Annotated in this window: 90 protein-coding genes, 3 tRNA genes and 3 pseudogenes (1 of these 96 running past the window's edge); 51 read left to right on the top strand and 45 right to left on the bottom strand. The window is 66.4% G+C overall.

The features are described from left to right. The 8 genes from AB6724_RS10625 to AB6724_RS10660 form a co-directional block, all read right to left on the bottom strand. The coding region (locus AB6724_RS10625; RefSeq protein ID WP_369338496.1) for a hypothetical protein at positions 1-386 on the bottom strand (386 nt) is incomplete at its 3' end. A 178-nt stretch (positions 387-564) separates the two neighbouring features. Then, positions 565-1,656, bottom strand: a complete 1,092-nt coding sequence (locus AB6724_RS10630; protein ID WP_369338497.1) for a ribonucleotide-diphosphate reductase subunit beta — start codon at positions 1,654-1,656, stop codon at positions 565-567. Positions 1,657-1,856: 200 nt separating this feature from the next. Then, positions 1,857-4,763, bottom strand: a complete 2,907-nt coding sequence (locus AB6724_RS10635) for a ribonucleoside-diphosphate reductase subunit alpha (protein WP_369338498.1) — start codon at positions 4,761-4,763, stop codon at positions 1,857-1,859. Positions 4,764-5,282: 519 nt separating this feature from the next. Continuing rightward, the gene (gene ampD, locus AB6724_RS10640) at positions 5,283-5,891 is read right to left on the bottom strand and encodes a 1,6-anhydro-N-acetylmuramyl-L-alanine amidase AmpD (RefSeq protein ID WP_369338499.1); all 609 of its coding nucleotides are present in this window, start codon (positions 5,889-5,891) and stop codon (positions 5,283-5,285) included. Continuing rightward, on the bottom strand, positions 5,884-7,335 hold the full coding sequence (locus tag AB6724_RS10645) for a sigma-54-dependent transcriptional regulator (protein ID WP_439329858.1): 1,452 nt from the start codon (positions 7,333-7,335) through the stop codon (positions 5,884-5,886). Before AB6724_RS10645 ends, ampD begins: the two co-directional genes overlap by 8 nt. A 47-nt stretch (positions 7,336-7,382) precedes the next feature. Beyond that, the gene (locus AB6724_RS10650) at positions 7,383-9,173 is read right to left on the bottom strand and encodes a sensor histidine kinase (protein WP_369338501.1); all 1,791 of its coding nucleotides are present in this window, start codon (positions 9,171-9,173) and stop codon (positions 7,383-7,385) included. Between the two features lie 5 nt (positions 9,174-9,178). Continuing rightward, a complete protein-coding gene (locus tag AB6724_RS10655) occupies positions 9,179-9,424 on the bottom strand; it encodes a PP0621 family protein (RefSeq protein ID WP_369338502.1) in 246 nt (81 codons plus the stop codon). Next, a complete protein-coding gene (locus tag AB6724_RS10660) occupies positions 9,421-10,224 on the bottom strand; it encodes a cytochrome C assembly family protein (protein ID WP_369338503.1) in 804 nt (267 codons plus the stop codon). Before AB6724_RS10660 ends, AB6724_RS10655 begins: the two co-directional genes overlap by 4 nt. 277 nt (positions 10,225-10,501) lie before the next feature. Here AB6724_RS10660 and ffh point away from each other — a divergent pair, with 277 nt between their 5' ends. Both ffh and AB6724_RS10670 read left to right on the top strand, forming a co-directional pair. Next, complete coding sequence (gene ffh / locus AB6724_RS10665; RefSeq protein ID WP_369338504.1) at positions 10,502-11,890, top strand: signal recognition particle protein; 1,389 nt, start codon at positions 10,502-10,504, stop codon at positions 11,888-11,890. A gap of 292 nt (positions 11,891-12,182) precedes the next feature. Then, a complete protein-coding gene (locus tag AB6724_RS10670) occupies positions 12,183-12,749 on the top strand; it encodes a C40 family peptidase (protein WP_369338505.1) in 567 nt (188 codons plus the stop codon). Positions 12,750-12,763: 14 nt separating this feature from the next. On the opposite strand, the gene AB6724_RS10675 is transcribed toward AB6724_RS10670, so the two are convergent. From AB6724_RS10675 to modA, 11 genes are all read right to left on the bottom strand, one after another. Next, entirely contained in the window at positions 12,764-14,554 is a 1,791-nt protein-coding gene (locus tag AB6724_RS10675) for a putative bifunctional diguanylate cyclase/phosphodiesterase (RefSeq protein WP_369338506.1), read from the bottom strand. A gap of 182 nt (positions 14,555-14,736) precedes the next feature. Then, on the bottom strand, positions 14,737-15,489 hold the full coding sequence (locus AB6724_RS10680) for a DUF1266 domain-containing protein (protein ID WP_369338507.1): 753 nt from the start codon (positions 15,487-15,489) through the stop codon (positions 14,737-14,739). Further along, positions 15,486-16,682: a hypothetical protein gene (locus AB6724_RS10685; protein ID WP_369338613.1), complete on the bottom strand. Its 1,197-nt coding sequence runs from the start codon at positions 16,680-16,682 to the stop codon at positions 15,486-15,488. Before AB6724_RS10685 ends, AB6724_RS10680 begins: the two co-directional genes overlap by 4 nt. Further along, positions 16,664-18,967 carry a hypothetical protein gene (locus tag AB6724_RS10690; protein WP_369338508.1) on the bottom strand — a complete coding sequence of 768 codons (2,304 nt, stop codon included), beginning with the start codon at positions 18,965-18,967 and terminating at the stop codon, positions 16,664-16,666. The genes AB6724_RS10685 and AB6724_RS10690 overlap by 19 nt, the downstream gene beginning before the upstream one ends. Before the next feature lie 196 nt (positions 18,968-19,163). Continuing rightward, positions 19,164-20,492, bottom strand: coding sequence for a tRNA (N6-isopentenyl adenosine(37)-C2)-methylthiotransferase MiaB (gene miaB, locus AB6724_RS10695; RefSeq protein WP_369338509.1), 1,329 nt, complete (start codon positions 20,490-20,492; stop codon positions 19,164-19,166). Positions 20,493-20,652: 160 nt separating this feature from the next. Further along, on the bottom strand, positions 20,653-21,057 hold the full coding sequence (locus AB6724_RS10700; RefSeq protein WP_369338510.1) for a hypothetical protein: 405 nt from the start codon (positions 21,055-21,057) through the stop codon (positions 20,653-20,655). Positions 21,058-21,169: 112 nt separating this feature from the next. Next, complete coding sequence (locus AB6724_RS10705) at positions 21,170-22,165, bottom strand: ion transporter (RefSeq protein WP_369338511.1); 996 nt, start codon at positions 22,163-22,165, stop codon at positions 21,170-21,172. 200 nt (positions 22,166-22,365) lie between these two features. Continuing rightward, positions 22,366-23,229, bottom strand: coding sequence for a formate dehydrogenase accessory sulfurtransferase FdhD (fdhD, locus tag AB6724_RS10710; RefSeq protein ID WP_369338512.1), 864 nt, complete (start codon positions 23,227-23,229; stop codon positions 22,366-22,368). 172 nt (positions 23,230-23,401) lie between these two features. Beyond that, entirely contained in the window at positions 23,402-24,493 is a 1,092-nt protein-coding gene (modC, locus tag AB6724_RS10715; protein WP_369338513.1) for a molybdenum ABC transporter ATP-binding protein, read from the bottom strand. After that, positions 24,490-25,170, bottom strand: a complete 681-nt coding sequence (gene modB / locus AB6724_RS10720) for a molybdate ABC transporter permease subunit (protein WP_369338514.1) — start codon at positions 25,168-25,170, stop codon at positions 24,490-24,492. The genes modC and modB overlap by 4 nt, the downstream gene beginning before the upstream one ends. Before the next feature lie 116 nt (positions 25,171-25,286). Then, complete coding sequence (gene modA, locus AB6724_RS10725; protein WP_369338515.1) at positions 25,287-26,081, bottom strand: molybdate ABC transporter substrate-binding protein; 795 nt, start codon at positions 26,079-26,081, stop codon at positions 25,287-25,289. 96 nt (positions 26,082-26,177) lie between these two features. Between modA and AB6724_RS10730 the strand changes: the two genes are divergently transcribed. Next, positions 26,178-27,056 carry a TOBE domain-containing protein gene (locus AB6724_RS10730; protein WP_439329855.1) on the top strand — a complete coding sequence of 293 codons (879 nt, stop codon included), beginning with the start codon at positions 26,178-26,180 and terminating at the stop codon, positions 27,054-27,056. Positions 27,057-27,143: 87 nt separating this feature from the next. On the opposite strand, the gene AB6724_RS10735 is transcribed toward AB6724_RS10730, so the two are convergent. Continuing rightward, a complete protein-coding gene (locus AB6724_RS10735; protein WP_369338517.1) occupies positions 27,144-28,136 on the bottom strand; it encodes a Bug family tripartite tricarboxylate transporter substrate binding protein in 993 nt (330 codons plus the stop codon). Between the two features lie 129 nt (positions 28,137-28,265). After that, entirely contained in the window at positions 28,266-29,813 is a 1,548-nt protein-coding gene (gene mdlC, locus AB6724_RS10740; RefSeq protein ID WP_439329859.1) for a benzoylformate decarboxylase, read from the bottom strand. Positions 29,814-29,992: 179 nt separating this feature from the next. Between mdlC and AB6724_RS10745 the strand changes: the two genes are divergently transcribed. Beyond that, positions 29,993-30,895 (top strand): LysR family transcriptional regulator, encoded by a 903-nt coding sequence (locus AB6724_RS10745; protein WP_369338519.1) that lies wholly within the window; start codon positions 29,993-29,995, stop codon positions 30,893-30,895. 123 nt (positions 30,896-31,018) lie between these two features. Here the strand turns inward: AB6724_RS10745 and AB6724_RS10750 are convergent, their stop codons facing one another. After that, positions 31,019-32,143: an FAD binding domain-containing protein gene (locus tag AB6724_RS10750; RefSeq protein WP_369338520.1), complete on the bottom strand. Its 1,125-nt coding sequence runs from the start codon at positions 32,141-32,143 to the stop codon at positions 31,019-31,021. A gap of 41 nt (positions 32,144-32,184) precedes the next feature. Then, the gene (locus AB6724_RS10755; RefSeq protein ID WP_369338521.1) at positions 32,185-33,381 is read right to left on the bottom strand and encodes an MFS transporter; all 1,197 of its coding nucleotides are present in this window, start codon (positions 33,379-33,381) and stop codon (positions 32,185-32,187) included. 127 nt (positions 33,382-33,508) lie between these two features. Between AB6724_RS10755 and AB6724_RS10760 the strand changes: the two genes are divergently transcribed. Beyond that, positions 33,509-34,405, top strand: a complete 897-nt coding sequence (locus AB6724_RS10760; RefSeq protein ID WP_369338522.1) for a LysR family transcriptional regulator — start codon at positions 33,509-33,511, stop codon at positions 34,403-34,405. Positions 34,406-34,569: 164 nt separating this feature from the next. On the opposite strand, the gene AB6724_RS10765 is transcribed toward AB6724_RS10760, so the two are convergent. From AB6724_RS10765 to AB6724_RS10780, 4 genes are all read right to left on the bottom strand, one after another. Further along, positions 34,570-34,992 carry a VOC family protein gene (locus tag AB6724_RS10765; protein WP_369338523.1) on the bottom strand — a complete coding sequence of 141 codons (423 nt, stop codon included), beginning with the start codon at positions 34,990-34,992 and terminating at the stop codon, positions 34,570-34,572. Between the two features lie 302 nt (positions 34,993-35,294). Continuing rightward, positions 35,295-36,464 carry an MFS transporter gene (locus AB6724_RS10770; protein ID WP_369338614.1) on the bottom strand — a complete coding sequence of 390 codons (1,170 nt, stop codon included), beginning with the start codon at positions 36,462-36,464 and terminating at the stop codon, positions 35,295-35,297. Between the two features lie 388 nt (positions 36,465-36,852). Beyond that, a tRNA-Met gene (locus AB6724_RS10775) sits at positions 36,853-36,929 on the bottom strand. Positions 36,930-37,052: 123 nt separating this feature from the next. Continuing rightward, a tRNA-Met gene (locus AB6724_RS10780) sits at positions 37,053-37,129 on the bottom strand. 218 nt (positions 37,130-37,347) lie between these two features. On the opposite strand from AB6724_RS10780, the gene AB6724_RS10785 reads away from it, so the two are divergent. Continuing rightward, complete coding sequence (locus tag AB6724_RS10785) at positions 37,348-38,499, top strand: ABC transporter substrate-binding protein (protein WP_369338524.1); 1,152 nt, start codon at positions 37,348-37,350, stop codon at positions 38,497-38,499. 64 nt (positions 38,500-38,563) lie between these two features. Here AB6724_RS10785 and AB6724_RS10790 read toward each other — a convergent pair whose 3' ends face one another. From AB6724_RS10790 to AB6724_RS10805, 4 genes are all read right to left on the bottom strand, one after another. Beyond that, complete coding sequence (locus tag AB6724_RS10790; protein ID WP_369338525.1) at positions 38,564-39,343, bottom strand: enoyl-CoA hydratase; 780 nt, start codon at positions 39,341-39,343, stop codon at positions 38,564-38,566. A gap of 102 nt (positions 39,344-39,445) precedes the next feature. After that, positions 39,446-41,251 carry a M61 family metallopeptidase gene (locus AB6724_RS10795; RefSeq protein WP_369338526.1) on the bottom strand — a complete coding sequence of 602 codons (1,806 nt, stop codon included), beginning with the start codon at positions 41,249-41,251 and terminating at the stop codon, positions 39,446-39,448. Between the two features lie 97 nt (positions 41,252-41,348). Beyond that, positions 41,349-42,056 (bottom strand): DsbC family protein, encoded by a 708-nt coding sequence (locus tag AB6724_RS10800; protein ID WP_369338527.1) that lies wholly within the window; start codon positions 42,054-42,056, stop codon positions 41,349-41,351. A 134-nt stretch (positions 42,057-42,190) separates the two neighbouring features. Continuing rightward, positions 42,191-43,327 carry an FAD-dependent monooxygenase gene (locus AB6724_RS10805; RefSeq protein ID WP_369338528.1) on the bottom strand — a complete coding sequence of 379 codons (1,137 nt, stop codon included), beginning with the start codon at positions 43,325-43,327 and terminating at the stop codon, positions 42,191-42,193. Positions 43,328-43,489: 162 nt separating this feature from the next. Between AB6724_RS10805 and AB6724_RS10810 the strand changes: the two genes are divergently transcribed. Together AB6724_RS10810 and ychF are read left to right on the top strand one after the other, a co-directional pair. Next, positions 43,490-44,377 (top strand): MOSC domain-containing protein, encoded by an 888-nt coding sequence (locus tag AB6724_RS10810; protein ID WP_369338529.1) that lies wholly within the window; start codon positions 43,490-43,492, stop codon positions 44,375-44,377. A 203-nt stretch (positions 44,378-44,580) separates the two neighbouring features. Then, complete coding sequence (gene ychF, locus AB6724_RS10815; protein WP_369338530.1) at positions 44,581-45,675, top strand: redox-regulated ATPase YchF; 1,095 nt, start codon at positions 44,581-44,583, stop codon at positions 45,673-45,675. A gap of 74 nt (positions 45,676-45,749) precedes the next feature. On the opposite strand, the gene AB6724_RS10820 is transcribed toward ychF, so the two are convergent. Then, positions 45,750-47,627 (bottom strand): FAD-binding monooxygenase, encoded by a 1,878-nt coding sequence (locus AB6724_RS10820; protein ID WP_369338531.1) that lies wholly within the window; start codon positions 47,625-47,627, stop codon positions 45,750-45,752. Between the two features lie 88 nt (positions 47,628-47,715). Here AB6724_RS10820 and AB6724_RS10825 point away from each other — a divergent pair, with 88 nt between their 5' ends. From AB6724_RS10825 to AB6724_RS10865, 9 genes are all read left to right on the top strand, one after another. After that, positions 47,716-48,171 (top strand): MarR family winged helix-turn-helix transcriptional regulator, encoded by a 456-nt coding sequence (locus AB6724_RS10825; protein ID WP_369338532.1) that lies wholly within the window; start codon positions 47,716-47,718, stop codon positions 48,169-48,171. Between the two features lie 125 nt (positions 48,172-48,296). Next, positions 48,297-49,226: an NUDIX hydrolase gene (locus AB6724_RS10830; protein ID WP_369338533.1), complete on the top strand. Its 930-nt coding sequence runs from the start codon at positions 48,297-48,299 to the stop codon at positions 49,224-49,226. Positions 49,227-49,341: 115 nt separating this feature from the next. Further along, positions 49,342-50,211, top strand: coding sequence for a carboxylating nicotinate-nucleotide diphosphorylase (gene nadC / locus AB6724_RS10835; RefSeq protein WP_369338534.1), 870 nt, complete (start codon positions 49,342-49,344; stop codon positions 50,209-50,211). 159 nt (positions 50,212-50,370) lie between these two features. Continuing rightward, positions 50,371-51,369, top strand: a complete 999-nt coding sequence (locus tag AB6724_RS10840) for a tripartite tricarboxylate transporter substrate binding protein (RefSeq protein ID WP_439329856.1) — start codon at positions 50,371-50,373, stop codon at positions 51,367-51,369. Between the two features lie 411 nt (positions 51,370-51,780). Beyond that, the gene (locus AB6724_RS10845; RefSeq protein ID WP_369338535.1) at positions 51,781-52,926 is read left to right on the top strand and encodes an efflux RND transporter periplasmic adaptor subunit; all 1,146 of its coding nucleotides are present in this window, start codon (positions 51,781-51,783) and stop codon (positions 52,924-52,926) included. Further along, the gene (locus AB6724_RS10850) at positions 52,923-56,093 is read left to right on the top strand and encodes an efflux RND transporter permease subunit (protein WP_369338536.1); all 3,171 of its coding nucleotides are present in this window, start codon (positions 52,923-52,925) and stop codon (positions 56,091-56,093) included. The genes AB6724_RS10845 and AB6724_RS10850 overlap by 4 nt, the downstream gene beginning before the upstream one ends. Before the next feature lie 37 nt (positions 56,094-56,130). Further along, positions 56,131-57,456 carry a TolC family protein gene (locus tag AB6724_RS10855; RefSeq protein WP_369338537.1) on the top strand — a complete coding sequence of 442 codons (1,326 nt, stop codon included), beginning with the start codon at positions 56,131-56,133 and terminating at the stop codon, positions 57,454-57,456. Positions 57,457-57,545: 89 nt separating this feature from the next. Next, on the top strand, positions 57,546-58,646 hold the full coding sequence (locus AB6724_RS10860; RefSeq protein ID WP_369338538.1) for a sensor histidine kinase: 1,101 nt from the start codon (positions 57,546-57,548) through the stop codon (positions 58,644-58,646). Then, positions 58,639-59,259 carry a response regulator transcription factor gene (locus AB6724_RS10865; protein WP_369338539.1) on the top strand — a complete coding sequence of 207 codons (621 nt, stop codon included), beginning with the start codon at positions 58,639-58,641 and terminating at the stop codon, positions 59,257-59,259. Before AB6724_RS10860 ends, AB6724_RS10865 begins: the two co-directional genes overlap by 8 nt. 373 nt (positions 59,260-59,632) lie before the next feature. Here the strand turns inward: AB6724_RS10865 and AB6724_RS10870 are convergent, their stop codons facing one another. Further along, on the bottom strand, positions 59,633-59,950 hold the full coding sequence (locus AB6724_RS10870) for a hypothetical protein (RefSeq protein WP_369338540.1): 318 nt from the start codon (positions 59,948-59,950) through the stop codon (positions 59,633-59,635). A gap of 349 nt (positions 59,951-60,299) precedes the next feature. After that, on the bottom strand, positions 60,300-60,806 hold the full coding sequence (locus AB6724_RS10875; protein ID WP_369338541.1) for a YqaA family protein: 507 nt from the start codon (positions 60,804-60,806) through the stop codon (positions 60,300-60,302). Between the two features lie 173 nt (positions 60,807-60,979). Here AB6724_RS10875 and AB6724_RS10880 point away from each other — a divergent pair, with 173 nt between their 5' ends. The 8 genes from AB6724_RS10880 to AB6724_RS10915 all read left to right on the top strand — a co-directional run bounded on the left by AB6724_RS10880 (position 60,980) and on the right by AB6724_RS10915 (position 68,734). Beyond that, positions 60,980-61,681, top strand: a complete 702-nt coding sequence (locus tag AB6724_RS10880; protein WP_369338542.1) for a M15 family metallopeptidase — start codon at positions 60,980-60,982, stop codon at positions 61,679-61,681. A gap of 157 nt (positions 61,682-61,838) precedes the next feature. After that, positions 61,839-62,900: a tRNA dihydrouridine synthase DusB gene (gene dusB / locus AB6724_RS10885; protein ID WP_369338543.1), complete on the top strand. Its 1,062-nt coding sequence runs from the start codon at positions 61,839-61,841 to the stop codon at positions 62,898-62,900. After that, the gene (locus AB6724_RS10890) at positions 62,897-63,130 is read left to right on the top strand and encodes a Fis family transcriptional regulator (protein WP_283485845.1); all 234 of its coding nucleotides are present in this window, start codon (positions 62,897-62,899) and stop codon (positions 63,128-63,130) included. Before dusB ends, AB6724_RS10890 begins: the two co-directional genes overlap by 4 nt. A gap of 86 nt (positions 63,131-63,216) precedes the next feature. Then, positions 63,217-64,803, top strand: a complete 1,587-nt coding sequence (gene purH / locus AB6724_RS10895; protein WP_369338544.1) for a bifunctional phosphoribosylaminoimidazolecarboxamide formyltransferase/IMP cyclohydrolase — start codon at positions 63,217-63,219, stop codon at positions 64,801-64,803. Between the two features lie 194 nt (positions 64,804-64,997). After that, positions 64,998-65,441, top strand: coding sequence for a c-type cytochrome (locus tag AB6724_RS10900; protein WP_369338545.1), 444 nt, complete (start codon positions 64,998-65,000; stop codon positions 65,439-65,441). A 101-nt stretch (positions 65,442-65,542) separates the two neighbouring features. Beyond that, positions 65,543-66,220 (top strand): phosphatase PAP2 family protein, encoded by a 678-nt coding sequence (locus AB6724_RS10905; RefSeq protein ID WP_369338546.1) that lies wholly within the window; start codon positions 65,543-65,545, stop codon positions 66,218-66,220. A 246-nt stretch (positions 66,221-66,466) separates the two neighbouring features. Next, positions 66,467-67,945 carry an amino acid permease gene (locus AB6724_RS10910; protein ID WP_369338547.1) on the top strand — a complete coding sequence of 493 codons (1,479 nt, stop codon included), beginning with the start codon at positions 66,467-66,469 and terminating at the stop codon, positions 67,943-67,945. A 180-nt stretch (positions 67,946-68,125) separates the two neighbouring features. After that, positions 68,126-68,734, top strand: a complete 609-nt coding sequence (locus AB6724_RS10915) for a DNA-3-methyladenine glycosylase I (RefSeq protein WP_369338548.1) — start codon at positions 68,126-68,128, stop codon at positions 68,732-68,734. Here AB6724_RS10915 and AB6724_RS10920 read toward each other — a convergent pair. The 3 genes from AB6724_RS10920 to thiD all read right to left on the bottom strand — a co-directional run bounded on the left by AB6724_RS10920 (position 68,731) and on the right by thiD (position 72,896). Further along, the gene (locus AB6724_RS10920; RefSeq protein ID WP_369338549.1) at positions 68,731-70,470 is read right to left on the bottom strand and encodes an alkaline phosphatase D family protein; all 1,740 of its coding nucleotides are present in this window, start codon (positions 70,468-70,470) and stop codon (positions 68,731-68,733) included. The genes AB6724_RS10915 and AB6724_RS10920 overlap by 4 nt on opposite strands. Before the next feature lie 172 nt (positions 70,471-70,642). Next, positions 70,643-71,947, bottom strand: a complete 1,305-nt coding sequence (hemL, locus tag AB6724_RS10925; protein WP_369338550.1) for a glutamate-1-semialdehyde 2,1-aminomutase — start codon at positions 71,945-71,947, stop codon at positions 70,643-70,645. After that, the gene (gene thiD, locus AB6724_RS10930; RefSeq protein ID WP_369338551.1) at positions 71,931-72,896 is read right to left on the bottom strand and encodes a bifunctional hydroxymethylpyrimidine kinase/phosphomethylpyrimidine kinase; all 966 of its coding nucleotides are present in this window, start codon (positions 72,894-72,896) and stop codon (positions 71,931-71,933) included. The genes hemL and thiD overlap by 17 nt, the downstream gene beginning before the upstream one ends. Positions 72,897-73,011: 115 nt before the next feature. Between thiD and AB6724_RS10935 the strand changes: the two genes are divergently transcribed. From AB6724_RS10935 to AB6724_RS10960, 6 genes are all read left to right on the top strand, one after another. Further along, positions 73,012-73,164, top strand: coding sequence for a rubredoxin (locus AB6724_RS10935; RefSeq protein ID WP_369338616.1), 153 nt, complete (start codon positions 73,012-73,014; stop codon positions 73,162-73,164). Positions 73,165-73,214: 50 nt separating this feature from the next. Continuing rightward, on the top strand, positions 73,215-73,619 hold the full coding sequence (locus AB6724_RS10940) for a response regulator (RefSeq protein ID WP_369338552.1): 405 nt from the start codon (positions 73,215-73,217) through the stop codon (positions 73,617-73,619). Further along, complete coding sequence (locus AB6724_RS10945) at positions 73,619-73,981, top strand: response regulator (RefSeq protein WP_369338553.1); 363 nt, start codon at positions 73,619-73,621, stop codon at positions 73,979-73,981. Before AB6724_RS10940 ends, AB6724_RS10945 begins: the two co-directional genes overlap by 1 nt. A gap of 14 nt (positions 73,982-73,995) precedes the next feature. Continuing rightward, entirely contained in the window at positions 73,996-74,523 is a 528-nt protein-coding gene (locus AB6724_RS10950; protein ID WP_369338554.1) for a chemotaxis protein CheW, read from the top strand. Positions 74,524-74,542: 19 nt separating this feature from the next. Further along, positions 74,543-76,783: a methyl-accepting chemotaxis protein gene (locus AB6724_RS10955; protein WP_369338555.1), complete on the top strand. Its 2,241-nt coding sequence runs from the start codon at positions 74,543-74,545 to the stop codon at positions 76,781-76,783. 186 nt (positions 76,784-76,969) lie between these two features. Beyond that, on the top strand, positions 76,970-83,374 hold the full coding sequence (locus AB6724_RS10960) for a hybrid sensor histidine kinase/response regulator (RefSeq protein WP_369338556.1): 6,405 nt from the start codon (positions 76,970-76,972) through the stop codon (positions 83,372-83,374). Between the two features lie 101 nt (positions 83,375-83,475). Here the strand turns inward: AB6724_RS10960 and AB6724_RS10965 are convergent, their stop codons facing one another. Beyond that, positions 83,476-84,966, bottom strand: a complete 1,491-nt coding sequence (locus AB6724_RS10965; protein ID WP_369338557.1) for a cryptochrome/photolyase family protein — start codon at positions 84,964-84,966, stop codon at positions 83,476-83,478. Between the two features lie 22 nt (positions 84,967-84,988). Between AB6724_RS10965 and AB6724_RS10970 the strand changes: the two genes are divergently transcribed. The 16 genes and pseudogenes from AB6724_RS10970 to AB6724_RS11045 all read left to right on the top strand — a co-directional run bounded on the left by AB6724_RS10970 (position 84,989) and on the right by AB6724_RS11045 (position 100,921). After that, positions 84,989-85,588, top strand: coding sequence for a YqgE/AlgH family protein (locus tag AB6724_RS10970; RefSeq protein WP_369338558.1), 600 nt, complete (start codon positions 84,989-84,991; stop codon positions 85,586-85,588). After that, complete coding sequence (gene ruvX / locus AB6724_RS10975; protein WP_369338559.1) at positions 85,585-86,097, top strand: Holliday junction resolvase RuvX; 513 nt, start codon at positions 85,585-85,587, stop codon at positions 86,095-86,097. The genes AB6724_RS10970 and ruvX overlap by 4 nt, the downstream gene beginning before the upstream one ends. Next, positions 86,094-86,612 carry a bifunctional pyr operon transcriptional regulator/uracil phosphoribosyltransferase PyrR gene (gene pyrR / locus AB6724_RS10980; RefSeq protein WP_369338560.1) on the top strand — a complete coding sequence of 173 codons (519 nt, stop codon included), beginning with the start codon at positions 86,094-86,096 and terminating at the stop codon, positions 86,610-86,612. The genes ruvX and pyrR overlap by 4 nt, the downstream gene beginning before the upstream one ends. A gap of 2 nt (positions 86,613-86,614) precedes the next feature. Next, a complete protein-coding gene (locus tag AB6724_RS10985; RefSeq protein WP_309279188.1) occupies positions 86,615-87,577 on the top strand; it encodes an aspartate carbamoyltransferase catalytic subunit in 963 nt (320 codons plus the stop codon). Positions 87,578-87,799: 222 nt separating this feature from the next. Then, positions 87,800-89,098: a dihydroorotase gene (locus AB6724_RS10990; protein ID WP_369338561.1), complete on the top strand. Its 1,299-nt coding sequence runs from the start codon at positions 87,800-87,802 to the stop codon at positions 89,096-89,098. 146 nt (positions 89,099-89,244) lie between these two features. Beyond that, positions 89,245-90,006 (top strand): lysophospholipid acyltransferase family protein, encoded by a 762-nt coding sequence (locus AB6724_RS10995; RefSeq protein WP_369338617.1) that lies wholly within the window; start codon positions 89,245-89,247, stop codon positions 90,004-90,006. A 50-nt stretch (positions 90,007-90,056) separates the two neighbouring features. Continuing rightward, positions 90,057-90,529, top strand: a pseudogene (locus AB6724_RS11000) (LysR family transcriptional regulator). Between the two features lie 106 nt (positions 90,530-90,635). After that, positions 90,636-91,937, top strand: a pseudogene (locus tag AB6724_RS11005) (8-oxoguanine deaminase); the annotation flags it as partial. Continuing rightward, the gene (locus tag AB6724_RS11010; RefSeq protein ID WP_369338618.1) at positions 91,874-93,256 is read left to right on the top strand and encodes a nucleobase:cation symporter-2 family protein; all 1,383 of its coding nucleotides are present in this window, start codon (positions 91,874-91,876) and stop codon (positions 93,254-93,256) included. The pseudogene AB6724_RS11005 and the gene AB6724_RS11010, both read left to right, overlap by 64 nt. Before the next feature lie 48 nt (positions 93,257-93,304). Then, a complete protein-coding gene (gene arsC / locus AB6724_RS11015) occupies positions 93,305-93,676 on the top strand; it encodes an arsenate reductase (glutaredoxin) (protein ID WP_369338562.1) in 372 nt (123 codons plus the stop codon). A gap of 169 nt (positions 93,677-93,845) precedes the next feature. Beyond that, positions 93,846-95,378, top strand: coding sequence for a Do family serine endopeptidase (locus AB6724_RS11020; RefSeq protein ID WP_369338563.1), 1,533 nt, complete (start codon positions 93,846-93,848; stop codon positions 95,376-95,378). Positions 95,379-95,676: 298 nt separating this feature from the next. Next, entirely contained in the window at positions 95,677-97,176 is a 1,500-nt protein-coding gene (locus AB6724_RS11025) for a phosphatase domain-containing putative toxin (RefSeq protein ID WP_369338564.1), read from the top strand. Positions 97,177-97,205: 29 nt separating this feature from the next. Further along, positions 97,206-97,610, top strand: coding sequence for a roadblock/LC7 domain-containing protein (locus AB6724_RS11030; protein ID WP_369338565.1), 405 nt, complete (start codon positions 97,206-97,208; stop codon positions 97,608-97,610). 79 nt (positions 97,611-97,689) lie between these two features. After that, entirely contained in the window at positions 97,690-98,349 is a 660-nt protein-coding gene (locus AB6724_RS11035) for a response regulator (RefSeq protein WP_369338566.1), read from the top strand. After that, positions 98,346-99,722 (top strand): ATP-binding protein, encoded by a 1,377-nt coding sequence (locus AB6724_RS11040; RefSeq protein WP_369338567.1) that lies wholly within the window; start codon positions 98,346-98,348, stop codon positions 99,720-99,722. The genes AB6724_RS11035 and AB6724_RS11040 overlap by 4 nt, the downstream gene beginning before the upstream one ends. Positions 99,723-99,892: 170 nt before the next feature. Further along, positions 99,893-100,921 (top strand): sensor domain-containing diguanylate cyclase, encoded by a 1,029-nt coding sequence (locus tag AB6724_RS11045; protein ID WP_369338568.1) that lies wholly within the window; start codon positions 99,893-99,895, stop codon positions 100,919-100,921. A 22-nt stretch (positions 100,922-100,943) separates the two neighbouring features. Here the strand turns inward: AB6724_RS11045 and AB6724_RS11050 are convergent, their stop codons facing one another. Both AB6724_RS11050 and AB6724_RS11055 read right to left on the bottom strand, forming a co-directional pair. Continuing rightward, positions 100,944-101,711, bottom strand: a complete 768-nt coding sequence (locus AB6724_RS11050; protein WP_369338569.1) for a hypothetical protein — start codon at positions 101,709-101,711, stop codon at positions 100,944-100,946. A 10-nt stretch (positions 101,712-101,721) separates the two neighbouring features. Continuing rightward, positions 101,722-103,197: a metal-dependent hydrolase family protein gene (locus tag AB6724_RS11055; protein WP_369338570.1), complete on the bottom strand. Its 1,476-nt coding sequence runs from the start codon at positions 103,195-103,197 to the stop codon at positions 101,722-101,724. Between the two features lie 188 nt (positions 103,198-103,385). Between AB6724_RS11055 and AB6724_RS11060 the strand changes: the two genes are divergently transcribed. Beyond that, positions 103,386-104,441 carry a DMT family transporter gene (locus AB6724_RS11060; protein ID WP_369338571.1) on the top strand — a complete coding sequence of 352 codons (1,056 nt, stop codon included), beginning with the start codon at positions 103,386-103,388 and terminating at the stop codon, positions 104,439-104,441. A gap of 110 nt (positions 104,442-104,551) precedes the next feature. Here AB6724_RS11060 and AB6724_RS11065 read toward each other — a convergent pair whose 3' ends face one another. Beyond that, positions 104,552-105,439 carry a LysR substrate-binding domain-containing protein gene (locus AB6724_RS11065; protein WP_369338572.1) on the bottom strand — a complete coding sequence of 296 codons (888 nt, stop codon included), beginning with the start codon at positions 105,437-105,439 and terminating at the stop codon, positions 104,552-104,554. A 70-nt stretch (positions 105,440-105,509) separates the two neighbouring features. On the opposite strand from AB6724_RS11065, the gene AB6724_RS11070 reads away from it, so the two are divergent. Together AB6724_RS11070 and AB6724_RS11075 are read left to right on the top strand one after the other, a co-directional pair. Then, a complete protein-coding gene (locus AB6724_RS11070) occupies positions 105,510-106,073 on the top strand; it encodes a GNAT family N-acetyltransferase (protein WP_369338573.1) in 564 nt (187 codons plus the stop codon). Beyond that, a complete protein-coding gene (locus AB6724_RS11075) occupies positions 106,070-107,335 on the top strand; it encodes an MFS transporter (RefSeq protein ID WP_369338574.1) in 1,266 nt (421 codons plus the stop codon). The genes AB6724_RS11070 and AB6724_RS11075 overlap by 4 nt, the downstream gene beginning before the upstream one ends. A gap of 37 nt (positions 107,336-107,372) precedes the next feature. On the opposite strand, the gene AB6724_RS11080 is transcribed toward AB6724_RS11075, so the two are convergent. Continuing rightward, positions 107,373-108,119 (bottom strand): SDR family NAD(P)-dependent oxidoreductase, encoded by a 747-nt coding sequence (locus AB6724_RS11080; RefSeq protein ID WP_369338575.1) that lies wholly within the window; start codon positions 108,117-108,119, stop codon positions 107,373-107,375. A 129-nt stretch (positions 108,120-108,248) separates the two neighbouring features. On the opposite strand from AB6724_RS11080, the pseudogene AB6724_RS11085 reads away from it, so the two are divergent. Then, positions 108,249-109,162 (top strand): annotated as a pseudogene (locus AB6724_RS11085) (LysR family transcriptional regulator). 112 nt (positions 109,163-109,274) lie between these two features. On the opposite strand, the gene AB6724_RS11090 reads toward AB6724_RS11085, so the two are convergent. From AB6724_RS11090 to AB6724_RS11100, 3 genes are all read right to left on the bottom strand, one after another. Further along, positions 109,275-109,349, bottom strand: a tRNA-Arg gene (locus AB6724_RS11090). 58 nt (positions 109,350-109,407) lie between these two features. After that, positions 109,408-113,676 (bottom strand): translocation/assembly module TamB domain-containing protein, encoded by a 4,269-nt coding sequence (locus AB6724_RS11095; protein WP_369338576.1) that lies wholly within the window; start codon positions 113,674-113,676, stop codon positions 109,408-109,410. A 2-nt stretch (positions 113,677-113,678) separates the two neighbouring features. Then, positions 113,679-115,343: the 3' portion of an autotransporter assembly complex protein TamA gene (locus tag AB6724_RS11100; protein ID WP_439329857.1), read on the bottom strand. 249 nt of this gene lie beyond the right edge of the window; the window shows 1,665 of its 1,914 coding nt (coding positions 250-1,914); the start codon falls outside the window, past its right edge; its stop codon occupies positions 113,679-113,681.

Here is a 115,343-nt window from a genome sequence, read left to right on the forward strand (position 1 = left end):
GGCTTGGCGGCAGCCTTTGCAGCGGGCTTGGCAGCAGCCTTTGCAGCGGGCTTGGCAGCAGCCTTTGCAGCGGGCTTAGCAGCAGCCTTTGCAGCGGGCTTGGCAGCAGCCTTTGCAGCGGGCTTGGCAGCAGCCTTTGCAGCGGGCTTAGCAGCAGCCTTTGCAGCGGGCTTGGCAGCAGCCTTTGCAGCGGGCTTGGCGGCAGCCTTTGCAGCGGGCTTGGCGGCAGCCTTTGCAGCGGGCTTAGCGGCCGCCTTCTTGGGGGCTGCAGCAGCCTTGGCCGTTGCTGTCTTCTTCACAGCTTCAGCCTTGGGCGCGGCCGCCTTTTTTTCAGTTGTTTTTTTCTCGGTAGTGGCCTTGGCGGCCGTCTTCTTCGCAGTTGCCATCATTTTCTCCTTCGTTGATTTGCATAAGACGCCCGGCTTTTTTTATCACCGGACGATTCAAAGCGATGTGGAGTTACGCATCGCTAGGAACACAAATTTGCTTCACGCCAAAAAAACCGTTTTTTGTAGCAATGAAGTGAAGCAAGTCATGACTCGCATTGTGCCTGCTTGGAAGCAATTAATCCCAAGAAAGTGCGCCTCCGGTCTGATACTCGATCACGCGTGTCTCAAAGAAGTTACGTTCTTTCTTCAAATCGATCATTTCGCTCATCCAGGGGAAGGGATTTTCTTCACCGGGGAAAAGCTCTTCAAGGCCGATCTGCGTGGCGCGGCGGTTGGCGATGTAGCGCAGATAGCCCTTGAACATCGATGCGTTCATGCCGAGCACGCCGCGCGGCATGGTGTCTTCGGCGTAGCGGTATTCGAGCTCCACGGCCTTCTGGAACAGGGCCGTGATTTCCTGCTTGAACTCGGCGGTCCACAGGTGCGGATTCTCGAGCTTGAGCTGGTTGATCAGGTCGATGCCGAAGTTGCAGTGCATAGACTCGTCGCGCAGGATGTACTGATACTGCTCGGCAGCGCCCGTCATCTTGTTCTGGCGGCCCAGCGCCAGGATCTGCGTGAAGCCCACGTAGAAGAACAGGCCTTCCATCAGGCAGGCAAAAACGATCAGCGACTTCAGCAGAGTCTGGTCGGTTTCGGGCGTGCCGGTCTTGAACTCGGGGTCCATGATCGCCTCGATGAAAGGGATCAGGAACTCGTCCTTGTCGCGGATGGACTGGACCTCGTTGTAGGCGTTGAAGATTTCCGATTCATCCAGGCCCAGCGATTCCACAATGTACTGGTAGGCATGGGTGTGGATGGCTTCCTCGAAAGCCTGGCGCAGCAGGAACTGGCGGCACTCGGGCGCCGTGATGTGGCGGTAGGTGCCGAGCACGATGTTGTTGGCGGCCAGCGAGTCGGCGGTCACGAAGAAGCCCAGATTGCGCTTGACGATGCGGCGCTCGTCCTCGGTCAGGCCGTTGGGATCCTTCCACAGCGCGATGTCGCGCGTCATGTTCACTTCCTGCGGCATCCAGTGGTTGGCGCAGGTCGCCAGGTACTTTTCCCAGGCCCACTTGTACTTGAACGGAACCAGCTGGTTCACGTCGGTCTTGGCGTTGATGATGCGCTTGTCGGCAGCATTCACGCGCTTGTGCGTGCTGGTGGACGCGCCGGCTTCGCTGCTGGGGGCGGAAGGCGCAAAAGTGTCGTCGTCAAAGCTCAGCATGAGTTATTCCTTTAAGGGAAAAGCTGGGTGCATTGAAATCAACATCCAGCCTTCTGATTTATCTATTTAGTCAATGCCAGTGAAAACTGGCGTGGCCCACGCGAGAGACATCGAGCAAGGGCCGCCCCGCAGCGAGGATGTCGTCCCCCTCCCGTAGAGAGAGGGGGAAGGTGCAAAGCGCCTCAGGGGGTGTTTGCCAATTATTGGCAAGCCTCGCAGCCCGGATCGTCGATCGCGCAGAACTTGATGTCGGTGGCCGGAGCCTGGGCACGCGCGGCGGCGGCAGCGGCTTCCAGCGCGCTCATGGCGGGCTTGGCGGCAGGGGCGGCGGGAGCTCCCGAGGACACGGCGTTCAGCACACGGCTTTGCACGGTGGACTTCTCGATGTTGGTGGCGCTGGTGGTGCGCAGGTAGTACGTGGTCTTGAGACCGCGTACCCAGGCCAGCATATAGGTGTCGTGCAACTTCTTGCCCGAGGCGCCGGCCATGTAGATGTTCAGGCTCTGGGCCTGGTCGATCCACTTCTGGCGGCGCGAGGCAGCTTCCACCAGCCATTCGGGCGAGACTTCGAACGCCGTGGCGTAGAGGCTCTTGACCTCCTGCGGCACGCGGTCGATGGCGCGCAGCGAGCCGTCGAAGTGCTTGAGGTCCATGACCATCACATCGTCCCACAGGCCCAGGCGCTTGAGGTCGCGCACCAGGTACTGGTTGATGACGGTGAATTCGCCCGACAGATTGGACTTGACCGACAGATTGCCGAACGAAGGCTCGATCGAGGCGTCCACGCCCACGATGTTGGAGATGGTGGCGGTGGGGGCGATGGCCACGCAGTTGCTGTTGCGCATGCCGTCCTTGGCGATCTTGGCGCGCAGCGCGTCCCAGTCCAGCTTGGCGGAGCGGTCCACTTCCACATAGCCGCCGCGGGCCTTTTCCAGCAGCTTCAGGGTGTCGGGCGGCAGAATGCCCTGGTCCCACAGCGAGCCCTTGAAGCTGGAATAGGTGCCGCGCTCCTTGGCCAGCTCGGTCGAGGCCCAGTAGGCGTAGTAGCAGATGGCTTCCATGGATTCGTCGGCGAATTCCACGGCGCCCTGGCTGGCGTAGGCGGTGCGCATTTCATACAGCGCGTCCTGGAAGCCCATCAAGCCCATGCCCACGGGGCGGTGGCGCAGATTGGAGTCCTTGGCCTTTTGCACCGCGTAGTAGTTGATGTCGATCACGTTGTCCAGCATGCGCATGGCCGTGGTCACGGTCTTGCGCAGCTTGTCGTGGTCGATCTGGCCGTCCTTGATGTGCTTGACCAGGTTCACCGAACCCAGGTTGCAGACCGCGGTTTCCGTGTCGCTGGTGTTGAGCGTGATCTCGGTGCACAGATTGGAGGAGTGCACCACGCCCACGTGCTGCTGGGGCGAGCGGATGTTGCAGGGGTCCTTGAAGGTGATCCAGGGGTGGCCGGTCTCGAACAGCATCGAGAGCATCTTGCGCCACAGGTCCACGGCGGGCACGCGCTTGAACAGCTTGAGCTCACCCTTGTCGGCCTTGGCTTCGTAGCCGGTATAGGCCTTCTCGAAGGCTTCGCCGAACAGATCGTGCAGGTCGGGGCAGTCCGCGGGCGAGAACAGGGTCCACTGGCCTTTTTCCATGACCCGCTTCATGAACAGGTCGGGAATCCAGTTGGCCGTGTTCATGTCGTGGGTGCGGCGGCGATCATCGCCGGTGTTCTTGCGCAGCTCGAGGAATTCCTCGATGTCCAGGTGCCAGGATTCCAGGTAGGTGCAGACCGCGCCCTTGCGCTTGCCGCCCTGGTTCACGGCCACGGCCGTGTCGTTGACCACCTTGAGGAAGGGCACCACGCCCTGCGATTCGCCGTTCGTGCCCTTGATGCGCGAGCCCAGGGCGCGCACACGGGTCCAGTCATTGCCCAGGCCGCCCGCAAACTTGGACAGCAAAGCGTTTTCCTTGATCGACTCGTAGATACCGTCCAGATCGTCGGGCACCGTGGTCAGGTAGCAGGAGGACAGCTGCGAGCGCAGCGTGCCGCTGTTGAACAGCGTGGGGGTGGACGACATGAAGTCGAACGAGGACAGCAGCTCGTAGAACTCGATGGCGCGCGCATTGCGGTCCTGCTCGTTCAGCGCCAGGCCCATGGCCACGCGCATGAAGAAGGACTGGGGCAGCTCGATGCGCGTCTTGCGCACATGCAGGAAGTAGCGGTCGTACAGGGTCTGCAGACCCAGGTAGTCGAACTGCTGGTCGCGCTCGGCCTTCAGGGCCTTGGCCAGACGGGGCAGGTCGTAGTTCAGCAACTCGGGGTTGAGCAGCTCGTTGTCCACGCCTTTTTGTACAAAGCCGGGGAAGTAGTCGGCATAGGCGGCCTGCATTTCCGCGGGCTGCACGTCATGGCCCATGACCTCGCGCACGATGGTGTGCAGCAGCAGGCGTGCCGTGACATAGGTGTAGTCGGGGTCCTTCTCGATCAGCGTACGCGCGGCCAGGATGGAGGCCTTGTAGACCTCGGCCAGGGGCACGCCGTCGTACAGATTGCGCAGCGTCTCGGCGACGATGGGCGCAGCCTGGATGTCGGCATTCAGATTGCGGCAGGACGACTCGATCAGCGATTCCAGGCGCTCCTGGTCCAGCGGCACGCGCTGGCCGTTGTCGCTCACATGCAGCACGGGCTTGGCGGCGGAGGCCGCGGCGGCAGCGGCTTCGGCGGCCTTCTTCTGTTCGGCGCGCTCTTGGTTGCGGCGCTCGCGGTACAGCACATAGGCGCGGGCCACGTCCTGGTGGCCGCCGCGCATCAGACCCAGCTCGACCTGGTCCTGGATGTCCTCGATGTGGAAGGTGCCGCCTTCGGGGCGGGAGCGGCGCAGGGCGCGCACCACGCCTTCGGTCAGCTCATTGACGGTATCGCGCACGCCGGCCGAGGCAGCTCCCTGGGCGCCGCGCACGGCCAGAAAAGCCTTGGTCAGAGCCACGGCGATCTTCTGGGGGGCGAAGGAAACCACATCACCGCTGCGGCGAATGACCTGGTAGTTATCGGTCTGGGAGGAAGAATCGGCAGCGCCGGTAGACGCGGCAGAAGACAGTGGGCTCAACGCTTCTTGCATAAGTTTCCTCTGGTTCAACTTGTGGATAGGCAGACAAAGGCCTGCACTCTGGGCAGGCACTCAAAAACACGATTCGGCGCTTGGGTCTACACACGGTTTGCACAGGGTGTGCACAACTTGTAAACACTAGATATGGGGTCTGGAGCGCTCTGAAACACTACCGGTAGTGTATCGCTCTTCAATCCGGCTGACCTGCTGTAACTACTGAAGCGGACATTTCAACAGCTGCTTGACAGATGGAAAACGCGCTGCAAACCCCCGCCAAACAAGGCGTTTGCGGCCGTCGCCGGGGTTGGGCGGGAGGGATGGAATATTTGTAAAAAAACTGCGTGTTTGATGCAGGCGACATTTGTGGCCCGAACGCTATTGACAGCGATTTACCATGCCTGCAACCGGCCGGACCGGTTGGGGGCGGCCATGAAAAAGTGAGCATGCGTCGCTTGTCGGATCTCGTTTTTGATGCACTGCATCATGAGACGCACCGATGGCAAGCGTATGACGCTCTTGATTTGGGAGCGCTCAGGCCTTGGCGGGTGGAAACTCCCAGGCCTCGGTGCCGGGCTGTGCGCCCAGCTGCTGCCTGAGTCTGGGCCAGTCAAAGCCCGACCCCGGGTCCTGCTTGCGCCCCGGTGCAATATGTTCGTGGCCGGCGATATAGCGGATGGCATACCGGGCGGCGATGGCCGCGCACAGCCGCTGCAGCGCCTGGTATTGCGTGCTTTCGAAGCTCAGGCCCTCCAGGCCTTCGAGCTCTACGCCTATGGAGTCGTCGTTGCAGCGCTCGCGTCCGCGCCACTGGCTGACGCCCGCATGCCAGGCCCGGTCGTCGCAGCTGACGAACTGCCAGATCTCGCCCTGGCGGGTGATGAAGAAGTGGGCCGAAACCTCCAGCCCGCGGATGCCTTGATAGTAGGGATGGGCGTCCCAGTCCAGCTGATTGGTGAACAGCTGCTGCACCGCACCCGTGCCGTATTGACCCGGCGGCAGGCTGATGGAGTGGACCACCAGCAGATCGATCTGCGCGCCTCCGGGGCGCGGACCGAAGTTGGGCGAAGGCAGCCGGTGCGTGTGCCGCAGCCAGCCGGACTCCCAGAGGCCGGCTGCGGTGTCGGGGGAATGCTCAGGCATTGTCGCCATGGTGTTTGTGGCCTTCTGCGGGCAGGTCTATGCCCAGCCGCTCTATGCGATAGCGGATCTGGCGCAGGCTGATGCCCAGCCGCGCCGCCGTGGCCGTGCGGTTGAAACCGTTGTCCTGCAGGGCGCGGATCAGAATCTCGCGCTCCTGCTCATCCAGCCAGCTCTGCAGGTCTTCGGGCAGGGTGGCCGGACCGGCTGCCGGCAGGGGCGGCGGCGGGGCCGGCGTCAGCGAGGCCGATACCGGCAGCTCGCCGCTCGGCAAAGAATCCGGCGGAATGCGCAGCGGTCCCTCGTCACCCAGGGCAATCGCGCGGTGCAGCACGTTCTCGAGCTCGCGCACATTGCCGGGCAGGGACAGCTGCGCGATCTGGCCCAGGCTGACGGCATCCAGCTCGGGGCTGGGCAGGCCGGACTCATGGGCCAGCTTGCGCAGCAGGGCCTGGCACAGGGCGGGCAGGTCTTCACGGCGCTCGCGCAGCGACGGCAGCGTGATCTCGATCACGTTGAGGCGGTAATACAGATCCTGGCGAAAGCTGCCGCCCTGCACCTCGGCCGCGAGATCGCGATGGGTGGCGCTGACGACGCGCACATCGACGGCCTCTTCCTGGGTGCTGCCCAGGGGGCGGATCTTGCGCTCCTGAATGGCGCGCAGCAGCTTGGCCTGCATGGCCAGCGGCAGATCGCCGATCTCGTCGAGAAACAGCGTGCCGCCCTGGGCGGCCTGGAAGTAGCCGGGCCGGTCCTGGGTGGCGCCGGTGTACGACCCCTTGCGCGCGCCGAAGAACTCGGCCTCCAGCAGATTCTCGGGAATCGCGCCGCAGTTGACGGCGACCAGCGGGCCCTGGGCGCGCTGACTGCAGGCATGCAGGGCGCGGGCCACCAGCTCCTTGCCCGTACCCGACTCCCCGTGCACCAGCACCGGGGCCATGCCCTTGGCGACCTTGGCGATGCGCTGCTTGACGGCCAGCATGGAGGGCGAGTTGCCGACCAGGGCCTGCAGAGCCGTCTCGTCCTGCGGCAGGCTGGCGGCCGAGCCCAGCGCACTGGCCGCAAAAGACGCGGGCGCGCAGCCCGGTGCGGGCACGGCGCCTATGCCCTGGATGGCCGAGGCCACGACCTGGCGGAACTGCTTCAGATCCACGGGCTTGGTCAGATAGTCGAAAGCTCCCGTGCGCAGGGCCTCGACCGCATTCTCGGCCGAGCCGTAGGCGGTCATGACTATGCAGCGCTCGGGCCGGGACTGGTCGCGCAGCCGCAGCAGCAGCTCCATGCCCATGCCGTCGGGCAGGCGCATATCGGTGATCACCACATCAAAGCGCTGGCCTTGCAACTGCTCCCGGGCCTCCTGGATCGAGCCCGCGGTTTCCACGCGATAGCCCTCGCGCAGCAGGGTCAGCTCGTAGAGCGTGCGCAGATCGGGCTCGTCGTCGACCACCAGGATGGTGGCCGCGGTGGATGTTGTGGGCAGGGAGTTCACGAGGCTTACACCATGATCGAATCAAACAAAGAGCGGTCCATGGGCGTGGACGGGGCGTTGCGCAGGCTCACGATGAAGGCATTGCCGTCAACGCCATGGCGGGCCAGGCGCCGGTAGCTGATGGTGGCCTCATAGCGCTGGCACAGCTCCCTGCAGATATACAGGCCCAGGCCGCTGGAGCGGCTTTGCGAGGAGAAGAAGGGCTCGAACAGATGGCGCTGCACGCTGGACTCCAGCGGCGCGCCGTCGCTCCAGACCATGAACCAGCTCATATCGCGCCGTGCGAGCTCGGGCGCCAGCGCCGCGTCGGGCCCGTGGCCGCTGATCAGCTGCAGGCTGGACGCCTTGCCGGCATGGCTGCGATGGCGCTGGGCATTGTCCAGCAGATTGATCAGCACCCGGCGCAGATGCTCCTCGTCGAACAGTATGTGGCGCGCCGGCGCATCGAGCTGCAGCAAAAGGCGGCGTGGTGGCGTGGCTTGGTTCTGCCATTCCTGGCCGATCAGCGCCAGCAGGGCGTCGAGGGCCAGGGCCTGGCCCGGGTGTGCATCGTGGCCCTGCTGCACGCGCGCGATATTGAGGATTTCCTCGGCGATGCGGGCCAGCCGGTCCGCGTTCTGGCCCACGATGCGGCACAGCTGCTGCTGGGTGGGCTGGCTGCCCAGGTCTTCGGCCAGCAGCGCATTGGCCTGGGTGATGGCGGCCAGGGGATTGCGGATCTCATGGGCCACGGCGGCCGACATGCGGCCCATGGAGGCCAGCTTTTCCGTGCGCAGCTGGGCTTCCATTTCCCGCAGATCATGCAGAAACATCACGCAAAGGCAGTGGCGGGCTTCGGCGCCGGGCTCCACATCCAGATAGGGGGCCGCGACCTCGGTGATCCGCGTGCGCACATGCAGGCCGGTGCGCCCGCTTTGGGGCGTGGCCTGCAGATGCAGCGTGACCGACAGCGGCCGCGCATGGGCAAAGCTGGCGTGGGCGGCTTCGGCCAGGGGCTCCCAGCGGGAATAGGTTTGCAGCGAGAAAGACTGGCTGTGGCTGGACGGCAGGCCCAGCAGCTGCAGGGCCGCAGGGTTGGCCTGCTGCACCTGCAGGCTGGAATCGACCACCAGCACGCCGTCCGACAGATGGTTGATGACCAGGGTGTTGACCTGCTCCTGGGTCTGGGTGCGCAGGCGGTTGAAGAGGGCCGTGGCGCGCTCGCGCCGCACGCGCTTGGCCAGCTCGTGGGTCAGATAGGCTACGCAGAAATAGCCGGCGCAGGCAAAAGCCGTCTGATAGTAGGCCTGGGTGGCATCGCCCTGGCCATGGGCCTGCTGCCAGGAGACCACGGCCAGCATCAGCAAGGTGATGCTGGCCGTGGTGCCGAATGCCAGCAGCAGGCTGCCCAGAGCCGAGGAAATCAGGATCGGAATCGCCAACAGCGCCGTATAGTTCAGGGCGCCGGTCTGCAGAATCTGCAGCAGGAAGATGGCGGCGATATCCACGCCGATCACGGGCAGCCACTGCATGCCGGCCTGGGGGGCGGGCAGGTGACGACCCGCGGTCAGCCTGAGCAGCACCGTCAGCACCAGATAGCCGAGGCAGACCAGCCAGACCAAGGACGAGCCCATGTTCTGCAGCTGCTGGCTCAGCGTCTGCAGCAGCACCAGGGCCAGTGCCAGCAGAATGCGGCCGCTCAGGAACGCCTGCCACAGGCGGATGAAAGGGGCGTTGAGGCTGGCATCGGCCTGGCGGCTGATGGCCGCCTCCAGCGGAATCGCCGTGTGCTGCCAGAGGGGCGCGGGCTCTGCCATGGCGCTCAGTGTGCCGAGTCCGCGCGGGCTGCGGCCTGACGGTGCTCGAGGCTGCAAAAGAACCGGCCGGCGCCGTCGCTCACTGCCTCGGCCTGGGGCAGGTGCAGGCCGCAGTGCGCGCAGGCGACCATGGTCTGGGGCTTGTTCGGGGGCGCAGTGGCCGGGCTGCGGGCCTCGGCTTCGGCACGGCGCTTGCCGCGCCAGATGCCGACGGCGACCACCAGTACCAGCAAAACCAGCAGGTATTTCATGCGGCACGTCCCAGCAGTACTTCCACCACGAAGCGCGAGCCCACATAGGCCAGCAGCAGCAGGATGGCGCCGATATAAAGCACGCGCACGGCGCTGTGGCCGCGCCAGCCAAAGCGCTTGCGGCCGAACAGCAGGATGGCAAAAGCGATCCAGGACAGCAGCGAGAACACGGACTTGTGATTCCAGACCCAGGCCTTGCCATAAAGCTGTTCGCCGAACAGCCAGCCCGCGGCCAGCGTGGCGGTGAGCAGCAGAAAGCCCGCACCCACAAAGCGGAAGGTCAGGCGTTCCAGCGTCAGCAGCGGCAGGCCGCCGTCATCGGTGCCCAGGCGCATCTGGCGCTCGGCATGGCCCATCAGCGCCGCATGCACCACGGCGGCGGCAAACAGGCCATAGGAGGCAATGCCCAGGGCCAGATGCAGCGGCAGCCAGGGCGAGGCATCCACATGCAGCGGCGTGCCCGGAAAGACCACGGGCAGCAGCACGGCCAGGCTGCCCATGATGGACAGCGGCCAGCGCGAGCGCAGCTGAGGATAGAGCTGCTGCTCCACCACATACACCGTCAGCACCAGCCAGGCCGTGATGGACAGGGCCGGCGCGAAGCCAAAGCGCGGCAATTCTCCGAGCAAGCCCCAGGCCAGAGTGAGCGCATGCAAGGCCCAGGCCAGGCGCAGGCAGCGGCGGGCGCCGGTTTCCTGCAGGCGCTGGGCGGCAAGAGCGGGTATCGCATAGGCAATGGCTGCCGCAATAGCCAGAGTCCAGCTGATGCTGCTGGCAGCGGTAAGCGGTTGGGAGAGCATGCTTTCTATGATAGTGCGGCCGGCCGCCACTCGCCTTTTTGTTGGCGCCAATCTTGCGGTCCGGGGCCGCCGCGGGTCATCCGGACCGGCTCGCGCCGGGCCGTCATCGCCGGGCAAGGCAGCCGCAGGGGGCTGCGGGTAAAATGGCGGCTTCGCGCGACCGCGCCTGCCCCGGTAATGGACTGCCCGGGCGATTCCATGCCGGTTGCGCGGCCGCCGGAGCATGCCGGCGGTGTCCTGCCCCTGTCTGTCCACAACTCTCGAATGCTTTTTGCCTATGGCCTCCGCACTCACCGATAAACTCTCGCGCCTTGTCAAGGAGATGCGCGGCCAGGCCCGCATCACCGAATCCAACGTCCAGGACATGCTGCGCGAGGTGCGCATGGCGCTGCTCGAGGCCGACGTGGCCCTGCCCGTGGTGCGCGACTTCATTGCGCGCGTCAAGGAAAAGGCGCTGGGCCAGGAGGTCATCAGCTCGCTGCAGCCCGGCCAGGTGCTGGTGTCCATCGTCAACAAGGAGTTGGCGGCGACCATGGGCGAGGGCGTGGCCGACATCAACCTCAACGCCCAGCCGCCCGCCGTGATCCTGATGGCCGGCCTGCAGGGTGCAGGCAAGACCACGACCACGGCCAAGCTGGCCAAGCATCTGATCGAGAAGCGCAAGAAAAAGGTGCTCACGGTCTCGGGCGACGTGTATCGCCCCGCGGCCATCGAGCAGCTCAAGACCGTCACGGCCCAGGCCGGCGCCGAGTGGTTTCCTTCCACGCCCGACCAGAAGCCCCACGATATCGCCGTGGCAGCGATCGACTATGCGAAGAAGCATTTCTTCGACGTGCTGCTGGTGGATACGGCCGGCCGTCTGGCCATCGACGAGCTGCTGATGGCCGAAATCAAGGATTTGCACGCCACGCTCAAACCCGTCGAAACCCTGTTCGTGGTCGATGCCATGCAGGGTCAGGATGCGGTCAATACGGCCAAGGCCTTCAAGGAAGCGCTGCCGCTGACCGGTATCGTGCTGACCAAGCTCGACGGCGATTCGCGCGGCGGTGCGGCGCTGTCGGTGCGCCAGATCACGGGCGCGCCCATCAAGTTCGCCGGTGTCTCGGAAAAGATCGACGGCCTCGAAGTCTTTGACGCCGACCGCCACGCCCAGCGCGTGCTGGGCATGGGCGACATCGTGGCCCTGGTCGAGCAGGTCACCAAGGGCGTGGACATGGAAGCCGCGCAGAAGATGGCCGAGAAGCTCAAGAGCGGCGACGGCTTCGACCTCAACGACTTCCTGGCCCAGCTGCAGCAGATGAAGCAGATGGGTGGCCTGTCCACCCTGATGGACAAGCTGCCCGCCGAACTCGCGGGCAAGGCCGGCCAGGTGGACATGGACAAGGCCGAGCGCGAGATCAAGCGCAAGGAAGGCATCATCTGCTCCATGACGTTCAAGGAGCGCAAGAACCCCGCTCTGATCAAGGCCACGCGCAAAAAGCGCATTGCCGACGGCGCCGGCGTGCAGGTGCAGGAAGTCAACCGCCTGCTCAAGGAGTTCGAGCAGATGCAGACCATGATGAAGAAGTTAAAGGGCGGCGGCCTGATGAAGATGATGAAGAAGATGGGCGGCATGAAGGGGATGAAGGGCATGATGGGCGGCGGCATGCCCAAGCTGCCGTTCTGATCATGATCACCCCCTGAGCCGCTGCGCGGCTTCCCCCTCTCTCGCTGCGCGGGAGGGGGACGGCGCCCTTGCTGCGGGGCGGCCCTTGCTCGGCGCCTCTGACCCGCAGCGCACCAGTTTTGCAGACTCTGCACCCAACAAAAAAGTGAGCTGCTGGCGCTGGATGACCCTTGGTATTGGAGGATTTAAACCCCTGAATCATTGGTCGGCAGGCGTCAGCAGCTCACTTTTTTTGTAAAGACCGGCCGCAGATGCTGGAGCCGGCCGCTGCTTTCTGAGAACATGCAGCACCATGAAGGTACAAGCTTGGACTTCCATGGATGCGGCCCAGCCCGCCGATACCGGCCGCCGCGGCTGTGCGCTGATGCTGGCCGGCTCTCTGATGGCGGTGCTGGCCGGCTGCTCCACCGCCCCGGGCAGGCCCAGGCCTGCGGCGCAGGGCGGCGGTGCCAGGGCCGTGAACCCGCTGAATCTGCCCGACGATCTGCGCGAAGGCATGCTGGCGCGCACCATGCTGGTGGTCAACACGCCCTATACCTATGGCGGCAATACGCCCGAGGGCGGCTTTGACTGCAGCGGACTGATCCAGTGGGCCGTGGGCGGTGTCACGCAGGCGCGCCTGCCGCGCACCACGGCGCAGTGGGCCCAGGCCAGCAATCCGGTGGGCGGACGCGAGCCGATGCGCGGCGACTTCGTGTTCTTCAACACCCTGGGCGCAAGCTATTCGCACATGGGGATTTTTGTGGGCAACGGCCAGTTCGTGCACGCGCCATCCAGCGGCGGCACGGTGCAGCGCGTGCGCATGGACAACGTCTATTTCGCCAAACGCTTTACCGAAGCACGCAGCATTTTTGCCTAGCGGACCTGCCGCTGCTATTCGCTGCCGGCTATTGCCTGCCGGGCCGGAGGAAAGTGGCTCGCGGCATCCTGGGCCGACATGGGCTTGCCGAACAGATAGCCCTGGAAGGCGCTGCAGCCATGCTGCAGCAGAAAGTCGAACTGGGCCTTGTTCTCCACGCCCTCGGCCACGACCTGCAGGCCCAGGGTGCGCGCCAGCGTCAGTATGGTGGTGGTGATGGCAGCATCCTCCCGGCTGCCCGGCAGGCCCTGGACGAAGGAGCGGTCCACCTTGAGCTGATCCAGGGGCAGGCGCTTGAGATAGGACAGCGAGGAGTAGCCGGTGCCGAAGTCGTCCAGCGCGAACTGCACGCCCAGGGCCCGCAGCGACTGCATCTTGAGAATGCTTTTCTCGATATCCGTGAGAAACATGCTCTCCGTCAGCTCCAGGCGCAGCAGGCTGGGGTTGATCCCGCTGCCTTCGATGACGCTTTGCACGCGGGCCGCAAAAGCCGGGTCCAGAAACTGCCGCGCGCTGACATTGACCGCCACCGACCAGTGGGCCGTGGCGGGGACGCGACCCCAGTGCGTCAGCTGTTCGCATGCGGCACGCAGCACCCATTGGCCCAGGGACAGAATCAGTCCGCTTTCTTCGGCTAGCTTGATGAAGGCCGCCGGCGCCAGCAGGCCGCGCGTGGGATGCTGCCAGCGGATCAGGGCTTCCCAGTCCTGGGGCTGCTGCAGAGGGCTGACCACGGGCTGGTAGAGCAGGTGGAACTCGTCGCGCTGGATGGCCTGGCGCAGGTCGTCGATCAGCCCGGTCTGGCTCAGTATCGAGGCCTGCAGCGTGGGGTCGAAGACGCAGACATTGTTGCGCCCCCTTTCCTTGGCCTGATACAAGGCCATATCGGCCCGCTTCATGAGTTCTTCGGTGCCGTCGCTGCTGCCGTCGAACAGCAGCAGGCCTATGCTGAGCGTGGACGGCACGAGCAGGCCGCCGAGATCGAAGGTTGAACCCAGAGACTCGCGCAGTCTCTCGGCCATGGCGTAGGCATGGACCGAGGCCTGGGCCGGGTCGGTATCGAGCTCGTTGAGCAAGATCACGAACTCATCGCCGCCCACGCGCGCCACGGTGTCGGTCTCGCGCACGCAGGCCAGCAGCCGCAGCGCGATCTGGCACAGCAGGGCATCGCCCTGGCTGTGGCCGAATCTGTCGTTCACGTCCTTGAAGTTGTCCAGATCCAGCAGCATGAGCGCACCGTGGCGCCGGCTGCGCCGGGAACTGGCCAGGGTGCGCTGCAGATGCTCGGCAAGCAAGACCCGGTTGGCCAGGCCCGTGAGGGCATCGTGCAGGGCCAGGTGCAGGGCCTGCTCCTCGGCCCGCTTGCGCTGGGTGATGTCGGCGCGGATGGAGATGTACTGCTCGGGCCGTCCGTCCGGGCCCAGCTGCGGAACAATCGTGGTCTGCACCCAGTACAGCGCGCCGTCCTTGGCGCGGTTGCAGATTTCGCCGTTCCAGATCTGGCCCGAGGAGATGGTCTTCCACAGCTGCAGGAAAAAGCTCCTGGGGTGGGTGCCGGAGTTGACGATGCGGTGCGTGCTGCCGATCAGCTCGTCGCGCGAGTAGCGGGAAACCTCGCAGAATTTTTCATTGGCCTGGGTGATGACGCCGCGCGCATCGGTCACGGCCACGATGGCGTGCGCATTCAAGGCGGCCTTGAGGTCCTTGAGCTCCTTGAGGGCCAGGGCCAGCCGCTGATCGGCCGATGCAGGCTCGGCTTCCTGCGAGCTGTTGCAGTGATCGGTAACCGCTTGTGAGCTTTGCATCACGCGCACCTCCAGCTTTTCTCGCTACGCTGTTTCTGATCCTGGCTCTGCCGTCGCTTCTCCGCTATCGCTATTGATCACAATTCTTACGTTTGTCATTCAACCCTTTTTTCAACACTGCTATTGAAACGGGCGGAAGCAAAAAAGCCGGCCACAGCCTCGTAGCGCGGCGGCCGGCGTCCTCAGCGCGCTGCGTCCGGCGCGGGCAGCAGCGGCTGCTCCCAGGCCAGCGCCTGCCAGGGGTGCTCCGGCTGGCTTACCCACTGCGCGACCTCCTCGGCGCTGACGGCCTTGCCCAGCATATCGGCGCGGCCCTGGGCCAGCCACTGCAGGCGGCCCTGGGCATAGGCCGTACCGAACTCCAGCCAGCTGCCAAAGCATTGCTGGGCGCGGCTGGCGTTGAGCAGCAGCACCTGCTGCTGCAGCTCCTCCTGCAGCCAGCCCAGCATGAACGCGCAGCGCACATAGAAGGCCGTGCGCGCGCAGGCAAAAGCCATGGCCGCGCGCGGCTCGTCGCCGGGCTGGGGCTTTTGCAGGTCCTGCATGAACCAGCGCTGGCGCAGCAGATCGGGCAGCTGCCTGGCGATGCTGGCATCGTCCAGGTCGGTGCGCATGCCCAGATGGTGCAGCACCATGGGCCGCAGCTGGGCCGTCAGCGCCTCGTCGGCGCCCGAGAGCTGGCTGTCGGCAAAGCCGCCCTGGATGCTGTGGAAGGCCATGGGGTGGGCCAGGGCCAGGGCCCAGTTCAGGGCCTCGCTGCCCGTGCTGTAGCTGGAGACATCGCCGCGGCGCCGGGCTTCCTTGACCTCGCGCCAGTTCTTGCGGATCACCCAGAACATGCCCAGCAGGGCCAGGCTGCCCAGCAGCCAGTGGATGCGCATCAGCCCGTAGATCAGCCCGAAGGGCAGCAGCACGATGATGATGGACTTGATCATGCGGCAGCCTTTCCGCGCTTTCTGGCCAGCTCCAGGGTCTGCTGCAGCGCGGCCGTCTTGGGCATGCGCTCCAGCACCTCGGGGTCCAGCGAGTCCTTGCGCGCGACCACCATCCACTGCATCAGCGCGGACTGCAGATCGAGCTGCGGCAGCAGGCGCGGGTGCTGCTGCATCAGCCACAGCTGCTCGGCATCGGTCCGCATCTCCTGCACCGCGCACCAGGGCGCAAGCTCCGGATTGGCTTGCAGCATGGCGGCCGGTCGGCGCACAATGCCCATGGCCAGCGCATCCTCGGGCACTGCGCCGTTGAGGGGCAGGTGGTTGAGCAGGGCCACGACATCGGGCACATAGCGCGCGATCGGCGGGCGGTTCTGCTTGCCCTTGATTTGCTCGACCTGCAGCGAGCCGTCCTGCTGCACCAGGGCATTGACGGTGATGCGCGGCTGGGCCGTGCCCGTGCGGTAGCTGAACAGCCGCATCCTGCCGCTTTCCAGGCCCTCGGCGTAATGCTCGCCATAGCCGCCGGCAAGGCTTTTGCGGTCCGCGAACTGGCCCACGCAGTGGCCCATCATCTGGCTCTCGTAGGCCATTTCCTGGCGTAGCTCGGGGCTCTTGCCATCGAACTCGACAAAAGTGCCGAGCTGGCCGCGCAGCATGCCGTGCACCGCATTTTTGCAGTGCTCCACCCAGCCGCTGCTCTGCTTTTTCTCGAAAGCCAGATGCTCCAGCGTCCAGCGCGCCAGCGCCTGCGGGCAGTTCACGCGCTGGAGCTTGCCTTCCAGCGAGGTGCCCTTGCGCGTGGACAGAAACTCCACCAGCCGGGCCTCCAGCGCCAGCACGGCCGCCGACTCGGGCTGCACCCACCACAGGTCGGGCAGGTTCAAGCCCGCTTTCCGGCGCGCCAGCCGCTCCAGCGCCCAGGCCGGAGGCTCGGCGCGGCCCAGCAGCTGCCGCAGCTGGGCTTCGTCGGCGATGCGCTGCACCTGGGGCGCTTCGGCCTGCAGATTGCCCACCACATGGCGGTAGAAGTGATTGCCCAGCCAGGCGGCCACATCGGCCGCATCGCCGCGCTCCGCGCTGCGGGCCAGGATGCTGGCCTTGACGGCAGGGGCGTTGACGACATCGCGGGCCTTGTAGGCGCTGGCCGCGGCCGGGTGTTGGACTGCGGCCTGGCTCACCAGAATTTCCACCAGGGCTTGCGGCCCGGAGTTGCCGCGCCAGCATCGCGTTCGGCCAGCTTGCTCTGGGCACGGTCCAGGCCCTCGCGCGACATGCGGCGCTCGTCCTCGTTGTCGTGCTTGCACAGGTGGCTCGCGGCCTCCTTGTGCATGGCGACCGATTCCTCGAGCAGCTCGGGATAGGCTTCCAGCGCGCAGCCCAGGCGGCGCAGCGCATAGCATTCCTTGAGCTCGCGCACCTCCTGCTGGTGGGCGCGCAGGCGCGGCAGCACCAGCTCGGGCTGGGTGGCCGAGAAAAAGTCCAGCATGGACATCAGGGCCGCGAGATAGTCGCGGCGGTTGTCGCGCTGCTCGTCTTTGTTGAGCTCGCCAAACCACTGGTCCAGGCGCTCCAGCCAGATGCTGATCTCGGTGTCGCGATTGAGCTTGTACAGCGACATGGCGACGGTGGAGAAATAGCTCGTCGGGTCATGGCGGCCGTAGCCGTGGTTCAGCGCGAAATGCCACAGGCGCTCGGCCTCGGCCACGATCTGGGTGTCGTCGTCCTTGCCTATGGCGCACCACAGCAGGCCGTCCTGGTGCTCGGCGAACGGGCTGCTGGCCAGGCCCTTGTGGTGCAGTTTCGCGGCCTCGTCGTAACGCTCCATGAACCGGTACTTGATGGCTAGGTTGTTGCAGAGCATGGAGTACACATGCAGGTCGGCATCCTTGAAAGTACCCTGGCCCGTGGCCCAGAAATGCTCGAAGCGGCGCAGGCCTTCCTCGTAGTAGCGCAGCACCAGCGGCTCGCGCGCTGCGTCGGCAGGCACTTTCTTCTTGTTGCCCATGAGTATCGCCAGATCGTCGGCGTCGTCCAGCACCACGCCGGCTCCATAGCACCAGTGGCCGCCGTGGGCGCCGGGGATGGGGCGGGCCAGCGCTTCCTCCAGCGGCAGGGCCGCAAAGCGTGCGGCCCAGAGTGCGGGCAGCTTGGCGCTGTCGGCGAACTCGGGGTGCCGGCCCACGGACTGCTCCAGCAGCGGCAAGGCCTTGTCCATCTGGTGCCTGTGCGCCAGACGCATGCCCTCGAGCAGCGCCAGCACCGGATGATCGGGGCGCACCGCGCGGACCAGGTCCAGATAGTGGTCGGCAGGCTGCGGCGGCATTTCCTCTTCGGTCAGCAGATAGCGCATGTCCTCATCCAGATGCGCGCAGGCCAGGACCAGCGCCCAGGTCACAGCGCGCTCGGGGTCGCTCTCAAAACGTTGCCGGGCCAGCTTGCAGGCGCAGGCGCTGGACACGGGGCGGGCATGCAGTACGCTTTCCAGCGCCAGCGCGGCGGCCTCATCGAAACGGCCGGCCTGAACCAGCCAGTCCAGCTGAACCGCGCTGAAGGGGTCGCCTTGGTCATGCGTCAGGCCGAAGCGCCCCTGGTTGCCGAGCTGCAGCGCGGCCTCCAGCTGGCCGGCCTGCGCACAGGCCTGGGCCTGCAGGCGCGCTATCCTGACCTTGCGGTGCATCTTCACGGCCTGGGATGGCGCCGGGACTTCGGTGCGCGTCAGCCGCTGTTCGCAGGCCATGAGCAGCGACGGCAGACTTTGCGGTGCCAGGGGCAGGGCGCGCGCGGCCAGGGCCATCCAGCGCTCAAAGTCCACGTCCTGGTCGGGCGCGGCATCGCGCAAGGTGTTGACGGCCGCCTGCACCATGGCCGAGACATGGGCCGTGTCGTCGCCGTTCTGCGCGAGCTCGGCCTTTTTCAGGCAGACCATGGCATCCAGATAGGCGTCGTCCTCGGCCAGATCGGGGTTGCTGCGCTGCTGCGCGCGGTGCATGTCCAGGCCTCTGGCGGCCAGGTCCCAGGCCTGCAGCTCGCGGGCCATCCATTGCCAGCTATTCCAGTAGCCGTCGGGATCTATGTCCTGGGGCAGGCGGGAGATGGCTTGCGCGGCCGGCAGCAGCAGCTCGGTCGCCGCCGCGCGGTCGAGGCCGGTGCGGCTCTGGATGTCGCTGAGCGCCAGGCGCAGCGCCGCATCCGCGGGCGGATTGGCCTCGGGCCGCAGCACGCGGGCGCGATGCTGCTGCAGCAGCGCATTGGCCGTGCCGGGGTTTTCCAGCAGCAGCCAGAAGTCGTGCAGGCGCTCGAGCTCATAGGCGGTGGCGGGGGCAAAGCTCTGCTGCTCCATCAGCTCCACGGCCGCGGCGACCCGGTCTTCGCGGCTGATGGCGCTGGGCTGCTCATCGTCGTCGTCGTGCAGCAGCTCATGGGTCTGGTCGAGAAAAGCGTACAGGGCATCGCCCTGCAGTGCAGCGGTTTGGTTCATGGTGTCCAGATATCCATCCGAGGCCGCTTGGCCCCAACAGCTCGCCATCCTAGCCGCTGGGTTGATGTCGATATCAATCTGTCGATGCTTTCACATACTGTTACCTTGAAGTGATCGCCAACCTCTAGTAATAGAAAAAAGCCCGCCGGAATCTGCATTCCGGCGGGCTTGCACAGCGGTGCTCGGCAGAGCGGGTTCAGTCCTTGAGCAGCACTTCGCCGCGCAGCGTATAGGCCTTGGCCTCGGTGATCTTCACGTCCACCATCTGGCCGATCAGGCGCTCGTTGCCCGGGAAGTTGACCACGCGGTTGCACTCGGTGCGGCCCATGAGTTCGCTGCCGTCGCGCTTGGAGACGCCTTCGACCAGCAGGCGCTGCACCGTGCCCATGCGCTCCTCGCTGATTTCCTTGATGTTGTGGTTGATCACGGCCTGCAGCTCCTGCAGGCGGCGCAGCTTGACCTCGTGCGGCGTGTCGTCGGGCAGATTGGCGGCTGGCGTGCCGGGACGGGGGCTGAAGATGAAGCTGAAGCTGTTGTCGAAGCGCACGTCGTGGATGAGCTTCATCATCTTCTGGAAGTCTTCCTCGGTCTCGCCGGGGAAGCCCACGATGAAGTCGCTGCTCATGGCCAGATCGGGGCGGATGGCGCGCAGCTTGCGGATGGTGCTCTTGTATTCCATGGCCGTGTAGCCGCGCTTCATGGCCATGAGGATCTTGTCGCTGCCGTGCTGCACGGGCAGGTGCAGGTGGCTGACCAGCTTGGGGATCTTGGCGTAGGCCTCGATCAGGCGCGGCGTGAACTCGTTGGGGTGGCTGGTGGTGTAGCGTATGCGCTCTATGCCGGGAATCTCGGCTACATATTCGAGCAGCAGCGCAAAGTCGGCGATCTCGGCCGTGTCGCCCATCTTGCCCAGATAGGCATTCACGTTCTGGCCCAGCAGTGTGATTTCCTTCACGCCCTGTTCGGCCAGGCCCGCGACTTCCACCAGCACGTCCTCGAACGGGCGGCTGATTTCCTCGCCGCGCGTATAGGGCACGACGCAGTAGCTGCAGTACTTGGAGCAGCCTTCCATGATGGAGACAAAGGCCGAGGCACCCTCGACGCGCGCCGGCGGCAGGTGGTCGAATTTCTCGATCTCGGGAAACGAGATGTCCACCTGGGGCTTGGCCTTGGCCGCGCGCTGGTTCAGCAGCTCGGGCAGGCGGTGCAGGGTCTGGGGGCCGAACACCACGTCCACAAACGGCGCGCGCTTGATGATCTCGGCGCCTTCCTGGCTGGCCACGCAGCCGCCCACGCCGATGAGCACGCCCTTGTCCTTGAGGTGCTTGATGCGGCCCAGGTCGCTGAACACCTTCTCCTGCGCCTTCTCGCGCACCGAGCAGGTGTTGAACAGGATCAGGTCGGCTTCTTCCACGTCCTGCGTGGGCTCGTAACCTTGGGCCGCGCCCAGCACGTCGGCCATCTTGTCCGAGTCGTACTCGTTCATCTGGCAGCCAAAGGTTTTGATAAAGACTTTCTTGCTCATGGGGCGCTCTTGTAAGTTGTGGGGCTTGCAGCGGCTGCAAGCGCAAAGTCATAGCCGCTGGCGCTGGTCAGACTTTGGTTTGAATAGGAAAAAGCATTGAAGTGCTTGCACATCAAGCGCAAGCAGCTTGGAAATCGATAGCGGCCGGTGCTGGCCGAACTCAGCTGCCCAAGACGCGCTGCAGCAAGGTGCGCGGCTGGATGGGCTTGTACTTCTCGATCTCGGCGGGGGTCAGAATCCAGGCCGTGTGCAGGCCCTGGGTCTGCGGCTCGATCACATAGCCGACCAGCAGCTTCTGGCCCGCGTAATTGCTGGCGAAGACCAGGCTGCGCTCCTGGCTGAACAAACGAAAGCCCGGCGTGGTGCGCACGGGGCTGCCGTTGATGGCAACCTCGGGGAAGTTGGTGACGGTCAGCTCGCCGAACTGGGCCGTTGGCGGAAAATTGCGCGGCTCGTCCGAGGGCAGACCCTGGGACGAGGCCGGCAAGCTGGCGCCGGCGGCCGCGACCAGCAGGGTCGTGGCGAACAGGCGGCGGCTGAGGGGGGAGGTGGTGCAGCGGTTCATGGTGTATATCCAGGGGCTGGACCCGGATTCTACGAACTTCCACCAGGGCGACCAAGGCGCCGGGGCATTGCGTCTCAAGGCCCGGGCCCGGGCCCGGGCGGGCCGGCGGCTTTCAATGCCCCGGATCTTCGGGCAGGCGATTGCCGCAATGCGGGCAATAGCAGAACCGCTGGCGTTTCTCCGCCAAGGCTTTTTCCTGCTGCTCGCGGAGGAGCTTGAGCACGATGTCCTGGGTCTGCTCCGAGGTCAGGCCCACCTGCAGGCGAATCTCCTCGATCTGCGCGCGGTCGCTGAGAAGATCGATCTCATGGCTGTGCAAAAGCTCCTGGAACTTGAGCTCGATTTCCTGCTTTCGCACCGCGAGCTCATTGGCAATACCCGTGGCCAAAATACCTGCGGGCAGGGCCGCCAGGCCCAGGCCGAGTATGGTGATGATGGCTCCCAGCGCGCGCCCCAAGGGCGTGATCGGCGTCACATCGCCATAGCCTACGGTGGTCAGCGTCACCACGGCCCACCACATCGATGCGGGAATCGAGCTATAGACTTCGGGCTGGGCCTGGTTCTCGACGATATACACCCCGGCCGCGGCCATCACGATCAGGATGCTCAGAATGAACAGAACGGCCTGGAAAGAGCCTTTTTCCCGCTCTATCACGCGCAGCAGCATCTGCAGCGAGGTGAAATAACGGGTCAGCTTGAGCAGCCGCAGCAGGCGCAGGATTCTCAGGAAGCGGAGATCGATATGCACCCAGAAATTGAGATAGGCGGGCAGTATCGCCAATAAATCGATGATGGCGCCGCCGCTGGTAATCCATTGCCAGCGCGTCTTCCACACGTTCTGCCCGGGACTGGCCTCGGCCACGCACCACAGGCGCAGCACATACTCGGCCGTGAAAATCACGATGGAGATGTTTTCGAAAATATCGAAAAGCAATTGCTGCGATTTATAGATCTCGTTGACCGACTCCAGTAGCACCGCCAGCACATTGCCGATGATCAAGGCGATCAACAGATAGTTGATGAACTTGCTCAGCCGCGTTTCGTTCTTCTCGTCATGCAGATAATCGTAGAGAAATTTTCTTGCCGAAAACCATGTCTTCATCAGCATAGTTGGATTATCTAAAGATTGATGAAAATCAAGCGCAGCGATTCCGGCTGGCCTGGGTTGTGGGCGCCATGGCGTGAATAACGGATGCTGCGGATATGTCCCATGACCGGCCTTGGCCGGAATGGCCGTATTTTCAGGCCATCAATGGCTTGCGCCGCGGCAAGCCATGGCCGCGATTTTTCCGGGCCGCCCGAAGTCCATCACATGCGCCCGGGCGCATACAGCACCGCCCTGGGTGGGCGGCACAGGCCCCAGAAGCGCAGACCCGTGAGTTCGGCCATGCGCACGCCCATGGAGGTGGGGGCCGAGATGGTGGCCAGCGCCGCAATGCCGACCTTGGCGCATTTGCGCACCAGCTCGTGGCTGCCGCGGCTGGACAGCAGCACAAAGCCCGGTTCGGCCAGGCGCCCGGTGCGTGCCAGGCGTCCGACCAGCTTGTCCAGAGCATTGTGGCGGCCCACGTCTTCGAGCACCTCGGTGATCTCGCCCTGCAGATTGGCCCAGGCCGCGGCATGGATCGCGCCCGCCTCGGCGTTCAGAACCTGGTGCTGCGGCAGCGCGCCTATGGCCTTGAGCACGGTGGCCGCATCGATGCGCTCCAGCCAGTCGTGCGCGGGCAGGGCCTCGAACGACAGATCGAGAGCCGCAAAGCTTTCCACGCCGCAGACCCCGCAGCCCGTGCGCCCCGTCATGCTGCGGCGCCGGTCCTTGAGCCGCGCAAAGCAGCGCGAGGCGATCTCCAGCTGCACCTCCAGGCCGTCCATGCCCTCGGGCAGGCCCGCAGCCGCAGCGGCCACGGGGCGGACTTCGATGCCGTAGCAGTCGGCGGCGCTGTCGATGATGCCCTCGGTCAGCGCAAAGCCCAGGGCAAAGTCCTGCGCATCGCCGGGCGAGCCCATCATCACCGCATGCGAGATGCCGTTGAAGACCAGTGCGATCGGCACTTCGGCCGCCAGCACGCGCTGCTGCGCTTGAACCGGCCCGGCGTTGTGGAATTCCACGGCATGGCTTTGCAGGGCTGCCAGGGGTACGGGTGTGGGCAGGGAACAGGCGGATTCGGTCATGGGCTGATGATAGTGATCTGGTGGTTCCAAAGATCAAGCCCGGTCAAAACTGGCGCGCGCCAAGCGAGGGGCAGCGAGCAAGGGCCTATGCCGGCCGCGCCGCCCCGCAGCGAGGCCGTCGTCCCGTTGCACGTCGCCCCTCCAGGGGGAAGCGGCGCAGCCGCTCAGGGGGTCAATCCAGCAGCGCCATGCCCTTGATCTGCGCAAACACCTGCATGCCGGGACGCAGCTGCAGGACCCGCGCCGAATGCTGTGTGATGCGCGCCAGCAGCCGGGTGCTGCCGGTCTGCAGCGAGACCATGGCCTGGCCCGGTCCGTCCTCGCGCAGGTCCAGCACCTGCACGGGCAGTATGTTGAGAATGCTGCTGCCTTCGGGCCTGGTCAGGCTCAGGCTGACGTCGCGCGCCTGCACGCGCAGCTGCACCGGGCTGCCCGCAGCGCGCGCATGGGCCATGACCAGCTGCAGCCGGCCGCCGTCGAAGACCAGGGTGCTCAAATGGTCGGCCGCATCGTGGGACTGCACACTCGCCTGGACCATGCTGGAGGCCAGATCGCCCTGGGCCAGTGGCAGATCGAGGCTGGACAGCAGCTCGGTCACCGGTCCCTGGGCCACGACCTGGCCCGCGCGCAGCAGCACCATGTGCTGTGCCAGGCGCGCCACCTCGTCCATGGAGTGGCTGACGTAGATGACCGGAATCTGCAGCTGGCGCTGCAGCTGCTCGAGATAGGGCAGGACCTCGGCCTTGCGCTGGGCATCGAGCGCGGCCAGGGGCTCGTCCATCAGCAGCACCTCGGGGCTGGTGGCCAGTGCGCGCGCCATGGCCACGCGCTGGCGCTCGCCGCCCGAGAGCGTGGCCGGCATGCGGTCCAGCAGATGGCCTATGCCCAGCAGATCCACGGCGCGCTGCTGCGAGACCTTGCGGCGCTCCACGGGCGTGCGCCTGAGGCCGTAATCGATATTGCGCTGCACCGACAGATGGGGGAACAGGCTGGCTTCCTGAAACACATAGCCGAGTGCGCGCCGATGCGTGGGCAGCCATTGTTTGCGGGCGTCATCCTGCCATACCGTCTGGTTGACCGTGACGCGGCCCTGGGCGCGCTCCAGGCCCGCCAGGCTGCGCAGACAGCTGGTCTTGCCGCAGCCCGAGGGGCCGAACAGCGCGGTGACGCCCTGGCCCGGCAGTTGCAGGTCCACGTCCAGCGCAAAGTCGGCGCGGACCAGCTTGAGGCGGGCCTCGATAAAGGAAGGGATGCCGGTGTTCATGGGCGGCGATCTCCCTTGGGTTGCAGCCAGTTGAGCGTCAGCAGCACGAGGAAGGAAAACGCCACCATGCCCGCGGCCAGCAGATGGGCGTGGCCGTATTCCATGGCTTCCACATGGTCGTAGATCTGCACCGAGACCACGCGGGTGACGCCGGGAATGTTGCCGCCCAGCATCAGCACCACGCCGAACTCGCCCACGGTGTGCGCGAAGGTCAGCACGGCGGCGGTGATGAAGCCGGGCCGGGCCAGGGGCACGGCCACGGTCAGAAAGCGGTCCAGCGGCCTCGCGCCCAGGCTGGCCGCGACCTCCATGGGGCGCGGGCCCAGAGCCTCGAAGGCGCGCTGCAGCGGCTGCACGGTAAATGGCGTGGAGTAGATCAGCGAGCCTATGACCAGGCCCGCAAAGGTGAAAGGCAGATTGCCCAGGCCCAGCGACTGGGTCAGCTGGCCTATGGGGCCGTTGGGGCCCATGGTGACCAGCAGATAGAAGCCGATCACCGTGGGCGGCAGCACCAGCGGCAGCGCGACCACGGCGCCTATCGGCACGGCCCAGCGCGAGCGCGTGTGGGCCAGCCACCAGGCCAGCGGCGTACACAGCAGCATGAGCAGCACGGTCGTCACGCTCGCGAGCTTGAGCGTGAGCCAGATGGCGGCGTAGTCTTCGGCGGTCAGAGGCATGGAGTCAAAAAAAGCCCTTGGAGGCCTCAGCTTAGCCGAGAGGCACCAAGGGCAGAGCGGATTGGTGATCTGCTGGGTTTAGAGCCGGAGTGGCTCAAACCCAGAGCGTGCAAGCGTCAGAAGCTATAGCCGTAGGAGCGGATGATCTCGTGGGCCTTGGCGCCGCGCAGGTATTTCATGAGGGCGATGGCGGCCTCATTGTCCTTGGCGCTGTTGAGCACGATGGCATCCTGGCGGATGGGCTCGTGCATATTGCCGGGCACCTGCCAGGCCGAGCCCTCGCGGATCTTGCCGTTCTCCATCACCTGGGACAGTGCCACAAAGCCCAGCTGGGCATTGCCCGTGGCCGCAAACTGATAGGTTTGGGCAATGTTCTCGCCCCACACGGCCTTGGGCTGGACCTGGGCCGTCAGCCCCAGCTTGCCCAGCACTTCCATGGCCGCCGTGCCATAGGGGGCGAGCTTGGGGTTGGCGATGGCGATGTGCTTGTAGTCGCCGCTCTTGAGCACCTCGCCCTTGTCGTCCACATAGCCGGGCTTGGGGCTCCACAGCACCAGCGTGCCTATCGCATAGGTGAAGCGCGAATCGGCGACTCCCTTGCCCTCCTTGGCGATCTTCTCGGGCGTGGTGTCGTCGGCGGCCAGCAGAATGCCGAACGGCGCGCCGTTGGCGATCTGGGCGTAGAACTTGCCCGTGGCGCCGAAGGACAGCTCGGCCTTGTGGCCCGTGTCCTTTTCGAACTCGGCGGCGATCTTCTTCATCGGGGCCGTGAAATTGGCGGCCACGGCGACCGAGACCTCGGCAGCCTGCGCCTGGGCAGACCACAGGCCCAGCACGGCCGTGCCGATCACGGCTGCGGAGCGCGCCAGCTGAAAGGAAAAACGCGGGGAACGGGCTGCCATCTGATTCATTGCGGTTTCGCTATTCATATGTGGAATAACGAGTGTAACTGGTTTGAAAGAACCGGGGGAGCCAGGAAAATCCAAGGCAGGGCATGATGGCGGCCTATGCCAGACACAGATAATTTCGAACAAGAACAATTTGAGATGCCCGCGCCGGAGGCCGCGGCGGGCACGGCTCTTTCGTCCGACTCCATGTCCCAGGCTCTGGGCTATGACATGGCCGACCGCCGCATCGCCATTCTGCGCGGCATCGCCCAAAGCGGCTCCATTTCCCAGGCCGCACGCGATGTGGGCGTGAGCTACAAGGCGGCCTGGCAGGCCGTCGATACCCTGACCAATCTGGCCGGCCAGCCGCTGGTCGAACGCAGCGTGGGCGGCGCCGGCGGCGGCGGCGCCCAGATCACTGCGGCCGGTCGGGAGCTGCTGCTGGCGGCCGAGGCCATGGCGCGCCTGCGCTCCGAGCTGCTGGAGCGCCTGCAGTCCGGCGCGGCCCGGCCCAATCTGGGCCTGCTGACCAGCATGCGCAACCAGTGGCCCTGCACGGTGCTCAAGGTCGAATCCATGGGCGCGCAAATTCGCGTCTGGCTGCGCGCCGCCGCAGAGGCCGGGGCCGACTGGACGATTGCTGCGCGCATCACGCCCGAGAGCTACGAGCTGCTGGGCCTGGCCCCGGGGGCGCAGGTGCTGGCGCTGTGCAAGGCCACGGCCGTCAAGGTCTGGCTGGGGCAGGAGCGGCCCGGCCAGGAGAGGCCCGAGGGCGGCGCCCAAGCCATCAATCTCTGGCCTGCCGCGGTGCAGCGCGCCACCTATGGGGCAGCCACGGTCTCCGAGGACAGCACGGCCTCCGATGAGGTCGTCTGCCGCCTGAACTGGGGAGCGCAGATGGTGGGCTTTGCGCCGGCTATGAGCGGCCTGGCGGCCGAGGATCGGGTCTGGCTGGAAGTGGCCGAGTCCGCCGTGGTGGTGGCCGTCGCCTCGCATTAAAAAAAGACCGCCGGTCTTTGCAGACTTGGCGGTCCAAAGGGAGTTGTCGGTATACCGGGCTCCCAAGTTGAATCGAATCCGGCGGTCTCAGTCGACCTTGAGGCCTATCTCCTTGATCAGCGGCGCAAAGCGCGAGCGCTCCTTGGCGTGGTGCTCCACGAACTCCTGGCGGCTCATGCGCGGCTCGGGCGTGGCGCCCAGGCCCTGTATCACCTCGACCACGTTTTTCTGCTCCAGCGCCTTGAGCACGCTGGCGCGCACGGCTTCCACCACGGGGGCCGGCGTGCCCGCCGGGGCGTAGACGCCGAACAGCGTGTCGGCATCGAAGCCGGGCAGGCCGCTTTCGGCCAGCGTCGGCACCTTGGGGTAGAGCGGCGAGCGCTGCGGGCTGCCGATGGCCAGCAGCTTGAGCTTGCCGGCTTCGACCTGCTTGAGGCCCGGACCCGGATCGAACCAGTACTGCAGCTGGCCGCTGAGCACATCGGTCAGCGCCGGGCCGGCTCCCTTGTAGGGCACGTGAATCGCATCGACCTTGGCCGCGCGCTTGAACATCTCGCCGGCCAGATGGGGTGAGCTGCCGGGGCCGGGCGAGCCATAGGACAGCTTGCCCGGGTTGGCCTGCAGATACTTCACGAAGTCCTGCACATTGGCGACGGGCAGGCCGGGCGAGGTTTCCAGGAACACATGCACGCGCGCCACGGCGGCCACGGGGATCAAGTCCTTTTCGGGGTTGAACGGCAGCTTGCTGTAGATCAGCGGATTGATGCTGATGCCGCCGCCCGAGCTCAGCAGCAGCGTATAGCCGTCCTTGGGCGCACGCACGGTTTCACCGATGCCGATATTGCCGTTGGCGCCGGGCTTGTTGTCCACCACCACGGACTGGCCCAGGGCCTGGCTCATGGCGGGCGAAATCGCCCGGCCCATGACGTCGGCCGCGCCGCCTGGCGCGAAGTTGACGATCAGGCGGATGGGGCGGTCCGGCCATTTGTCGCTGGCCAAGGCCGGCGCGGCCAGCGTGCTGCCCAGCAGCGCCACCAGGCCCAGGCGGTGCCAGCGGTTGACGGCATTGATGGTTGCCATGAATTTGTCTCCTTGTTTGGTAATGAGTTTTGAGAATGGCATGTCCCGTCAGCGGGACATCGAGCAAGGGCCGCCCCGCAGCGATGATGTCGTGCCCCTCCGGGGGAAGGCGCGCAGCGCCTCAGGGGGTTACTCCACCTCCACTTCCACCACGATGGGGCGGGGGTGGGCTATGGCGTCCCTGAGCACCTGCTCCAGCTGCGCCGCGTCTGCCACATGTCGGCCGTCGCAGCCATGGCCCTTGGCCAGCGCCACAAAGTCGATATCGGGCAGCTCCGTGCCTTCCACCTTCTCACCCTCGCGGTAGCCGAAGACCTTGGAGAAATCCTGCAAGGCTGCATAGCGGCGGTTCTTGAGAATCACGAAGGTGATGGGCAGGCGCAGATTGGCGGCACTCCACAGCGCCTGGATCGCATACATAGCCGAACCGTCGCCGATCACGGCGATCACTTTCTTCTCGGGCTTGGCCAGGGCCACGCCCACGGCGGCCGGCATGCTGTGGCCCAGGCCGCCGCTGCACATGGTGAAGAAGGTCTCGCTGTGCAGGATGGGCAGATAGGTCTGGATCGTGGGGCGCGAGCTTGGCGCTTCCTCCACGATGATGCTGTGCGGGTCGCGCAGGCCGGCCAGCGTATGCATGGCAAACGCCACCGACATGCGCTCGCCGGCCGCGGGGCCGGCGGGAACCGGTGGCGCGGGCTTGCGTGCCGGGGCCGCGCGCTGCGCGAGCTGCGGTCGGGCCAGCAGCTCCTCCAGGCCCAGGCGGATATTGCCCACGGCCGCCGTGCCCACGGGGGCCCAGGCCGCGATTGCCGGGTCCTCGATCAGCTGGAACAGCTCGGAGCCCGCGGGAATGAATGGCCCCGCACCTTCCACGTGGTAGGTGAAGGCCGCGGCGCCCAGCGCAAAGATCTTGTCGTGGCCGCCCAGCAGCTCCACGATGCGCTCGCGCATGGCGGGCAGGAAGCCGGCGAACAGCGGGTGGTCCTCGGGGAAGCTGCAGCGTCCGCTCATGGGGGCGACATAGACACGGGCCTGGTGGCGCTCGGCCAGGGCCACGACGGCATCCCAGGCCTGGCCTCGGTCCACGGCAGCGCCCACGACAAAGGCCGGGGACTTGGCCGCATCCAGTGCATCGCCCAGGGTGGCCAGTATCTGCGGGTTGGCGCGGGTTTCAAAGCCGATGTGGCGCAGCGTGAGGGGCTCGCAGGGCTGGTCCCAGTCGTCGGCGGGCACGGAGACAAACACCGGGCCGCGCGGCTCCTGCATGGCGATGTAGTAGGCGCGGGCCAGGGCCTGGGGCACGTCCTCGGCGCGCGCGGGCTCGCAGCTCCACTTCACATAGGGCTTGGGCAGCTCGGCGGCCTGGTTGGAGTGCAGGAACGGGTCGAACTGCAGCAGCGAGCGCGCCTGCTGGCCCGCCGTGATGACCATGGGCGTGCGGTTCTTGAAGGCCGTGAAGATATTGGCCATGGCATGGCCGACGCCGGCCGCCGAGTGCAGGTTCACAAAGCTCGCATTGCGCGTGGCCTGGGCATAACCGTCGGCCATGCCCACGACCACGGCTTCCTGCAGGCCCAGCTCGTACGAGAAGTCTTCGGGGTAGTCGCGAAACAGCGGCAGCTCGGTCGAGCCGGGGTTGCCGAAGATGCGGGTCATGCCCAGTGCGCGCAGCATGTCGATCACGGCATGGCGCACGGTATAGATGTGTTGGGGGGTGGCGGTTTGGGGTGTGACTGGCACGGCGATATTCCTTGGAGATGCGGCTCGTCACAGGTCCGAGCGATTCGAGGGCTATCTTGCATGGCCGCATAATTTCCAGCAATTGAATAAATCATCTAAGAGATATTCGTTTTATGGATATATCTGGCCTGGATCTCAATCTTTTGCGCGTCTTCGACGCCGTGTTCCGCCACGGCAGCGTCAGCCGCGCGGCGCAGGAGCTGAGCCTGTCCCAGCCCGCGGCCAGCCAGGCGCTGACGCGGCTGCGCCAGCTGTTGGGCGATCCGCTGTTCGAGCGCATGCATGGCGGTGTGCGACCCACGCCGCGCGCCGAGCGCCTGGCCCAGGCCGTGCGCACGGCCATGGCGACGCTGGAAGTGGCGCTGGCCGAAGCGCATGCGTTCGAGCCACTGGAGGCACGCAAGCGCTTCCGGCTGCACCTCAGCGATATCGGCGAGGCCCGCTTTCTGCCACCGCTGATGCAGGCGCTGCGCCAGCGCGCTCCGCATGTGCTGCTCGAGACTCTGCCCATGCCCATGGCGGAGATCGCCGACGCGCTGGACCGCGGCTCGCTGGACATGGCCATAGGCTTTCTGCCGGGCGTGACCGGCACGCAGCAGCAGGTGCTGCTGTCGGACCACTATGCGCTGCTGCTGCGCAAAGGCCATCCTCTGCTGCGGGGCAGCCATGCTCCGCGCATGAATCTCAAGAGCCTCAAGTCGCTGGAATACGTGGCCGTGCGTTCGCATTCGGAAACACTGAGGATTCTTCAGACCCTGGACCTGGAGTCGCGCGTGCGCCTGTCGGCCGCGCATTTCATGGCCGTGCCCTCCATCGTGCGGCAGACCGATCTGGCCGTCGTCATGCCTGCGGAGATCGCGGCCAGGTTCCAGAGCGAGGGCGACTATGTGGTGGTCGATGCGGCCCTGCCCGAGAGCCATTTCGATGTGTCGCTGCACTGGAGCTGGCGTTTTGCGCGCGAGCCGGCCAATCAATGGATGCGGCAGCTGGTGCAGGAGGTGTTCCAGCAGCAGTGAGACATGCCCCCATGCTCCCCGCTGCCCTCAAAAGAGTCCAGACCGGTCGTTGCGCCTTGCATCTGGAACGGCTGGCCGACGCAGACCTCGCGATCCTCGCAGTCCGCGCCACAGAGGTGAGGGCTAATCGAGGTTGAGCGACTGCCCCAGCCTTTGTCCGTAAGCGACGACCGCCTTGCCGGCAGGCGCGCGCACCACCTCATAGGCGGCGAGCGCCGAGTTCATGTCGCCATGCCGGGTGAGCGCGTCACGCAGCGCGAATGCATCTGCGGCGGCCTTGGCGACGCCCATGGCCGTATGCGGACGCGCCACGAAAGCCGCGTCGCCCATGAGCGCGATCCGGCCATTGACCATGCGCGGTGCGGCATAGTCGAAGATGGCGTGAAGAAAAGGCCGGGGCTCGGCCAGCAGTGCCTGTGCGAAGGCGGGCGGCAGCAGCGTTTGCGCATTGGCGCGCAAGTCCGCCACGACCTCCGGCCGCACGCGGCCCGGTGCGAGGGAATGCTCCTGGCGCCGACCGTCGATGTCGGTGAGCAGGTCGCCCAGGGCTTGCGCGTCATAACGGCGATACCAGACCCAGTTGTAGCGGCGCTTACCCTCGGTCGTCGCACCGTCAGGCCCGGCGACGAGATAGCCCAGCATGTGCGAGCCCTGGGTATCGTAGAAGGCAAAGCGCCCAAAAAGCGTCTCCGCAGCCTTCTTCGGCACCTGCATCTCGGGCACCAGGCCGCGCCAGGTCGCATAGCCGACGTAGGCCGGATGGGATTCCGGCCCGGCGACGGCGCCGCGCACCATGGAGCCGATACCGTCGGCACCGATGACGAGATCGGCACGCTCCGCGCCGCCATCCACGAAATGCACGGTGGCGCCGGCCGCGTCCTGCGTGACCGCGGTGATCCTGCGTCCGCCGACGTAGCGCTCATGCGGCAGGAGCTTGCGGAAGCTGCGAAACAGCATGTCCCAGGACAGTTGCATCTGCGGCGTCTGCTGGCGCTGGATGATCCGGCCCTCGTGATCGAGGAAGACGCGCTCATCCGCGGTGACGCCGATGCGGGCGAGATGATCGAAGCCGGCCTCGCGCAGCATCGCGAAGACCTCGTGTTGTGCGACCAGACCGGCACCGCGCCCTTCGAGGCCGTGGGTCGAGCGCTCGTAAACGGTGACGTCGAAACCGGCGCGGTGGAGCAGCGTAGCGGCGAACAATCCGCCGAGCGAGCCGCCGACGATGAGGATGCGCGAGCGTGTCATGGCGATTCCCTGAAAAGATTTGACGAGAGCGTGGGCCGCGCTCAACTTGCGCGCCGGCGCGTGGCCCGGAGCTGAAGGGCGGTGGCGATGACGGAGAAGCCGATGCCCAGTGCGCTGACGGCCAGCCATCCGCCGCCGCTCCAGGCCAGCATGGAGGTGGCCGAGCCCAGCGCGCCGCCGAGGAACATGGCTCCCATCAGCACCGTGTTGAGACGGGCGCGGGCAGCGGGACGCAGCGCGAAGACGATGTGCTGGTTCGAGACCAGCGCACCCTGCATGCCGAGGTCCAGCAGGACGACGCCGACGATCAGGCCGATCAGCGAGCCCCACAGGCCCAGCACGATCCACGAGGCGAGGGTCACGACCGCGCCGAGCACTACGGCGCCCGCCGCTCCGCGCTTGTCGGCGAAGCGCCCGGCGAGCGGGGCCGCGAGGATGCCGACCGTGCCGAGCAGGCCGAAGAGACCCGCAATGTCCGCTCCCATGCCGAAGGCCGGTTGTTGCAGGCGGAACGCGAGCACGGTCCAGAAGACCGAGAAGGCCGCGAACAAAGCCGCCTGCGTCAGTGCGGCAAGGCGCAGCGCCGGAAACTCGAGCCAGAGCTGGCCGATGGAGCGCAGCAGGTGGCGATAGCTCATCTTCTCGTCCGCCGCGCTGCGCGGCAGCAGCGCCGCCATCAGCCCCGCGGCAGCCAGTGCGATCGGAACGGCAAGCCAGAACATCTCCCGCCATCCGGCATGAGCGGCGACAAAGCCGGCGAGCGTGCGGCTCAGCAGGATGCCCGTGAGCAGGCCCGCCATGACCGTGCCGACAGTCGCCCCGCGCCGCTCAGCAGCGGCCAGATGCGCGGCGAAGGGCACGATCTGCTGCGCGACGGTAGCCAGCAGGCCGATGACCAGCGAGGCCAGCAGCAGGGACGCAGAACTGGGCGCCACGGCCGCAACGCCGAGCGCCACCGCCAGCAGAAGGAATTGCGCCACGATCAGCCGGCGGCGTTCGACGAGATCGCCGAGCGGGACCAGCAGGAACAGGCCCAGCGCATAGCCGAGCTGGGTCGCGGTCGGGATAGCGCCGGACAGGCTGCCCGGCAGGTCCTGTTGGATGACCGCCAACATGGGCTGGCTGTAGTAGATGTTCGCGACCGCTATCCCGGCCGCCCCCGCCATCGCGAAGGTCGAGCCAAGGCCGAGGCCGGTCTTGGAATGTGTGTTGCTAACGACCGCGTGCTGTGCCGACATGAGCCATCTCCTGGGCCTCCGCGTTGGAGTGGGAGGCCAAATGTTTGCGATGGCCAGAAGATACGGTTTGCACGGAAAAAGATATAGTCGTGAAAAATGATATGTGACTATATCGATATTGGTTATTATGGATTTTGACGCCCTGACTCTGCTGATCGAGACGACGGCTGCTGGGAGCCTGGCGGAGGCGGCGCGCCGGCTGAGGGTATCGCCGATGAAGGCGACGCGGCTGATCTCCGCGCTGGAGGGCGAACTGGGCGTGCGCCTGCTGCACCGCACGACCCGGGCGCTTTCGCTGACGGAGGATGGTCTGGCCTTTCTGCCCCACGCCAAGAACTTGCTCGAAGAGCGGGCTGCGGCATTGGCGAGCGTGCAAGGCGGCGGGGCGCAGCCTGCGGGTCTGCTGCGGGTCAGCGCCTCGCTGGCGTTCGGCCGGCAGGTGGTCGCGCCGCTGATCGTCGACTTCATGCGGACCTGGCCGGCCGTGCAGGTCGACCTGAAGCTGAGCGATACGGTGATCGACATCGTGGCCGAGGGCATCGACCTCGCCATCCGCATCGCCGAGCTGCGTGACAGCGACCTGATCGCACGGCGCATCGCCGACAACCCGCGCCTTCTGGTGGCATCCCCCGCCTATGTCGAACAGCGCGGAGCGCCGGTGTCGCTGCCGGATCTCGAGCGCCACGAATGTCTGGCCAGCAGCGCCATGGCGAACTGGTCCTTCAGCACGGCGCAGGGAAGCCGCGCGATGAAGGTGGGAGGGCGCTTCACGGCCAATTCGATCGATGCGATCCACGAGGCCTGCTGCGGCGGCCTCGGGATCGCTTGTCTGTCCCGCTGGGATGTGGCGGCCGATCTCGCGAACGGTGCGCTGCGCGAGATCGTGCTGGACGATGCCGCGCCCGAACCGCTCGCCATCTGGGCCGTCTATGCCAGCCGTCACATGGTGCCGGCGAAGGTCCGCTTCTTCATCGATGCGCTGGCCGAGCGGCTGGCACCGGATGCGTCTACGGGAGTGGGCTGAGCTCGGCCGTGGGCGCAACTTCGCGGGTGTATTCCACAAAGCGCTCCGCCAGCGGGGTCAGGGTGCGGTTCTTGAGTGTGACAATGCGCCACCGGCGCGGAGGCGAGGCGGCAGCAGCTTCGGCGCATGTGCCGCCGGACCGCAGGCTGGCTCGAAAGAGCGGGTCAGTCTGGCAGTCGCAGTACCGGATTGAACACCACCTCCCAAAGGTGGCCGTCGGGGTCTGCAAAATAGCCGGCGTAGCCACCCCAGAACGTTGGCTGTGAGGGCTTGATCAGCTTTGCTCCAGCCTGGACTGCTGCCGCCATGACTTTGTCGACTTCGGCCTCCGACCCCACGGCGTGTCCGATCGAGAGTTCGGTAGGGCTAGGAGCGGACTGTTGCACACCCGCGTCCCACGCAAGATCCGAGCGCGCGTACAAGGCCAGGATGAGGCCCGGCTGGAGATGGAAGAAGACAACTTTGCCGTGCTCAAATTCGGTGCCGACAACACCCTCCGTCACCCAACCCAAACCGTCGCGATAGAACACCAGCGCGCGATTCAGGTCGTCCACTCCCAAGGTCAGTACGCTGATACGTGGCTGCATCGATCGCTCCTAAAGTTCGTGTGCGGTGGTGGCGCGCGAAACGTTGGACATCACGATGAACAATATCAGCAATACCGGGTGGCATGGATCGCAGCCCTGCACGGAGGATTGTGGTGCAGTTCATCGGTAGGACTGCCTGAAAGCGATGCGGGTCCGCAGCTTGGTCCACTCACCTTGCTCCGCTGCCAGCCGCGCGGCGAACAGTTCGGTGCTGGAGTCATGGTGGAATGAAAAAACGCCCGGGCCGGATGGCGCGGGCGTTGGAGAAATCCGGAGCGCAAGCGGTGCCGCTTCCCGGGCTCTTACTGCAGTTCCTTGCCCTTGAGCTCGGGGATCAGGAAAGCCGTGGCCAGCATGTCCAGCACATAGATGGCGGCCAGCAGCGCGATGGCGACCTGGAAGGAGTAGTTCATGGCCAGCGCGCCGACCACCACGGGGCCGAAGCCGCCGACGGCGCGGCCGATGTTGAACAGCACGTTCTGCGCGGTGGCGCGGGCTTCCGTGGGATAGGCCTCGCTCATCACGGCGCCATAGCCGCCCATCATGCCGTTGACGAACAAGCCCATGAGCGCGCCGACCCAGAGCATGGCCGTGGCGTCGCTGAGCTGCGAATAGGCCAGCACCGAAATCACCGAACCGGCCTGGAAGAGCAGGAAGGTGGGCTTGCGGCCCATGCGGTCGGCCAGTTGGCCGAACACCCAGATGCCTATGGACATGCCGATGATGGTCGCGGCCGTCCACATCGAAGACTTGGTGAGGCTGAAGCCCAGTTGCTTGGACAGAAAGCTGGGCATCCAGATCATGATGCCGTAATAGCCGAAGTTCTGCACCGAGGTCAGCACGATCACGCCGAGGCTGACCTTGGTCGTGGCCTTGTCCTTCATCAGCAGCTTCAGGCAGTGCAGCGCCGAGGGGCGCTGGGTCTTGCTCTTGGCCACAAACACCTCGGGCTCGTGCAGCTGGTGGCGGATCACCCAGGCCACGATGGCGGGGATCACGCCGACCAGGAACATGCCGCGCCAGCCTATCAGGGGCAGCAGCAACGGCGTCAGCAGCGCCGCGCCCAGCACGCCCAGCTGCCAGCCCAGCGCCACATAGGAGGAGACTCGCGCGCGGTGGCGCGCGGGCCAGGCTTCGGCCGCCAGCGCCATGCCGATGCCGAATTCACCGCCCAGGCCTATGCCGGCAATCGTGCGGTAGATCAGCAGGTCCCAGTAGCCCTGGGCAAAAGCGCAGAGGCCCGTGAATACCGCGAACAGCACAATGGTCCAGGTCAGCACGCGGATGCGGCCATACTTGTCGCTGAGCATGCCGAAGACGATGCCGCCGAAGACGGCGCCGATCAGCGTCCAGGTCACGAGCGAGCCCGCCTGGCCCGGCGTGAGGCCCAGGTCCTTGGAGATGGCCGAGAGCATGAATCCCAGGATCAGCAGGTCGAAGCCGTCCATGGCATAGCCGACGGCCGAGCCCATCAGGGCTTTCCAGCTGTAGCCGTTGACTTCGGTGGGGGCGCGGGGCGCGGCTGAGCCAGCCACGGCGCTGGTGGTTTGGGTGGTCACGGGAGAGTCCTTGAGCGAAGACGAACTTTTAGTGCCTGCGGGTTTGCTTTTGCAGAAAAAAGCAGACCCTCGCTGGGCGCAAGACCAGCGCGCGGGCACGCAGCGTGCGTGCAGCATCCTTGAGGTGCAACGGGCACGAAAAAGTCCTTGAAGGGGAGGTTTGAGCGGCTGGAGCATGGCGGCGCGGTCTGCGCTGATTTCTGCAGTGCAGAAAGGGCAGTGCAGAAAGGGCAGTGCGGCGCAATGTCGCCTCTGTAAAAAGCGAAAAGCCCCAAGTGCGTGAGCGCTTGGGGCTTGTATTTGGTGGTCGTAGCGGGACTCGAACCTGCGACATCAGCATTATGAATGCTGCGCTCTAACCAACTGAGCTATACGACCGACAGTCCGCAATTCTAGAGGCAAAAAAGTGGTCCGGCGGCCAAGTAGGGAATTTTTTTGCCGACCCCGGCGGACGGGCAAGAAAAAACCGCAGTGCTCTGGTGAACACTGCGGTTTTCTGTTTGGTGGTCGTAGAGGGACTTGAACCTTCGACATCAGCATTATGAATGCTGCGCTCTAACCAACTGAGCTATACGACCGAAGAGAGCTATTATAAGCAAAAAACCGGAGGCGTGGCAAATGCCGGCAATTTCCCGCGCCGCGGCCGGCGTGCATTCCTTGGTGCATGTCAAAGATCGGCAGTGTTCCCGCGCCGCCCTAGGACTAGTTCCGTTGACATGCTAAGTAATTTTCCCAATAGTTCACGCTTTCTGTTGAGTTGCTTATGAGCCTGAATCCAATGAAGCGAGTCGTGAGCGTGTCAGAGAGTCGGTCTGTTCTTCCCTCGTCCCCGCAACGCCGCAGCCTGCTGGCCGCGGCCGGCCTGTCCATGCTGGGCGCGCCCTGGGTGGCGCGTTCCCAGTCTTCCACCCTGCGCATCGGCGCCACGATTGCGGACACGGGCGTGGAGCGCTTCAACGGCCAGGGCCTGCTGTATGGCGCCAAGGCCTATTTCGATGCGCTCAATCGCGCGGGCGGCATCCATGGCCGCCAGATCGAGCTGCTCAAGGCCGATGACGAGTTCAACGCCGGCAAGGCCAAGGACAATGCGCTGAAGTTCGCGGCGGACGCCAGCGTGCTGGCGCTGATCCACCCGCAGGGCACGCGCCAGACCGCGGAGATCATGAAGGCGGTGCGGGACCTGCCCATCGTCGGCCCCAATACCGGCGCCACGGCGCTGCACAAGAGCGGCGCGAAGAACGTGTTCTGGGTGCGCACCAACTATGACCAGGAGGTGGAGCGCCTGGTCAAGCTGGCCGACAACCTGGGCCTCAAGCGCTTTGGCCTGGTCTATCCCAACGATCCCTTCGGCCAGTCGGTGCTGGAGTCCTTCCAGGCCGCGCTGGCGCGGCGCAAGATCGAGGCCGTGGGCATCGCCAGCACGCCGGGTACGGCCAGCCTGGAAGTCGATGCCGCGGCCAGGCAATTGGCCAAGCTGCCCGTGCAGGTGCTGATCATGAGCCTGGCGGGCACGACGCCGGCCTTCTACCAGGCCTACCGCGCCGCGGGCGGCGTCTCCATGTGCTATGGCCTCTCGGTCAGCGGCACGGCCGCCAATCTGGCGCAACTGGCCAAGGGCAATGACCGGCCCTTCTTCTCGGTGATCGTGCCCTCGCCCAATGCGCAGAAGTTCGAGATCGTGCGCCAGTATCGGCGCGACATGAAGGCCGCGGGCTTCGAGAGCGAGTCCCTGGTGAGCCTGGAAGGCTATGTGGACGCCTATGTGCTGGCAGAAGGCCTGCGCCGCGCCGGCCCCAGGGTGGATCGCGACAGCCTGCTGGCAGGGCTGGAGAGCCTGTCCAATTTCGACATCGGCGGCGTGCGCCTGAACTTCGACAAACATGTGCGCGAAGGCAACAGCTATACCGATACGGTGACGATAGACGCCAGCGGGCGCTTGATCAGCTAGGCCTTCGGGGCTGGAACAAAAAAGCGCCACTCGAAGTGGCGCTTTTTCATGGAGGGCGAAGTTCTTACTGGTGCGTGAAGTTGGCAGGGCGCTTGTTCACAAACGCATCCATGCCTTCCTTCTGGTCCTGCGTGGCGAACAGCGCATGGAACAGGCGGCGCTCGAACATCACGCCGTCGGACAGGCCGCTTTCAAACGCGCGGTTGACCGATTCCTTGGCCGCCATCACGGCCAGCTGCGAGAAGCCGCTGATGATGATGGCCGCGCCCAGGGACTCGTCCATCAGCTTGTCGTAGGGCACGATGCGGCTGACCAGGCCCGCGCGCTCGGCCTCCTGGGCATCCATCATGCGGGCGGTCAGCGCCATGTCCATGGCCTTGGCCTTGCCCACGGCGCGCGGCAGACGCTGGGTGCCGCCGGCGCCGGGGATCACGCCCAGCTTGATTTCGGGCTGGCCGAACTTGGCATTGTCGGCCGCGATGATGAAGTCGCACATCATGGCCAGCTCGCAGCCGCCGCCCAGCGCAAAGCCGCTGACGGCCGCGATCACGGGCTTGCGGATGCTGCGTACGGTTTCCCAGTTGCGCGTGATGTAGTCGCCGCCATAGGCGTCGGCAAAGCTGTACTTGGCCATGGCACCGATATCGGCACCGGCGGCAAACGCACGTTCGCTGCCGGTGATGATCATGCAGCCGATGCTTTTGTCGGCATCGAACTTCCTGAGCGCATCGCCGAGCTCGTTCATGAGCTGGTCGTTCAGGGCGTTGAGCTGCTTGGGGCGATTCAAGGTGATGACGCCGACCTTGTCCGCTTCCACGCGGACTTCAATGGTTTCGTAAGCCAAGTGTGTCTCCTGCTGCTGATGAAATGCTGCAAGAATAACCGCTGAGGCCGGCGCCCGGCTGTCCGAGGTCGAGGCCCGGCCGCAGCCCCGGAAAGGCCGGGTTTATGCGGCGGCCCCGGCGAGCCAGCGCTCCGCAGCGGCCTTGTCGCTGATTTCCAGGCCCAGGTTGTCTATGGGGCTGGCCGTATTTGCATCCTCGCTGGCGGGTTTGGCAAGCGCTGCGCCCAGCTCCAGCGGCAGCTCGAGCAGCTGGCGGTCACGCGCCACCCAGGCCGTGGCGCTATCGGCGCCGCCGGCATAGAGAGGCAGATCGTCGAGCTTGGTGATGCGCCAGCGCTGGCCGCCGCTCTCTATGGCCAGCCATTCGTCGCCGGCCATCATGCCGGCCTGCTCGGCCAGGCCGCCGCGCAGCACGGTCTTGATCTGCACGCTGTGATTCTCCTGCACCCGCAGGCCCAGCTTCTGCGCGAGCTGTGCGGGCTCGACCTTGGCCGTGATGCCGTGCTTGGCCAGCAGCTCGCGCAGCGGCAGATCCCCGGTGGAGTGCACCCAGGCCTGCAGCTGCTCGGCCAGCGGCGCGCCGCCCAGCTGGCCGACCATGGCCAGCACATCGGCCTCGGCGATGGGGCCGCCCTGGGTCTGCTGCCACAGTCCGCGCATCACATCGTCGAGGCTGGACCGGCCGCCGGCGCGCAAGGCCAGGTCCAGGCACAGAGCGACCAGCGAGCCCTTGGTGTAGTAGCTCACCGTATGGTTGGCCGTGTTCTCGTCCTGGCGGTAGTACTTGACCCAGGCGTCAAAGCTGGCCTCGGCCACGGACTGCACCTGGCGGCCCGGGGTCTGCAGCACCTGGTTGATGGTGCGGGTGATGAGCTTGAGGTACTGGGCGTTGTCTATGAGGCCCGCGCGGCGCAGGAACAGGTCGTCGTAGTAGCTGGTAAAACCCTCGAAGAACCACAGCAGCCCGGTGTAGTTCTCCTGCTCGTAGTCGTAGCGCGCAAACTCGGCCGGGCGCAGGCGCTTGACGTTCCAGGTGTGGAAATACTCGTGGCTGATCAGCCCCAGCAGCGTGGTGTAGCCTTCGCCGGCCTTGATCTCACCCTTGCGCGGCAGGTCGCGGCGGCCGCAGATCAGCGCCGTGCTGTTGCGGTGCTCGAGCCCGCCGTAGTTGTCGTCCACCGCGTTCAGCATGAAGACATAGCGTCCCATGGGCGGCCGGCTGCCGTCGGCATGCCAGAAGGCGATCTCGGCCTCGCAGATCTTCTGCGTGTCGGCCAGCAGGCGCTCGCCGTCGAAGCTCGGCGCCGCACCCGCCACCACGAACTCATGCGGCACGCCGCCCGCCGTGAAACTGCCGCGCCAGAAGCGGCCCATTTCCACGGGGCAGTCCACCAGCTCGTCGTAGTTGGTGGCGGTATAGAGGCCGAAGCCCTGGGCATCGGTCTTGGCGGCCGTCAGTCCGGTGGCAATCTGCCAGTCCTGGGTCGCGGGGCTGCTCAGCAGCTCCAGCGCATGGGGCGCTTCCTCGCGGCCGTGCACGCGCAGGCAGAGGCTGGTGCCGTTGAAAAAGCCGCGGCGGCGGTCCAGCCAGGCCGTGCGCACCGAGCTGTCGTAAGCGCAAACCTGATAGCTGATAACGCAAGCTGTATCAGCGTTACAGCCGATTTTCCATTGATTCTTGCTGAGCTGCTGCACGGCGATGGAGCGGCCGTTCTGGCTGGCGCTCAGGCCTTGCAGATTCTTGGCGAACTCGCGCACCAGATAGCTGCCCGGAATCCATACCGGCAGCGACAGCAGCTGCTGCGCCGCCGGCTTGGCGATATGCAGGCTGACATCGAACAGATGGGCATCCACCGCGCTGGCCTGCACGGTGTAGCGAATGCCGGAAGAGTTGAGAACAGACGTCATGGCAGCTCCAAAAATGCGGGCCGGAGCATGCGGACCTGCCGCAGCGCGGCCAGACCCGGGAGATCAAACGCGCGCTGCTCCGGCAATGGAAGAGGTTTTACTTGGCGGCAGCCAGGTGCTTCTCGACCTCGGCGGCCGAGATGGCGCCGGGTACGCGCACATTGTTGGCGAACACCACGGTGGGCGTGCCGGTGATCTTGTATTTGCGGCCGAAAGCCAGGTTGCGCTGGATGGCGGCCGGGTCGCACTGGGCGGCGGGCGCGGACTTGCTGTTGAGCATCTGGTCCTGCCAGGCCTTGGCCTGGTCCTTGGCGCACCAGATATTGCGCGACTTCTCGGCCGAGTCGGGGCTGAGGATAGGGTAGAGGAAGAGGTAGATGGTGACGTTGTCCACGCTCTGCAGGTCTTTTTCGAAGCGCTTGCAGTAGCCGCAGTTCGGGTCCTCGAAGATGGCCATCTTGCGCTCGCCCTTGCCGTGCACGATGGTGATGGCGTCCTTGAGCGGCAGCTGCTTGAAATCCACCGCCGTGAGCTGGGTCATGCGGTCCTCGGTCAGGTTGCGCCTGGCCTTGGTGTCGATCAGCTCGCCCTGGATCAGGTAGTTGCCCTTGGCATCGGTGTAGAAGATGTCCGTGCCCACGCGCACCTCGTACAGGCCCGTCATGGGGGTGGAGCGCACCTCGTCGATTTTCTCGAGCTGGGGAATGCGCTCGGTCAGCGTCTTCTTGAGGTTGGCATCCTGGGCATGCACGCTCAGGCCGGTGGTCAGGCTGGCGGCGGCCAGCAGGCAGGCAACAAATTTCATGGGTGAGCTTGAGGGCCGCGCCGGGCGCGGCTTGTTGTGGGTAGGGATGGCTGCCATCGGGGCGGGCCGGACGGCAGGGCTGAGGATTGGAGCGCCGCAGACCCCAAGGGTTCCGCAGAGGCGCAAATCCGTGCTCAAAGCAGGCCCATGGCCTGCTTGGCCATCCAGGACTTGAGCGGGCCGCTGCGCTCGAAGCCCTTCATGCCCCAGTTGCGCAGCATCTGCAGCGACACCTCGGGGCGGGCAAACAGCTGCTGCAGCCCGTCCATGGCCAGACCCATGGGCGCCAGGGCGGCCTTGCGCTCGCGCTCGTACTGGCGCAGCAGCTTGAGGTCCGCAGGGCTGCGCCAGTAGTCGCGCTCCTGCAGAATGCGGGCCAGGGCCTGCACGTCGCCCAGGCCCAGGTTCAGTCCCTGGCCCGCGAGCGGGTGCACATTGTGGGCGGCGTCGCCGGCCAGCACCCAGCTTTGCGCGCTCCCGGACAGGTTCCTGGGCAACTGCGGGCCGCACCAGCGGTCGGCCGCGGCCTGCTGCAGCGGCCAGGAGGCACGTTCGGCCACCAGCTCCAGGCGGCCCAGCGCATCCTGGCTGATGGCCTGCAGCCGCGTGGTGAATCTGTCTTCCTCGCAATCCAGCCATTCGGGCACCAGCGATTGCTCCAGCGACCAGACCACGGCCACCTCCCGCCCGTCCGGGCCGCCCATGGGCAAGAAGGCCAGAATGCCTTCGGGCGTGAACCACTGGCGCGCCATGCCGCCATGGGGCAGCTCGCACTGCAGGCGCGTGGCAATCGCGTGCTGGGGGTAGGGGGTGACGGAGAAATGCACGCCGAACTCGGAGCGCGTGCTGCTGGCCCGGCCCTCGCAGACGGCGGTGAGCGCGGCTTCCACGGGTTCGGCGACGATCTCCACCTGCGGTTGATAGCGCACGGCCTCGGCCAGGCGCTGCTCGAGAGCGGGCACGTCGACAATCCAGGCCAGAGCCTCCACGTCCTGGGAAGCCGCGTCAAACTGCACCTGGCCGTCCAGATCGCCGAACACCTGCATGCCGGTCACGGGCGTGGCGTCCTGCTCGTCGGGCCAGCAGCGCAGCGATTGCAGCACGGCCCGGGAGCTGGCATTGAGCGCGTAGGCGCGCACGTCCTTGCGCGTCGGCCTGGTCTGGGCGGGCGCCACCAGCGCCACGCGCAGACGCTCGCGCGCCAGCAAAAGGGCCAAGGTCCGGCCCACAATGCCGGCTCCACGTATACATACATCAAAGGTTTGCGCCATGTCCGGCATTGTAGGAGGCCGGGGCCGGGCCTGTGCTCATGGCGGGAACCGGAAACTGCCGCGGGCTGAATCGGCATCAACTATGTTGTTGATAGCTGGATGTGCTGATCGCTGATGGGCTGGCGGGCAAAATAAGGCCTGACCCTGCCCAGAGGAAACTTCATGAACGACACCGCCTACGATGTGCAAGGCCAAATTGCCGAGCTCTGGATCTATCCCGTCAAGTCCTGCGCGGGCATTGCCGTGCGGCAGGCCAGGCTCTCGCGCCATGGCCTGCAATGGGACCGGCACTGGATGGTGGTGGATGCCGCCGGCGATTTCCTGACCCAGCGCAGTCATCCGCGCATGGCGCTGATCCGGCCCGAGCTCACGGACCGGCATCTGCTGCTGCATTTTCCGGGACTGGACAGCCTGGAGATCCCGCTGCAGGCGCAGGGCGCCCTATGCCCGGCCCGCATCTGGAAGGACAGGGTTCAGGCCTGGGATCTGGGCGCATGGGCCGAGCCGGCGCGCCAGTGGCTGAGCCAGGCGCTGGAGACCGACTGCCGCCTGGTGCGCTTTGATCCGGATCGGCCGCGCCAGGCCAGCGAGCGCTGGGCGGCCGGGGATGAGGCGCCCGTGCACTTTGCCGATGGCTACCCGCTGCTGGTGCTTAGCCAGTCGGCCGTGGCCGAGCTCAATCGGCGCCTGGCACTGTCGGGCGCGGCGGCCGTGGATGCGCGGCGCTTTCGGCCCAATATCGTGATTGCCGGGCTGGAAGCCCATGACGAGGACCGCGTGGAGCGGCTCGAGCTGCTGGATCTGCCGGGCCTGAGCCTGCGCCCCTGCAAGCCCTGCACGCGCTGCCCGATCCCCGACGTCGATCCCGACACGGCCGTGCCCGGCAGCGCCGTGGGCCGCGAGATCCGCGGCTACCGCCAGGATGCGCGCGTGGATGGCGCCATCACCTTCGGCATGAATGCCGTGGTGCTGGGCCTGCCCGAGGCCGCCGATGCCGAGGCCCTGCTGCAGTGCGGCCAGCGTCTGGGCGGCAATCTGAGCTTTGACTGAGCCGCGGCGCCGGCAATCTGCCGCGCGGGAGCAGAGATTTGCCGATCATTACAATCGACATGTTTTCAGTGGCCCGAACTCCGTCCAAACGCAGAGCTTCCGGGCCAGCTCTTCAAAAGAACCGGATTCGCGTCAATGCGGATCGGGCACTTCCGCCACCCGGGTGTGGTGCTCGATAGTGCATTGATATTTAAGGAAATTCCATGAGCCTCAAATGCGGCATCGTGGGCCTGCCCAATGTGGGCAAGTCCACTCTTTTCAACGCGCTGACCAAGGCCGGCATTGCCGCCGAGAACTACCCCTTCTGCACCATCGAGCCCAATACCGGTGTGGTGGAAGTGCCCGATCCGCGTCTGGACCAGCTGGCCCAGATCATCAGCCCCGAGCGCATCGTGCCGGCGATCGTGGAATTCGTGGACATCGCGGGCCTGGTGGCCGGCGCCTCCAAGGGCGAAGGCCTGGGCAACCAGTTCCTGGCCCATATCCGCGAGACCGACGCCATCGTCAACGTGGTGCGCTGCTTCGAAGACCCCAACGTGATCCACGTGGCCGGCAAGGTGGACCCGATTGCCGACATCGAGGTCATCCAGACCGAGCTGTGCCTGGCCGACATGGCCACGGTGGAAAAGGCGCTGAACCGCTACAGCAAGGCCGCCAAGTCGGGCAATGACAAGGAAGCCGCCAAGCTGGTGTCGCTGCTGACCCCGATCCAGGCCGCGCTCAACGAAGGCAAGCCCGCGCGCACCATTCCCGTGTCCAAGGAAGACGCGCCCCTGCTCAAGCAGTTCTGCCTGATCACGGCCAAGCCCGCCATGTTCGTGGGCAATGTGGCCGAGGACGGCTTCGAGAACAATCCGCTGCTGGACCGCCTCAAGGAATACGCGGCCGCCCAGGGCGCGCCCGTGGTGGCCATCTGCGCCAAGATCGAAGCCGAAATGGCCGAGATGAGCGATGAGGACCGCGACATGTTCCTGGAGGAAATGGGCCTCGAGGAGCCCGGCCTGAACCGCCTGATCCGCGCGGGCTTCAGCCTGCTGGGCCTGCAGACCTATTTCACGGCCGGCGTGAAGGAAGTGCGCGCCTGGACCATCAAGGTGGGCGACACCGCGCCCCAGGCCGCCGGCGTGATCCATGGCGACTTCGAGCGCGGCTTCATCCGTGCCCAGACGATTGCCTTCGACGACTTCATCGCCTTCAAGGGCGAGCAGGGTGCCAAGGACGCCGGCAAGATGCGCGCCGAAGGCAAGGAATACGTGGTCAAGGACGGCGATGTGCTGAACTTCCTGTTCAACGTCTGATTTCCTGCAGGCGCAAGCCTGCGCGGATAGCAAAAGGGCCTTGCGCATGCAAGGCCCTTTTTATTGGTCGCAGCTCAGCGGGCCGCGATCATGAAGCCGTCAAAGAAGGCCGCGAGCTCGGCATATGCGTTCAGCGGCAGCACCTGGGCAACATACTGGTCGGGGCGCACCACGACCAGGGCACCGGCGGCCTTGTCGATACCGCGCAGCGCGAAGATGTCGCTGCCGCTCTTGTAGTCGGGCGCGAACACTTTTTCCATGTCGTGCAGCCGGTACTTGCCGCGCTGGGGGCGCAGGATGCCGGGCAGCTTTTCGAGCGCAATGCCGTCGTAGCGGTCCTGGAAAATGGCGCGCAGATCGAACACCGAGTCCTGATCCTGGCCGGCGGGCGTGTACTTGAGCACCGGCGACAGCGGAGACTCGGCCAGGAAGCGGCACAGTCCCAGCACGCCGCCCTGCTCATCCTGCAGGTCATTGGCGCCCGCGAAAGCATAGAGGCGCCAGCGGCCGTCGGCCTGGGCCACATGACCCAGATGCATGGGCCTGGCGTCGCAGACGCGCAGCACGGGGGCCGAATGCATGCGCATGCCCACGGGGTAGCCGGCAGCCAACTGCTGGTGGGTGGCCTCGCCGCTGATCAGCGAAGGCTTGTACCGGGTGCCCAGGCCCGCGGTGAAGCGGCCATGCTGCTCGAAATACTGCTGGAACACCTTGGGGTCCACGCCGCCGCGGTCGCTGAACATGGTGGCCCATTCGCGGTCGAAGTCGATCAGCTCCTGTGCCACGACCTGGCGCTCGGCGGAATAGCTGTGCAGCAGCTCGGGCTTGCAGGCCTGGCGCAGCACGGAAACCAGCTTCCAGCCGAGGTTGAAAGTGTCCTGCATGGAGAAGTTCATGCCCTGGCCGGCCTTGGGGCTGTGCGTGTGGCAGGCATCGCCGGCGATGAAGACGCGAGGGTGTTCATCGAGGCTGTCCGCGTTGTCGTACTTGTGGCAGATGCGCTGGCCGATCTCGTAGACGGACCACCAGGCGACCTCCTTGACGTCCAGGGTGTAGGGGTGCAGCACCTGCTGTGCGGCCTCGATCAGCTGTTCGACGGAGATGCCGCGCTGGGCCACGCGCTCGTCGCTGCCGAGCTTGTCCATCTCCACATACAGGCGGGTCAGGTAGCCGCCTTCGCGCGGGATGATGAGGATATTGCCCTTGTCCGACTGGATGGCGACCTTGTGGCGGATATCGGGGAAGTCGGTGACGGCCAGCACGTCCATCACGCCCCAGGCATGGTTGGCCGAGTCGCCCACGAGCTGGCGGCCCATGGACTTGCGCACGCCGCTGCGCGCGCCGTCGCAGCCCACCACATAGCGGGCCTTCACGGTTTCCACATGGCCCGCGAACCTGGGGTCCGTGCGCTCCAGCGTGACCGTCACCGGATAGTCCGGCGCGTTCTCGTCCACGCTCAGGTCCAGCAGGCGGCGCGAGTAATGGGGCTCGAGGCGGCTGGGGGAGTTGCGCATGCTCTCCAGATAGAAGTCGTGCACGCGGGCCTGGTTCAGCACCACATGCGGGAATTCGGACAGGCCGTCCTCCGTGTCCTGCACGCGGCCATGGCGCGTGATGCGGTCGCGGTTGGCTTCGTCGGGCTTCCAGAAGGTGACCTCGTTGATCCAGCAGGCCTCCTTGAGCACCTTCTCGCTGAAGCCGAAGGCATCGAACATCTCCATGGTGCGGCAGGCGATGCCGTCGGCCTGGCCCAGCTGCAAGGGGCCGTCCTTTTGCTCCACGATGGCGGTGCGGATGTCGGGGAACTGCGCCAGCTGGGCGGCCAGGGTCAGGCCGGCGGGTCCGCAGCCCACGATCAGCACGTCGACATGGCTGGGGACGGCATTGGCGTATGCGCTGGCTGCCTGCACATGGGGGTCCCCGGCGCGAAAGCCTTGATGGTGGAATTGCATAATATGTCCGATCTCTTATCGTCAGTTGACAAATAATCAGTGAACGTATTATCTGCAGCGAAAGCGCGAAACAGACCTAGGGTTAACCATGAATTTTCAGAACCAAGTCTTTGATTTGCACCGGCTCGACAGCGTGCCCGGGCATGGCATACGTAGGCTGCAGCAGATTGCCGTGGCCTTGTTCATGCAGGAGACCGAGGGCCTGGGCCTGACTCCGGTGCAGTTCGCCGTGCTCCAGGCCCTGGAGGGACAGCCGGGCCTGGACCAGAAGTCCCTGGCCGAGAAGGTCAGTTTCGACACCTCGACCATCGGCGCCGTGATCGACAGGCTGGAGGGCAAGCAGCTGCTGACGCGCAGCCTGAGCGCCCAGGATCGCCGGGTGCGCCTGCTGCACCTGACCCAGGCCGGCCTGGATCTGCTGGAGAGCGCCATGCCTGCCGTGCAGCGCACGCAGCAGCGCATTCTCCAGCCCCTGGACGAAGGGGAGCGCGAGCTTTTCTGCCAGCTGCTGCAAAAGCTGTGCGCCAACCAGGTCGTCGGCTGAGCGGTTGACGGCGGGTGGGTCGTCGCCGGAAATGGCGTAACTGCCGGGTTTTGCGGCCGGGCTGGGTTAGGATCAAAACTTCCCATCCCAAGCGTAACGAGTTCGAGGCTTATTTGTTGAGCGATATGGAGCAGCATTCCGTGCAGGCTGATCTGGTGGCGGTGCTGATTGCGGTCACCGGCGGCCAGCCTCGCATTCTGACCACGAGCTCGGGGCTGGCATTGCCCGCCGGGCCGTTCACCAGCAATCACCGTTCGCTGCAGATCAGTCTGCGGGCCTGGGTGGAAAAGCAGACCCACCATCCGCTGGGGTTTGTCGAGCAGCTCTATACCTTTGCGGACCGCGAACGTTCGCAGGATCTGGGCACGAGGGCCATTTCCATCAGCTATCTGGCCCTGACGCGCGAGTTCGACGCGGCCGGTGCGGCCCAGCCCGGCTGGCAGGACTGGTACCGCTATTTCCCCTGGGAGGACTGGCGCGAGGGCATGCCGGAGCTGGTGGCGCAGCAGATTGCGCCGGCGCTCAGAAGCTGGGCCGACGCCGCCGCGGATAGCGTGGCCAGAAGCGCAAGATGGCAGCGCGCGGCCATGACTTTTGGCCTGGAAGACCAGGAGTGGAACGAGGAACTGGTGCTGCAGCGCTATGAGCTGCTGTTCGAGGCCGGACTGGTTGCCGAGGCCTGGCGCGACGGTGTCAGTGCGCCGGCGGCCCAGCTCCTGCCTGGCGCGGCCATGAGTAACGACCACCGCCGCATCCTGGCGACGGGCATTGCGCGTCTGCGCGCCAAGATCAAATACCGGCCCGTGGTGTTCGAGCTGATGCCGGACGAGTTCTCGCTGCTGCAGCTGCAGCAGACCGTCGAGGCTCTCGCCGGCCGCGGCCTGCACAAGCAGAATTTCCGCCGCCTGATCGAGCAGCAGGCCCTGGTGGAGGAAACCGGCCAGACGACGGTTGCGGGCGCGGGCCGCCCCGCCAAGCTGTTTCGCTTCCGGCGCAATGTGATGCTTGAGCGCGCCATTGCGGGCAACAAGCTGCCTCTGGCCAGAACCCACTGAGTTTTCTGTCCCGCTCAAATCTCTTGACCCGGTTAATGCTCAGGCTTAGCATAAGTCGGTGCGCGCGATGCCTGGAGCACACATCGCGTTTTTTATTTATATACAAATACTCAAAATGAGCATTAATAAGATGGCTGCACTGCCGGTTTCCCCTCTGCCCGATGTGATGCTGGAGCCTCTGGTGCGCATGGCCTTGCTGGAAGACCTGGGCCGCGCCGGAGACCTGACCACCGACACCATCGTGCCCGCCGCTGCCAGCGACGAGCTGCGACTGGTGGCGCGCCAGGACGGCGTGCTGGCCGGCCTGGATCTGGCGCGCCTGGCCTTCACGCTGATGGACTCCCGCCTGGAGTTCGAGGCCCGCTGCGAGGACGGCAGCCTGCTCAAGCCCGGCACGGAGATCGCGCGCATCCGCGGCAAGAGCCGCGCCATCCTGAGTGCCGAGCGCACGGCGCTCAACTATCTGTGCCACCTGAGCGGCGTGGCCTCGGCCACGCACTCGATCGCAGAAGCCATCAAGGCCTATGGCACGCGCGTGACCTGCACGCGCAAGACCATGCCCGGCCTGCGCTCGCTGCAGAAATACGCGGTGCGCGTGGGCGGGGGCAGCAATCACCGCTTCGGCCTCGACGATGCCGTGCTCATCAAGGACAACCATATCGCCCTGGCCGGCGACGTGGCCACGGCCGTGGGCCGGGCCCGCGCCGGCGTGGGCCATATGGTCAAGATCGAGCTGGAAGTGGATACGCTGGCGCAGCTGGAGATCGCGCTGCAGCTGGGCGTGGACGTGGTGCTGCTGGACAACATGAGCCTGGATGATTTGCGCACGGCCGTGGCCATGTGCAAGGGCCGGGCCATCACCGAGGCCTCGGGCCGCATCACGCCAGAGACCGCGCCCGCGGTGGCCGCCACCGGCGTCGACCAGATCGCCGTGGGCTGGCTCACGCACAGTGCGCGCGTGCTCGATATCGGGCTGGATGCATAAATGGCCTGCCCCCTGAGCGGCTTTGCCGCTTCCCCCCAAGGGGGACGACAGCCTCGGCTAGGCGCCCCTGCTGCGCGGTGGCGCTTGCTTGCTGTCCCTTGCTTGGGGCGTGCATGTGCGTGAGGTGCGTTTCTTGTTGGATTGCGAAAGGTGTGCTTGATGAAGGCCATGCTTAAGAAGCGCCGCAGCTGGGCGGCGCTGGTTGTTACGGCGCTGGCGGTGATGGTGGCGGGAATTTGGCATGCCCGCGCGGGCATGGCGGTAGTCCGTTTTGAAAAGCCCATCACCATCGTCGTGACCTTTCCGCCGGGCGGCGGCACGGACCTTCTGGCGCGGCGTCTGGGCGCGGCCATGCAGCAGCGCCTGGGCCAGTCCGTGATGGTGGAGAACCGGCCCGGCGCCAGCGGCAACATCGGCGCGCGCGCCGTGGCCGAGGCCGCCCCCGACGGCGCCACGCTGCTGATGGTCAACAGCTCGTTCGCCATCAATCCCGGCGTCTACCGGCATCTGGACTTCGATCCGCGCCGGGACTTCAAGGCCGTGTTCAATGCCGGCAGCATCGCCTCGGTGCTGGTCGTGCCAAGCCAAAGCAGCGTGCGCAATCTGCACGATGCGCTGGCCGGCGCGACCGCGGGCCAGCCTTTGCCCTTCGCCTCCTGCGGCAACGGAACGCCCCAGCATATGGCGGGCGAGATGCTGGCCCGGGCTGCGCATGCCAGCCTTCAGCATGTGCCCTACAAGGGCTGCGGCCCGGCCATCACGGCGGTGGCCGCAGCCCAGCTGCCCCTGGCCGTGGTCACGGCCAGCAGCGCGGCGCCGCTAATAGCCGCGGGCCGCGTGCGCGCCATCGCCGTCACCGCACCGGCCCGCGTCGCATCCCTGCCCGATATCCCCACGGTGGCCGAGCAGGGTCTGGCCGGTTTTGCCGTCGAGCAGTGGCATGGCCTGCTGGCGCCGGCCGCCACGCCGGAGCCCGTGATCGCCCGCTTGCACCAGGTGCTGGCGCAGATCCTGGCCGAGCCCGAGATGCAGCAGGCGCTGCGCGAGCAGGGCTATACCCCGGCCAGGGAGTCTGCCGCCCAGTTCGGCAAGCTCATCGCGGCCGATATAGCGCGCTATGCGGCCGTGACCGCGCAGCTCGGGCTCAAGGTCGATTGAGCGGCGCCGGGCGCGCATGTCCATGACGGGCCACCTGCAAAGGTGGCCTGTTTTGTTTCAGGCATATGACGGATTCGCTATACCAAGGTATAGCTGGGGCCAACCAAAAACCAGGCTTCTCTTCCCAAGGCAGGCTCGCTTTGCCGGCTGGTGGATTTGATAATCGAGGGCTAGGATCAGGGCACCAGACCCTGGCGCCGTGGCGGCATGCTTTGCCGCCCATCGCATGGAGGAGTTCCCCTTGGATGACCATTCCTTGAAGGCGCTGCGGCGCACGGCCTTGGCCGTGCTCTGCCGCTCCTCTGCCTTGCTGCGCCGCCGCTTCTGTAATCAAGAAGTTGCGGGAGCGAGGCAGGATCAATCCCGGGCCGGGACCTGCCCTGGCCATATCGATGCCACTGTTTGCTGCTTATGAAACCAGTCTTGAAATCCCGCCGCCCCGTGGGGGCTGCCTGCCTGCTGCTGTGCCTGGCGCTCGCTGCCTGCAACGGCGACAAACAGCCACCGGCCGCCGCTGCCGATAGCCAGACGGCGCTGCGCCGCGAAGGCAATCTGGTCGTGGTGCCGCCGCAATCCCCGGTGCTGGCGCAGCTGAAGCTGGCCCAGGCCACCCTGGAGCAGGTCCAGACGCTGATCTCTGCGCCGGCGAATATCGAGGCCGAGCCCGAAAAGCTGGTCAAGATCACGCCTCCGGTCGCGGGTCGGCTGGTGCGCCTGCATCGGCAACTCGGCGATCCGGTCAAGGCCGGCGAGGCCTTGATCACCATGGACTCCTCCGATATCTCGGGCGCCAGGGCCGACAATGCCAAGGCCCAGTCCGCGCTGCTGCTGGCGCGCCAGGAGTTCGACCGCCAGAAGCTGTTGTTCGATGCCGAGATCGCGGCGCGCAAGGACTACGAGGCCGCGCAGCAATCCCTGGCCGCGGCCAGCGCCGATGCGCGCGCGGCGACCGATCGCCTGGCCCAGCTGGGCGCCGATGTGCAGGCCAGCTCGCGCGGCAGCTATGTGATCAAGTCGCCGATCAGCGGGCGCGTGGTCGATATGGCGGGATCGCAAGGCGGTTACTGGAACGATGTGAATGCCTCGGTGATGACCGTGGCCGACCTCAGCAAGGTCTGGCTCAGCGCCAGCGTGCCCGAGCGCGATCTGGCCCATGTGGACGTGGGCCAGGAAGCGCATATCGCGCTGACGGCCTATCCAGACCTCAAGCTTGAAGGCCGTGTGCAATACGTGGGCGAGATCGTCGATACGGCCACGCGCAGCGTCAAGGTGCGGGTGGCTGTGGACAACCGCGAAGGGCGGCTGCGTCCCGGCATGTTTGCGCGCGTGAGCTTCGACGGCCCGGGCCGCGACGCCCTCATGGTGCCGACCACGGCGCTGTTGCAGGGCAATGTGAGCACGCGGGTGTTCGTGGACAAGGGCCGCACGGACAAGGGCGCGCGCTTCGAGCCGCGTGACGTACAGGTCGGCGTGCAGCAGGACGGCAAGGTAGAGATCCGCTCGGGTCTGGCGGCTGGCGAGCGCATCGTCGTCAACGGTGGAGTGCTGCTGCAATGATAGAGCGCATCGTCAATCTCAGCTTTGCCCGCCGCGGCGTGGTGTGGCTGATCTTCATTTTCGCGGCCCTGTATGGCGGGTTCAGCTGGAAGCAGCTGCCGCTGGAAGCTTATCCCGACATCGCCGACGTGACCTCGCAGATCGTCACCCAGGTGCCGGGCCTGGCGGCCGAGGAAATCGAGCAGCAGATCACGATTCCGCTGGAGCGTGCGCTGCTGGCCACGCCGGGCATGCATGTGCTGCGCTCGCGCAGCCTGTTCGGTCTGTCGTTGATCACCGTGGTGTTCGAGGACGGCGTCGACGGCTATTGGGCGCGCCAGCGTCTCAAGGAGCGCATGGACGATGTCGATCTGCCCTATGGCGCGCGCGCCGCGCTCGACCCCTACAGCTCGCCCACCGGCGAGGTTTACCGCTATACCTTGGAAAGCCCCACGCACAGCCTGCGCGAGCTGTCCGAGCTGCAGCAGTGGGTGGTGATCCCGCGGCTCAAGAAAGCCCAGTCCGTGGTGGACGTGACGAATTTCGGCGGCCTGACCACGCAGTTCATGCTCGAGCTCGACCCCGCGCGCCTGCTGCAGTACGGGCTGACCCTGTCCCAGGTGATCGATGCCATCAATGCCAACAACGCCAGCGGCGGCGGCAGCGTCATAGACCGCGGCGAGGTCTCCTATGTGGTGCGCGGCGTGGGCCTGCTGAGATCGCTCGACGACATGGGCAATGTGGTGGTCAAGACCTCGGACAACGGCACGCCGATTCTGGTCAAGGACCTGGGGCGCCTGACCTATGGCAATGTGGAGCGCCGCGGCATTCTGGGCAAGGACGACAACTCCGACACGCTGGAAGGCATCGTGCTGCTGCTCAAGGACGCGAACCCCTCCAAGGCGCTGGAAGGCATTCATGCCGCGGTGAAGGAACTCAACGAGAAGCTGCTGCCGCCCGACGTCAAGGTCGTGCCCTATCTGGACCGCACCACGCTGATCGAGCGCACCACGCATACCGTGGGCAAGACCCTGGCCGAAGGCATGATCGTCGTGACCCTGGTGCTGCTGCTGTTCCTGGGCAGCCCGCGCGCGGCGCTGATCGTGGCGCTGACCATTCCCATGGCGCTGCTGCTGGCCTTTGTGTTCATGCATCACGCCAAGATTCCGGCCAATCTGCTGTCGCTGGGAGCCATCGATTTCGGCATTCTGGTCGACGGCTCGGTGGTGGTGGTCGAGAACATTCTGCGCCGCCGCGAGGCCCAGGAGGACAAGCCCTTGACGCCGCGCGATGCCATCTCGGCCACGCTGCAGGTGGCGCGGCCCATCTTCTTCGGCATGTGCGTGATCGCGGCCGCCTATCTGCCGTTGTTCGGTTTCGAGCGCATCGAGTACAAGCTGTTCTCGCCCATGGCCAGTGCCGTGGGGGCGGCTCTGGTGGGGGCGCTGGCCGTGGCGCTGCTGCTCACGCCGGGCCTGGCCTGGCTGGCCTTCCGCCGTCCGCGCAAGATCTTCCACAACCCCGTGCTCAACTTCCTGGGCGAGCGCTATGACCGCTTCCTTGGCGCCGCCGTGGGGCAGATGCGCTGGCTGGTCGGGGCCGTGGCGGCGGCGCTGGTGGCGCTGGTGTTGCTGGCCGGCACCATAGGCCGCGACTTCCTGCCCTATCTGGACGAGGGCTCGATCTGGCTGCAGGTGCAGATGCCGCCCGGCATCACGCTGGACAAGGCGCGCGACATGGCCGACGAGCTGCGCCGGGCCACGCTGGAGTTCCCCGAGGTGTCCTATATCGTGACCCAGACCGGACGCAACGACGACGGCACCGATTACTGGACGCCCTCGCACATCGAGGCCAGCGTGGGCCTGCATCCCTACGACCAATGGAAGTCGGGTCTGAACAAGCAGCAACTGATCGCCAAGATGGCCGAGCGCTTCGAGAAGATGCCCGGCTATACCGTGGGCTTCATGCAGCCCATGATCGACGGCGTGCAGGACAAGCTTTCGGGCGCGCACAGCGATCTGACCGTGAAGGTCTACGGCCAGGACCTGAGCGAGGACCGGCGCGTGGCCGACGAGATGGTGGGCATTCTGTCCAAGGTGCCCGGTGCGGCCGACGTGGCCGTGGACATCGAGCCGCCGCTGCCCAATCTGCGCATCGATCTGGACCGTGCGGCCGCCGCGCGCTACGGCATCAATGCGGCCGATGTGGCCCAGCTGATCTCCACGGGCGTGGGCGGGGCCTCCATAGGCCAGCTCTACGTGGGCGAGCGCAGCTACGACATGACGGTGCGCTTCGCGCCCGGCACGCGCAGCAATCCCGAGGCCATAGGCGCGCTGCGCCTGGCCGCGGCCAACGGCGCCCAGGTGCCGCTGGCCGACGTGGCGCGCATCAGCACCACGGTGGGCCAGAGCGTGATCGTGCGCGAGGGCGGCGAGCGCCACATCCTGGTCAAGCTCAATGTGCGCGGCCGCGATCTCGCGGGCTTCCTCAAGGATGCGCACGACGCCCTCGATGCCCAGCTCCAGTACGACCACCAGAAGACCCATATCGAGTGGGGCGGCCAGTTCGAGAACCTGCAGCGTGCCGAGGCGCGGCTGCTGGTCATCCTGCCGCTGACGCTGGGCATCATGCTGGTGCTGCTGTTCGGCGAGTTCGGCAATCTGCGCCAGCCGCTGCTGGTGCTGGGCGTGGTGCCGCTGGCCATGATCGGCGGCTTTGCCGGACTGCACCTGCGCGGCATGACGCTCAATGTCTCGAGCGCCGTGGGCTTCATCGCGCTGTTTGGCGTGGCCGTGCTGTCGGGCGTGCTCATGGTCTCGCAGATCAACAGGCTGCGCCGCGAGGACGGGCTGCAGCTGCGCGAGGCCGTGCTCGAGGGAGCATCCAGCCGTATGCGCCCGGTGCTGATGACGGCCACGGTGGCGGCCTTCGGCCTCACGCCGGCCATGCTGGCCACGGGCCTGGGCAGCGATGTGCAGCGGCCCCTGGCCACCGTGGTGGTCTGCGGCCTGGTCAGCGCCACCTTGCTGACGCTGCTGCTGCTGCCCAATCTCTACTACGTGATCGAGCTGCGTGCCCAGCGTGCGGCCGAGCGCAAGCGCCGGCGTGCGGCCGAGCGCGGCGAACTCGACGACGAGGACGCCGCCCCGGTGACGACATCGGCCGCCGCGGAGCGCATGGCCCCCTGAGTCCGGGCCACGCGAAACCTACAAACTTGGAAGCACCATGCAATTTTCCTTCCCCTCTCTCAAGCGCCTGGCTCTGCTGCTGGCGGCGCTGGGCCTGGGCGGCACGGCATTGGCCCAGGCAGCGGCACAGCCTGCGGCCGCCGGGCTGCGCTTTAGCGACTATCTGAGCGCCGTCGAGCAGCACAGCCTGGAGCTGCAATCCCAGCAACAGAACGTGGTGTCGGCCCAGGCCGGCGTCGGCATCGCGGGCATACGCCCCGATCCCCAGCTCTCGCTGGGGGCCGCGCGCGAACAGGTCAAGACCGGCCTGCCGCGTCCGCTGAACAGCAGCTACGGGCTCAGCGTGGAGCTGGAAACCGGCGGCAAGCGCTCGGCCCGCATCCGCGCTGCGCGCAGCCAGGTGAAGCTGGCCGAGGCCGGCGTCGAGGGCTTCCGCACCCAGCTGTTTTCCGATGCGGCCCAGGACTTCACCCAGGCTTGCCGCGACCGCCAGGCGCTGGAGCGCAAGGAGCAGACGCTCAAGGCCCTGTCCGATGTGGTCAAGGCCAACGAGGTGCGGCGCAAGGCCGGCGACATCGGCACCGTGGAGTGGCGGCAGTCGCGCGTGGAGCGCGACCAGTTCCAGGCCGATGTGACCCAGGCGCGCGCCGATGCCCAGACCTCGCGCCTGGCCCTGAGCGTGCCGCTGGGGCGCAAGCTCTCGGAGGTCTTCGGCTCCGAGGAGCTGCAATGCGATTTCCAGCCCTTTGCGAACGACAAGAACATCGACGTCCTGGTGGTCCAGGCCCTGCAGGTGCGCAGCGATGTGCGCGTGGCCCAGGCCACGCTGGACAATGCGCGCGACAACGTCGGCGTGGCCCAGGCCAACCGCTGGGTCAATCCCACGCTGGCCGTGGGCTTGACCGCCATACCGGCCACGTCCGCGGGCGTGGATGCCCAGGGCAATGCCTTCGATGCGGGCAACCGCTCGCGCATGCTGTCGGTCTCGGTGAGCATGCCCATCCCGTTCTCGCGCCTGAACCGCGGCGAGGTGCTGCAGGCCGAGGCCGCCGTGACCCAGGCCATGCTGGGGCTGCAGCAGTCGCAGCACAAGGCCGAGGCCGATGTGCGCTCCGCCTATTTCCGCTTTGCGGCGGCGCAGGAGAACGTGGAGCGCTATCGCAGCAATGTGCTGGCCGATGCGCAGCGCGTGCTCGAGAGCATCCGCCTGTCCTACCGCCACGGCCAGGCTTCGCTGCTGGAGCTGTTGTCGGCCCAGCGCTCGGCCGATGATGCCTACCTCGGCTATCTGCAGGCCGATGCCGATCTGGCCAAGGCCACGGTCGATCTGCAACTGAGCATAGGCCAGCGGCCCGCGCTGTGATGAGCGCAGCGGGCGGGCGGGGCTGGCGCGCGCGCGTCTTGCGCCACAATCGGCGGGTCTTTCACGCCCTGAACTCCGCCCTGCATGCCATGACCGCCGAACCGCAACGCTTTCTGCATCTGCGCCGGGCCCTGATCCTAGCCGCCATGGCCGCGGCCATGGCCGCCATCTTCGCGCTGGATACGCTGACCGAGTACGCGGTGGCTGCGGCCGTGTTCCACACGGCCATCATCCTCGTGGCGGTGCGCTGGTTCAGTCCGCGCCTGGTGATAGGCGTCACGGCACTGTGCATAGCACTGACCCTGGCCAGCTTTGCGCTGACGCCGGCCGGCGCCTACCGCACCGGACTCATCAACACGGGCATCAGCATTCTGGCCATCGTCATCACGGCCTATCTGGGCCTGAAGATGGTGGCCGCCCAGAACGCGGCCCACGCGGCCCAGACCCAGCTGCTGCGCATCACCCAGGCCACCAGCCTGGGGCAGGTGACGGCCTCGATCGCCCATGAGGTCAACCAGCCGCTGGCCGCCATCGTCACCAGCGGCAATGCCTGCCAGCGCTGGCTGGCCCAGCAGCCGCCGAATCTCGAAAAAGCCGGCCAGGCGCTGGAGCGCATCCTGGGCGACGCGCGGCGCGCCAGCGAGGTCATCGCGCGCATCCGCTCCATGGCGCGCGGCGAGGCGCCGAGCAAGCAGAAGTTCGACCTCAACGAGGCCGTGCGCGAGATGGTGCATCTGTCGGGCGCGGATCTGAACCAGCGCGCCATTGCCATGGACCTGCAGCTGGCGCCGGGCCTGGCGCCGGCCTGGTGCGACCGCGTGCAGTTCCTGCAGGTGCTGGGCAATCTGCTGCTCAATGCCATGGATGCCATGCAGGACACGCCGGCCGTGCAGCGGCGCATTGCCGTGGCCACCCAGGCCCTGGGCCAGCAGCTGGTGCTGACCGTCACCGATGCGGGAGAGGGGCTGTCGCCGCAGGCCAAAAGCCATTTGTTCGACGCCTTCTGGACCACCAAGAGCGAGGGCATGGGTCTGGGGCTGAACATCAGCCGCCACATGGCCGAGGCCAACGGCGGCCGCATCTGGGCCACGGACCGCGAGGATGGGCGCCGCGGCGCCGTGTTCCATGTGACCATCGCGGCTTTCGTCGCCCCGGGGGAGCCTGCAGCAGGAGGACACAAGCTTGGCTGAACTCGAAACCGTGTATGTGATCGATGACGACGCTTCGGTGCGCGCGGCCATCGAGGATTTGCTGCTCTCCGTGGGCCTGGCCGTGTCCGCCTTCGGCGCGACGCGCGACTTCCTCGCCCATCTGGAGCTGAGCCCGCCCGAGGGGCCGGCCTGCCTGGTGCTGGACATCCGCATGCCGGGCCAGAGCGGCATGGAGTTCAGGCGCCAGATGCTGGAGCAGGGCCTGCGCTTTCCCACCATCTTCATCACCGGCCATGGCGATATTCCCATGAGCGTGGAGGCCATGAAGACCGGGGCCATAGAGTTTCTGACCAAGCCTTTCCGTGATCAGCATCTGCTCGACGCCATACAGCAGGGCATTGCGCTGGACCGCCAGCGCCGCGCGCAGGATGCGCAGTTGCAGGAGCTGCGCCAGCGCTGGGAATCTCTGTCCGGCGGCGAGCAGGCCGTGGTCACCGGCGTGGTGCGCGGCCTGCTGAACAAGCAGATCGCGGCCGAGCTGGAGGTCAGCGAGATCACCGTCAAGGTGCGGCGCGCCCAGGCCATGCGCAAGATGCAGGCGGGCTCGCTGGCCGAGCTGGTGCGCGTGCTGGAGCGGCTGGATATCCGCTGACCCCCTGGCCTTGCCCACCGGCGATCGCTCTGCCGATTGCGAGCTGGGTTCTCCTTTTTAGGAGTGTTTAGCGCTTTGAGTGCAATGGATTTGAGGGAAAACCAGCCTGAAATCCTTACGTGCCTAGCGCAAGCAGCTATTGCTCATGCAGCGCCGCGCTCGGCCAACTCGGTGCCCGGGTCGCGCCGCGACACCGTGGCGCAGCAGACAACTGCCAAGCCGGGAGTTGAGGGCATGCATAGGCTGTTCCTTGCGGATTCCCCGGCAGCGTTTTCAGGAGCGCTGCCCTGCGCTCGGGCAGGGCATGGCACCCATGTTTGCATGCATGAAGCTGCGTTGCTGAAAGAGCGAGCGGACCCTGGGCCGCCGCCGCTCAGCTGCGGGCATGGGGGCCGGTATCGCGCCAGGCCAGCAGGCCCCAGTTCAGATGGCGGACCGGCGGTGATGGCCTCAGGGCAATGCCCAGGGGGCGCAGGCTGTCGCACATCGGGCGCGGCAGGTGGCGCAGCACGGCATTGCGGTCATCGCTGGACAGCAGGCTCAGGGCGTCGGCGGCGATACGGGGCGAGCAAGCGGCCACGGCGCCGGAGAAGGCGGGCAGGCCGTAGGTGGCCAGCAAGATGCGGACCTGGTGCACGTTGCGTGAGAGCAGGGCGGCGCGCAGGGCGATATGCAGTGGTTGACGGGTCATGAGGAACTCCTGATAGCCGGTGGTCCAGCCGGAGACCTCGCATGCGTCAGGCGATGGAGAACCTCCGGGCGGCGGCCGGATGGGTGGGATGCGGAAAGAGGGGGCTTGGCAGACGGGTCACAGCGCATGAGCGCTTACAGGGGGCAGGGTCCATGGCCTTTTCTCCGTGGTGCTGGGGAAATGTGCGCAAGATTCGTGGTTCGAAGCCTGCACACCCGATGGCTGAATTGTCCTGTGTTATCCCCGCGGCACGGCGCTTTTCGAGGGAAAGCTGGCCTATACCTTGGTGTATGCAATATGGCCGATCGACGCCTGGAGGTCGCTTGGCTTCGGCCAGATCCGCGGCCACTCACCAAATCTTGATGATCAGCGCCGTCATCACCAGATAGCGCAGAAACTTGCCCACGGCCATATAGGCCACGCAGGGCCAGAACGGCAGGCGCAGCCAGCCGGCCACGGCGCACAGCGGATCGCCGACGATGGGCAGCCAGCTCAGCAGGCAGGCCTTGGCGCCGAAGCGGCGCAGCCAGTAGCGGGCCAGGCGGTGATAGCGGGACTGGCTGTGGGGCGCGGTGCGGGCCGGCGGCGATGGCCGGTCTGGGTGTCTGCGGGCTCTGGCCAGCTCCCAGGCCCGGTGCGCGCCCAGGCCCGTCCACCAGCTGATAGCGCCGCCCACGGTATTGCCGGCCGTGGCCACGAGGATGGCGGGCCAGAACAGCTGCGGGCTGAGCGTGACCAGACCCGCCACGGCGGGTTCGGACCCCAGTGGCAGCAGCGTGGCCGACACCAGGGCCACGATGAACACCGTACTCAAACCGAACTGCGGCAGGGCCAGCCATTGCAGCAGCTGATGCATCCAAGCTTCCATAGGGCGGCTAGTGTAGGCTGCGGCACAATCTCGGCGCGCACCAATATCCTGCCCGCGCAATGGCGTATGGTGTCGCTCCAGGAGGAATGGACATGCGCTTTGGCCCGAGATTGGGATTGGCTTGCGCTGCCCTGCTGTTGATAGCAGGCTGCGCGCAGAACATGGGTGCGACAGCACCGCAGAAAGTGACGGCGGAGGCGCCGGCCAGGGCCGCGGCCGAGCTGGTGCCGCTGGCCACGCTGGCGCCGGGCGTGAAGCAGGACATGCGCTATGCGACCAGCCACAACTTCATGGGGCGGCCCGTGGCCGGATATGAGGCCGGAGTCTGCTGGCTCAGCCGCGCCGCGGCCCAGTCGCTGGCCGAGGTGCAGCAGGAGCTGGACGGCTACGGCCTGGCTCTCAAGGTCTACGACTGCTATCGCCCCCAGACCGCGGTGAACGACTTCGTGCGCTGGGGCCGGGATCTGGCCGACCAGAAGAACAAGGACATGTACTACCCGCGCGTGCCCAAGAGCGAGCTGTTCAAGCGCGGCTATATCGCCGAGAAATCGGGCCACAGCCGCGCCAGCACGGTGGACATGACGCTGGTGGCCGTCGACGCCCAGCGTGCCAGCAAGCGGGTGCGCGGCCCGCTGGCCGACGGTGTCGAGGTGGACATGGGCACGCCGTTTGACCTGTTCGACGAGCAGTCCCATACTGACAACCCCCAGCAGTCTCCCGATGTCCAGCACAACCGGCGCTGGCTGCGCGCGCTGATGCAGCGCCACGGCTGGAAGAACCTGCCCGAGGAATGGTGGCATTACACGCTGGTCGGCGAGCCCTATCCCGAGCAGTACTTCGACCTGCCCGTGAAACGGAATTAAGGCAGGCTCGGGGCACGGGCCGATGATAGTGAGCCTGCTCGCGGGGTGATGGCGAGTTTTTGCGGCTGCTGAAATTTTGGGCAGGTATAATCCGGCCCTCTTTTCCTGCGCCCGGGCTGCGGCCGGCTTTTATGGCCGCCGCGGCCAACCCCTTTCCATGTCCGCCCTGCACATAGGTCATATTCCATTGGCAAATCGCCTGTTTGTCGCACCCATGGCGGGCGTGACGGACCGGCCGTTCCGCCAGCTGTGCAAGGCCCTGGGCGCCGGCTACGCGGTCAGCGAGATGGTGACCAGCCGCAAGGACCTGTGGAACAGCCTCAAAACCAGCCGCCGCGCGAATCACGAAGGCGAGCCCGGCCCGATTGCGGTGCAGATCGCCGGCACCGAGGCGGCCATGATGGCCGAGGCGGCCGTCTACAACATTGAGCGCGGCGCGCAGATCATCGACATCAACATGGGCTGCCCGGCCAAGAAGGTCTGCAACAAATGGGCCGGTTCGGCGCTGATGCAGAACGAGCCTCTGGCCGTGGAGATCGCCCGCGCCGTGGTCGAGGCCGCGCGCCCCTACAACGTGCCCGTGACCTTGAAGATGCGCACCGGCTGGTGCGATGCGCACAAGAATGCGATCGTGCTGGCCAGGCAGTTTGAGGATGCCGGCATCCAGATGCTGACCGTGCACGGCCGCACGCGCGAGCAGGGCTACAAGGGCTTTGCCGAGTACGACACGATTGCGGCCGTCAAGCAGGCGGTGAACGTGCCCGTGGTGGCCAATGGCGATATCAACAGCCCCGAGAAAGCCCGCGATGTGCTGGCCTATACCGGGGCCGATGCCATCATGGTGGGCCGTGCGGCTCAGGGACGGCCCTGGATCTTTCGCGAGATAGCCCATTTTCTGGCGACGGGCGAGCATCTGGCGCCGCCACTGGTGGCCGAGCTGCGCCGCCTGCTGCTCGAGCATCTGCAGGATCATTACAGTCTGTATGGCGAGGGGACCGGCGTGCGCAGCGCGCGCAAGCATATTGCGTGGTATCTGCGTGCTCTGCCGGGCGGGGAAGAGTTCAGAAAATATATCAACACTATTGAGGACTGCGCGGTGCAATGGCAGGCCGTGGCCGACTATCTGGATGCCCTGGGGCAACAGATGGAGCGGATACCGGCTGCCACGGCAGCTGCTGAAAGCAGCGAGCTGGACGAACCGGCAGGAATGACTGCATGAGCAATCAGAACTTGGAACAAGTCGTTCGCGATAGCCTGGAGGGCTATTTCCGCGATCTGGAAGGCGAAACGCCCGCCAATGTCTATGACATGGTGATTCGCCTTGTCGAAAAGCCCTTGTTGGAGGTGGTCATGGGCCAGGCCGACAACAACCAGTCGCGCGCGGCTGAGTGGCTGGGCCTGAACCGCAACACCTTGCGCAAAAAGCTGCTGGATCACCAGTTGCTCTGAGCTGCATTGCTTCCGAATCCATAGCTGCAAGCGATTGATGGATATGCGCTGCAGTTTATTTTTATCCAAACTTTGAATTGACGCCCATGAAAGCTCTGATCTCCGTCTCCGACAAGACCGGCATCGTTGAATTTGCGCAAGCCCTGCACGCCCTGGGCGTGCAACTGCTGTCCACCGGCGGCACGGCCAAGCTGCTGGCCGACAAGGGCCTGCCCGTGACCGAGGTGGCCGAAGTCACCCAGTTTCCCGAGATGCTGGACGGCCGCGTCAAGACCCTGCACCCCATGGTGCACGGTGGTCTGCTGGCACGTCGCGACTTCCCCGAGCACATGGCCGCTTTGAAGGAACACGGCATCGAGACCATCGACCTGCTGGTGGTGAACCTCTATCCGTTTGAAGCCACCGTGGCCAAGCCCGGCTGCACGCTGGCTGATGCCATCGAAAACATCGACATCGGCGGCCCTGCCATGGTGCGTTCTGCGGCCAAGAACTGGAAGGACGTGGGCGTGGTCACCGCTGCCGACCAGTACGAGGCCGTGTTGGGTGAGCTCAAGACTGCAGGCAAGCTGTCGAACAAGCTGCGCTTCGATCTGTCGGTTGCGGCGTTCAACCGCATCAGCCAGTACGACGGTGCCATCAGCAACTACCTGTCGTCGGTCAAGTTCGAAGACGAAAAGCTCAGCGAAGAATATGTGCCCGAGCGCGCCGCCTTCCCCGGCCAGTTCAACGAGCAGTACCTGAAGGTGCAAGACCTGCGCTACGGTGAAAACAGCCACCAGCAAGCGGCCTGGTACCGCGACCTGGTGCCCGCTGCCGGCTCGCTGGCGACCGGCGTGCAACTGCAGGGCAAGGAACTCTCCTATAACAACATCGCCGATGCCGATGCTGCTTGGGAATGCGTCAAGAGCTTTGAAGTGCCCGCCTGCGTGATCATCAAGCACGCCAACCCCTGCGGCGTGGCCATCGGCGCCAACGCCTTCGAAGCCTATTCCAAGGCTTTCCAGACCGACCCCACCAGCGCCTTTGGCGGCATCATTGCCTTCAACCGCCCTGTGGACAAGGCCGCTGCCGAAGCCGTTTCCAAGCAGTTCGTCGAAGTGCTGATGGCTCCGGAGTTTTCCGCCGAAGCCCTGGAAATCTTCAAGTCCAAGGTCAATGTGCGCCTGATGAAGATTGCGTTGCCTGCCAACTACGGTGACGTGCGCAATGTACTGGAAACCAAGCGCGTGGGTTCGGGCCTGCTGCTGCAATCGGCCGACAACCATGAACTCAAGCTCGAAGAGCTTAAGGTCGTGACCATCAAGCAGCCGACGCAGCAAGAGCTGCAGGATCTGCTGTTCGCCTGGAAGGTGGCCAAGTTCGTCAAGTCCAACGCCATCGTCTTCTGCAAGAACGGCATGACCATGGGCGTGGGGGCCGGCCAGATGTCGCGCCTGGATTCGGCCCGCATTGCCTCCATCAAGGCCGAAGCCGCCAAGCTGTCGCTGCAGAACACCGTGGTGGCGTCGGACGCCTTCTTCCCCTTCCGCGACGGCCTGGACGTGGTGGTCGATGCGGGCGCGACCTGCGTGGCCCAGCCCGGCGGTTCCATGCGCGACCAGGAAGTCATCGATGCGGCCAATGAGCGCGGCGTGGCCATGGTGTTCACGGGCGTGCGCCACTTCCGTCACTAATTAGAAGACTCCCCCTGAGCGGCTTTGCCGCTTCCCCCTCTCTTGCTTTGTGGGAGGGGGACGACGCCATCGCCGCGAGGCGGCTCTGGCTCGGCGTCTCTGGCTTGGAACGCGCCAGTTTTCTGCTCCGTGTCCTATGGCCAGCGCAAGCTGGCCATACTTTTTTGAGCGGCTTTGAGCTGTGATTGTTTGCTATGACTGATCCCGTCGACGACGAAGAAAACTACCCGCCGCGTCCGCGCTGGATGGGCTGGGCCATTGCCGTGGTGATGGCGGCGGCGGCCCTGGGTGTGGCCAATATCGGCTGGCGCATCATGCGGGTGAGCGCCGCCGAGCAGGCCGCCGATCTTCAGGTGCAAAAGCACCCGGAACTGGCCGAGGGCCGCAAGCTGGTGGAGTCTTCGGACTGCATGCGCTGCCATGGTTGGGAGCGCCACTATGTGGGGCCTTCGTTTGTGGATGTGGCCGCCAAATACCGTCAGCAGAGCGATGCGGATCGATATCTGGCCGGCAAGATACGGGGCGGCAGCGTGGGCGTCTGGGGCAATGTCATCATGCCGCGCCATCCTCAGCTCAGCGAGGAGCAGTCCCTGCTGATGGCGCGCTGGCTGCTGGTCACCGAGCCCACGGCTCGGTGAAGGTCGGCCATGACCGCGACCGGGCCTGAAGCCATGTGCTCCAGGCCTTTTTTGTTGGAAGGGCCGAGCCGCAATCGCCGGGTTTTCGCATAATCGGCCGGATGTCTCTGTCCCGGATCCTGCCGCCATCACCCGCTGCCGCCAAATCTCGCGGCCTGCTGTTCTGGACCCTCTGCACGCTGCTGGTGTTCTATGCCATCTATCCCGCGGCCAACTGGCTCGCTGCCCAGCGCGCCGAGCGCCATGACTTCGTCACGCCCTGGGATGCGCTGATTCCGTTGGTGCCCGAGTTCATCTGGGTGTATTTCTCGTTCTTCGTTTTCATCGCGCTGCCCGTGTGGCTGCTGGACAAAAGCGCTATCGATGCCTTGGGCCGGCGCCAGGTGCTGGCCACCATCCTCTGCGGGCTGGTGTTTGCCTTCTTTCCGGCCAATCTGGGGTTCGAGCGCGTGATACCCGAGGACCAGCCCTATCGCAGCATCTTCACGCTGATGTTTGCGGTGGACAGACCCCACAATCTGCTGCCTTCGCTGCACATCGTCTACACCCTGGCCACGGGCTGGGCCGTGGTCGCCAGCCAGTGGCGACTCGGGCGGCGCGGCCTGAGCCTGCTGATCGCTCTCTGGGGGCTGGCGATCTGCGCTTCCACCATGCTGGTGCACCAGCATCACATCCTCGACGTGGTGACGGCCGCCTTGCTGGTGGCCTTGCTGGCAGTGTTGATCCGGCCCGCCGCAGCGGCCGCGCCAATCCCGTCCGCAGCGGCCGGGATTTTGTGATTTATGCGCAGGCGTTTGCCTGCCCGCATTTATCCGGCGTCGTATCAGGCTCGCATGCAGGCTTCTTGAAAGACGTGGCCTGCCTATCTTTTCTGAGAATGTGCTGCTGGCAGGCTCGCACAAAACATGCAGACAACCCCGAGATGCCGCAGTTAAGCTGCGTGATACCGGTTTAAACCCTAGTATGCGCTTTTGATCTGATAACGGAGCCCTCGGCCGCTGGCTGCAAGGCTCTCTGGGGTATGCATGCAGTGGCTAAAAACCAAAACCATTGAGCAGGCGCTGGCCGATTCGGACGAGCCGGGCCGCCAACTTCAACGCAGCCTGGGCGCGTTCGACCTGATGATTCTCGGCGTGGCCGTGGCCGTGGGCGCCGGCATTTTCTCGGTGGGCGCGCGCGCGGCGGGCAGCTTTGCGGGACCGGCCGTGATTTTCTCCTTCATCCTGGCCGCCGCCACCTGCGCCGTGGCCACCATGTGCTATGCAGAGTTCGCCTCCAGCGTGCCGGTCACGGGCAGCGCCTACACCTATACCTATCTGACCATGGGCGAGGGCGTGGCCTGGATCATCGGCTGGAATCTGCTGCTGGAGATGATTGCGGCCGGCGCGGTGATCGCCAAGTACTGGGGCATCTACCTGTCCACGGTGTTTGCCACGGCAGGCATCGACATTCCCAGCACCTTGCATCTGGGGGCCATCAGCCTGGAGTGGGGGCCGTTCTTCATCGTGGCGGTGTTCACCGGGCTGCTGATTCTGGGCACGCAGGAGTCTGCCCGGGTCAACAATGTGTTCACCCTGATCAAGATTGCCATCACCCTGTTCGTGATCGTGGTGGGCTTCACCTATATGGACGTGAAGAACTTCACGCCCTTTGTGCCGCCGGCCCAGCCGCCCGTGGTGGGCCATGGCGTGACCGGCGATGTCTGGGGCCAGCCCATGCTGGCCTGGCTGTTCGGCGCCCGCCCCAGCCAATACGGCTGGCTGGGCGTGATCTCCGGCGCCTCGCTGGTGTTCTTTGCCTTCATAGGCTTCGACGTGGTCGCCACCTCGGCCGAAGAGGTCAAGGACCCGCAAAAAACGCTGCCGCGCGGCATCTTCGGCGGCCTGGCCCTGGTGACCCTGCTCTACATCCTGGTCACGTTGGCGCTGACCGGCATGGTGCCCTATGCCGAGCTGGCCAAGGCCGAGAACCCCTCGCTGGCCACGGCCTTCATCAACGTGGGTGCCAACTGGGCGGCCCAGGTGATTGCCGTGGGCGTGCTGCTGGGCCTGACCACCGTGGTCATGGTGTTGCTCATGGGCTCGGCCCGGATCCTCATGGCTTTGTCGCGGGACGGCCTGCTGCCGCGCAGCTGGAGCGTGACCTCGGCCAAGCGCAAGACGCCGGTGCGCCTGCAACTGATGGTGGGTGCCGTCATCGCGGCCCTGGCGGGCTTTACCAAGGTGGAGCTGCTGGAGGAGATGATCAATATCGGCACGCTGTCGGCCTTTGTGCTGGTGAGCCTAGGGATTCTGGTCATGCGCAAAAAGCGCCCCGATCTGCCGCGCGGCTACCGCGTGCCGCTGGTGCCGCTGCTGCCTCTGCTGTCCGCTCTGCTGTGCACCTATCTGGCCCTGAATCTGACCACGCTGACCTGGGCTCGCTTCATGATCTGGATGGCGATAGGCCTGGTCATCTATCTGGTCTATGGCATGCGCCATTCACGGCTGGCGCAGCAGCGCTGAGATGCTCCTGATATGAAAGCATTCAGCGCCTGCTGCAAAAGGATTTCAGAGGAATCGATCTCTGAAAAGTAGATGCAGCAGGCGCTGGCTGCTATCAAATTGAATGCCCTGCACGGCAATGCCGGCAGGGCATTTTTCTGTCTCGATTTTTGCTGGCGCATCTTTGCGTACAGTGGGCCCATGTCTCACACACTTCCCTCCGCCGACGGCCAGGACCGCTGCTTCTGGTGCCATGGCTCGCCGCTGTATGTGCACTACCACGACCATGAATGGGGCTTTCCGGTCGCCGAGGACCGGCGGCTGTTCGAGAAGCTCAGCCTCGAGGGCTTTCAGTCGGGCCTGAGCTGGTACACCATTCTGGCCAAGCGCGAGAACTTCCGCGCCGCGTTTGCCAACTTCGACTTTGACCGCGTGGCGCAGTTTGGCGCCGCCGATGTAGAGCGCCTGGTGCAGGACGCCGGCATCGTGCGCCACCGCGGCAAGATCGAGGCCGTGATCAACAACGCGCGGCGCGCGCAGGAGATGGTGGCGCAGGAAGGATCGCTGGCAGCCTTCTTCTGGCGCCACATGCCGCCGAGCCCATCCACAGGTGCCGTCGTGCCGGCGCAGACGGCCGAGTCGCAGGCCCTGTCCAAGGAGCTGAAAAAGCGCGGCTGGAAGTTCGTCGGCCCCACCACGGTCTATGCCTTCATGCAGGCCATGGGCCTGGTCAACGACCATGCCCCGGGCTGCGTGACGCGCGCCGAGGTGGAGAAGGCGCGGGCCGTGTTCCAGCGGCCCGGGGCCTAGAGCTTTACCAGCTGGCCCGGCGCGCTGGCCAGCACCTTCATGGAGGCATCGGTGCTGGCCGTGAACTGGCGGCTGGTGATGCTGCTCACATAGACCCAGTCGGCCCGGCAGGCATCGGCCGTGGCCGTCACGACCATGTAGCCGCGGCGCGAGGTGTCGCAGTATTTGAGCGGCTTGATGAGCTGCTGCAGCGCGCCGGCCAGCATGGCGGGGTTTTCCTTGGGCAGATATTCCTCGAAGCCCGGCGAGCTGACGGACGAAGTCGCGAACTCCACGCCCACGGCGTTGCCGTTCATGTCCTGCAGCTCGTTGGCCCAGGCGTTGTGCGTGTCGCCGGCCAGCACCACCAGCTTCTTGCCGAGCTGGCGCGCCATGCCCAGCACGGTCTCGCGCGCGGCCTGGTAGCCGTCCCAGGCATCGAGGTTGTAGGGAATCGAGGGCTGGGCCAGTATGGCCTGCTCCGCGGGAGTGAGCGTGGCCGCAGCGCTCTGCGCCTTGGCGGCCAGGGCCGCGTATTGCGACACCGAAACGCCCGCGCCCGGCTGCATGGTCTCCATGAGTATGGGCGCGGGAATGTTCATGCGGCCCATCAACACCTGCTGGCCCAGCAGCTGCCAAGTGGCGCTGGAGGCGGCCATCTGCTGCTGCAGCCACTGCGTCTGGGTCTGGCCCATGAGCTGGCGCGCGGGGTTGGTCACGGCGGCTGTGAAGCCCGCGGCATCGAAGCCGCCGGCCTGCATGAAGTCCGCATAGTCGAGCTGCTTGTCGCGCCCGATGATGCGCGTGTCCAGCATGTGCAGCGCCATCAGGTCGCCGAAGGCAAAGCTGCGGTAGATCAGCTCGGGCGCAGCGGTGCGCGTGGGCATCCACTCGTGGTAGGCCTGCATGGCTGCGGCCTTGCGCTTGGCGAAGTCGCCTTCCTCGGGCTGATGGTTCTCGGCGCCTGCGCTCCAGGTGTCGTTGGCGAACTCGTGGTCGTCCCAGACCGCGATCATGGGCGCGACGGCGTGCAGGGCCTGCAGATCGGGGTCGCTTTTGTACTGCGCGTGGCGCTGGCGGTAGTCGGCCAGCGAGAGGATCTCGCCCGCGGGTTGCACCAGCCGGCCCATGGCCGCCGCATTGCCAGAGGCATAGCCGCCGCGCCCGTATTCATAGATGTAGTCGCCCAGGTGCACGGTGGCGTCCAGGTCGTTGCGCCTTGCGGCATCGGCATAGACGTTGAAATAGCCGGCCGGGTAGTTGGCACAGGAGAACACGGCCAGCTTGACCTGGGCCACCGAGCCCGTGGGCAGCGTGCGCGTGCGCGCCACGGGCGAGGTGACGCCATAGGCGCGGAAACGGAAGTGGTAGGCCGTGGCAGGCTTGAGGCCTGTGGCATCGACCTTGAGCGTGAAGTCTTGGGCCGCCGTGGCGCGGGCCTCGCCGCGCGCCACGATGGAGGCGAAAGCCGCGTCGCCGGCCAGCTCCCATTGCACGGGGATATCGGCCTCGTGGCCGGTCGGTGGCGTCACGCGCGTCCACAGCATCACGCGGTCGGCCAGCGGGTCGCCGCTGGCCACGCCATGGGCAAAGCTCACCTCCGGCTCGCTGCCGCCGCCGCAGGCCGCAAGCGGCAGCGTGGCCATGGCGCCGGCACCCAAGGCCAGCTGGCGCACAAAGCGGCGTCGGCCGTCGTCACTGGGTGCGGCATCGCGAAAAAGATTGTGCAGCGGATGCGGGGAGGCACGGTCGGTCATGGAACTTCTCCTGCTAACAAATCCGCGAGCGTCGCAAGCCTGCATGACGCTGCCGTGAAAGCCCCAACTCGTCCGTCGCGTTCAAGCCATCGCCGCATCAGCGCTGCGCGCTATCAAAAACAAAAGCCCCGCGGGCACGAGGCCGCGGGGCTTTTGGAGGGAGAGAGGCGGATTACAGTGTCTTGAACACTTCGCGCGCCGCTTCTATGGTGCGGTCGATATCGGCTTCCGTGTGGGCCGCGCTCACAAAGCCGGCCTCGTACAGCGCGGGCGCGAAGTAGTGGCCGCGCTCCAGCATGCCGTGATAGAACTGGTTGAAGACCTTACCGTCGGTCTTCATGACTTCGGCATAGGTCTTGGGCAGCTCGGGCAGGAAATAGAAGCCGAACAGGCCGCCCTGCCAGTCAACGCTGAAAGGAATGCCCGCGGCATTGGCTTCGGCCTTCAGGCCTTGCATCAGATGGCCGGTCTTCAGGTGCAGATCGGCATGGAAGCCGGGGCGGCTGATGAGCTCCAGCGTCTTCAGGCCGCAGGCCGTGGCAATCGGGTTGCCCGACAGCGTGCCGGCCTGGTAGACCGGGCCCAACGGCGAGAGCTTTTCCATGATCTCGCGGCGCGCGCCGAAGGCCGCCATGGGCATGCCGCCGCCGATCACCTTGCCCATCACCGTGATGTCGGGCGCAAAGCCTTCAATGTCCTTGGCGTACACGCTTTGCGCACCGCCCAGGGCCACGCGGAAACCCGTCATCACCTCGTCGTAGATCATCAGCGCGCCGTGCTCGCGGGTCAGCTCGCGGATGCGGCGCGTGAACTCCACCGTGGCGCGCACAAAGTTCATATTGCCGGCGATGGGTTCCATGATCACGCAGGCGATCTCGCTGCCGATCTTGGCAAAAGCCTCCTCGAGCTGGGCCACGTCATTGTACTCGAGCACGATGGTGTCCTTGGCCACATCGGCGGGCACGCCGGCCGAGGAGGAGGCGCCGAAGGTCGCCAGGCCCGATCCGGCCTTGACCAGCAGCGCATCGGCATGGCCGTGGTAGCAGCCGTTGAACTTGATGATCTTGTTGCGGCCCGTGAAGCCGCGCGCCAGGCGCAGCGCGCTCATGCCGGCCTCGGTGCCGGAGCTGACCATGCGCACCATGTCCATGCTGGGCATGAGCTCGCGGATCTTCTCGGCCAGCACCACTTCGCGCTCGGTGGGGGCGCCGTAGCTGAAGCCTTCGAGCACGGCGGCCTGCACGGCGGCCACCACTTCGGGGTGGCCGTGGCCCAGGATCATCGGGCCCCAGGAGCCGATGTAGTCGGTGAACTGCTGCTGGTTCTGGTCCCAGAAATAGGCGCCCTGGGCGCGCTGCACAAAGCGGGGCGTGCCGCCGACGGCAGCGAAAGCGCGCACGGGGGAATTCACGCCGCCGGGGATCACGCTCTTGGCGCGTTCGAACAGGGCAATATTCAGATCAGTGTTTTGTGTCATGAGAGGGCATCACAAAGCCTTCTATAGGCTTGGTCTCGGTTTCATCGTCGGAAGACTGGTCCTCGGCGCCATCGTCTTCTTCGTCCTCGGTGGGCTGGGCCCAGAACAGGCGGTCGGGCACATAGTGGCCCATGCCGGGCCGAAAGCCCGCATCCAGGCTGTGGTCCAGGTATTCGAGCGCTTCCAGCGTGGCCGTGCCCAGGTCGTTGCCCGTGGCCAGCAGGGCCGTGAGCGCCGCGGACAGGGTGTCGCCGGCACCGGTGAAGGTGGCGTCAAACATCTCGTACTTGCTGTTGCCCAGCACGGTCTGGGCCGTGGTCAGCACATTGTCCACAAACTGGTCGGGCAGGGGGATGCCCGTCACCAGCACATAGGGCACTTCCAGCGCTTCGGCGGCCATGGCGATGTCGCGCGCCGTGGGCGGGCGGCTGTGCTCCCAGTCGGGCAGCAGCCAGCGCCACAGGGTATTGTGGTTTCCAACCAACACCGAGGTTTGAGGCAACACAAGCTCTTTGAAGGCGTCCAGATACTGGTCCAGCCGGTCTTCCTCCCACCAGGACAGGTCGGGCATGTAGCTGACGATGGGGATGTCCGGATAGTCGGAAGATATCTCGGCGATGGCCACCAGATTGTCCGGGCTGCCCGCAAAGCCCACCTTGATGGCCGCGACCGGAATGTCCTCCAGTACGGAGCGGGCCTGCTCGGTGACGGCCTCGTCGTCGAGGGCAAAGTGTTCGTAGACACGGGCCGTGTCGCGCGCATAGGCGCCGCAGGCCACGGGCAGAGCATGGCCGCCCACCGAGGAAATGGTGGCGATGTCGGCGGACAGGCCGCCGGCTCCGCAGGGGTCGCTGCTGTTGAAGATCAGCACGCAGACCGGGGCCGATTCGGCATCCGGCTCTTGGCTGACGGAACGGGTGGCGTGAGGTGTATTGGGGTTCAGTGCCATGGCGCACCCCAGTTTGCACCCGGGAATGCAAGGGTGAGGGCCGGGGTTGTGACTAGATACAATCGTTGCATTCTATGTGAAGCCCCTTTAAGCTGTGACTGACCCTAAAACCTGGATGTGTTTGACCTGTGGCTGGCTCTATAACGAGGAGCAAGGCAGCCCGGAGCATGGAATCGCGCCAAACACCCGTTGGGAAGACGTGCCCATGAACTGGACCTGTCCGGAATGCGGTGCGCGCAAAGAAGATTTCGAGATGGTGGAAATCTGAGTGCACAAGCCGCTCGTTCCAATAAAGAGAGACCTGGGAGGAATTTCACCGTGACAGCATCCAGTGCGCCCCTGCGGGTTCTGGTGGTGGATGACAGCAACACCATCCGCCGCAGCGCTGAAATCTTTCTCAAGCAAGGCGGCTACGAAGTGCTGCTGGCCGACGATGGCTTCGATGCCTTGTCCAAGGTCAACGACTATCAGCCGCAGCTCATTTTCTGCGACATTCTGATGCCCAAGCTCGATGGCTATCAGACCTGCGCCATCATCAAGCGCAATGCGCGCTTTGCGAGCACGCCCGTGGTGATGCTGTCCTCCAAGGACGGCGTTTTCGACAAGGCGCGCGGCCGCATGGTGGGCTGCCAGGACTATCTGACCAAACCGTTTACCAAAGATCAACTGCTGCAGGCCGTGGAACAGTTCGGCAAGCAGGCTGCAGGTGTGGGAGCTGCATGATGGCAATTCAAAAAGTACTGATCGTGGACGATTCCAAGACGGAGCTGATGTTTCTGAGCGATCTGCTGCAAAAGCAGGGCTTGCAGGTGCGCACGGCAGAGAACGGCGAGGAAGCCATGCTGCGCCTGGCCGAAGACAAGCCGGACCTGATCCTGATGGACGTGGTCATGCCCGGCCAGAACGGCTTTCAGCTGACCCGTGCGATTTCGCGCGATCCTCAGTACGCCAACGTGCCCATCATCATGTGCACCAGCAAGAATCAGGAGACGGACCGCGTCTGGGGCATGCGCCAGGGCGCGCGCGCCTACATCACCAAGCCCGTGGACGCGGCCGAGTTGCAGGCCAAGATCGCGGCTCTGTAAAGGCGGCGCTGCCCATGGCGAACCGCGAAGCCCTCCGAGATCTCCAATCCCGCCTGGCCGGGCGCCTGCAGGCAGCGCGCAGCGAAGGCGTCAGCGTGGCCGCCTGGCTGGCTGTGCAGGCCGGCGGCCACGACTATCTGCTGCCGCTGAATCAGTCGGGAGAAATTTTTCCCTGGACCGGCGTGCAGCCCGTCCCCTATACGCAGCCCTGGTTTCTGGGCATCGCCAATCTGCGCGGTGCCTTGATGGGGGTGGTGGATATCGCACAGCTGCTGGGCCACGGCAATGTGCGCAGCGAGCAGGAGCTGTCCGAGTGCAGCCTGCTGGCCTTCAATTCGGCACTCGAAGTCAATGCCGCCCTGCTGGTGGACCGCCTGCTGGGGCTGCGCGCCACCGATGCCTTCACCCGCACTGAGCCTGCGGCCGAAGGTGCTCCTGGTTTCTATGGCGCCATCCATGTGGATGGCACAGGCCGCCGCTGGCAGGAGTTGCAGCTGCAGCGCCTGTCGCAAACCGCCAAGTTTTTGAGCATTCGTGCTTGAGGTTTCTGGATACAGCGCTATGTCTTTTGCACAGAGAATTAACCAGTGGTTCCAACGCAAGCCCGTGGCCGCAGCGGTCAGCGACGATAACGGCATGGGCGATACCGTCGTGCAGGATATGTATGACGGCGCGCTCAACAGTGTTCAGGGCGCGCCCTCCCTCATCGACCTGGAGACGGCGAACCGCACGGACGAGCTGATCAGCCTGCCTCTGCTGGGCAAGGCCACGGTGGCCAAGCACCAGCGCACGCTGTTCACCCTGCTCGGCGGCTCGGTGCTGGCGCTGGTGATTCTGGCGGCCTGGATGCTGCGCGAGGCCAGCAACTCCAACCAGCAACTGGCAGCCACCGGCCAGGCTCTGATGCAGTCGCAGCGTCTGGCCAAGTCGGTATCCCAGGCCATGACGGGCGCAGCCGCGGCCTTCGGCGATGTGAAGGACAGCTCGGGCGTGCTGGCGCGCAATGTGCGCGCCCTGGCCGCAGGCGATTCGGATCTGGGCGTGAAGGCGGTCAGCGACGGTCTGCAGCCCCAGGTGGAAGGCATCAACACGCTGATGGAGCGCGCCGAGAAAAGCTCCGGTCTCATCATGGGTCAGCAGAAGATTCTGACCCAGGTGGGCGACGCTCTGCGCACCATCAACCGCCAGTCTTCGGACCTGCTGGAAACCGCGGAAACCATCTCCTCGCTCAAGCTGCAGCAAGGTGCGGGCGCTGCCGAAATCGCGGCCGCTGGCCAGCTGGTGATGTTGACCCAGCGTATCGGCAAGTCGGCCAACGAATTCCAGACCCTGGAAGGCGTGAGCCCCGAGGCCGTGTTCCTGCTGGGCAAGGACTTGAACTCCTTCAAGGAAATTGCCGAAGGTCTGCTGAACGGCAGCAGCGAGCTGCGCCTGCCTGCGGCACGCGACGCCCAGGTGCGCGAACAGCTGCAGGCGCTGATCAAGCAGTACGACGACACGCGCACCCAGGCCAGCGCCATTCTGGGCAATCTTCAGGGCCTGGTGTCGGCCCGTGAGGCCCAGACGGCCATCAATAACGACAGCGAACCGCTGCGCCGTCAGCTGGAGCAGCTGCAGTCCGAACTCCAGGGCGTGGGCGGTGCCAATCCCTGGCAGCTGGTCGCTCTGGCCCTGTCCGTGCTGGTGGCCCTGCTGTGCGGCGTGGGCATTTCCCGCGTGCAGCTGATGGACAGCCGCACGCGCCAGCAGGAAGCCGAACGTCACCAGGTGGATGCGCGTCTGCAGGAGCAGGAAGCCAAGCGCATCAACGACGCCAACCAGGCCGCCATTCTGCGTCTGATGAACGAGCTGCAGTCCGTGGCTGAAGGCGATCTGACCCAGGAAGCCACCGTGACCGAAGACATCACGGGCGCCATCGCCGACTCGGTGAACTACACGGTGGAAGAGCTGCGCGTGCTGGTGGGCTCGGTGCAGAACACGGTAACCCGCGTGGCCCAGACCACGGAGCAGGTGGATGCGACTTCGACGGAGCTGCTGGCCGCATCGAACGAGCAGTTGCACGAGATCCGCGAAACCGGCAAGTCGATTCTGGACATGGCCGGCCGTATCAACAACGTGTCCGCACAGGCGCAGGAATCGGCCCTGGTGGCGCGTCAGTCGCTGCAGGCCGCGGACTCGGGCCTGAAGGCCGTGCAGAACGCCATCGGCGGCATGAACTCGATCCGCGACCAGATCCAGGATACCTCCAAGCGCATCAAGCGCCTGGGCGAGTCGTCCCAGGAGATCGGTGAAATCACGGAACTGATTTCGGACATTACCGAGCAGACCAACGTGCTGGCTCTGAACGCCGCCATCCAGGCCGCCTCGGCCGGTGAAGCCGGTCGCGGCTTCTCGGTGGTGGCCGAAGAAGTGCAGCGTCTGGCCGAACGCTCGGCAGATGCCACGCGCCAGATTGCGGCCCTGGTGAAAGCCATTCAGACCGATACCCAGGACGCCGTGGCCGCCATGGAGCGCTCCACCCAGGGTGTGGTGGAGGGCGCGCGCCTGTCCGACTCCGCGGGTACCGCACTCTCTGAAATCGATAGCGTGTCGCGTCGACTGGCCGAGCTGATCGAGCAGATTTCGAGCTCCACCTCGCGCGAGGCCAATCTGGCCAACGGCGTGGCGGAAAACATCCAGCACATTTTTGCCGTGACCGAGCAGACCGGAGAAGGTACGCGCACCACGGCCCAGCAGGTGCGTGAGCTCTCCCACATGGCCGAAGAGCTGCGCCAGTCGGTGTCGCGTTTCAAGATTGCGTGATAAAGATCGCCCCCTGAGCCGCTGCGCGGCTTTTCCTGTCTCGCGAGGCGGGAGGGGAACGACGCCTTCGGCCGGGCGCCCCCGCTGCGAGGCGGTTCTTGCTTGGCATCCATCGCCTGGGGAGTGCTGCGCGCATGGCAGCATGGATAACTGATACGGACTCTTAAAGGGTTAAGGAAATTGAGCATGTCAGTGGTTGACGACTCGCCAACACGTGCAGCCCTATCTGCACCCACCGAGCAGGACCTGGGCCCCTTGGCCTGGGTGCTCGATGAAGTGCGCAAATCGCTGGAAGCGGCGACCAAGGCCGTGGGCCGCTTTGTGCGGGATGCGGATGCGGCCCGCCTGTCCGACCTGGAGACCTTGGATACTTCCGCTCTGCGCATTGCGCGCCAGCAGCTGCACCAGGCCTGCGGCGCGCTGGAGATGGTGGGAATCACGGCACCGGCCCAGGTGCTGCGCAGCATGGAAGCCGCGGTGAACCGCTTTGTGCAGCGTCCCGAGTACTGCACCCAGGAAGCGGCCTCCACCCTGGAGCGCACGCATTTTGCGCTGATGGAATATCTGGAAGCCGTGCTAGCCGGCAAGCAGGTCTCTGCGGTGGCGCTGTTTCCCCAGTATCGCGATACCCAGGCCTTGGCCGGCATCGACAAGGTGCATCCGGCCGATCTCTGGCCTGCCGAGCGCCGCGCCCGCGAGCCGCGCTGGGTCGGTTCGCTGCCCGAGCCCCTGGCCTATGGCCCGCAGGCGCGCGCCATGCTGGACGGCGTGGTGCTGCGCATGGTCAAGAGCGATGACCGCGAAGCCGCGGCCCAGATGCGCGAGCTGTGCCTGCGCTTCGCGGCCGGCCAGCCGGAGGACGTGGCCGCGCGCAGCTTTTGGAAGATTGCCGCGGCCTTCTTCGAAGGCCTGGCGCGCGGACTGATCACGGCCGACATCTATGTCAAGCGCATGGCTTCGCGCGTGCTCATGCAGTACGCCTCCATGGCCAAGGGCGACAGCCTGCCGCCCGCGCGTCTGCTGCAGGACCTGATGTTCTTCTGCGCCCAGGCCAGGCCGCGCGAGCAGGCCGGCGAAGCGCTGCGTGCGGTGCAGGATGCCTATGCCATGCACACCATGCCGCTGGTGGACTACCACGTGGCGCGCTTTGGCCGTTACGACCCATCGGTGCTGGTGCAGGCGCGCAAGCGCATTGCCACGGCCGCCGAGACCTGGTCCGCCGTGGCCGGCGGCGATCGCAGCAAGATACGTTCCATGGTCGAGCAGTTCGGTCAGGTGGCCGAATCGCTGGTCAAGCTCCAGCCGGCCAGCCATGGCCTGGCCCGCGCGCTGATCCGCGTGGCCGAGACCGTGGACCGCATCGGCGAGCCGCCCCCGGCCGAGCTGGCCATGGAAGTGGCCACGGCAGTGCTGTATCTGCAAGCCAGCTTCATGACCGGCGGGCATGAGGAGGAGGTGCAGGCGGCCCAGTCCAGCGTGCTGGTCCAGCGCCTGGATGCGGCCCTGCATGGCGCGCCGTCAGAGCCGCTCGAATCCTGGATGGAGGAGCTGTACCGCTCGGCCAGCGACCAGCAGACCATGGGCTCTGTGGTGGGCGAGCTGCGCGTGACCCTGGGCGAGGTCGAGAAGCATCTGGACCAGTACTTCCGCAATCCCATCGACGCCGCCGTGCTGGCCCCGGTGCCGGGCCAGATGGCGCAGATGCGCGGCGTGCTCATGGTGCTGGGCTTCGATCAGGCCGCCGTGGCGATGCAGCGCATGCGCGATACCGTCGAGCATCTGATCCTCGGCGAGGTGATGGAAGAAAACCGTCCCCGCATCTTCGAGAAACTGGGCAGCAGCCTGGGCGCCATGGGCTTTCTCATCGACATGCTCAGCTACCAGCGCAATATGGCGCGCAAGCTGTTCGTCTACGACGAGGAAAAGGACGAGCTGCGCCTGGTCATGGGCCACAGCCGCGTGCGCGGCGCCGAGGCCTTCCGCCCCACCGTGGACATTCCTACCGACGCCCCGGCCGCGAAAGCGCCAGTTGCTGCGCCGCCCGTCGCACAGCCCCAAGCCGCCCCCCAGGCTGCGCCGCAGCAGCCTGCCGAGCCGCCGGCCACGCCCGAACCCGCTGCTTCCCTGAGTCTGGACCCTGTGGCCGAGCTGCCCGCGGCGTTCACTTCTCTTGACGAAGAGTCGCCCCCCTGGGCCCAGACGGTGCCCGCCAGTCTCGAGGATCTGCTTCCCGCGCCTGCCGAGCCGGCTGCTGCCGGGGGGACGGCTCTGGCCGAGGCCATGGCCCAGGTGTTTGCCGACATGCAGACCGGCCAGCCCGCGGCCGAACCCGCTGCTCCCGCCCAGGGCCTGGATTTTGCTCTGGACTTCGCCGTGCCTGCAGCGTCGCCGGCCGAGCCGTCTGCGCTGCCCGACCCCGTGGCCGTGCCGCTGGAACTCGAGGCCCAGGAACTCGATGGCGACGACGAGCTGCTGTCCATCTTCCTTGAGGAAGCGCGTGAGGTGGTGAGCAACGGTCTGCAGGCCTTACGGACCCTGGCCGAAGAACCGGTCAACCTCAGCGAACAGACCACGCTGCGCCGCGCTTTCCACACGCTCAAGGGCAGCTCGCGCATGGTGGGGCTGGACGAATTTGGCGAAGCCGGATGGGCCATGGAACAGATGCTCAATGCCTGGCTGGCCGAGCAGCAGGCCATGCCCGAGCCCATGCAGGCTCTGGCCCGGGAGGCACTCCAGGCCTTCGGCACCTGGGCCGGGGATCTGGAAGCCCATCAGGCCCAGAACTGGTCGGCAACGCCATTCCGTGCGGCCGCGGATGCCATGCGTCTGCAGGGCGAACGCGCCGAAGTGGCCCTGGTGCCGCGCCGCGGCGCGCGTACCGACGCTTCGTCGGAAATCCCGTCCGAGCCGCACGGCGAACCGCAGCTGCCGGCCGATCTCCCGGTGGCCGAACCGGCCGCCGAGCTGTCGTCCGAGACGCCTGCCGAAGCCCGGTCCGAGCCCGAGCTTGAAACCGTTGCAGAGCCGGTTGCGCTTGATCTGCCGGACCTGGACTGGCCGCAGGATCTCGCAGCGCCGCAGCCCGAGGCCGAGGTACAGCCGCCGGCAGACTTCGCCATGCCGGCACTGGAGTTCCCGCAGGAGCCCGAGCCGCTGGAGCCACCGCTTGCCGCGGCCGCCGAAGAGGTCCAGGAGCTGGACTTTGCGGCCTTCGAGGCCGCCATGCGCGACAGCGAGCAGGCAACGCTGGAGACCGGCACGGAGGCCGAGGCCAGCGCAGCGCCGGCGGCCGACCACGAGCTGCAAAACGCTGCCGGGTTCGCCGCCTCCGAGGAGTCCGTCCAGACCCCGGCTCTGGCCGAGTTGCCCGAAGCGAGCAGCGACGACGGCTACAAGATCATCGACGGCCTGCGCATCAGTGCGCCGCTGTACAACGTCTATCTGAATGAGGCCGACGAATGGTCGGCCAAGCTGGACGGCGTGCTGCAGCAGTGGCGGCAGGAGCCGAGCGGCCCGATCCCGGATGGCGCGATCGCGCTCTCGCATTCGCTGGCCGGCAGCTCGGGCACCGTGGGCTTCAAGGCCCTGTCCGACCTGGCCCGCCTGCTCGAGCATGCGCTGCTGCATCTGCAACCCCAGGGCTGGGCCGACGAGGAACAGATCCGCCAGAGCCTCGAGGCCTCAGACGAAATCCGCCGGCTGCTGCACCAGTTTGCGGCAGGCTTTCTCAAGACGCCGCTGGCCAGCGTGGAAGAGGCGCTGCGCGCCATTCTGGACACGGAAATCGTCGCTGCCGAACAGCCCGAGCCGACGCCCGACGAGGCGCTGCTGGCCCCCGATACCGTCTGGCCGGCCGTGGAACTATCGGAGCAGCCCGTCGACCCCAAGGATCTGCCGCTGGACTTCGGCGCCGAAGCCGCACACGAGCAGCCCGAACCACTGCCTGCCGAGGCCGAGCCGGCCGTCCAGCCCCTGGTTTCGCCCGAACCTTCGGCCGATCAGCTGCTCGAGGCCGCCGAGCCTGCGGCATTGCAGGCGCCGTACTCGCTGCTGCCGGCCAGCAGCCTGGCCCAGGAGGCCGAGCTGCAGCGCCGCATCGACGAAGCGATTGCGCTGGCCGTGCATGCGGACGGCGACGAGGACGATATCGATGTGCTGGACCAGGTCGATCCCGATCTGTTCCCCATCTTCGAGGAAGAGGCCATAGAGCTGCTGCCCAAGCTGGGCGCCGCGCTGCGCCGCTGGCATGGCCGGCCCGCGCTGGACGAGGCGCGCAGCGAGGTTCTGCGGGCCTTGCACACGCTCAAGGGCAGTGCGCGTCTGGCCGGAGCCATGCGCATGGGCGAAATGGCCCACCGGCTGGAGTCGGCCGTGGAGCGCGTGGACCAGGAAAAGCCCACGGCCGAAGGCATAGAGCCCCTGCTGGGCAGCTTTGACGCGCTGCAAGCCAGCTTCGACGTGCTGCGCATGGCGGGCGAGCAGCAGCCCGAGCAGCCGCTGGCGCAGCTCGAAGACGGCCTGGCCCAGGCGCCGCTGCATCTGACGGCCGCCGCGGCCGAGGATTCGACAGCGGCCGCAAGCACCGCGGCCCAGGCCGAGGATGCGGCGATCACGGCGCCGGTTCTGGCACCGGCGCCGGTGCAGCCGCGCGCCTCGTCGCAGCAGACGGTGCGCGTGCGTGCCCAACTGCTGGACCGCCTGATCTCGCAGACCGGCGAGGTGCTGATTTCCCGCTCGCGCGTGGATTCGCGCGTGGCCCAGGCGCGCAGCGCCCTGAACGATCTGACGGGCAATCTCGAACGCCTGCGTGCCCAGCTGCGCGATATCGAGGTGCAGGCCGAAAGCCAGATGCAGTCGCGCCTGGCCCTGTCCAAGGACACGGCCGCGGGCTTCGATCCGCTGGAGTTCGACCGCTTCACGCGGGTGCAGGAGCTCACGCGCATGATGGCCGAGTCGGTCAACGACGTGGCCACGGTGCAGCGCAATCTGCAGCGCGATCTGGCTGCGGCCGAAGACGATCTGGTGGCCCAGGGCCGTCAGGCGCGCGATCTGCAGCGCGACCTGCTGCGCACGCGCATGGTGGAGTTCGACTCCTTTGCCGAACGCCTGTACGCCGTGGTGCGCCAGACCTCCAAGGAGATGGGCAAGCAGGTGCGCCTGAACATTCTGGGCGGCACCATCGAAATGGACCGCGGCATGCTCGAGCGCATGATGCCGGCCTTCGAGCACCTGCTGCGTAACTGCGTGGCCCACGGCATCGAGTCGCCCGAGCAGCGCCAGGCGCTGGGCAAGCCCGTGATCGGCACCATCGAGATCATCCTGAGCCAGGAGCGCAACGACGTGGCGCTGTCGGTGGAGGATGACGGCGCGGGCCTGAGCCTGGAGCGCATTCGCGCCAAGGCCGTCGGCCTCAAGCTCTGGCCGCAAGACCAGGCCATGGGCATGGAGGATGCGGGCCGCCTGATCTTCGAGCCGGGCTTCAGCACTGCCACCGAGGTGACGGGCGTGGCCGGGCGCGGCATAGGCATGGACGTGGTGCGCTCCGAAGTGAACGCGCTGGGCGGCCGCATCGAAACCCATTCCGAGGAGGGCCGCGGCAGCGCCTTCCGCCTGGTGCTGCCGCTGACCACGGCCGTGACCCAGGTGGTGATGCTGCGCATGGGCTCCATCTCCATGGGCGTGCCCGCCAATCTGGTGGAAATCGTGCGCCGCGTGCCGGTGGAGACGCTGGAATCCGCATACCGCGCGCAGGAGTTCCATGACGGCAGCGAAGTCATGCCCTTCTACTGGGCGGGTGCGCTGTGGCAGGCCTCGCTGCGCAGCGACGAGAACCTGGGCCGCACGCGTCCCGTGGTCATCGTGCGCAGTGCCTCGCAGCGCGTGGCCCTGCATGTGGATGAAGTGCTGGGCAACCAGGAAGTGGTGATCAAGAACCTGGGCTCGCAGCTCTCGCGCCTGCCGGGCCTGACCGGCATGTCCGTGCTGCCCTCGGGCGCCGTGGTGCAGATCTACAACCCCGTGGCTCTGGCCAACGTCTATGGCGACAGCGTGCGCGCCATGCTGGCCCAGGCCGAGCAGGACCTGGCCGAAGGCGCGCAGGCGGCGCAGGCCGCGGGCAGCGGCCTGCTGGGCGCCGACGGCGCGCAGACCACGGTGCCCCTGGTGCTGGTGGTGGACGACTCCATCACCGTGCGCCGCGTCACCCAGCGCCTGCTGCAGCGCGAAGGCTACCGCGTGGCCCTGGCCGCCGACGGGCTGCAGGCCATGGAGCGCCTGCAGGACGAGCGCCCGACCATTGTGCTGTCGGACATCGAAATGCCGCGCATGGACGGCTTCGATCTGCTGCGCAATATCCGCGCCGACCACCAGCTCGCAGGCCTGCCCGTGATCATGATCACCTCGCGCATTGCCCAGAAGCACCGCGAAATGGCCAGGGAGCTGGGCGCCAACCACTATCTGGGCAAGCCTTACTCGGACGAGGAGCTGCTGGGCCTGATCCAGCACTATGCGCTGCAGCGCAGCGGCCCTGCGCCCGAGAGCAACCCTCTGAGCGGCCCCGCGGCCGACGAACCGGCGGTGGCTGCCGAGTAAGCGCTGCTACTGAAAACAAAGCGGCTTGCGCCGGTTTTGAGTGGATTTCAGATACGAACCTGTCTGAAACCATTTGAGAGCCAGCGCAAGCCGCTTCTTTTTCAGGACTTCGGTTTGAGAATGCCGTAGCGCGCCAGCGTTTTCTCGCGCGCGGCCGCATGCTCCACCACCGGGTACGGGTAGCTGTGGCCAAGGCTGATGCCGGCCTCGGCCAGCTCCAGCGGCCTGGCCAGCCAGGGCGCATGGCGCAGCCCGGGCGCCAGCCGCGCGACTTCGGGCACATAGCGCGCGATGAAACGGCCCTCGGGGTCGAATTTCTGGCTCTGGGTGACGGGGTTGAAGATGCGGAACCAGGGCTGGGCATCGCAGCCCGTGGAGGCCGCCCACTGCCAGCCGCCGTTATTGGCCGCCAGGTCGAAGTCGTTGAGCTGTTCGGCAAACCAGGCCTCGCCGCGGCGCCAGTCAATGCCCAGATCCTTGACCAGAAAACTGGCCGCGACCATGCGCAGCCGGTTGTGCATATAGCCGCTGCTGCTGAGCTGGCGCATGGCCGCATCCACCAGCGGGTAGCCGGTACGGCCCTCGCACCAGGCGGCAAACAGCGCCTCGGCCTCGGGTCCGGTTTCCCAGGCAATCGCGTCATAGGCCGGCTTGAAGCTGCGCTCCACCACATGCGGGTGGTGGGCCAGGATCTGGAAATAGAAATCGCGCCAGATCAGCTCCGACAGCCAGGTCGCCGCAGCTTCGCGTGCCTGGGCGTCCCAATCCTCGCGCTGCATGGATTCGTGGGCGATGCGGGCCAGCTCGCGTATCGACACCGTGCCGAAGCGCAGATGCACGCTGAGGTAGCTGGGCCCCTTGAGGGCTGGATAGTCGCGCGCCGTCTTGTACTGCGGCAGGCGCGGCAGAAAGTCGGCCAGCAGCCGGCGCGCGCCGCCGATGCCCGTGGGCAGGCGCAGGCCGTTCAGCGTGCCCGGCGCAAAGCCCAGCTCGGCAGCCGTGGGAATAGGGCGGCGCTCGGCTTCGGGGCGATCCGCGAGCTTGGTCCGCAGATCGCGCTCGCTGGGGTAGCTGGAGAGATAAAAGGGCGTGATCTTGCGCAGCCAGGCATTCTTGTAGGGCGTGAAGACCGAAAACGGCGACAGGCTCTGGGTCAGCACCTCGTCGCGCGCGAAGATACGGTGGTCCTTGAAGCGCAGCAGCAACTGCCCCTGGGATTGGAGGCTGCGTTCCACCTGGGCGTCGCGGGCGAGGGCTGAGGGTTCGTCGTCGTCGTTGCAGAACACGGCGGCCGCATCCAGCTGCTGGGCCAGGGCCGGGATGATGTGCTGCGGCAGGCCGCGGCGCGTGATCAGCCCGGCTTCGGGGCGGCCCGCGGCGCTGCGCAGCGCCTGGTCCAGCTCGGTCAGGCTCTGGCAGATGAATTCCACGCGCCGGTCCGCCTGGGGCAGGCCGCCGAGGATGGAGTCGTCGAAAACAAAGACGCAGTACAGCTTTTCACATTGTTGCAATGCGTGATAAAGGGCCGCGTTATCGGCCAGGCGCAGGTCGCGCCGGAACCAGATCAAGCCCACAGGGTAAGAAGGAGTCATGGATCGCCGGTAAAATCGCAGCATGTCTGCAGAATCTGCGCCTATCAACTTGACGCACCACTTCCTGATTGCCATGCCCGGTCTGGAAGATGAGTCGTTTTCGCGCAGTGTGGTTTACCTGTGCGAGCACAGCGAGCGTGGCGCGCTCGGTCTGATTATCAACAAGCCCTCCAAGCTCAGCCTGCAAGGCCTGCTGCAGAAAGTGGATTTGGGCCTCAAGCGCGAGGATTTGCGCAACGAGCAGGTGTTTAGCGGCGGTCCGGTGCAGACCGATCGCGGCTTTGTGCTGCACGAGCCCATGCTGATCGAAGGCGCGCCCGAGAACGAATCGGCCTATGCCTCGACCATGACCATTCCCGGCGGGCTGGAGATGACCACATCCAAGGATGTGCTCGAAGCGCTGTCGGATGGGGCCGGTCCCAGGCGCGTGCTGGTCACGCTGGGCTATTCCTCCTGGGACGAGGGCCAGCTCGAATCCGAGATCGGCGAAAACGCCTGGCTGACCGTGGAAGCCGACCCCGAGGTGATCTTCAACACCCCGGTGGAAGAGCGTTACGACCGCGCCCTGGGCCTGCTGGGCCTGCAGCGCTGGATGCTGTCTCCCGAAGCGGGGCGCGCATGAGCGATATTTCTTCTTCCAACAAGGCCGCCGATGCGGCCTTTTCCTCGACTTTTTCCTCGGCCGAAAATGCGGGCGCCAAGCCTGCGGCCGCTCCGGTACCGCAAAAGCCCGAGGTGCCTGCGTATTTCCAGCAGTTCCTGGGCTTTGACTTCGGCATCAAGCGCACCGGCTGTGCCTCGGGCAACCGCGTGCTGGGCGGCGCCAGCCCCTTGCCGACCATCAAGGCCGAGGGCGCGGAGGCGCGGCTCGCGGCCGTGGACAAGCTGATCCGCGAGTGGCAGCCCCAGGCGCTGGTGATAGGCGTGCCCTACCATCCCGACGGCGCGGCGCACGAGAACACGGCGCGCGCGCTGAAATTCGGCCGTCAGCTCAGAAGCCGCTTCAAACTGCCGGTGTACGAGGTGGACGAGCGCTACAGCACGACGGAGGCCCTGGCGGGCGGCGCACGCGACGCCGACGCGGCTTCGGCCTGCATCATTCTTGAACAGTTTTTGAGGAGTCTCCCATGAGTGAAACCATTGCCGGCCAGGGCAGCCTGATCCTGGATGCCGAAGCCCTGTATAGCGAACTGCTGCGCGGCGTGCAGCGCCTCATGGGACCCAATACGCGCCTGGCCGGCATCACCTCGGGCGGCGCCTGGCTGGTGGAGCGCCTGCACAAGGACCTGAACCTCAAGGGCAAGCCCAGCGTGCTGTCCTCGGCCCTGCACCGCGACGACTTCGCCCAGCGCGGCATGGCCACCAGCGCCCAGACCCAGATCGGCTTCGACGTCAATGGCGCCGATATCCTGGTGCTCGACGATGTGCTCTACACGGGCCGCACCGTGCGCGCCGTGCTCAACGAACTCTATGACTACGGCCGCCCCGCCAGCGTGCGGCTGGCCGTGCTGGTGGACCGGGGCGGGCGCGAGCTGCCCATCCAGGCCGACTTTGCCGCAGCGCGCGTGGCGCTGCCGGCCGACCGCTCCCTGGCGCTGGCGCGCGACGAGGGCGGTGTGTTCCATTTCCGTATCCAAGAGGCCTGATCGTGCTGTACAAGCGCAACCCCCAACTCAACAAGAACGGCGAGCTGATCCACCTGCTCTCCACCGAAGGGCTGTCCAAGGACATCCTGACCCAGATCCTCGACACGGCCAGCAACTTCGTCAGCGTCAACGACCGCGAAGTCAAGAAGGTGCCGCTGCTGCGCGGCAAGAGCGTGTTCAATCTGTTCTTCGAGAACAGCACGCGCACCCGCACCACCTTCGAGATCGCGGCCAAGCGCCTCTCGGCCGACGTGTTCAACCTCGACATCGCGCGCAGCTCGGCCAGCAAGGGCGAGACCCTGCTGGACACCATAGACAACCTCTCGGCCATGGCCGCCGACATCTTTGTCGTGCGCCACAGCGAGTCGGGTGCTCCCTATCTGATCGCCAAGCATGTGGCCCCCCATGTGCATGTGGTCAATGCCGGCGACGGCCGCCATGCCCACCCCACCCAGGGTCTGCTGGACATGTACACCATCCGCCACTACAAGCAGGATTTCTCCAATCTGCGCGTGGCCATCGTGGGCGACGTGCTGCACTCGCGCGTGGCGCGCTCGGACATCCATGCGCTGACCACGCTGGGTGCTGCAGAAGTGCGTGTTGTCGGCCCCCGCACCCTGGTGCCTGCCGATATGGCCAGCATGGGCGTGCGCGTGTTCCACAACCTCGAAGAGGGCATCAAGGACTGCGACGTCATCATCATGCTGCGCCTGCAGAACGAGCGCATGAGCGGCGCGCTGCTGCCTTCGAGCCAGGAATACTTCAAGAGCTTCGGCCTGACCGAAAAGCGCCTGGAGCTGGCCAAGCCCGATGCCATCGTCATGCACCCCGGCCCCATCAACCGCGGCGTGGAGATCGACTCCGCCGTGGTGGACGGCCCGCAGGCCGTGATCCTGTCGCAGGTGACCTTCGGCATCGCCGTGCGCATGGCGGTCATGTCCATCGTCGCGGGTAACGAAGCCTGATGGAGCATCAGGCCATCCCCCTGAGCGGCTGCGCCGCTTCCCCCTTCTCTCGCAGCGCTGCTGCGGGAAGGGGGACGACGCCCTCGCCTGGGCGGCCCCGCCGCGAGGCGGCTCTTGCTCGGTGTCCCTGGCTTGGGGTGTGGCGGTTTCGAAAGTAATGTACATATTTATAGCTGCTAGCGCTTATGGGATAAGGGCTCGTGGCCAATTTGGTGCCAAACCATGAAGATTCTGATTCGCAATGGCCGGGTGATGGACCCGGCACGAGGTTTCGACCAGCAGGCCGATATCGCCATCGCCGGCGGCAAGATTGCCGCCATCGGCTCCGTGCCCGTCGATTTCGGCGCCGAGCGTGAAATCGATGCCCAGGGCTGCTGGGTGCTGCCCGGTCTGGTCGATCTGGCCGTGCGCCTGCGCGAGCCCGGCCACGAGCACGAGGGCATGCTGCAGTCCGAAATGGCGGCTGCCGCAGCCGGCGGCGTGACCAGCCTGGTCTGTCCGCCCGACACCGACCCCGTGCTCGACGAGCAGGGCCTGGTGGAAATGCTCAAGTTCCGTGCCGAGAAGCAGCACAGGTCGCGCCTGTTCCCCATGGGCGCGCTGACCGTGGGCCTCAAGGGCGAGACGCTGACCGAGATGGCTGAGCTGACCGAGTCCGGCTGCGTGGCCTTCGGCCAGGCCGATGTGCCGCTGTCCAGCATCACCACGCTCAGCCGTGCGCTCAGCTACGCCAACACCTTTGGCTACGCCGTGTGGCTGCGCCCGCAGGACAAGGATCTGGGCAAGGGCGTGGCGGCCAGCGGTGCGCTGGCGACTCGCATGGGCCTGGCCGGGGTTTCCGTGGCGGCCGAGACGATTGCGCTGCACACCATCTTCGAGCTGATCCGCGGTTCGCAGACCCGGGTTCACCTGTGCCGCATCTCCAGCGCCGCCGGCGTGGAGCTGGTGCGCCGCGCCAAGGCCGAAGGCCTGAACGTGACGGCCGACGTGTCCATCAACTCGCTGCTGCTGACCGAAAACGATATCGGCTACTTCGACAGCAGCGCTCGCGTGGTGCCCGTGCTGCGCCAGCAGCGCGACCGCGAGGCGCTGTCTGCCGCACTGGCCGACGGCACGATCGACGCGCTGGTCTCCGACCACTGCCCGGTGGACGAAGACGCCAAGGTGCTGCCTTTTGCCGAGGCCGAGCCCGGCGCCACCGGTGTGGAGCTGCTGCTGTCCGTGGCCATCAAATGGAGCCGCGAGCAGAACGTGCCGCTGGGCCGTGCGCTGGCCGCCGTCACTTCGGCGCCTGTGGCCGTGCTGGGCCAGGCTCTGGGCGAGCAGCAGGCGCTGCTGGGCCAGCTCAAGGAGGGCGGCGTAGCCGATCTGTGCATCGTGGACCCGGATGCCGAATGGACGGTGGCGCCCAAGGCCTTGACCAGCCAGGGCAAGAGCACGCCTTTCAACGGCTACGAGCTGCCGGGCCGTGTGCGCTGCACGCTGGTCGACGGCCGGGTAGCCTTTGAAACCACCCTCTGAGACGCCTTCCCCCTGAAGGGGGACGGCATCCCCGCTGCGGTGCGGCCGGCTCAGGCCCTTGCTCGATGTCTCTGGCCTGGGCCGTGCCGGGTGTATTTGCCGCGGCGCGTATAGAGCGCGGCAGAGCAACGGAGTTTTTTCGAATGATGGCAAACGGTCTGCGCAAAATCAAAACCAGCCTGCGTGCTGTCTGGCGGGGCGCGCGCCTGCTGGCGCATCTGCTCAAGGGCGCGTGGATCGTGGCTTTCCGCTTTCCGCGGCTGCATTACTGGCAGCAGCACGAGCATGTGCAGGCCTGGGCCGCGACCCTGCTGGTGCGCGCCGGAGTGCAGCTGGAGATCCGGGGCGAGCCGCCCGCCAAGGGGCCGGTGCTGCTGGTCAGCAACCATATTTCCTGGCTCGACATCCCCTTGCTGCATGCGGCGCGCCACTGCCGCTTCATCTCCAAGTCCGACGTCAAGGGCTGGCCCATCATAGGCACGCTGGCCACGGCCGCGGGCACGCTCTATATCCAGCGCAGCTCGCGCCGCGATGCGCGGCGCATGGTCTCGGCCATGGAGGAGGCTTTCAAGCGCGGCGAAATCCTGGCCGTGTTTCCCGAAGGCACGACCAGCGACGGCCGCGAGCTGCTGAGCTTCCACTCCAATCTGCTGGAGGCCGCGGTGCTCTGCGAGGCGCCGGTGCTGCCCGTGGGCCTGCGCTTTGTCGACGGCGCCACCGGCGAGACCAGCTACGCGGCCACCTATGTGGGCGACGAAACCTTGCTGGGCTCGATCTGGCGGGTGCTCAGCTCGGAGCAGCTGGTGGCCGTGGTGCATTACGGCGAGACCGAAACCGCACAGGGCCGCGACAGGCGCATCTGGTCCAGGGATCTGCGTTCCGAGGTGGACAGGCTGCGCCAGAGCTAGGCCGCAGCCCAGGCATTCCTGCAGGCGCGAAACCCGTGTAGGCTGCGCGCATGCATGCCAGAGTCCTGCGCTATCTAGACGAAGTGGTCCGCCGCGGCTCCATCCGCAAGGCGGCCGAACATCTGCATGTGGCACCCACGGCCGTGAACCGGCAGATCCTCGATCTCAAGATCCGCTGATTCTGCCGGTGCCGGCCCTGACCATACGCAGTCTGCTCAACGAAGCCTTCGCGCGCAGTGCCATCGAGGTCACGCCGGTAGCCGAGTCCACCTCCATGGCCTTGATACAGCGCTTGGTCATGCTGGGCGAGGGCATTGCCCTGCTCAATGCGCTGGATGTGCTTGAGGAGCTTGAGGAGCTTGAGCGCGGCTCGCTCAGTTTCGTGCCTCTGCGCGATGCGCATCTGCAGCGCCAGACCCTGGTGCAGTTCGTGCGCAAGGGCGCGGAGCTGAGTGCCGCTGCGGCACTCATGGCGGCAAGCATCGAATCCGCGCTGGCGCGGCTCTTCGCCAGAAAACACTGATTCTCTGCTGTCCACATTTTGTGGACATGGTTGGCGCAATTCAACGCTATCGCGCGCTTGGGGGCCTCTCTAGACTGGCGCTTCTTGTTTAGAGAGAAAGAAACCCATGACCCTGATTGCCCTGAATGCCGATGTACTGGTCACCATGGATGCGCAGCGCCGCGAGATCAAAGGCGGTGCGCTGGTGGCCGACGGCCCCGCCGTGCTGTGGGTGGGCGCCACGGCCGAGCTGCCGGCGCAGTACCGCCGCATGGCCGACGAGGGCCAGGCGCGCGTGCTGGACATGCGCGGCAAGGTCGTGACCCCGGGCCTGGTCAACACCCACCACCACATGTACCAGAGCCTGACGCGCGCCGTGCCCGCGGCCCAGGACGCCGAGCTGTTCTCTTGGCTGCAGAACCTCTACATGCTGTGGTCGCACCTGACGCCCGAGATGATCCATGTCTCGACCCAGACCGCCATGGCCGAGCTCATGCTGTCGGGCTGCACCACGACCAGCGATCACCTGTACCTGTTTCCCAATGGCTCGCGCCTGGACGACTCCATCGCCGCCGCGCAGCAGATGGGCATGTGCTTTCACGCGGCGCGCGGCTCCATGAGCCTGGGCCGCAGCAAGGGCGGCCTGCCGCCCGATGTGGTGGTGGAGGAGGAAGAGGCCATTTTGCGCGACAGCCTGCGCCTGATCCAGCAATACCACGACGGCTCGCGCCACTCCATGCTGCGCGTGGTGCTGGCGCCATGTTCGCCGTTCTCGGTGACGCGCGATCTGATGCGCGAATCGGCCGTGCTGGCACGCGCCCACGGCGTATCGCTGCACACCCACCTGGCCGAGAACGACAACGACGTGGCCTTCTCGCGCGAGAAGTTCGGCCTGACTCCGGCGCAATACGCCGAGGACCTGGGCTGGGTGGGTCGCGACGTCTGGCATGCACACTGCGTCAAGCTCGACCCCGAAGGCATTGCTCTGTTTGCGCGCACCGGCACCGGCGTGGCGCACTGCCCGTGCTCGAATATGCGCCTGGCCTCGGGCATTGCGCCCATCCGCAGCATGCGCGACGCCGGCGTGCCCGTGGTCCTGGGCGTGGACGGCAGCGCATCGAACGATGGCGCCCACATGCTGGGCGAAGCGCGCCAGACCATGCTGCTGCAGCGCGTGGGTTACGGCCCGGCGGCCATGAGTTCCCGCGAGGTGCTGGAGATCGCCACGCTGGGCGGCGCGCGCGTGCTCAATCGCGACGACATCGGCGCGCTGGCGCCCGGCATGTCGGCCGACTTCGTGGCCTTCGACATGGAGGACGTGGCCTATGCGGGCGCCGGCCACGACCCCGTGGCGGCGCTGGTGTTCTGCACGCCAGCCAATGTGTCCAGCAGCGTCATCAACGGCCGCGTGGTGGTCGAGGACGGCCGCCCAGCTTCATCACCACCACGCTGCTTTCGCTGCAGCACCTGCTCGCCGCCCTGGGCGGCATCATCGCCGTGCCGCTGGTGTTCGGCGGTGCGCTCAAGCTGCCGGCCGACCAGATCGTGGCCCTGGTCAATGCGGCGCTGCTGGGCTCGGGCATCGTCACCATCATCCAGTGCCGCGGCGTGGGGCCGGTCGGCATACGCCTGCCCTGCGTGATGGGCACGAGCTTCGCCTTTGTCGGCGCGGGCATCAGCGTGGGGCTGGAGCACGGCGTGCCCGGCATCCTGGGGTCCTCGCTCGTGGGCTCGCTGGTGATGATCGTCGGCAGCTTTTTCATGCCGGTGATCCGCCGCTTCTTCCCGCACACCGTGACCAGCGTGGTCGTGACCATGATCGGCCTGTCGCTCACCCCCGTGGCCGTGGACTGGGCGGCGGGCAGCGTGGGCAGCGGCGGCTATGGTGCCGTGGGCAATCTGGCGATTGCCGGCTTTGTGCTGGCGCTGGTGATCGGCTTTGTGCAATGGGGCAAGGGCGTGGTCTCGGCATCGGCCGTGGTGCTGGGCATTGCCTGCGGCTATCTGCTGTGCCTGGCTCTGGGCCTGATCGACTTCACCCGGGTGCGCGAGGCGCCGATCTTCGCGATTCCCCAGCCGCTGCATTTCGGCATGAGTTTCCCGGTGTCGGGCATCGTCGCCATGTCCATCGCCTTTCTCGTGACCATCGTCGAGACCACCGGCACCTTCATGGCCCTGGGTGCGGCCACGCAGACGCCGATCCGCGGCAAGCGCCTGGCCAGCGGCATGCTGTGCGACGGCGTGGGCTCGGCCTTTGCCGCCGTGATGTCCAGCCCGCCGGTCTCCACCTTCGCGCAGAACGTGGGCGTGGTTTCGCTCACCGGCGTGGCCAGCCGCCATGTGGTGATGCTGACCGGCGTGATGCTGCTGCTGGCCGGCCTGTTTCCGGTGCTGGGCGCGCTGGTGGTGACGATTCCCCAGCCCGTGCTTGGCGGTGCGGGCCTGATGATGTTCGCCATGATCATCTTGGCAGGCATCCGCATGCTCAGCAGCTGCGAGCATTCGCGCCGCAGCAGCCTGATCATCGCGGTCTCGCTGGGCTGCGGCCTGGCGGTGACGGTGCGCCCCGATCTCCTGTCCAAGATGCCGGCCTTTGTGCGTGAGGTCTTCGGCTCGGGCATCACCGTGGGGGCTTTGGTGGCCGTGGGCCTGAACCTGCTGCTGCCGGGTCGTGAAGTGGACGCGCACGAAGAAGACGAGGAGGGCGCTGCCGCCGGTCCCGTCGCCGCCTCGGCGTCCGCTGCATAAGCCGCGGTTGAACAGGGCTGCGCGCAGTGCAGCGAATACACTGCGCGCATGACTACCGCCCCCACACTTCGCAACGACATCACCATCTTCCACAACAACCGCTGCAGCAATTCGCGCGGTGCGTTGGCCCTGCTGCGCGAGCATGGCATCGAGCCCCAGATCGTGGACTACATCGCCACGCCGCTGACGGCGCCCGAGCTGGCGGAGCTGATCGAGCACCTGGGTGTGCCCGTGCGCGATCTGCTGCGCACCAAGGAGGCCGAGTACAAGGCTCTGGACCTGGACCAGGCCGGCGTGAACGATGCCCAGCTCATCGCCGCCGTGGCGGCCCACCCGGTGCTGCTCAACCGCCCCATCGTGGTCACGCCCAAGGGCGCCAGGCTGTGCCGCCCGCCCGAGCTGGTGCTGGAGCTCATCTGAGCTCGACAGCACGGCATGCATAGGCCTTGCAGGCCTTGTGCAGCAATTGACTGCTGCTCCTGTGTTTAGGATTTCCGAAGAAAATTCGTGGCTCTAAGTCTGGCCTAAGTGTGGTATTTCACACTTGCTTTCAACGTCACCCATGCGGTGTTTCTTTGAAAGGTTTGCCATGAATACACTTTTGTCCACTCCCCGCAGGCTGGTACTGGCTCTGGTGGCTGCTGGCGCCATCGGCGCGCTGGGCGCCACCGGCGCCGGCCTGGTCGGCGTGCGCAGCGAGGTCCATGCCCAGGCCGCGGCCCCCGCGGTGCTGGCGCAGCCCGCGGCCATGAACCTGCCTTCGGTGAATGCTCCCAATTTTGCGGATATCACGGCACGCAACGGCGCGGCCGTGGTCAATATCAGCGTGGTCGGCACCTCGCGCTCCATGGGCGACGACGAGGGCGATGACGCCAGCGAGCGCCAGGGTTCGCGCCAGGCGCCGCAGGGCATGGATCCCGACGATCCCTTCTTTGAATTCTTCCGCCAGTTCGGCCTGCCCGGAACCGGGCCGCGCGCCCAGCAACCCGATACGCCCATGCGCGGCGAAGGCTCGGGCTTCATCGTCTCCAGCGATGGCGTGATCCTGACCAATGCCCACGTGGTGCATGGCGCCAAGGAGGTGACGGTCAAGCTCACCGACCGCCGCGAGTTCAACGCCAAGGTGCTGGGCCAGGACCCCAAGACCGATGTGGCCGTGCTCAAGATCAATGCCAAGGGACTGCCCACGGTCAAGCTCGGCCAGACCTCGAATCTGCGCGTGGGCGACTGGGTGCTGGCCATAGGTTCGCCGTTCGGCTTCGAGAACAGCGTGACGGCCGGCGTGGTCAGCGCCAAGGGTCGCTCGCTGCCCGATGACTCCTTCGTGCCCTTCCTGCAGACCGACGTGGCCATCAATCCCGGCAACTCGGGCGGCCCGCTGTTCAATGCGCAGGGCGAGGTGGTGGGCATCAACAGCCAGATCTACACGCGCTCGGGCGGCTACCAGGGCGTGTCGTTCGCGATTCCCATCGAGGTGGTCACGCGCGTGCAGCAGCAGATCCAGTCCACGGGCCGCGCCCAGCATGCCAAGCTGGGCGTGAGCGTGCAGGAGGTCAACCAGGCATTTGCCGACTCCTTCAAGCTCGACAGGCCTGAAGGTGCGCTGGTGGCCAGCGTAGAAAAGGGCGGGCCCGGGGCCAAGGCCGGACTCGAGCCTGGCGACGTGGTGCGCAAGGTCGATGGCACGCCCATCGTCGGCTCCGGGGATTTGCCGGCCTATATCGGCCAGGCCATGCCCGGCCAGAAAGTGACGCTGGACATCTGGCGCAAGGGCCAGGCCCGCACGCTGACGGCCACCCTGGGTGACGCCAGCGACAAGACGGCCAAGGTGGCCAAGAGCGCGCCCGATGCCGACAAGGGCAAGCTGGGCCTGGCGCTGCGCCCGCTGCAGCCCGAGGAGAAAAAGCAGATCGGCGTTGACTCCGGTCTGCTCGTGGCCCAGGCCAGCGGTCCGGCCGCAGCGGCCGGCATTGCCCGGGGCGATGTGCTGCTGTCCATCAACGGCGCTCCCGCAGGCAATATCGACGAGGTACGGGCGGCCGTGGCCAAGGCCGACAAGACGGTGGCCGTGCTGATCTGGCGCGATGGCAACAAGATTTTTGTGCCCGTGCGCCTGAACTGAGACCCTGCCGCGCGAGAAAACCGCATCCGCTCCGGGTGCGGTTTTTTTTGATCTGCGCGATTGATATGAAACAGAAATTGCCTGAAAGAATTGGTTGCAGGCGGGCTTTTCCTCATGAAATTGTCACATTTTTTTGGTAAGAAATTTGTATATATGTAATGCTAGACTGCCGCCCTAACGCGTCCGCTCGTCTGAATGATGGGTCTTGTCGTCGAATCATGTGATTTGGCGGCACTGCGGCGCGACCACAAACCAGCCATGGCCGCCTGCCGCGCCTGGCGTCGCGAGGGAGGCGCTCTTGGAACAGCAACACAGTCTGCAGGTCAGGAACCTGGGAGCCTCCTATGGTCCGCGCGTCATCTTGGCCGAGCTGGACTTTGTGCTGCCGCGCCTGGGCGTGAGCGCTTTGCTGGGGCCCGCAGGCACCGGCAAGTCCACTCTGCTGCGCACCCTGGCCGGTCTCAATGCCGGCAACCCCCGCTTTCGCTGCTGGGGCGAGATCCTTCAGGCAGGGCAGGCGCTGGCCATGCCTCCGGATGCGGAGCGCTCCCGGGGCCTGCCGCGCCTGGTACAGCAGCATGCGCGGCTCATGCGCGCCAACACCCTGGATGCCCTGATCGAGATGGTGCGCGGCACCGAGTCCCGTTCTCCGCTGCAATGGCGTCACTGGGCCACGGAGCAGCTGCAGGCCTACGGCTTTGCCGAGCTGGCCCAGGTGCTGGATAGTCCGACCATGTTGCTCAGCAGCGTGCAGCAGCGCGCCGTGGCCATCTTGCGCGAGGCCTGGGCCAGGCCCGCCGTGCTGCTGGTGGACGAGCCCACGGCCGATCTGGAAGGCTATGAGGCGTATCTGCTGCTGGATGTGCTCAAGCAGGCGGCGCACCACAGCAGCGTGTTGCTGGTGACCCATCAGCAGCAGCATGCGCAGGCCGTGGCACAGCATATGCTGCTGCTGGCAGGCGGGCGCATCCAGGAGAGCGGCAGCATGAGCGAGTTCCTGCAGCGCCCCCGCAGCGCCGCGGGCCAGCAGTTCGTGCGCAGCGGCAGCTGCTCGGTGCCCATGCCGGGCACGCCGCTGTCCGAGCTGGCCGACGATGTGCTGCCGCCTCCGCCCCTGTCGGCAGCCGCGCTGGCTGCGGTCGCCGAGTTTGCCGAAGCGGCGCCCGCGACTGCCGCCGAGCCGCTGGCGGTGCCCGTGGCCGACGTACCCGCAGAGCCGCAGCCTGCGCCGGACACTCCGCGTCCCTATCAGCCGCGTGCCGTCAATGCCGCCGTGCTGATGGAGCTGCAGCCCCTGGCCCCCGACAGCCATGCCGTGCCCGCCAGCCGCGGCCCCAACGGCTTTGCCTGGCTGGTGGCGGGGCGGCTTGCCGGCACGCCCTGGCCGGGCGTGGTGCACGACATGGATGGCGACCTCCGGGCCTTGCGGCGCTGCGGCGTCACCATGCTGATCACGCTGACGGAAAAGGATTTTCCGCAGGAGCCGCTGGCCCGCCATGGGCTGAAGAATTTCCATCTGCCGGTCTACGACCACGAGCCCCCGACCGTGGCGCAGATCCAGATGCTGCTGGCACGCATGTCGGCGCTGCTGCGCCGCGGCGAGGTGCTGGCGGTGCACTGCCTGGCCGGCCTGGGTCGCACGGGTACCGTGCTGGCCGCCTGGCTGGTGCGCGAAGGGTTGACGGCCGACGAGGCCTTGCGCCGCGTGCGCCTGATCGATGCGCAGTATGTGCAATCCAGGACGCAGGAAGCGCTGCTGCATGAATACGAGAACGCGCTGTTGCAGAAGATGGCGTGAAATTGAGCAATCAGAAAAGAGAGAGCCTCATGAGTTTGGATTCCGTTTTGACGCAGGTCGTGGCGTCTGTTCCCGAGTGCGTGGCCGCCGGCTATGTGGATGCCGCTTCAGGCATGCTGCTGTCGATCCGCACCGTGGATTCGCACCCGCGCGAGGTCATCGACCTGGTGGCAGCGGCCACGGCCGACCTGTTCAATGGACCCAATGTGTCCATGATCGAAACCCTGTTCAAGCGTTCGCGCGGCATCAGCGACGACGGCCATCACTACTTCCAGGAAATCATCATCAACAGTGACAACCTGATTCACGTGTTTCTGCGTGGCAAGAGCTCGCCCGACTATGTGGCGGTCTTTGTGTGCCGCCGCACCGCCAATCTGGGCATGGCCCTGACCAAGGCCCGCATGGCCATGCCGCAGATCGAGGCGGCGCTCTAAGCCGGCAGCGGTCCCCAATGGGGCCATGCCCGCATGGGTGTCGGTAGGCACAAGGCGCATGGGCCGCTATGCTTGGCCCATGCGCCTTTTGCTTGTTGAAGACGACACCATGATTGGCCAGGCCGTCCAGGGCCTGCTGCGTGGTGAGGAACATGTGGTGGACTGGGTTCAGGACGGTGCCCAGGCCGATGCGGCCCTGCGCGGCCACCAGTACGATCTGGTGCTGCTGGACCTGGGCCTGCCGCTGCTCGACGGCCTGGGCGTGCTGCGCCAGCTGCGCGCGCGCAAGGACGCCACGCCGGTGCTGGTGGCCACGGCCCGCGACGCCGTCAAGGACCGCATCGCGGGCCTGGATGCGGGGGCCGACGACTATGTGATCAAGCCCTATGACATGGACGAGCTGCTGGCGCGCATCCGTGCACTCACGCGCCGCGCCCGAGGGCATGCGGAGGCCGTGTACGAACATGCGGGAGTCATGCTGAACCCGGACACCCGGGAAGCCAGCGTGCAGGGCCAGCCCGTCATGCTCTCGGGGCGTGAGTGGGCGGTGCTGCAGGCGCTGCTGGCCAGGCCGGGCAGCACGCTGTCGCGTCAGCAGCTCGAAGACAAGCTCTACGGCTGGGGCGACGAGGTCAGCAGCAATGCCGTGGAGGTGTATATCCACGGCCTGCGCAAAAAGCTGGGCACCGGTGCCGTGCTCAATGTGCGCGGCGTGGGCTATATGGTGCCCAAGCCATGAGAAAGCCCTTCCACGCCGGATTCAGGCCGGCCCTGCCGGGGTCGCTGGGCGCGCGGCTGCTGCTGTTCATAGGCGCGGCCATCGTGCTGGTCGCCGTGCTGCAGGGGATTCTGGCCTATCGCAATGCGCTGGAGCAGACCGACACCCTGTTCGACTACCAGATGCAGCAGACGGCGTTCGCGCTGCGTGCCGGTCTGCCCGTGGACGCCAAGGGGCGCCCGCAGGGCACACCGCCCGAGGACGAGAACAATGAATTCATCGTCCAGGTTTGGACCAACGAAGGCCTGCGCATTTTCGAATCCGCGCTGGGTGCGGCCCTGCCGCAGATGGCCGTGCTGGGCTTTGCCGACGTGCCGGCGCGCGGCACGACCTATCGGGTGTTCTCGCTGCAGACGCGCTCCCAGGTGATACAGGTGGCCCAGGACATGCGGGTGCGCCAGACCCTGGCCCGCGAAGCCGCGTGGCGCAGCCTGCTGCCCGTGGTGCTGCTGGCGCCCCTGCTGGCACTGGCCGTGTGGTGGGTGATCCGCCAGTCGCTGACGCCCGTGCAGCGCGTGCGCAAGGAGCTGGCACTGCGCCAGCCCCAGGACCTGGCCCCCGTGAGCGTGGAAGGTCTGCCCGACGAGATGCAGCCGCTGGTGCAGGAGCTCAACAGCCTGCTGCAGCGCGTGCAGCAGGCGTTTGAAGCCCAGCAGCACTTTGTGGCCGATGCCGCGCACGAGCTGCGTTCGCCGCTCGCGGCCCTGCAGCTGCAATTGCAGGTGCTGCGCAAGGCACCCGACGCGGCGGCGCGCGACCTGGCCCAGTCCGATCTGGCCGCCGGCATAGAGCGGGCCAAGCGTCTGGTCGAGCAATTGCTGGCGCTGGCCCGGCAAGAGGCCGGTGCCGCCGAGCAGGCACAGAGCGCGCCGGCGGTGGAGCTGCGGGGTCTGGTGGAGCGCGCGCTGGCCGATATCGCCGAGGCCGCCCAGGCCAAGGGCCTGGACGTGGGGCTGAGCGAGGAATGCTCGCCCCAGGCCGCTTTCAGCGTGCAGGCCGATGCCCAGTCCTTGGCCGTTCTGCTGCGCAATCTGCTGGACAACGCCCTCAAATACGTGCCCGCGGGCGGCCGCGTGGATGTGGGCTGGCGACGCGACGGCCAGGGCCGCGCGCTGGTGGTCGAGGATTCCGGCCCCGGCATCGCCGCTGCCGAGCGCCAGCGCGTGCTGCAGCGCTTTGTGCGCGGGCAGGGCGCGAGCGGCATGGCCGGCGGCAGCGGCCTGGGCCTGGCGATCGTGCAGACCATTGCCGAGCGCAGCGGCGCGCAGCTGGTGCTGGATGAGTCGCCGACCCTGGGCGGGCTGCGGGTGCGGATTCTCTGGCCGCCGGCCTAGACTGCCGCTTGGATTTTCTTTCGGGATACCCGTAGGCGCGCCGGCTGTCGGGTTTGCGGGAGAGAATCCCTCCAGGCTCTGGAGCCGGTGCCGGACCCGCTAGGGTCGTGCGGTCCGGGCTCCGGTTTCGATGCAACCCTTGTTTTGTGGACCGTGTCAGAGGTCGTTTCATGATATCGATTGTTCAGCGTCTGGCGCAGACCGCCATCTCATCCCGGAACCTGCCCGCGCTCACCCGGCCGCTGCTGGAAATCATGGTCGAGGTCACCACCCTGGACTCGGCCTATCTCACGCTTGTCGACGAGGAGCGCGGCCTGCAGAGCGTGCTGTACTCGCTCAACACCGGCGAGATGACGATTCCCGAAGGCCTGGACGTGCCCTGGAGCGACACCCTGTGCAAGCGTGCGCTCGACGAGGGCCGCAGCTACACGGGCAATGTGAGCGAGTGCTGGGGCGACTCGGATGCGGCCCGCGCCCTGGGGATCCAGACCTATGTGAGCACGCCGGTGCGCTTTTCCAGCGGCAAGCTCTACGGCACGCTGTGTGCGGCCAGCGATAGGTCCGTGGCCCTGAACGACGAGGCCGAAGGCCTGCTGCGTCTGTTCGCCAAGCTCATCGCGGGCTTTGCCGAGCGCGAGCAGCTGCTGCATGCGCTGCAGCAGGCGAATCGGGAACTGGTGTCCCTGGCCATGCTGGATGCCTTGACCGGCTTGCCCAACCGCCGCAGCCTGACCGAGGAGCTGCAGCGCATCATCACCCATTGCCGCCGCAGCCGCGAGTGGGTGCTGGTGGGGTTTGTGGACCTGGACCGCTTCAAGGAGATCAACGACCGCCACGGCCACGAGGCCGGCGATGCCCTGCTGCGCAAGGTGGGCACCCAGCTGTCCGCCGCGGTGCGCGGCAGCGACATGCTGGCCCGCTTCGGCGGCGACGAGTTCGTGATGGTGGGCATGGGGCCGGGACTGGACGAGGACGGCGGGCAACTGGTGCGGGACCTGCAGCAACGCTTGTTCCAGGCTTCGATCACCAGCTTTGACCTGCCCGATGGCAGCCGGATCGACTACGAGGGGGCGAGCGTGGGCCTGGTCTGCCTGGCACCCGACGGCACGGAGCTCGACGATGCGCTGCAAAAAGCCGATGCCGCCATGTACCGGGTCAAGGCGCTGCGCCGCCAGCAGGCGACCGAGACCCAGCATTGAGCCCCGGCGCTTTGCCGCCGCTTCAATCGAACTGGAAAGTGCCCCCGAGCATGGGGCCGCTCTGGCTGAAGTCCAGCCTCTTGCCGTCGTGGCGGTAGTCGACGCTCAGCGTTCTATAGCCCAGGGACAGGTGGATGCTGTCCTTGAGTTGATAGTTGAGCAGGCCCAGCAGCTGCCAGGTGGAACGCGAACCCATGCCGAAGCCACCGGCGTCCGCATACAGCAGCGTGGACCAGCGGGGCGCCAAGTCATAGCGCCAGCGGGCCGCGATGATGGGGTCGATGAAGGAGGTGTTCGAGCCGGCAGCACCCAGGCCTGGCAGCTGTACCTCGGCCTTGATATCCCACAGGCGCGCGCCGGCCATCAGGTCGATGCTGGAGCGGGGGCCGGCCGACCAGTTGTAGCCACCGGTCAGGGTCAGCGAGCTCTGGCGCACCTTGGCGTTGGCCGTGAGTCCGAGAGGCAGGGCGGAACGGTCGGAGGTCGAGGCATGGCTGAAATCCCCCTGGAACACATAACGCCCCTTGCGGGCCGTGCCCGTGACAAAAGCCGCCGCGTCCAGCTTGTCCAGCAGCTCTGAAAAAGACTTGTCCACATGGGCCGTGGGCGCGCCGCGGAACGGGCGGATATGGCCGTCCAGTCCCGTCATCCAGACATAGGGCGTGAGCTGGAGCCGCCAGGCATCGCCGGCGGTCTCGGCTGCGGTCTGTGCGTGCGCGGGCGCAAGCAGCAGGCTGGTGGCCAGCAGGGCTGCGGCCTTCAGGCTTTTCAAGGCAATCGAAGAGTTCATGGCAGCGTTCTCAGAGCGTGTTCTTGTGGACCTTGCCGTCCTTCATGATCAGGCGCAGATTGCGCTGCGGGTCGCTGAGAAAGTCCAGGTTTGCGGCCGGATCGCCGTCGGCCACCAGTAGGTCCGCATAGGCGCCGGGCGCGATGCGGCCCAGCGCATGGGGGTAGGGGTTGCGCTCGCCCGACAGGGCCAGCAGCTCGCCGTTGGTTCCCGTGGCCTGGGCCAGCAGGGTGAGCGGATCGTAGAAACGCGTCAGCTTGGCCAGTTGACGGCCCTGGGTGGGGGTGTTCCTGGGGTTGAACAGAATATCCGTGCCCCAGCCGGTCCTGATGCCGTGCTTTTGCGCGAGTTCATAGGCACGCACCGTGCCCTGCGCCACCTGCCGCTGGCTCTCGCGCCGCGCCGCGTCGGGGTAGACATTGCTGTCCTCGTCCTGCAGAAAGGGCTGCAGACTCCACCACACGCCTTCGCCCTTCATCATGCGCACGCATTCCTCGTCGGCCAGCTGTCCGTGCTCAATGCTTTTGACACCGGCCTTGATGGCCCGCTTGATGCCCTTGGGCATGTAGACATGGGCCATCACATAGGTGTTCCAGTCCGCCGCAGCCTCCACGCCGCTGCGCAGCTCGCGTTCGGAAAACTGCATGCTGTCCAGCGGATCGTAGAGGGAAGCCACGCCGCCGCCGGCCAGCATCTTGATCTGCGATGCGCCCAGCATCAGCTGCTCGCGCACACGGCGCAGCACCTCGGCCTCGCCGTCCGCGATCATGGCCACGCCGGCCAGCTCCACGCCGCTGAGCGGCGCATTCGCCGCGCGCGGTATGTCGCTGCGCAGGCGGAAGTCGCCATGGCCCGAGGTCTGGGAGATCATGGCCCCACTGGGATAGATGCGCGGGCCCGCCACCATGCCCTCGTCGATGGCGCGTTTGAGCGCAAAGGCCGGGCCGCCCGCATCGCGCACCGAGGTGAAACCGCGCAGCAGCGTGCGCTGGGCCTCCTGGGCCGCGGCCAGATACAGATAGCCGAGGTCCGCCGTCATGGCCGTGGTCTGCGCGATCGCCGCAAGCATGGTGTGCCAATGCGTGTCTATCAGGCCCGGCATCACCAGCTTGCCCTGGCAATCGATCACCTGGGCTCCCTCGATTTTTTCCGCGGCCGAGGGCAGGGCGGAGATGAGCTTGCCCTGGATCAGCACCTGCACACCGTCGCGCACGGGCTTTCCCGTGCCGTCGAACAGACGCAGATTGGTGAGCAGGGTCGGGCGCTCGGCGTCCTTGGGCCGGGCTGCATCGCTCTCGGCCGCTTGCAGGCCGACGAACGGGGCCATGGTCGCCGCCACGCCGCCCACGAACATGCGTCGCGACATATCGCTCATCACTCTCTGGTGCAGCAGTTGGCAGACCACGCTGCCGCAGCTGCAGGCGCTGGCCCGGATCGGGCCCAGGCTCCAGGGCAGATCGTTGGCGTGTGCTATGGCTTGTCCCATCTTCTCTCTCCTGAAAAAAGAGAACGCGTTCGCAGGCGAGCGCGTTCGATTGCTTGAAGTAACGGCTTGAGTGTGTTTTTACATTTTGTGTGCAACGATCCTAACGCAGCCCTGTACGCGCCCCCATGACCCAGGCCATGGACGCTGCACCGCGGCCGTACACTGGACGATGAAACAAGGCTTGGATGATGATGCGTACCGCTTCCAGATTTCCCGCACTCCAGGGCGGCCTGCTGGCCCTGCTGGCCGCCGGCCTGTTTGGCGTGAGCACGCCGTTGGTCCAGAAGCTGGGCCTGGGCCTCGGGCCCTTCAGCACGGCGGCGCTGCTCTACGCCGGGGCCGCCGGCATGGCGGCTCTGCTGCGCCGGCCCGCGCAGCAGGAGGCGCGCGTGCTGCGCTCGGATCTGCCGCGCCTGCTGGCCGTCGCCTGCTTCGGTGCCATCCTGGGCCCGGCGCTGCTGGCCTGGGGGCTGCAGCGCAGCAGCAGCACCGGTGCCTCGCTGATGCTGAGCCTGGAGGCCGTGTTCACCGCGCTTCTGGCCTGGCGCCTCTACGGCGAAACCATGGACCGGCGTGTCTGGACCGCCGTGCTGCTGTTGCTTGCCGGCGGGATTGCGCTGGTGCTGGAGCAGGGCCAGGGCGGGGCCAGCCAGCTCTGGGGCCTGCTGGCCGTCATGGCCGCCACCGTGGCCTGGGGCATGGATAACAGCTTGTCGCGTGCGCTGGCAGAGCGCGATCCCGGGCAGGTGGTACTGGCCAAGTCCGTGCTGGGCGTTAGCGCCACCAGCTGCCTGGCCCTGCTCATGCGGGAGCCGCTGCCGGCGCTGTCCGCGGCCCTGGGCCTGCTGGCCGTGGGCGCCAGCGGCTATGGCCTGAGTCTGCGCTTCTATCTGCTGGCGCAGCGGGCTTTCGGGGCCGCGCGCACGGGTTCGGTGTTCGCATTCGCGCCCTTCATCGGTGCGGCCCTGGCGCTGCTGCTTGGCGACAGATCGGGCGGCTGGGGCCTGCTGCCGGGCGGGCTGCTGATGCTGGCGGGCATCCTCGTCCATCTGGGCGAGTCGCATCAGCACGAACACGAGCACGAGGCCGTCGAGCACGAACATGCGCACCGCCATGACGACGGCCACCACGATCACCGGCACGACCCCATGCCCGTGGGCGCGCACAGCCATCTCCATACCCATGAGCCGCTGCGGCACAGCCATGCGCATGTGCCGGATATCCACCATACGCATCGCCACTGAGTTGCGCGACGGCGCCGTTCGGTGAGGGGTAGGGAAAGAGTGCCGGACGGCCGGGCTCGGTTGTCTCCAGCTCTGCAAGCATGACTTCGGCCGTGAGCCGGCAAGGCTCTTCAGACGCCCTGACCCATGATGGCCTTGGCCAGGATCTGCATTCCGCGCGTCAAGGGCTTGTCCTGCCGCATGACGATTCCGAGTTCGCGCGATAGCGCAGGCTTGAGCGGCCTGGTCTGCAACCGCTTGCGATCGGCATCGCGCATGGCCATCGCGGGCAGAATGCTGCAGCCCAGGCCGGCCGACACCATCTCCTTGATCGCCTCTATGCTGCCCAGCTCCATGGCGGGGCGCACGCGCAGGCCCGCCGCAAGCAGCCAGGACTCGACCTGCTGGCGCGTGTTGCTGCCCGGCTCGAAAAGAACCATGGGTATATCGGCCAGATCCCGCGCGCGCACGGCCGCGGGCAAAGGCTCCGCACCTATGGGGGCCACCGCGACGAACTCGTCGCGCAGGGCCGGCGCCACCGTGACTGCCCGGCTGGCCACGGGCAGGGTCACAAGGGCCAGGTCCAGCGCATTCAGCTCTACCTGGCGCACGATATCGTCGGTATTGCCGGTAGAGACCACCACATGCAGCGCCGGGTGCTCCTTGCGTATGCGCTGCAGCAGGGGCGGCAGCAGGTGCAGGCAGGCCGTGGCGCCGGTGCCCAGCCTGACCGTGCCGCTCACGCCCTTGGCGAGGCTGGAGACGGCCTCCGCGGCCTGGCGCCCGCTCTCCAGCAGCGCCCGCGCATGGCCGGCCAGGGCGACGCCTGCGGGTGTCGGGCCCACGCTGCGGCCGACTCGTTCGAGCAGCCTGGTGCCCAGCTTGCGCTCCAGCTCGCGCACCTGCGCGCTGACCGCGGGCTGGCTCACGCCCAGGTGGTGGGCGGCGGCGGAAAAGCTGCCGGTATCGAGCACCAGCGTGAAGACCTCGAGCTGGTCCAGGGTGAAGGGAAGACTCATAGTTTTTCTTATACATCGAATAATTCACAACACCTTCTTTTATTTGCCTGCCAGGCGCACCATGCAGCCCATGGAAAGCCTTGCACACCCCGTCGCAGCGGTCGCTGCACCCGCCGTCGAGCCCGATATGCCGCTCATCACCGAAGCCCGCAGCGCCCATGTCCAGGCCATGCAGGTCATCTACGCCCACTATGTGCAGACCTCGATCTGCACCATGGAGGAGCTGGCGCCCGGCGAGGCCGAAATGCACCGGCGGCATGACGCGCTGCGCCGCGAGGGCCTGCCCTGGCTGGTGGCCCTGGACAGGGCGCAGGTGGTCGGCTATGCCTATGCGGGTCGCTACCGCCCGCGGGTCGGCTATGGCGGCACGGTGGAGACATCCATCTACATCCATCCCGAGCATCACGGCCGCGGTCTGGGGCAGCTGCTGCTCGAGGCCCTGATCCGCGATTGCCAGAGCCTGGGCCTGCGCCAGATGGTCGCCGTCATCGTGCGCGACCCGGAAACCCAGGGCTCCATCCGGCTGCACCAGCGCCTGGGCTTCCGGCAGGCCGGCGTGCTGGAGCAGGTGGGCCGCAAGTTCGGCAGGAGTCTGGACACGCTGCTGATGCAGCGTAGCCTGTGCGCCGCATGAGCGGGCCCGATGCGCCGCGGCCGGGCTGGCTGCCGCTGCTGTGCGTGACGCGTCTGTTCCAGGCCAGCATCGCCGCCGCCTGGGCTGGCGTCATGCCGCGGGTGATGGGCGAATGGGGCCTGGCTGCTTCCAGCGCGGGGCTGGTGCAAAGCGCCTGGCATCTGGGCTATCTGATCTCGCTGTTCAGCGTGGGCTTCATCGCCGACCGTGTCGGTCCCAGGCGCGTCTTTCTGGTCTGCAGCGTGCTCACGGCTCTGGCCGCCTTGCTGTTTGCGATGGGAGCCCAAGGGCCGCTGTCCGCGGCGCTGCTCTACGGGCTCACGGGCCTGTGCGCGGGCGGCTGCTACAGCCCGGGGTTGCAGCTGCTGGCCTGGAATGCGCAGCCGCAGCGCCGCGGCAAGGCCATGGGGGCCTTCATCGGTTTCTCGTCCATGGGCTATGGACTGTCGCTGCTGATCGTGGCCGCGTTCTCCGCCATGCTGCCCTGGCGCAGCATCCTGCTGCTGATCGCCGCCATGGTCGGCCTGGGCGCGCTGCTGACGCTTGGCGCCCTGGCCCGCATGCGCCCCGATCCGCAGCGCCATGCGGCCGCGGCCTATCCGGTGGTGCGGGCGCTGAAGGAGACGCTGCGCGACAAGCCCGCCATGGCGGGCAGTGCGGCCTATGCCGCCCATTGCTGGGAGTTGATGGCGCTATGGGCCTGGCTGCCGGCCTTTCTGGCGTTCTCCGCGCAGGGCGTGGGGCTCTCTGCGGCTCAGGGCATAGGTCTTGCGGCGGGCGCGCATCTGGTCAGCGTGGCCGGCAGCCTGCTGGGCGGCGCCGCATCCGACCGCCATGGCCGGGCGCGCGTGATGCTGGCGGCCAGCTGCATCAGCCTGCTGTGCTCCTTCAGCTTCGGCTGGATGTGGGCCATGCCGGTCTGGGCGCTGGCGGTGTTTGGTGCGCTCTACAACCTCGCGGCGATCGCCGATTCCTCGGTCTACTCGACGGCCCTCGCTGACGTGGTGCCTAGCAGCCGGCTGGGCGCGGCTTTCTCGGTCCGATCGGTGATGGGCTTTGGTGCCGGAGCGGTCAGCCCCTGGGTCTTCGGGCTGGCGCTGGACTGGGGCCAGGCCCATCTGGCCGTGGCCGGCAATGCCTGGGGCTGGGCCTGGACTACCGTCGGCTTGGGGGCCCTGGTCGGGCCCTGGATGATCTGGCGCCTCCAGCGCTTGACGGCAGGGCCCGTGGAAGCGCAAGCGCAATCCCGAAAGCCGGCTTAGCTGGGCCAGGCATGCGCTCCGGCACCAAGGCCCGGCGTCAGAACACCATGCCCCCCGCGGCATCAAGCGTGCTGCCTGTGACCCAACCGGCATCCGTCGATACGGCAAAGGCCACGGCGTTGGCGATGTCCGACGGTTGTCCGACACGGCCCAGCGGCGTTTTGCCGATGAACAGCTCGTCCATACCCGCCATCGAGACGGCGTTGCCCTCTGTCTTCACGAAGCCCGGCGCGATGCCCACGACCCTGATTTGCCGCGGACCCAGTTCCATCGCAAGCGAACGCGTCAAGGAGTCGACCGCCGCCTTGGTCGCGCTGTACACATGCACCGAGGGGTGCGGACTGGTTCCGAGGCCCGAGCTGATGTTGACGACGACTCCACCGGCCGGCAACAACGGTGTTGCGGCCTGCGTCATGAGGAGCAGGCCGCGGACGTTCAGGTGGAAGTGCCAGTCGAAGGTGTCGCTGGTGAGCGATTCCAGCGAGTCGGACGCGTACACCCCGGCGTTGTTGACCAGAATGTCGAGCCGGCCGTAGGCACTGAGCGCGGCATCGACCAGAGCCCGGGCTTCCTGAGGGCGCGAGAGATCGGCCTTGACCGCTATCGCCTTGCCGCCAGACTTGACGATGCGTTGCACCACCACGTCGGCATCGGCAGCGCTTCGCGAATAGTTGACGACCACCGAGGCACCGTCTGCGGCCAGGCGCAGGGCGATGCCCGCGCCTATGCCTTTGGACGCTCCGGTGACGATGGCGACTTTGTTTGCGAGTGCGGGAGATGACATGAGAGAGGCTCCAGAAATAGGGTGGAAGGCCCGCGAGTCGGACCCAGGCACGCACGATAGGTCCTGCATTCCGCCGAATAAATAGCGTTGAGGCGGATGCAGTGTGAAGCTCATCTTCATAATCGAGAGATGTCTCCCGAGCTTTTTCCGGCGGTGGCGGCCTTTGCGCGCGTTGCCCACCATGCCAGCTTCACCCGTGCCGCGGCGGAACTGGGCGTGTCCACATCGGCGCTGTCCCAGAACATGCGCAGCCTGGAGGAACGCCTCGGCGTACGGCTGCTGCAGCGCAGCACGCGTCGGGTCGGACTGACGGAGGCCGGTCAGCGCCTGCTGCGGGATGCCGGACCGGCGATTGCGGCGCTGGTGGCGGCTGTGGATGGCGTCCATGAATCGCGCGACCGGCCTGCGGGGCTGCTGCGTCTCAATCTTTCCCGGGCCGCGGCCGATGCGGTGGTGATGCCGCATCTGGTCGACTTCCTGGAGGCCTATCCGGACGTCACGGTGGAGATGCATTGCGACAATGCCCTGGTGGATGTGGTGGCCGGGGGCTTCGATGCGGGCATCCGCCTGGGCGAAAAGCTGGCGCAGGACTTCGTTGCGATCCCGTTGGGTCCGCGCCAGCGGCTGGCTGTCGTGGCCGCCCCCGTTACCTGCGAGGACGTACCGCGCCGCAAACACCCGCCGACCTGGCCGGGCACCGCTGTCTGAACGGACGGCTGGGCGCGGGGCTTTACCGATGGGAGTTTTCCCAGCAGGGCCACGACCTGGAAATGGACGTCGCCGGGCCCCTGCTGTCCAATAATGGCGACCTGCTGCTGGACGCGGCCCGTGCCGGTGCCGGGGTCGCCATGGCTTTTGAAGTGCTGGTACAGGAGGACATCGCCGCAGGCCGGTTGGTGCCGCTGCTCAGGCCCTGGTGGCCGGATTTCGGGAGCTTCTACCTGTATTACTCGACGCGCACCCTCATGCCCAGGAAGCTCCGCGTGTTCATCGATTTCATGCAGACGAGGTGTTCATCACCGACACGGGGGATGGGGCGCTGAGTGGGTCTTTGGTGGCCAAGCGCTGCCAGGTACCTGGATGAAAAGTACCCAGCCGTTTTTGAAGCGAAAAAAGAAAAAGGCCGGAAGGTGATGCACCTTCCGGCCTTGAATTTGGTCCCCTCGACAGGAATCGAACCTGTATCTAGCGCTTAGGAGGCGCTCGTTCTATCCATTGAACTACGAGGAGATTAGCCTTCGATTCTAACTGCGTTGGCCCGGGTCAAATCGTTTGTGCCCAATCCGCCTCAATCCTTGCGCACCGTATAGACCAGATCCAGGGCGCTGGTCATTCCGGTCTGGGTGCGCAGCGTGACGTTGCGCGACAGGTCGTAGAAGATGTAGATGATGCCCATGGCTCCCGACAGGCTTTGCTCATAGGTCAGGTACAGCTTGTCCGACAGGCGCTTGCCCATGGTCAGGGCCGCGCCCGATGCATCGCTGCTGTCGCCCGCACCCTTGAAGCCCACCTCGTCCAGTCCCAGGCTGCTGGCAATCTTGCCGCTGCCGCTGTTGCCGCCGGCCAGCAAGGCCATTGCTGCCTGTTGCAGCAGCGCGCTGCTGGCGCCGCCCGAGGCCGGGTCGCGGCCCATGACGACCCAGGAGAGCTTTTCGGCATCGGGCAGGCTGGGATCGGAATACAGCAGCACGCGCGGCGCGCTGGCCGTGCCCAGCACCTGGACCCCGGCCTTGACGGGGATGTTGGGGCGCAGGGCCAGGATGTCCAGCGAGGGGTTGTCGTAGGGGCCGTTGAAGCGGATCAGGCCCGTATCCACGTCCAGCGACTGGCCCCAGGCGCGGTAGCGGCCGTGCTCGGTGCGGATCTCGCCGGTCACGCGGGGCGGGCCGCCGAAGTGGCTGCCACCCTGGACCTCGAGCTGGCCTAGCAGGCGCGTGTTCAGGCCGTAGCCCTGCAGCGCGAAGTCGCGGCCCAGATTGAGCTTGACCAGGATGTCGGGCAGCTTGCGCGGCGTGGCCCGGGCCTGTTCGCGGCGGTCCTGCTGCTCCTGCTTTTTGCGCGCCTCTTCCTCGGCCTGGCGCGAGGCCGCCGAGTGCACGACCACGTCCGAGCCCAGGGAGGGCGCGGATTCCTCGGGCAGGATGATGGAGGCCCGGTCTACCGTCAGGTTGCCGCGCAGCGTGAACTGCCCCCGCTCCAGGCGGGCCTGCAGATCGCCGGAGACGCTGACCTGGCGGTCGGCGCGCACCAGCACCTGCAGCTTGCTGGCCTTGGCCTGCAGATTCATGCTTAGGCCGGGCTCGGGGCCGGAGCCCGGCGGCGTGAACTGGGCGTAGCCCGATCCGATGAGCAGGCCGCCGTCCTCGGGCGCGCTGCTCAGATTGCCGCTGTAGCCGAGGATGCGCGCGCGGCTGCCCTTGCCGCCCTTGAGGCGCAGCTCGGCAATGTCCAGCCGGGTGCCCTGCAGCCTGGCGCGCAGCATGCCGTCCTGCAGGTCCACGCCGTCCAGCAGCGAGACTATGCTCAGCTCGTCGGCATTGAGGCTGCCCTGCCATCTGGGGTCCTGCAGCGTGCCCGCCAGCGTGGCGTTGGCGGCCAGCGTGCCCTTGACCCGCCAGCCCGGCGGCGCAAACAGGGTCCAGATGCCGATATCGGGCATGGCGGCCTGCAGCTGGCCGGACAGCGGCGCATTCGCGGGCAGGGTCCAGCCGCCTTTTCCATAGGCCAGCTGGGTGCGCAGATCGGCCTGGGCCGTGCCCGCGCGTTCGCTGTCCCAGACCAGCTTGCTCGTCAGGCTGCTGCCCTGGGCCTGCACCGTGAGCCGCGCCTGCTTGATGCGCGTGCGCATGCCCGCGCCGCTGATGGTGCGGGTGCGCGTGCGGCCCTTGGTGGTGGCGGTCGGGCCCGTGGTCTGGATCACGGTGGTGCTGCCGCCGTCGTCCACGGCCAGGCGCAGATCGCCGGCCGCGCGCTCCACCACCAGCTCGGCCTTGAGGTCCTTGCCCATGGTGTCCACATCCCACTGGCCGTTGAAGCTCAGGTCCCCGGAAACACCGGCCGCGGCCAGCGGAGGCTCGTCGTCGCCGAGGCTGAAGGCGTCCACCCAGGCCAGCGGAATGCCCTGGGCGCGGCCGGAGCTGCGCAGGCCCCATTGGCCGTTGCCGGCCCTGGTGGCCGTGATGCCGTCCCAGGTCAGTTGCGCGGGAGCCAGGGGCTCGGCATTGCTGCGGCGGATGCCGAGATTGGGCGGCGTGATCTGCAGCCTTGCCGCGCCGAGCTGGTAGGCGACGGATTGAGCCGCTGCGCTGCGCTGCGTGATCTGCAGGGGGGCGCCGGGCTGCAGTTGCAGCAGCCAGGGGCCGGGCTTGTCCTTGCCGGGGGCGAGCTGGGCCTGCAGCTTCTCTATGCTGGCCTGCCAGTCCATGGCTGCAACGGTCTTGCCCTGGGCCAGGCCGGCCTGCAGCGCCGTGTCCAGCCGCAGGCTGCGGTCGGCCTGCTGGGCCTGAGCGAGCAGAGTAAGTCTGGCGTTCTCGGGGCTACCGTTGAGGCTGAGCTGCAGCGCGGGCACGGCCAGGGTCTGGTCCGCGGGCTGGCCCTCACCCCGGTAGCGGATTTTTTCGGCCTGGACCGCGGCATTGAGCTGCAGGCCACTGGCCGCAACCGTGCCCGCAGGGGCCTGGAAGCGCTGGACCAGCGCGCCCCAGCCGCCTTGCCAGTCCAGCTGGGCGCGGGCCGAGCCCTCGAGCTGCGCGCCGCCCAGCGGGTCCGCGATGCCGGGCAGCCTGCGCAGCCATTGGGCCAGCGTTTCCAGCGAGCTCAGCTGCAGCGTGCTCTGGCCCTTGCCGTCCTTGGGCCCCATCTGGCCTGCAAGCTGCAGCTGGGCGCCGGGCACTGCGGCCTTGAGCTGGGCCTTGGCCTGCCGGGTCTCGGTATTGAATTCCAGGCCCTGGGCCTGGATATCGGCCTGCAGCGCCTGCAGCTGCAACCTGTCGAGCTGCAGCAACGGTGCCTGCCACCGGCCGTTGCCGCTCAGCGTCTGGATATGCAAGGCCTGGCCGCCGCGCTGGCTGCCCGCGGCGCGCAGGTCTGCGGCAAACACGATGCGCGGCGCGCGTTGGTCCGCGGCGTCCGCATCTGCGGCCGGCTCGGCCTTGGCGCTGATCTCGCCCTGCAGGGGCGCGGCCTCCAGCGTGCTGTAGAGGTCGGCGGGGTTGAGCCGCTCGATCAGGGAGCGCCCTTCGAACAACTGGGTGGCCGGCGTGAACCGGCCGTCGAGGCTGATCCGGCCCTTGCCGATCTCCACGCGGGATTCGGCGACCTGCCACTGCTGGCCGTCATAGTGGACCCGGGCCTGCAACTGGCTCAGCGGCAGGCGCTGCTTGTCCCAGGGGCCGGGCAGGCCGTTGCCGAAGCTGGCGTCCAGCTTCCAGGACTGGGGCGCGGCGGGCTGCTCCGGGTTTTCATCGGGCCCGGCCTGCAGCCGGCCCGTGAGCAGGGTTTGCGGGCCCTGAGGCCAGAAGGCGGAGAGATCCAGATTGGCCAGCCTGGCCTGGGCGCTGAGCAGCGGCTGGGGCTTCCAGGGCATGAGGCTGGCCTGCACCTCGGCATGCAGGCTGCCGTCGTTCGGCGCTTCGTTCTTATCTGATTTTGATAGCTGCTTGCGCTTTTCCTGCCTGGGCTCTGCGCTGTTTTGGCTTGGGGTTTCAGCGGACTGCGGTTCGCTCTGGGCCTGGGCGCTGGCCCGGATTTCCAGGCGCGCGGCTTCGGTGGCCAGGGTGCCTTCGACCGTGGCCTTGGCCTGCACGGCGATCGTGGCGGCCGGCTCGCCGTCCTGGGCGTGCAGCGGATTCGCCACCTGCAGGTCGCCGAGAACCTCGGCCTTGAGCTGCATGGGGGCCGCGCCCTGCAACTGCAGCTGGGCTTGATAGGCGCCATCGGCAAAGCGCAGGCTGCCGACCTGCAGCCGGTGCGCGCTGCCGTCGTAGCCGTAATGACCCTTGAGGCCCTCGACCACGGCCTCGGGCGGACCCTGCCAGACGATGCGCTCCACGGCAAATGGCAGATCGATGCGTATGGGCGGGGCCAGCGACTGCAGCGGCTCGCTGGGTTTTTTCTCGGGCTCGGGCGTGCTGGCGATCCGCACCTCGGCCGCCTGCACCTGGCCGAAGCGTAGCGAGCGCGACAGCAGCGAGCTCAGCTGCCAGGCTATCTGCGCGTCCCTGACTTCGACCCTGGTGGTCTGGTTCTGCCATTGCAGCCAGCCTATGCGGCCGCCGCTGCGCAGCGTTCCCGTTACCTCGCGGGTCTGCAGGCTCTGGCCCTGGGGCAGCCAGCGTGCCACCTGCTGCAGGGTCTGGCCCAGCGAGCCTTCGCGCCCCGACCACCACCAGAGGCCGGTCAGCAGCAGGGCGAGGCTGGCGGCCAGCGCCGCGATCAGCCAGGCGCAGGCGCGCCGCCAGCGCGACCCGCGCGCCGGGCGCTGGTGATTGCCGGAAGAAGAGGGCGCGGCCGCCGTGTCGACCACGGGCGCTGCGCTTTGGGTGTCTGTATTCGCCATGATCAGAAGGTGAAGCCCAGGCGCAGATGCAGGCGCAGGCGGTGGTCCTGCGCTCCCCAGGCGAGGTCGGCCTGTATCGGGCCGACGGGGCTTTTCCAGCGCAGGCCGGTACCCATGCCGACGCGCATGTACATGCGGTTGAAGTCATCACCCACGGTGCCCGCGTCGATGAATAGCGCATGCTCGAAGTCCTGGGTATTGCCCTTGATGGCGATGGGGCGCTGCCATTCCACGCTGCCCATGGCCAGATAGCGGCCCGCAATCACGCGGCCGTTGTCGGTGCGCGCGCCAATCGTCTGATAGCCATAGCCGCGCACGGTGTTGTCGCCGCCGGTCAGGAACATGATGGTGGTGGGCAGGTCCACGTCTTTCTTGGCCATCACCGCGCCCACGCTGGCCTTGAGTTGCAGGCGGCTGTGCCGCTTGGTTTCCTCGTCGCGCTCGCCCAGCGGGATCAGGCTGAGCCAGCGGCCCGTGACGCGCCCGAAGGGCGTGCGCTGCGGCGTCAGCGTGGTGCCGGCCCCGCCTTCGACGGCCAGGCCGAAACCCGCGGTCGGCAAGATGTTGTTGTCGAAATATCTGGCCGACCAGCCATAGTTGGCCAGCAGCGAGGAGGCGCCCGGCGGAGCGCCGCTGCCCTGGGTCTTGGCGTAGTCGTACTGAAGATACATATTGCGCTCTATGCGCTCCTCGGCCTTGGCACGGCCGAAGCGCAGCTGGGCGCTGTTGGTATAGAAGTCGCCAGCGGGCGCGCGCTCTAGCTTGGCGCTGGTGAACCAGCGCCACAGGTCTGCGTCGGGCAGGCCGGTCAGCTGGGTGGAGATCAGCGGGTTTCTGCGGTCCAGCTGTAGCTTGCTGACGGCGCGCCAGTCCAGGCCCGGCACCTTGTTGTAGATATGGTCCACGGACAGGCGTGCGCCGGTGTCGGTGCTGGCGCCGACGCCGAACACCCATTTCTGCAGCTTGGCCTCGCGCACCTTGGCGATCACGGGCGAGGTGATCGCCGTTTCCTGGCGCTGCGCGTCGCCGTCGGCGGCGCCGGCGCCCTGGGCCTGCTGGGGCGCATCGGCCAGGGTGAGAAAGACGGAGTCGTAATAGCCGCTGCCGACCAGGCGCTGCTGCGCGTCGAGCATGGCCTGCAGATCGTATTCCTGGCCCTGCGGCAGCCGCGCGATGCGTGCCGTGCGCACGGGGTCGTAGCGCTCGGCGCCCTCCATCTGCAGCGGCCCGAAGGTATAGGCGGGACCGGGGTCGTAGCTGACGTTGACGCGGGCCCGGTTGGTGTCGGCGTCGATGTCGGCCAGGCTGCTGTCTATGCGCGCCAGCGGGTAGCGGCGCTTTTGCAGCTCCTTGAGGCCGCCGTTCTTGGCCCCGCTCCAGGCGCTCTGCGTGAACGGTTCGCCGGGCTTGAGCGGCCAGGTCTCCTCGATCTGCAGGCGCTGCGAGAGGCCCAGATCGTCTCCGGCATTGGGGCCTGTGAAGCCGACTTTGGATTCCTCGATGAGCGTGGGTGGGCCCGGGTCCACCTTGACGACCACCTTGCGCGGGGCTTCCGCATCTTCCTCGGGCGTGTCGCTGAGCTCCACCGTCACCGTGGGGCTGAAGTAGCCCAGCGTGCCTATCAGCTCGCGCACATTGGCATCGGTGGCGCCCAGCAGGCGCGTGAG

Origin of the sequence: Comamonas guangdongensis (genome assembly GCF_041079535.1) — a bacterium.
Classification (GTDB): domain Bacteria; phylum Pseudomonadota; class Gammaproteobacteria; order Burkholderiales; family Burkholderiaceae_C; genus Comamonas; species Comamonas guangdongensis.

What these genes read in the sequence shown, in the direction of transcription:
- AB6724_RS10870 (WP_369338540.1), bottom strand. Translation starts at nt 59,950, where the DNA reads ATGACCCGTCAACCACTGCATATCGCCCTGCGCGCCGCCCTGCTCTCA.
- ampD (WP_369338499.1), bottom strand. Translation starts at nt 5,891, where the DNA reads ATGCCTGAGCATTCCCCCGACACCGCAGCCGGCCTCTGGGAGTCCGGC.
- AB6724_RS11030 (WP_369338565.1), top strand. Translation starts at nt 97,206, where the DNA reads ATGAGTTTGGATTCCGTTTTGACGCAGGTCGTGGCGTCTGTTCCCGAG.
- AB6724_RS10960 (WP_369338556.1), top strand. Translation starts at nt 76,970, where the DNA reads ATGTCAGTGGTTGACGACTCGCCAACACGTGCAGCCCTATCTGCACCC.
- hemL (WP_369338550.1), bottom strand. Translation starts at nt 71,947, where the DNA reads ATGACACAAAACACTGATCTGAATATTGCCCTGTTCGAACGCGCCAAG.
- AB6724_RS10965 (WP_369338557.1), bottom strand. Translation starts at nt 84,966, where the DNA reads ATGACTCCTTCTTACCCTGTGGGCTTGATCTGGTTCCGGCGCGACCTG.
- AB6724_RS10800 (WP_369338527.1), bottom strand. Translation starts at nt 42,056, where the DNA reads ATGAAATTTGTTGCCTGCCTGCTGGCCGCCGCCAGCCTGACCACCGGC.
- AB6724_RS10875 (WP_369338541.1), bottom strand. Translation starts at nt 60,806, where the DNA reads ATGCATCAGCTGCTGCAATGGCTGGCCCTGCCGCAGTTCGGTTTGAGT.
- arsC (WP_369338562.1), top strand. Translation starts at nt 93,305, where the DNA reads ATGACTACCGCCCCCACACTTCGCAACGACATCACCATCTTCCACAAC.
- AB6724_RS10970 (WP_369338558.1), top strand. Translation starts at nt 84,989, where the DNA reads ATGTCTGCAGAATCTGCGCCTATCAACTTGACGCACCACTTCCTGATT.
- AB6724_RS10845 (WP_369338535.1), top strand. Translation starts at nt 51,781, where the DNA reads ATGAAACCAGTCTTGAAATCCCGCCGCCCCGTGGGGGCTGCCTGCCTG.
- AB6724_RS11080 (WP_369338575.1), bottom strand. Translation starts at nt 108,119, where the DNA reads ATGTCATCTCCCGCACTCGCAAACAAAGTCGCCATCGTCACCGGAGCG.
- AB6724_RS10955 (WP_369338555.1), top strand. Translation starts at nt 74,543, where the DNA reads ATGTCTTTTGCACAGAGAATTAACCAGTGGTTCCAACGCAAGCCCGTG.
- pyrR (WP_369338560.1), top strand. Translation starts at nt 86,094, where the DNA reads ATGAGTGAAACCATTGCCGGCCAGGGCAGCCTGATCCTGGATGCCGAA.
- modB (WP_369338514.1), bottom strand. Translation starts at nt 25,170, where the DNA reads ATGCCTCTGACCGCCGAAGACTACGCCGCCATCTGGCTCACGCTCAAG.
- AB6724_RS10670 (WP_369338505.1), top strand. Translation starts at nt 12,183, where the DNA reads ATGAAGGTACAAGCTTGGACTTCCATGGATGCGGCCCAGCCCGCCGAT.
- AB6724_RS10735 (WP_369338517.1), bottom strand. Translation starts at nt 28,136, where the DNA reads ATGGCAACCATCAATGCCGTCAACCGCTGGCACCGCCTGGGCCTGGTG.
- modC (WP_369338513.1), bottom strand. Translation starts at nt 24,493, where the DNA reads ATGAACACCGGCATCCCTTCCTTTATCGAGGCCCGCCTCAAGCTGGTC.
- AB6724_RS11035 (WP_369338566.1), top strand. Translation starts at nt 97,690, where the DNA reads ATGCGCCTTTTGCTTGTTGAAGACGACACCATGATTGGCCAGGCCGTC.
- ychF (WP_369338530.1), top strand. Translation starts at nt 44,581, where the DNA reads ATGAGCCTCAAATGCGGCATCGTGGGCCTGCCCAATGTGGGCAAGTCC.
- AB6724_RS11045 (WP_369338568.1), top strand. Translation starts at nt 99,893, where the DNA reads ATGATATCGATTGTTCAGCGTCTGGCGCAGACCGCCATCTCATCCCGG.
- AB6724_RS10825 (WP_369338532.1), top strand. Translation starts at nt 47,716, where the DNA reads ATGAATTTTCAGAACCAAGTCTTTGATTTGCACCGGCTCGACAGCGTG.
- AB6724_RS10765 (WP_369338523.1), bottom strand. Translation starts at nt 34,992, where the DNA reads ATGCAGCCACGTATCAGCGTACTGACCTTGGGAGTGGACGACCTGAAT.
- AB6724_RS10880 (WP_369338542.1), top strand. Translation starts at nt 60,980, where the DNA reads ATGGGTGCGACAGCACCGCAGAAAGTGACGGCGGAGGCGCCGGCCAGG.
- AB6724_RS10745 (WP_369338519.1), top strand. Translation starts at nt 29,993, where the DNA reads ATGGATATATCTGGCCTGGATCTCAATCTTTTGCGCGTCTTCGACGCC.
- ruvX (WP_369338559.1), top strand. Translation starts at nt 85,585, where the DNA reads ATGAGCGATATTTCTTCTTCCAACAAGGCCGCCGATGCGGCCTTTTCC.
- AB6724_RS11075 (WP_369338574.1), top strand. Translation starts at nt 106,070, where the DNA reads ATGAGCGGGCCCGATGCGCCGCGGCCGGGCTGGCTGCCGCTGCTGTGC.
- modA (WP_369338515.1), bottom strand. Translation starts at nt 26,081, where the DNA reads ATGAATCAGATGGCAGCCCGTTCCCCGCGTTTTTCCTTTCAGCTGGCG.
- nadC (WP_369338534.1), top strand. Translation starts at nt 49,342, where the DNA reads ATGAGCATTAATAAGATGGCTGCACTGCCGGTTTCCCCTCTGCCCGAT.
- AB6724_RS11040 (WP_369338567.1), top strand. Translation starts at nt 98,346, where the DNA reads ATGAGAAAGCCCTTCCACGCCGGATTCAGGCCGGCCCTGCCGGGGTCG.
- ffh (WP_369338504.1), top strand. Translation starts at nt 10,502, where the DNA reads ATGGCCTCCGCACTCACCGATAAACTCTCGCGCCTTGTCAAGGAGATG.
- AB6724_RS10700 (WP_369338510.1), bottom strand. Translation starts at nt 21,057, where the DNA reads ATGAACCGCTGCACCACCTCCCCCCTCAGCCGCCGCCTGTTCGCCACG.
- AB6724_RS10805 (WP_369338528.1), bottom strand. Translation starts at nt 43,327, where the DNA reads ATGGCGCAAACCTTTGATGTATGTATACGTGGAGCCGGCATTGTGGGC.
- AB6724_RS10770 (WP_369338614.1), bottom strand. Translation starts at nt 36,464, where the DNA reads ATGGGCTCGGCCGTCGGCTATGCCATGGACGGCTTCGACCTGCTGATC.
- AB6724_RS11060 (WP_369338571.1), top strand. Translation starts at nt 103,386, where the DNA reads ATGATGCGTACCGCTTCCAGATTTCCCGCACTCCAGGGCGGCCTGCTG.
- AB6724_RS10945 (WP_369338553.1), top strand. Translation starts at nt 73,619, where the DNA reads ATGGCAATTCAAAAAGTACTGATCGTGGACGATTCCAAGACGGAGCTG.
- AB6724_RS10655 (WP_369338502.1), bottom strand. Translation starts at nt 9,424, where the DNA reads ATGAAATACCTGCTGGTTTTGCTGGTACTGGTGGTCGCCGTCGGCATC.
- AB6724_RS10730 (WP_439329855.1), top strand. Translation starts at nt 26,178, where the DNA reads ATGCCAGACACAGATAATTTCGAACAAGAACAATTTGAGATGCCCGCG.
- AB6724_RS10690 (WP_369338508.1), bottom strand. Translation starts at nt 18,967, where the DNA reads ATGAACCAAACCGCTGCACTGCAGGGCGATGCCCTGTACGCTTTTCTC.
- AB6724_RS11065 (WP_369338572.1), bottom strand. Translation starts at nt 105,439, where the DNA reads ATGAGTCTTCCCTTCACCCTGGACCAGCTCGAGGTCTTCACGCTGGTG.
- AB6724_RS10760 (WP_369338522.1), top strand. Translation starts at nt 33,509, where the DNA reads ATGGATTTTGACGCCCTGACTCTGCTGATCGAGACGACGGCTGCTGGG.
- AB6724_RS10900 (WP_369338545.1), top strand. Translation starts at nt 64,998, where the DNA reads ATGACTGATCCCGTCGACGACGAAGAAAACTACCCGCCGCGTCCGCGC.
- AB6724_RS10990 (WP_369338561.1), top strand. Translation starts at nt 87,800, where the DNA reads ATGAAGATTCTGATTCGCAATGGCCGGGTGATGGACCCGGCACGAGGT.
- AB6724_RS10830 (WP_369338533.1), top strand. Translation starts at nt 48,297, where the DNA reads ATGGAGCAGCATTCCGTGCAGGCTGATCTGGTGGCGGTGCTGATTGCG.
- AB6724_RS10915 (WP_369338548.1), top strand. Translation starts at nt 68,126, where the DNA reads ATGTCTCACACACTTCCCTCCGCCGACGGCCAGGACCGCTGCTTCTGG.
- mdlC (WP_439329859.1), bottom strand. Translation starts at nt 29,813, where the DNA reads ATGCTGCGCGCACTGGGCATGACCCGCATCTTCGGCAACCCCGGCTCG.
- AB6724_RS10855 (WP_369338537.1), top strand. Translation starts at nt 56,131, where the DNA reads ATGCAATTTTCCTTCCCCTCTCTCAAGCGCCTGGCTCTGCTGCTGGCG.
- AB6724_RS11095 (WP_369338576.1), bottom strand. Translation starts at nt 113,676, where the DNA reads ATGGCGAATACAGACACCCAAAGCGCAGCGCCCGTGGTCGACACGGCG.
- AB6724_RS10910 (WP_369338547.1), top strand. Translation starts at nt 66,467, where the DNA reads ATGCAGTGGCTAAAAACCAAAACCATTGAGCAGGCGCTGGCCGATTCG.
- AB6724_RS10920 (WP_369338549.1), bottom strand. Translation starts at nt 70,470, where the DNA reads ATGACCGACCGTGCCTCCCCGCATCCGCTGCACAATCTTTTTCGCGAT.
- AB6724_RS10635 (WP_369338498.1), bottom strand. Translation starts at nt 4,763, where the DNA reads ATGCAAGAAGCGTTGAGCCCACTGTCTTCTGCCGCGTCTACCGGCGCT.
- AB6724_RS10660 (WP_369338503.1), bottom strand. Translation starts at nt 10,224, where the DNA reads ATGCTCTCCCAACCGCTTACCGCTGCCAGCAGCATCAGCTGGACTCTG.
- AB6724_RS10630 (WP_369338497.1), bottom strand. Translation starts at nt 1,656, where the DNA reads ATGCTGAGCTTTGACGACGACACTTTTGCGCCTTCCGCCCCCAGCAGC.
- AB6724_RS10860 (WP_369338538.1), top strand. Translation starts at nt 57,546, where the DNA reads ATGACCGCCGAACCGCAACGCTTTCTGCATCTGCGCCGGGCCCTGATC.
- AB6724_RS11055 (WP_369338570.1), bottom strand. Translation starts at nt 103,197, where the DNA reads ATGGGACAAGCCATAGCACACGCCAACGATCTGCCCTGGAGCCTGGGC.
- miaB (WP_369338509.1), bottom strand. Translation starts at nt 20,492, where the DNA reads ATGAGCAAGAAAGTCTTTATCAAAACCTTTGGCTGCCAGATGAACGAG.
- AB6724_RS10905 (WP_369338546.1), top strand. Translation starts at nt 65,543, where the DNA reads ATGTCTCTGTCCCGGATCCTGCCGCCATCACCCGCTGCCGCCAAATCT.
- AB6724_RS10935 (WP_369338616.1), top strand. Translation starts at nt 73,012, where the DNA reads ATGTGTTTGACCTGTGGCTGGCTCTATAACGAGGAGCAAGGCAGCCCG.
- AB6724_RS10840 (WP_439329856.1), top strand. Translation starts at nt 50,371, where the DNA reads ATGAAGGCCATGCTTAAGAAGCGCCGCAGCTGGGCGGCGCTGGTTGTT.
- fdhD (WP_369338512.1), bottom strand. Translation starts at nt 23,229, where the DNA reads ATGACCGAATCCGCCTGTTCCCTGCCCACACCCGTACCCCTGGCAGCC.
- AB6724_RS10950 (WP_369338554.1), top strand. Translation starts at nt 73,996, where the DNA reads ATGGCGAACCGCGAAGCCCTCCGAGATCTCCAATCCCGCCTGGCCGGG.
- AB6724_RS10705 (WP_369338511.1), bottom strand. Translation starts at nt 22,165, where the DNA reads ATGCTGATGAAGACATGGTTTTCGGCAAGAAAATTTCTCTACGATTAT.
- AB6724_RS10650 (WP_369338501.1), bottom strand. Translation starts at nt 9,173, where the DNA reads ATGGCAGAGCCCGCGCCCCTCTGGCAGCACACGGCGATTCCGCTGGAG.
- AB6724_RS10755 (WP_369338521.1), bottom strand. Translation starts at nt 33,381, where the DNA reads ATGTCGGCACAGCACGCGGTCGTTAGCAACACACATTCCAAGACCGGC.
- AB6724_RS10820 (WP_369338531.1), bottom strand. Translation starts at nt 47,627, where the DNA reads ATGCAATTCCACCATCAAGGCTTTCGCGCCGGGGACCCCCATGTGCAG.
- AB6724_RS11070 (WP_369338573.1), top strand. Translation starts at nt 105,510, where the DNA reads ATGGAAAGCCTTGCACACCCCGTCGCAGCGGTCGCTGCACCCGCCGTC.
- AB6724_RS10750 (WP_369338520.1), bottom strand. Translation starts at nt 32,143, where the DNA reads ATGACACGCTCGCGCATCCTCATCGTCGGCGGCTCGCTCGGCGGATTG.
- dusB (WP_369338543.1), top strand. Translation starts at nt 61,839, where the DNA reads ATGTCCGCCCTGCACATAGGTCATATTCCATTGGCAAATCGCCTGTTT.
- AB6724_RS10810 (WP_369338529.1), top strand. Translation starts at nt 43,490, where the DNA reads ATGAACGACACCGCCTACGATGTGCAAGGCCAAATTGCCGAGCTCTGG.
- AB6724_RS10795 (WP_369338526.1), bottom strand. Translation starts at nt 41,251, where the DNA reads ATGACGTCTGTTCTCAACTCTTCCGGCATTCGCTACACCGTGCAGGCC.
- AB6724_RS10680 (WP_369338507.1), bottom strand. Translation starts at nt 15,489, where the DNA reads ATGATCAAGTCCATCATCATCGTGCTGCTGCCCTTCGGGCTGATCTAC.
- thiD (WP_369338551.1), bottom strand. Translation starts at nt 72,896, where the DNA reads ATGGCACTGAACCCCAATACACCTCACGCCACCCGTTCCGTCAGCCAA.
- AB6724_RS10675 (WP_369338506.1), bottom strand. Translation starts at nt 14,554, where the DNA reads ATGCAAAGCTCACAAGCGGTTACCGATCACTGCAACAGCTCGCAGGAA.
- purH (WP_369338544.1), top strand. Translation starts at nt 63,217, where the DNA reads ATGAAAGCTCTGATCTCCGTCTCCGACAAGACCGGCATCGTTGAATTT.
- AB6724_RS10850 (WP_369338536.1), top strand. Translation starts at nt 52,923, where the DNA reads ATGATAGAGCGCATCGTCAATCTCAGCTTTGCCCGCCGCGGCGTGGTG.
- AB6724_RS11050 (WP_369338569.1), bottom strand. Translation starts at nt 101,711, where the DNA reads ATGAACTCTTCGATTGCCTTGAAAAGCCTGAAGGCCGCAGCCCTGCTG.
- AB6724_RS10890 (WP_283485845.1), top strand. Translation starts at nt 62,897, where the DNA reads ATGAGCAATCAGAACTTGGAACAAGTCGTTCGCGATAGCCTGGAGGGC.
- AB6724_RS10995 (WP_369338617.1), top strand. Translation starts at nt 89,245, where the DNA reads ATGGCAAACGGTCTGCGCAAAATCAAAACCAGCCTGCGTGCTGTCTGG.
- AB6724_RS11020 (WP_369338563.1), top strand. Translation starts at nt 93,846, where the DNA reads ATGAATACACTTTTGTCCACTCCCCGCAGGCTGGTACTGGCTCTGGTG.